Origin of the sequence: Methylobacterium sp. BTF04 (assembly GCF_010692745.1) — a bacterium.
Lineage (GTDB): Bacteria > Pseudomonadota > Alphaproteobacteria > Rhizobiales > Beijerinckiaceae > Methylobacterium.
This window is the reverse complement of the sequence record NZ_JAAHTB010000002.1, coordinates 112822-226014: the sequence shown is the minus strand read 5'-3', so window position 1 is coordinate 226014 and position 113193 is coordinate 112822. Positions and strand designations below refer to the sequence as shown.

The following is a 113193-nucleotide window of genomic DNA, read 5'->3' as shown; positions in this document are numbered from 1 at the left end:
TGCCTCAAGCAAGTCGCGGGCGCCTTGCGGTCCAATGTAATCCGTGAAGAAGACGTGGTCGTGCGTTACCGAGGCGAAGAGGTCTCGGTGTTGCTGGCCGTCTGTAAGGCCCGCGCCGCCGCTCAAATCGCCGAGCGTCTTCGTGGGCCGGGTTCATAGGACCGCGATTGTCCATGGGAACCGCGGCGACGGCGATGAAGCCGTCAGCATCGGCATCGCGTCGAGCGAAGTCGATTATTCCGACTGCCCGGAGGGTTGCGTCTCGATCGCCGATCGGACCCTTTACAATGCCAAGCGCGCGGGGCGGAACATTATCTCGCTGAGAGTACAAAGTACTCTATAAAGACGCTATTATGGATCATAATTCTACTTAAAATTCATAAAATAGAACAATGCCCTACTCCTGTCGCGGAAAGGATCAAAAATTTTCTCTCAAGTCAGCCAGCGTGTGCTATGGGCGTGACCGGCCCGATCCGGTCTGTCCAACCGCATGTTTTTCGCGATGCTCCTATCCAACCTCATCTTGTTCGCAGCGGTTTATGCCGTCGCAGTCGCGACCCCCGGACCGGGCGTCGCGGCGATTGTCGGGCGGGTTCTGGCCAGTGGCACGCAGGGCGTCGGGTGGGTTATCGCCGGTTTCGTCCTCGCCGACTTGATCTGGTTTTGCGTGACCGCGGCTGGGTTCGCGTTTGTCGCCCAGTCTTTCGCCCCGTTCTTCCTCGTCGTGAAGTACGGCGGTGCTCTCTACCTTGCCTACTTGGCATGGAAGGCCTGGACGACGCCGGTCGGGACCTACGAAGACGCCGCGAAAGCCGGCGGCAATGGGCTTCACCAGCTCGTTTGGGGCACGGTCGTTTCGTTGGGCAATCCAAAAGTGATCATGTTCTTCCTGGCGATCCTCCCGACGGCGGTCGCGCTCGATGACCTGACGCTCGTCGGCGTCGCCGAACTCTGTGCCATCATCACCGTCGTGCAAGGGGCCATCCTGGTGATCTATGTCGCCGCCACATCGCGCGCGCGGCGGTTCGTCACGTCGGCCCGAGCCCAGCGGCTCGTCCATCGCAGCGCCGGTGCGATGATGGCCGGTGCGGCTTTCGCGATTGCTGCCCGGTGATTGCCCTTCGGTGATTGCGGAGCGGACGTCATCCTGCATCGGGCGAAGCCGCGCAGTTGCGGTGATCGCTTCAACGCCATAGAGAGCGCATCGGTCTTGCCGGGCCTTCGCGCGGGTGCCAACTTTCGCCTGGAGCAGTGCCGGCAGGAATGCCAGCCACGCATTCCGAAAGTCCGGTATCGGATGTCGACACCAGTCGCTCCGTGCCCGAGCTTACGACGCTTCCAAGCAAAGGTATCGATGACCTCTCGTCTCGACGAAGCCCGGCGCGCGCTCAAGACCACCTTCGGCTACGACGATTTTCGTCCCGGCCAGGATGAGGTGATCGGCGCGGTCCTCGACGGGACGGACGTGTTCGCGGTGATGCCCACGGGTTCGGGCAAGTCGATGACCTATCAGTTGCCGGCGCTGGTGGAATCCTCCCTGACGGTGGTGGTCTCGCCCCTGATCGCCCTGATGCACGATCAGGTGCAGCAGATGCTGGGGTTCGGCGTGGCCGCGGCCACTCTCAACTCCTCGGTGGCGGAGGCGACAGCCCGCGAGACTTGGCGCCAAATCCGCTCCGGCGATCTGCGGCTGCTGTTCGTCTCGCCGGAGCGGTTGATGATGGAAGGCTTGATGGAGGCCCTGCGCGGGGCGGGCGTGCGGCGGTTGGCCGTGGACGAAGCCCACTGCGTCTCGCAATGGGGCCACGATTTCCGACCCGAATATCGCGATCTGTCGCGCGCGCGCGAGGCGTTGGGCAACGTCCAGACGCTGGCGCTCACCGCCACGGCCGACAAGGCGACGCGGGCCGACATCACCGAACGGCTATTTCCGGCCGGGCGGGAATTGAAGGCCTTCGTCCATTCCTTCGACAGGCCCAACATCCGCCTGACCTTCACGCCGAAGGACAATCCGACACGGCAGATCGAGCGGTTCCTCAAGCACCGCCGCTCGGAAAGCGGGATCATCTACTGCTCGTCGCGGAAACGCACGGAACAGCTCGCCGAGACCCTGGCCAAGGATGGCTTCAACGCCCTGCCCTATCATGCCGGCCTCGACCAGGGCACGCGCATGAAGAATCAGGACACGTTCCTACAGGAGGACGGGGTGGTGATGACCGCCACTGTGGCTTTCGGCATGGGCATCAACAAGCCCGACGTGCGCTTCGTCTGCCACGCCGACATGCCGTCCAATGTCGAGGGCTATTACCAGGAAATCGGCCGCGCCGGGCGCGATGGCCTGCCCGCCGACACGCTCACCATCTACGGCCTCGACGACATGTCCCTGCGTCGACGCCAGATCGACGAGAAGGACGTGCCGGACGAGCGCCGCCGGGTGGAGCGGCGCAAGCTCGAGGCGATGATCGCGCTGTGCGAGGGCGCCACCTGCCGGCGTCAGTCGCTGCTGGGCTATTTCGGCGAGGCGAGCGAGCCGTGCGGCCGCTGCGATCTGTGCCGGAGCGGCATTTCGCTCATCGACGCCACGGTGCCGGCTCAGAAGCTGCTTTCGGCGATCGTCCGCACCGGCCAGCGCTTCGGCGCGGCCTATGTCTGCGACGTGGTGCACGGCAAGGAATCCGACACGATCCGCCGCAACGGCCATGTCGCGCTGAAGACCTTCGGGGTCGGTGCCGACAAGCCGGTCACCGCGTGGCGCGCCATGCTGCGCCAGCTGTTCGCGGCCGGTGCCGTCTCGGAGAACGGCGATGGGTTCGGCGGGCTCTCCCTCACCGACAAGGGCGAAGCGATCCTGTTCGGGCGCGAGACCATCCAGATGCGGCCCGACCCGGAGCCGAAGGCCGCCGAACCACGCGACCGCAAGCGCTCGGCCACCCGTGACGACGCCAATCTCGACCTCGATCCGGCCACCGAAGCGCTGTTCCAGCACCTGCGCGGTCTGCGCGCCACCATCGCGCGTTCCGACAACATCGCCGCCTTCATGGTGTTTCCCGACCGGACTCTGATCGAGATGGCGCGGATGAAGCCGGTGGACCTCTATGCCCTGCGCACGGTCCACGGCGTCGGCGAGCGCAAGCGCGAGGCCTATGGCGATCGCTTCGTCGCGGCCATCGCCGAGCACCTCAACCACGCCGCCACCGGTTCGGGCTGATGCGGTTTCGCACTCGTCTCGCCTGACGTGGATCGTGTAGGGACGGGTTTGCTCTCGACGCCCCATCGCAACCGGACGGACGACCCATCTCCCAGGAATCACCTCATCTACCGCGTCAGGTCTTCTACATGCCCGGATTCGATCCGCGCGAGCCGGAGACCTATTGGGGGCTGTTCCGTCGCGAAAGCCGGCTGACCGCCGTCCGGCGCGGCATGGCGATCACGGTGAGCGATCCGCACCGGTCCGCCGACGGCCTCAGGCTGGATTGGGAGATCCGGGCCGACGACACCGAGACTCGGTATTGCCTGCTGCGCTGGGACGACATCGTCCGCGCGCGTTTTCCACGGTCGAATTGGCGCCGTCTCGTCGGGGCTCCGGTTCTGTGGTGGCGGCTCTACCGCACCGGCTACGTCAAGAGTTTCCGGAGCGAAGCCCGCCGCTTTGCCCGCGTCATCATCGGCGTTCACCGGATCTATGCCGCGCTCGTCCTGGCGAGTCTCCTTCTCGCCGCGAGCCTGCTGCGCCTCGTCCCGGATTTCGCCCTGCCATGGGCGGCACTGCTCGTGCCCGTGGTGGCCTACGCGATCCTGGCCTTGCTGATGGGGGCGACCCGGGGCAAGCCGTTCTATGTCGCCCATTTGGTGGACGACACCGCCTTCACCCACGACCATGCCGGCGGCGCCGAGCCCCGGATGCGTGATCGCCTCGATGCCTTTGCCACCACCATCGCGGCCGCCGAGGGTCATGCGAGCGAGATCGTGGTGATCGGTCATTCCTCGTCGAGCTTCCTCGGTCTCGAAGCCCTCGACCGCGTGCTGCTGCGTGACCCCGACTTCGGTTCACGCGGCACGCCGGTGTCGTTCGTGAGTATCGGCAGCGTCATTCCCTGGATCACCCTCGATCCGCGGGCAAAGGAAATGCGCGACGCCTTGGCGCGTGTCGCCGCTTCCGATGCGATTCGCTGGCTCGACGTGCGGGCGAAATGGGATTGGCTCTCGGTGCATCGGCGCAATCCGCTGAGCGCGTCCCGCATTCCGGCCCCGGCAGCGCACCGGCCAGCGGAAATCCACGTGCGGATCGAGGACCTCATCGAACAGCGCATCATCGCCCGGCGCAAATGGAACCTGTTCCGCATGCACTTCCAGCTTCTGATGTCGAGCCGCCTGCCCACGGCCTTCGATTACGTGGCGTTCGTTGCCGGGGCGGAGCCGGTCCACGCAGCCATCGACCGACTGCGCGCCGTGCCGATCGAAGGCGATGAGGACGCGTGATCCACGCCGATCCCGGTGAAGCGTGCGCGCCGTTCCGCGATCGCGTGTTGCCAGGGCGCGGCGTTACCCTCTAGAGCCGTCTCGACAAAGACGGACACGTCGGCGAGATGGCCGCGCAGAATCGTGTCGAGAGAGGCCGAATGTTCCGCAACGATGTTCCGATCACCGACGAACTGGTGCGTCAGCACGGCCTGACGCCGGACGAGTACGCGCGGTTCCGCGGCCTCATCGGGCGTGACCCGACCCTGACCGAACTCGGCATCGTCTCGGCGATGTGGAACGAGCATTGCTCCTACAAGTCGTCGCGAAAGCATCTGCGCGGGTTGCCGACCTCGGCACCGTGGGTGATCCAGGGGCCGGGCGAAAATGCCGGCGTCATCGACATCGGCGACGGGCTGGCCTGCGTCTTCAAGATGGAGAGCCACAACCACCCGAGCTTCATCGAGCCCTATCAGGGTGCGACCACCGGTGTCGGCGGTATCCTTCGCGACGTGTTCACCATGGGCGCGCGGCCGATCGCGGCGCTCAATGCCCTCCGCTTCGGGTCGCCAGATCACCCGCGCACCCGTCACCTCGTCTCGGGCGTGGTCGCGGGCATCGGCGGCTACGGCAATTCCTTCGGTGTGCCGACGGTGGGCGGCCTGATGGGCTTCCACTCGCGCTACGACGGCAACATCCTCGTCAACGCCATGGCGGTGGGTCTCGCCAAGACCGACGCGATCTTCTACGCGGCGGCGACGGGGGTCGGGAATTCCATCGTCTATCTCGGCTCGAAGACCGGCCGCGACGGCATCCACGGTGCCACCATGGCGTCGGCCGAATTCGACGAATCCTCGGAATCGAAGCGCCCCACCGTGCAGGTCGGCGACCCCTTCGCCGAGAAGCTGTTGCTGGAAGCCTGCCTCGAACTGATGGCGTCCGGCGCCGTCATCGCCATCCAGGACATGGGCGCTGCCGGCCTCACCTGCTCGGCCGTCGAGATGGGCGCCAAGGGCGATCTCGGCGTCGAGCTCCACATCGAGAAGGTGCCGGCCCGAGAGGCCGGCATGAGCGCCTACGAGATGATGCTGTCCGAGAGCCAGGAGCGGATGCTCATGGTGCTCAAGCCCGGCATGGAGGCCGAGGCCGAGGCGATCTTCGTGAAATGGGGCCTCGACTTCGCGATCATCGGCCACACCACCGACACGCTGCGCTTCGTGGTCAAGCATGACGGTGTCGTCATGGCCGACCTGCCGATCAAGGAACTCGGCGACGAGGCACCGCTCTATGACCGGCCGCACATCGCCAACACCCATCAGCCGGTGATCGCGTCCGCCGACGTGCCCGAGACGATGGGCAGCGCGGCGGCGCTGAAGGCGCTCATCGGCTCGCCGGACCTGTCGTCCAAGCGCTGGGTCTACGAGCAATACGACCACTACATTGGTGGCAACACGGTGCAGAAGCCGGGTGGCGACGCGGCTATCGTGCGTGTCGAGGACGGCCCCAAGGGCCTCGCCATGACGGCCGACGTCACCCCGCGCTATTGCGAGGCCGATCCGGTGGAGGGCGGCAAACAGGCGGTAGCGGAAGCCTGGCGCAACCTCACCGCCGTGGGAGCGCGGCCCCTCGCCATCACCGACAACCTCAACTTCGGCAATCCAGAGAAGCCTGAGGTGATGGGCCAGCTCATCGGCTGCCTCAAGGGGATCGGCGAGGCCTGTCTCGCCCTCGACTTCCCCGTCGTGTCCGGCAACGTGTCGCTCTACAATGAGACCAACGGCGTCGGTATCCTGCCGACCCCGACCATCGGCGGCGTCGGCGTCCTCGACGACGTGACGGTTCATGCCACCATCGACCTCAAGCGCGAGGGCGACATCCTGGTGCTGGTTGGTGCCACCGCCGGTTGGCTCGGCCAATCGGTCTATCTCGCTGTCATCGCCGGCCGTGAAGAGGGTGCGCCGCCGCCGGTGGATCTCGCCATCGAGCGCCGTAACGGCGATTTCGTCCGCGAACTCATCACTTCCGGCCGCGTCGATACGGTCCACGACCTGTCCGACGGCGGCCTCGCGGTGGCGCTCGCCGAAATGGCGATGGCCGGCGGCATCGGCGCCGCTCTCCCCGAGACCCCGGCCGGACTGGCAACTCATGCCTACCTCTTCGGCGAGGATCAGGCGCGCTACCTTCTCGCCGTCCACCCCGAGACCGTGCCGGACCTGCTCTACAGCGCCTCGGCACAGGGGATCGAAGCCGTCGCCGTCGGCGTCACAGGCTCCGACCGTTTGACGCTCCCCGGCGGCGAGACCATATCGGTGGCTGCGTTGCGCGACACCCACGAGGGATGGCTGCCGGCCTACATGGCGAGCCAGCCCGCCGGCGTTCAGGCCTGAGCGACCCAAAAGACCTCCAGGAGTTCAACATCATGCCGATGGATGCGCGCGAGATCGAAGACATGATCCGGCAGGCGTTGCCGGACGCGCAGGTCGAGATCAAGGATCTGGCCGGCGACGGCGACCATTATGCCGCCACCGTCCTATCGTCGGCCTTCAAGGGCAAGACGCGGGTGGCCCAGCACCAGATGGTCTACGGCGCGCTTCAGGGGCGCATGGGTGGCGTGCTGCACGCCCTTGCGCTCACCACCGGCCTACCCCAGGATTGAGGGACACGCCGAGGGAGACCTCGGAGGTCGAAGCCATCCTCCGACTGATCGTGGAAGCGGCGGCCTTGAAATCGACGAATCAATCCTGACCTGAACGGTGACGTAGGCCGTTCTTTAAATCACGAGGATCCTCATGAGCGACGCCAACACCCTGATCGAGACCGAGATCAAGTCCCAGGACGTGGTCGTGTTCATGAAGGGCACGCCGCAATTCCCCATGTGCGGCTTCTCCGGACAGGTCGTGCAGATTCTCAACTACCTCGAAGTGCCGTTCAAGGGCGTGAACGTCCTCGACGACATGGCGATCCGCGACGGTATCAAGGCGTTCTCGAACTGGCCGACGATCCCGCAGATCTACGTGAAGGGTGAGTTCGTCGGTGGTTGCGACATCACCCGCGAGATGTTTCAGTCGGGGGAATTGCAGCAATTCCTCGCCGAGAAGGGCGTTCCGGTGAAGGCCGCGACCGCCGCCTGACACGCCACAGACTGTCCGTAAGTCGATGAAGGGCGCGCGAGCGCCCTTTTTCGTGTCTGCAGCGCTTATCCGGTCTCGAGGCTTTGCAGGCCGGTTTCCACCCTTGCCGCCGACGAGCATCCCAAGGGCGGTCCGATAACCGGTGAAAACCATCGCTTTTGCAGCGCTTTGGAAACGCGCCTGCGCGGCCTTGCAGCGGCGTCGAAGGTATCAAAGACGCTGTCGTGTCGCCCCGTTTGGGGGTTCGCGAGCCAGAACCGCGATTACTGAAAACCGCAGCCGACCACTGTAATCACGTGCGCTGCCGCACTGCGAAACCTTTTGCGCAATGCGAACGTAAATTAATGGTAAATAATCGGGCGGTCACGGAACTTATTGCCGTTGTCCACATTGTATGCGAATAGCCGATTTCTGCGGACCCGATGAAGGGACGCAAGGCCTCAGGTCGAGTGACCGTCATGCCAGTTTTTGAATCCAAGAACTTAGACGCCGAATTCGAAGGCCACGCCTTTCTTGCCGCGATTCTGCACCCCTCGCAGGAGGCACAGAGCCGGGCCTTGACGCATGGCCGCAATCGCGCGGCACGCGGCGCGATGATGGCAGACCCGATGACGATGGAGCCGCGCCATCCAGTCGGTTTCGTCGAGATCGAGATTGAGACCCAAGCGTCTTAGCTTGGCGTTCCGGCTACACTTTCCTCGCCTACCATGTTTGTGGGGTGATGGTTCCCTGGCGTGTTACGACAACCCATGATTTACCCCGCCGTTCGATAGCCTCGATCCGACCGACACCCGGGACCACATCTCCCGGCCCGACCTCGACGAGCCGGCGCTTCCGATCTTCCAACATCGCGATCCCATCATAGACCTCACGCACCGCCCAATTTTCGGTCGGGGAAGGTTTGGGCTTGTCGGCGAGAGCCCCGGTTTGCGTGGGGTCCGACTGTGTAGTCGTCACAGGGCCCGCAGCGGGGGAAGCGGAGACCTGCACAGCCGGACGCTTTTCGCTCTGAGCGGTCCATGCAGTAATTTGCGCAGCCTGCTCTTTCTCTGCCTGTTCGAGCTTGTCGGCCAATGCGGCGATCTTGCCCGTCAAAGCCTGTTCTGCGCGTGTGATTCGCTCCGTCAATGCGGTGCCGCGGGTTCGGGCTTCGATGCGGGTCGCCTCGCCGCTGTCTTGCACCTGCGAAATGCTTTTACCGATCCGCTCCACCTGCGCCTGTGTGCGCTCGGTCTCGCCACGGGCGGCGTCGAGAGAGGTCTGGACCTGTACGAACGTGTCACCCGATCGGTCGCCATGGGCGCCGGCGAGGCTCGCCGCTCCGGCACCCAGCACCACACCGATGGCCAGTGCACCGCCGACCAAGCCGATCAGGCGCGGGTCGAACCTCAAACCGGCCTTGGGTTGCGGGATGCGGGCCGGCTCGACGGCCGCTTCCGTCACGAGCGTCGGCGCGGCGGGCTTGTGTGCCGCCTTGGCGCTCGTGATCACCTGCTTCAGCAGCGCTTCCGGCGAGGTGTCCTGATCCGTCATGACCAATGCTTCCCGATGGTGCAAGAAGCATTGGTTAAGGATACTTCTTTACGAAATCGTTACCACTGGCGCCCGATCAGGTGGCGAGACCGCGTTGGCGCAGCAGCGGATCGATGCTCGGCAGTCGCCCGCGGAAGGCGATGTAGGCCTCACCGGGATCACGCAGGTTGCCGGCTCCGTAGACGAATTTGCGCAGGCGCGCCGCAATCTCCGGATCGAAGATATTGCCGGCCTCGCGGAACGCGTCGAAGGCATCCGCGTCAAGCACCTCCGACCATAGGTAGCTGTAATATCCGGCCGCATAGCCGTCGCCCGAGAAGATATGCGCGAAATGCGGCGAGCGGTGCCGCATGGAGATCTCCGGCGGCATCGCGATCCGCTTGAGCGCATCGGCCTCGAAGTCCAGCACATCGAGCCCGTCTTCGCCGGCATTCGACAGGTGCAGGGTCATGTCGACGATCGCCGACGACGTGTATTCGATGGTGGCAAAACCCTGGTTGAAGGTGCGCGCGGCGAGCAGGCGCTTCAGCAGGTCTTCCGGCATCGGCTCGCCGGTGCGGTAATGGCGGGCGTGCTCGCGCAGAACTTCCGGCTGTTCGAGCCAATGCTCGTAGAGCTGCGAGGGCAGCTCGACGAAGTCGCCGGCAACCGCCGTGCCCGCCAACAGCGGGTAGGTCACGTCGGAGAGGAGCCCATGCAGGGCGTGGCCGAATTCGTGAAACAGCGTGCGGGCGTCGTCGAACGACAGCAGCGTTGCCTCACCCTCGGGAGCCTTGGCGAAATTCATCACGTTGACGATGATCGGCGTGATCGTGCCGTTGAGCCGCTCCTGCGAGCGGAAGGCGCTCATCCAGGCGCCGCTGCGCTTCGAGGCGCGGGCGAAATAATCGCCCAGGAACACCCCGACCTCGGACCCGTCGGCATTCCGCACCGCCCAGGCCCGCACGTCGGGATGGTAGCGCGGCACGTCCGCCAGTTCCTCGAACTGCAGCCCGAACAGGCGCGTGGCCGTATCGAACGAGGCGGCGATCACACCGTCGAGGGGCAGGTACGGCTTGATCTCGCCCTCGTCGAGGTTGTGCTCGGCCCGGCGCAGTTTCTCGGCGTAGTGGCGCCAATCGTGCCGTGCGAGGGCGAAGTTGTGCCCCTCCGCCTGCACCAATGCCTGAAGCCGATCGCGCTCGGTCGCCGCCTGATGGTGCGCCGGGGTCCAGACGTTGCGCAACAGGTCCATGGCGTTGTCGGGCGTGCGCGCCATGGTGTCGGAGAGCTTGAAGTGCGCGAAGCTGTCGAACCCGAGCAGCCGGGCACGTTCGGCGCGCAGGGATACGATCTCGGCAATAATGGCGCGGTTGTCGGTCTCGCCGCCACTCTCGCCGCGCTTCGACCACGCCGCGTAGGCCTTCTCCCGCAGATCGCGGCGCGTGGAGAACACCAGGAACGGCTCGATCAGCGAGCGCGACAGGGTGATGACGTGGGCATGCGTCCCACCGCGCTCCTTGGCTGCGGACGCTGCGGCCGAGCGCAGGAACGGCGGCAGGCCGGCGAGATCGTCCTCGCCGTCGAGCGGCAGCGCGAAGGCACCTTCGTCGGCAAGCAGGTTCTGGCTGAAGCTGGTGCCGAGTTCGGCCATGCGGCCGGCGATCTCGGCCATGCGGGTCTTGGCCTCGGGCGCGAGATCGGCGCCTGAGCGGCGAAAGCGTGTGCGGTAGCGGTCGAGAACCCGACGCTCCTCCGACCCGAGGTTCTCCGCATCGGCATCGATCACCGAGATGCGGGCCCACAGATCGGGGTTCAGGTAGATGGCGCTGCCGTGGCGGGCCAGACGCGGCGTGATCGCGCGCTCGACGGCCTGCAGCTCCGAATCGGTGTTGCTGCCGCTCAGGTTGAAGAACACGCTGGCGACCCGATCGAGATCGAGCCCGGCGCGCTCCAGGGCGGCGACGCTGTTGTCGAAGGTCGGCGCATCCGGATTGTTCGCGATGGCGGCGATCTCGGACGCGTGGGCGGCGAGTGTCGTCTCGAAGGCCGGGAGATAATGCTCGGCGCGGATACTCTCGAAGGGCGGTAGCCCGTGCGGGGTGGTCCAGACGCGATCCGCGAACGGACCGATCGTTGCGCTGCTGGTCGGGGGGCTCGCCGCAGCGTCGGAGGCGTTGGGTGTCTCGGCAGTCATCGTCATTCCTGGTCGTCGGTCGTCCGCACGGCGCTAAGGTAAGCACGCGACGGCCGAGCGCAAAGGCGAACGGCCGCCGTTTGATGACGAGCGTGGATTCCGTGTCATTGCCCGGATCGGACAACACCCCGATCGTGCGCGCCTGACTGGCCCTCCGAGACACCTCGCGAGGCCGGATCGGGATTGGATCGGGATGCACCCGCCTCGCTCGTCTGCTGCCACTTCGTCGGCCCTACTCCGCTGCGCGCTGCTGGCGCTCCTCCTCGACGCATCCGGGGCCTTGGCGCAGCAGGCGGGAATCGTGCCGTCCGACGCCACCGCGATCCCGATGCCGCCGCCGGTTCCGCCTGTGCGTCCTGCCGAACTGACCAAGGTGCCGGATGGACCGCCGGCCAATCCCGTGGCGGATGCCCCGCTCCCGCCCGAGCGGCCACCGGAACTCTCGGGTACCCCCAAGGCCCCGGAGACCGCGAAAACTCCCGAGCCCAAAACTCCCGAGCCCAAATCCTCCGAAGTGCTGCCGGCTCCGGAGCCGGGCGCCCTCCCCCTCCCCCCGCCGCGCCCGGCCGAGCTTTCGGTCGAGACGCCGCTCGCCCTGACGGTGGCGGCCCCGGACGACACTGCCTGCCGCCAACGCCTGGAGCGCCTCGGTGCCGCGTTCGCGCCGCTGCCGGCCATCGCCAACGGCCAATGCGGCGCGGCCAAGCCGCTCAAGCTGTCGAGCCTGGCCGGCGGCCTCGCCCTCGATCCACCGGCGACCCTCGTCTGCGGTGCGGCCGAAGCGTTGGCTCGCTGGGCTACGGAGGCCCAGGTGGCAGCCGAGCGCGATCTCGGGCGGCCGCTGAAAAGCCTGTCGGTGGGCACCTCCTACGAGTGCCGCGGCCAGAACCACGATCCCGATGCCAAGCTGAGCGAGCACAGCTTCGCCAACGGCATCGACGTGATGGGCTTCGGCTTCGCCAACCGCGCCGCCATCGCCGTGGTGGCTCTCCCCGAGGGTGCCCCGGAGGCGACGTTCCTCGCCGCGGTGCGGGCCAAGGCCTGCGGCTACTTTCGAACCGTGCTCGGGCCGGGTTCAGACCCGGCGCACGCCAACCATCTCCATCTCGATGAGCGCGAGCGCCCCGCGGGACACCGTCTCTGCCAATAGGGTGATGGAACGGCGGGGTCGCGCTGCAGCTTATCAGCAGGGCCGTGCGGCCTATGGAGACAACACTCGTGACTCTGCGTCGGATCGTGACACGCGGCGGCCTCGCGGCCGTTGCATTGGCTTGCCTCTCGGGCACGGCATTGGCGGAGCAGGCCAGGCCTGCGGACAAGGCTGACTCGGCGGGAAAGGCCGAGCCGAAGGACCAGCCGCCGCTGACCCGCGAGACCATCGACGGGGCGACGTTCAGCGCGCCGAAAGAGGACGAGAAGACCGAGAAGACCGCCGGACGGGACAAGGCGCCGCAGCCGCTCCTGATCAAGGTCCAGGTGCTCCTCGACCGGGGCCATGCCTCGCCCGGCGCCATCGACGGACGTGACGGCGACAATATGCGGGCCGCACTGACCGCGTTCGCGGCGATCCAGAACCTTCCGAAGCCCACCGGCCTCAGCGCGGACCTGCTCGACAAGCTCCAGGCTGCGAGCACCGGTCCGGTTCTGGCCGAGTACACGATCTCCGAGGCGGATGCGGCCGGTCCCTACGTCGACAAGATCCCGGCAAAGATGGAGGATCAGTCCGACCTCGACGCCATGGGCTATACCAGCCCCCGTGAAATGCTGGCCGAACGCTTCCACATGGCGCCCGACCTCCTCACCGCCTTGAATCCCAATGCGGATTTCGGCCGGACCGGGACTAGCATCCTGGTGGCGGCGGTGAAGCCGATGGAGACCGGCAAGCCGGGAGATTCGGACAAGAAGGAATCCGGCAAGAAGGAGCCTGGCAAGAAAGACTCCGAAAAACCCGAGAAGGACATCGTCCGCATCGCCGTCGATAAGGACAGCCATCAGGTCCGTGCCTTTAGCAAGGACGGGACGCTGCGGGCCACCTATCCCGCCTCCATCGGCAGCGAGGAGAAGCCGGCCCCCTCGGGCGAGGCCACCGTCGAGGGCGTCGCCTTCCGGCCAACCTATACCTACAACCCGAAGTACAAATTCGACGGGGTCAAATCGAAGTCGAAATTCACCATCGCGCCCGGCCCCAACAATCCGGTCGGACTGGTGTGGATTGACCTGTCGATCCCCTCCTACGGCATCCACGGCACGCCGGAGCCCGAGAAGGTCGGCAAGACCGAGTCGCATGGCTGTATCCGACTGACCAACTGGGATGCGCGCGATCTCGCTTCCCGCACCGAACGCGGCGCGAAGGTGGAGTTCGCGGACAAGTAGCCCGCGTTATCGCCGCAACATTCCGGCGACGAGGATCAGCGCCGCGTCGCCCAGGAAGGCGAGCGCGGCGGTGGCGGCGGCGCCCTGCAGCATCGGCACGGTGTTCTGGTTCTGGAGTCCGGCGATGATGGGGGTGCCGAGGGTCGATGCGCCCGCCAACGCTCCGACCGCGGCGGTGGCCACGGCGAGCACCAGGGCGGTGCGCAGGGCCTCGAGGATGACCGGCCATGCCAGTGGGAGCTCGACCCGGGTCAGGATTTGGGCCTTGGTCAGCCCCACGGCACGCGCTGCGTCGAGGGCGTCTGGCGACACCGCCTGGATCCCGCCGACGGTGCCGCGTAACACCGGCATCACCCCGTAAGCCACCAGCGCCAGAAGCGTCGGTGGTCCGCCGAAGCCCAGCACAGGAAGCGCCAGCGCCACCACCACCACCGGAGGCACCGCCTGCGCGCCCGCGGCGATGCTGTCGATGGCCGGCCGCGCTGCGGCGGCGAAGTCTCGTGTCGCCAGGATACCGAAGGCGATCCCCGCCAGTGCCACGAGGATGAAACCGGTGCCGGCCAGTTGCAGATGCTGCCAGGCCAGCTCCGACAGGCGGTGAAGATCGAGTGCCCGTCGCGGTGGCTCGCCGAGGGCTTCGGCCAGACGGATCGCCACCGGTGGCAGACTCACCGCGCCGAGTGCAAGGCCGGTGAGGCCGAGGCCGAGGGCCGGCCGCACGCGTTTAATTAGCGTCATGCCCGCAACCGGAGACGCGCGGCGTCTTCGGCGAGGCTCAGGCCCCGCTCGGCTCCGAGCGACAGGGCGACGATGGGAATCGCGCCGAGCAGGATGAGGTCCGGCGCGAATTGTGCCATCCCATCGAAGACGATCCGGCCGAGGCCCCCCGCGCCGATCAACGCGCCGAGGGTAGCGAGCCCGAGGCTCTGTACCGCGGCGACCCGCAGGGCTCCCACCAATATCGGTGCGCCGAGCGGCAGGCGCAGGCGCCAGAGAATCTGGCTGCGGGTGAGCCCAAGCCCCGTGGCGGCGTCGAGGCTCGCCGGATCGGGCGCCCGCAGGGCGGTGGCGAGCCCGCGCCACAGCGGCAGCAGCAGATAGGCGGCGATGCCGATCAGTGCCGGCCCGGCGCCGAGCGCCGAGAGGCCGATATCGCGCAGGCTCGGCACTAGGCGCAGGAGGCCCGACACCAGGGCGACCAGGGCTCCGAGTAGCGCAACCGCAGGAATCACCTGAACCCCTCCGACCAGGATTGCGACGAGGCCCTGGCCCCGTCGCCACAGGGACAGCAGCACGGCGCCCGCGATGCCGAGGAGCACCGCGCCCCCCGCGAGCCCGAGATGCTGGAGAACGGCTTCGTTCACCGCCTCGCGCCGGGCGGCGTATTCGACGGCAAGCGACAGGCTGTCGAAGGCTCCGAGATGGCCGGCCGTCCCAAGGATCGCGAGGAGCAGGACCGGAACGAAGAGCCCCAGGCCGGCGATGCGGCTTGCCTGAACGGCGAAGCCCATCGTGAAGGAGAGGAGAGCGGCAGCGCTCCAGATGCCGGCGCCTAAGCTGGCGCGTGCCGCCGGCGGCTGACCAACCATCCGATGCGCCGCGCCGGCCCCGAGCCCGAGAGCGAGAAGGATGGCACACAGAGCCAGAAACCCGAGAGCGACGAGGGCACGCCGCCGCGTCGTCGCCGCCACGAGAAGGCCTACGCAGAGCGCCCCGGAGGCCAGGATTGCGGCAACCCACCAGCCAAACACCTCCAGTCCATACACCGGTGTACCGACGACGAGGCGATTGGGCGCGATGCGCAGCGCCGGCAGCGTCAGGAGGGCGACAGCCATTGCAATGACCCAGCCGAGCGCCAGGATGCCGGGTAGCGGCCGGATGCGTGCGCTCACGCCAACAACCCCCGCTCGGTCAGGTACCGACGTGCCACCGTTTCGGGTACCTCACCCTGGACCGTGATCGCGGCGTTCAGCGCGCGCAGGATTGGGGCGTCGAGGCCGTCGAACACCCGCGCCAGAGCCGGGCGAATGCCGGGGTGGCGGGCCAAGGTCCCGGCTCGGATCACCGGGGCCACTTCGTAGACGATCTGCGCTCCGAGCGGATCACTCATCACCGCGAGGTCGAGGGCCGACAAAGCGCCGTCGGTCCCATAGACCATGCCGGCATTGACGCCGCTGATCCCTTGGGCCGCCGCTCGCGCGGTCACGGCGGTGTCGCCTCCGGGCAGGCTGATGATGCGATCGGCCTCCAGGTGGAACCCGTAAGCCGACTCGAAGGACGGTAGCGCAGCAGGGCTCTCGACGAACTCGGTGGAGGCCGCAAGCAGGATCAGGCCCTGGCGTACCGCGCCGGCGAAATCCGCCATGCTACTGAGATGTTCGCGCCGGGCGAGCGCGCCGTTGATCGCGATCAGCCAGGTGTTGTTCGCGCGCGCCCGGTCGAGCCAGACGAGGCCGCGGGCGGCGTCGCTCCGTCGGATTGTGTCGAAGGCGCCCTCCGAGGTCTTCCAGGCCGGGTCCGCCACGGTGTCGGTGAAAAACGCGCCGTTGCCGGTATATTCCGGATAGACGTCGATCTCTCCCGACAAGAGGCTGTTGCGCACGATCAAAGTCGGCCCGAGGCCGAGCTTGCGTGTGACCGACAGGCCGAGATGCTCCAGCATCAGGGCGATCATCGCCCCCATGAGCGCACCTTCGGTGTCGCTCTTGGAGGCAACGACGATCGGAGCGTCTGCGGCACGAACCGTGCCGGACACCACCAAGGCCGCGAGCCCGGCCAAAGCCACGCGGCGGGTTTTCAGGCATGCCCAGCGTGGGGATGCTAACATGCGTTAGGACGATGTGATGGCGGTCGACCCCGATGATCCGGGGCGTGACGCGCAAATGTATCACCTTGTAACATCCAGGCCCCGACCCTTGTATTCATACGCCGCGAAGCGCTTGACACGCTCCGCGGAACGGGCGACGCCTCGCTCTCGCTTCGGAGCGCTGTCCATCGATCGAGAGGGCTGGCGGTCCCGCATCGCCTAAAATCCGGAGCGGTGATCGCCCTCGACGAGATCGATCCCGAACCGAGCCTGCAAAGACGACGTTCCAAGACGTGGAACGGAGCGAAGGGAAGAATCCTCGGCGTGAGTGTTCAAGTGAACGAAGACCTTTTGGATGGGGCTCGCGTGCTTGTCGTCGAGGACGAGGCTGCGATTTCTATGCTGCTCGAAGACATGCTGCTCGATTTCGGCTGTACGGTGGTGGGTCCTGCGGCCCGCCTCGCAACCGCCCTCGAGATGGCCGATTCCGAGACCTTCGACGTCGCGATCCTCGACGTCAACGTGGCGGGTGAGCCGATCTATCCCGTGGCCGAGGCCATCGTGAAGCGCAACTTGCCGCTCGTCTTCTCGACGGGTTACGGCGGCGCCGGTATCCGTGAGCCGTTCCGCGATCGCCCGGTGGTCCAGAAGCCATTCAGCCAGGCCGATCTCAAGCGCACGCTGATCGCCGCCCTGGCTGCCGCCAAAGCCTGAGTTTTCTAGGGCGCCGCTTCTAGAAACGGGCGCCGCTTTTCGACCGGCCCGTCACCCGCCGTCGAGGGGAAATGCGTCTGGCACGTGCGCCGGCCATGAGCCAGGCGCCACGAAGACCGCGTCCGCCCGGAACGTCAGGCCGTCGAGCCTTGGATGCCGGGAGATCCACATCCGCGCCGCGCGTGAGAAACGCATCCGCTTGCGGCCATCGATGGCGCCGCGCGCAGTGTCGAGACTCGCCCGCGCCTTGACCTCGACGAAGGCGATGGTCGCGCCTCGTCGCATGATCAGGTCAATCTCGCCGCCCGCCGCCGAAAAGCGCCGATCGAGCGGGCGATAGCCCTTCACCATCAAGGCGATCAGCGCCAGTGCCTCTCCGGACAGGCCGCGCCCATAAGTCGCCCGGCGGCGGGCGGCGGCCTTTTCCTCGTCAGCCATCGTCGCGCCGGGCGAGCGCCAGCGCGCGGGCATAGACCACCCGGCGTGGCTGGCCGGTCTCTTCGGCCACGAGCGTCGCCGCGTCCTTGATCGAGTGCCGGGCGAGCGCCAAAGCCAGCGCGGCGTCGAGACCCGCATCGGTCTCCGCCGCGTTGGGCTCCTCCGGGCTCGTGCCGATCACCACCACGACCTCGCCCTTGGGCGCGCCCTCCTCCGCGAAGGTCGCGGCCAGCGTGCCGAGGGTGCCGCGCCGGATGGTCTCGTAGAGCTTGGTGAGTTCGCGTGCGACCGCCGCCGGCCGCGCCGGGCCGAGGATCGCCACGGCATCGACCAGCATCTCGGGCAGGCGATGGGGCGATTCGAACAGGACGAGGGTGCCGGGGATCTGGCCCAGAGCCTCCAGGCGATTGCGCCGGGCACCGGATTTATGCGGCAGGAAGCCCTCGAAGAAGAACCGATCGGTGGGCAGGCCCGCCGCGACGATGGCGGTCATCACGGCGGAGGGCCCCGGTATCGGTGTCACTTCGATGCCAGCCTCAATCGCCGCCTGGACCAGCTTGAAGCCGGGGTCGGAGACAAGCGGCGTTCCCGCATCCGAGACGAGCGCCAGCGCCTCGCCGTTCTGCATGCGGGCGATCATCCGCTCGCGAACGGCGGCGTTGGAATGCTCGTGATAGGCCACCAGCGGCGTGGTGATCCCGTAATGCATCAGCAGGGTACGGGTGACGCGGGTATCCTCCGCCAGCACCGTGTCGGCGGCGGCCAATGTCGCCAGCGCCCGGAACGAGACGTCCTTGAGATTCCCGATCGGGGTCGCCACCACGTGCAGGCCGGGATCGAGCGCCTGTGCCTCCGCCGCGAGGCCGAAGGCGGTGAAGGTCGCGGGCGGTTTGGCGCCGGCCTCCGGGCCGTCCCTGCGCCGCCGGATGCGGTTGTCGATTTTCTGAGTCATGGCGCCGACCTTGCCACGCCGGACGCCTTTTGCGGAATGCGTGGAGCGGGCGGCGCGCACATTTACTTTTCACTCTTAGACTTTAAGCGTGATCTCTGGAGCATCGGCTCGGGACGTGGATGCCGGTCATCGGTAAATGCCGATGCCGTCGGACTGCGACGAAGGACTGCTTTGCGATGGCGCGCGCGAACGGGCTCGGAACGGGCATCACACGGGGGCTCGCCCTCCTTCTGGCCGCGAGCCTGCCCGTCGGTCTATCGGCGTGTGTCGGCGGTCCTGACGGCGGCGCCCGCGTCCAGAGCCGTACGCCGGCGGCGCCGGCAGAGACTGCTCCCACGGAGACGGCCGGCGCGACCCGGATCGGGACCGGTTCGGTCAAGATCGCCCTCATCGTACCGCTCACCGGCCCGGGCTCGGCGGTCGGCGCGGCTCTGCGCAACGCCGCCGAACTCGCCATCGAGGATTTCCAGAAGCCGGATCTCCAGATCCTGGTGAAGGACGATCGCGGTTCGCCCGAAGGCGCGCGCGATGCGGCGCAGGCCGCCATTGCGGACGGCGCCGAACTGGTGCTCGGGCCACTGTTTGCCGCCAACGTCCAGAACGCGGCCGGGGCGGTGCGGGCGGCGGGCAAGCCGGTCATCGCCTTTTCCACCGATGCGAGCGTGGCGGCCCGTGGGATCTACCTCCTGAGCTTCCTGCCGCAGGCGGAAGTCGACCGCGTGGTCGACGAGTCGGTGGCCTCGGGCCGCCGCTCCTTTGCCGCGCTAATCCCCGAGAACAGCTACGGCAATGCGGTGGAGGCGCAGTTCCGCGAGGCGGTGGCCCGCAAGGGCGCCCGGATGGTGGCCATCGAGCGATACGCTCCGGGAAATCCTGCGCCGGCGGTGGCGCGCCTGTCGGGCCTCGTCACCGGACCGAGCGCGCAGGCCGATGCGCTGTTCCTGCCCGATACGAAGGACGGTCTCGCTGCGGTGGCGCAGGCGCTCACCAAGGCCGGGTTCTCGCCCACGCGGGTACGGCCCATCGGCACCGCGGTGTGGAACGATCCTCAGGTGTTTGCCCTGCCGGCGCTGCAGGGCGGCTGGTTCGCGGCCCCCGATGCCGCGGGCTTCGCCGGCTTCTCGCAGCGCTATCAGGCGCGCTTCGGTGCCGTGCCGCCGCGGGTGGCGACGCTGGCCTACGACGCGGTGTCGCTCGCTGCCGCGCTGTCGCGGCAATACGGCTCGCAGCGTTTTGCCGACACGACGCTCACCAACCCCTCGGGTTTTTCCGGCATCGACGGGACATTCCGGTTTCGTCCGGAAGGGGTCAGCGACCGGGCGCTCGCGATCTATGAGATCCGCAGCGGCGCGCCGACCATCGTCAGCCCGGCGCCGCGGGTGCTTGGGCCGTCCGGCACCTGATCAGGCCGCCAAGGCCGCGACCACCGCGTTGAGCACCGGCGCCCCGCGCGGTGTCGCGGCGATGCGCCCGTCCGGCCGCGCCACGATCAGGCCGTCCTCGATGAGGGTCGCGATGCGCGCTTGGTCGAGCGGGCGCCCTTTCAGGATCGCATAGCGGGCCGGATCGATGCCCTCGGACAGGCGCAGGCCCATCATCAGGAATTCGTCGGCCTGCGTCTCGGGCGGCAGCGTCTCGGTCTCGACGATGCCGTGCCCGTCGCGTTCCACCCGGGCGAGCCAGGCCTCGGGGGTCCGCTCCGTGATGGTGCCGATGCGGCCGTCAGGAGCGACGAGGCGGCCATGGGCGCCGGGGCCGATGCCGGCATATTCGCCGTAGCGCCAATACAGCAGGTTGTGACGGGACTGCGCGCCGGGGCGCGCGTGGTTGGAGATCTCGTAGGAGGCGAGCCCCGCCTTGTCGCAGACCTCCTGGGTCACGTCGTAGAGCGCGCGGGCCGCGTCGTCGTCGGGCGGCACCAGCTTGCCGGCGGCGGCAAGCCCGAAGAACGGCGTGCCCGGCTCGATGGTGAGCTGGTAGAGCGAGAGATGCTCGGCGGCCCGCGCGATGGCGTCGTTCAGTTCGGCGCGCCATGCCGCGATGGTCTGGTCGGGGCGGGCATAGATCAGGTCGAAGGAATAGCGCTCGAAATGCGCAGCCGCGACCGCGACGGCGTCCATCGCCTCGCGTGCGGTATGCAGCCGACCGAGGGCCTTGAGCGAGGCATCGTCCATCGCCTGGACCCCGAGCGAGACCCGGTTGACGCCGGCCGCGCGGTAACCACGAAAGCGCCCAGCCTCGACGCTGGTCGGATTGGCCTCCAGGGTGATCTCGACGTCGGGTTCCGTTCCCCAGGCCTGACCGATCGCGTCGAGCAGGCCCGCCACGGTGGCGGGCTGCATCAGTGAGGGCGTACCGCCGCCGAGAAAGATGCTGGAAACGGTGCGGCCGGGCGTGCGTGCCGCCACATGGGCGATCTCGGCGCGGAACGCCTGGAGGAAACGCGCCTCGTCCACCGGCGCATGGCGCACGTGGCTGTTGAAGTCGCAATACGGGCACTTCGAGGCGCAGAAGGGCCAATGGACGTAGACCCCGAAGCCCGCGTCGCGGGTCGGATGGTCCGGGCCTGTCGGTTGGGTCATCGGGCGGATGTGCGCGCGGATGGGCGTTTTGGCAATCCCGCGCGCTGGCCCGCGCGCTGGATCACACCGGTCGCCGCAGGCAGCACCGCGCCAGCAGTACGAAGGCGCGCGCACGATGCGAGAGCGCTTCGCCGGTCTGCCAATCGACCCCGTGCTTCTCCTCCGACGAGATTTCGCCGAAGGTTCGGGTGTGCCCGTCCGGCTGGAACATCGGGTCGTAGCCGAAGCCCTGCGACCCGCGCGGGGCGACGAGATCGCCGAAGACCCGGCCTTCGAAGGTCTCGGTATGCCCATCGGGCCAGGCGATGACCAGGGCGGAGACGAAATGCGCCCGCCACGTGGTGGCACCGCGCTTGTCGAGTTCGTCGGCGATCCGCGCCATGGCGCCGGAGAAGTCCTTCGACGCACCGGCCCAGCGGGCAGAGAACAGGCCGGGCGCGCCGTCGAGCGCATTGACGCACAGGCCGGAATCGTCGGCGAAGGCCGGCAGGCCCGAGGCCGTGGTGGCGGCGTGCGCCTTGATCGCGGCGTTCTCCGAAAACATCGTGCCGGTCTCGTCCGGCTCCGGCAGGCCGAGTTCGCCGGCCGAGACCGCTTCGACGCCGAAGGGCGCCAACAGCTCGCGCATCTCCACGAGCTTGCCGGCATTGTGGGTGGCGATAACGACCTTGCCGGTGAGGATCCGGTGCGCGCTCATGCGGCGATGACCTGCTTCTGGAGCGCGACGAGTTCGGCGCAGCCGCCCTTCGCGAGACGGAGCAATTCGAGCAACTCGGCTTCCGAAAACGGTTTGCCCTCGGCAGTGCCTTGAACCTCCACGAGGCCGCCCGTGCCGGTGATGACGAAATTGGCGTCGGTCTCGGCGCCCGAATCCTCGGCGTAATCGAGATCGAGGACGGCCACACCCTTGGAGATGCCACAGGAAACTGCGGCGACATGCTCGCGCAGCGGGTCCACCGAGATGATCGAGCGGCCGCGCATCCAGGCGAAGCAATCGTGCAGCGCGACCCAGGCGCCGGTGATCGCCGCGGTGCGGGTGCCGCCATCGGCCTGGATCACGTCGCAATCGACGGTGATCTGGCGTTCGCCGATGGCCGGCAGGTTGGTGACGGCGCGTAGGGAACGCCCGATGAGGCGCTGGATCTCCTGGGTGCGCCCGGAGGGCTTGCCCGAATTGACCTCGCGGCGGGTGCGCTCGTGGGTGGCGCGCGGCAGCATGGAATACTCTGCGGTGACCCAGCCCTTGCCGGAACCCCGCAGCCAGGGCGGGCCGCGCTCTTCGAGGGAGGCGGTGCACAGCACCTTGGTCTCGCCGAACGTGACGAGGCAGGAGCCTTCCGCGTAGCGGGCGACGGCGCGCTCCAGGGTGACCTTGCGCAGTTCGTCGTTGGCGCGCTTCGAGGGCCGCATCGCCGCTCTCCCATGTGATGTGTCAGGACGCGGCTCTTAGGCTCCGGGGCTTCCACCGGCAAGCGAGCGCCGAGAAGCGGAGCGCTCCGATGGAGCGCTCCGGACCTGTCCTAGTAGAAGTGGCGACGGCCGTGATGATGACCCCGGTGATGGCCGAAGTGCCGGCCGTAGCCGTGGCCGCGGTGATGGCCATAATGATGGCCGAAGTGGCGGCGATGCCCGTAATGGCGGTGGTGGTGATGGCCGCGATGGTGCGCGTAGCCGCCGTACTGGACGTGCGTCAGGCCGGCGGCCGGGCCGGCGACTTCGGTGGAGACGATGGCCGGGGCGGCCTGCGCGCTCTTCGGGGTCGCAAACATCATCGCGCCGAAGAGGGCGCAGACGACGGCGAGAGACCTCAGGATCGTTGATCGCGGTGTGCTGGTCATGGACGACGGCTCCTCAAGCGACGCTGCGGTTCCCGATCCCCCTGAAGGAAATCGGACCGAGCGGCATGAAACGCAGGTTTCGGGCGGATCGTCTCAACCGGGCGTTCGATTTATTTTACTTGCCGACCCGGATTAAGAACGCATCGGCTTGACCATCGAGGTGCGAGAAGTCGGTTGGCAGTCCTGGGCAGCGGCGATGCGGAGCATTGTGCAAAGGCCGGGAGGCGGACACACTCGCGCGTCAGGAACCCATTGTGACCGAGCCCGCCCGCCCCTCCTCCTCTCCGCAACAGATGCAGGTTCTCGCTGCGCTCAACGAGCGTGCCCGCGAGATCTTCCGGCAGATCGTGGAAAGCTATCTCACCACCGGCGAACCGATGGGATCGCGCAATCTCGCCCGCATCCTGCCGATGGCCCTGTCCCCGGCGTCGATCCGCAACGTGATGGCGGATCTGGAGCATTCCGGTCTGATCTACGCGCCGCACGCCTCGGCAGGCCGGCTGCCGACCGAGCAGGGCCTGCGCTTCTTCGTCGATGCGATGCTCGAACTCGGCGATGTCGGCCGCGAGGAACAGGAGCGGATCGAAGCGCAGATGCGGGCTGCCGCCTCTGGGCACACCTTCGACAGTGCTCTCGCCGAAGCCTCGACGCTGTTGTCGGGGATTTCGCGTGGGGCCGGCGTCGTGTTGACCACCAAGACCAACGTCCATCTCAAGCACATCGAGTTCGTGCGGCTCGATCCTACCCGCGCCCTCGTGGTGCTGGTCTCCGATGACGGCTCGGTGGAGAACCGGCTGCTCGACCTGCCGCCCGGTTTGCCTGCCAGCGCCCTTCAAGAGGCTTCGAACTACCTCAATGCCCGCCTGCAGGGCCGCACCCTCGGCACCCTTCGCTCCGAGATCGAATCCGGCCGGCAGGCGATGAAGCGCGAACTCGACGCGATTACCGAGCGCCTCGTCGATGCCGGCCTCGCGGTCACCGTCGGTCCGTCGGATGCGCGCCAGCTCATCGTACGCGGGCAGGCCAATCTCCTCGACGATCTGCGCGCGGTAGAGGACCTGGAGCGCATCCGCCTGCTGTTCAACGATCTCGAAACGCAGAAGGACGTCATCGAACTCCTGTCGCGGGCCGAGGGCGGCGAGGGGGTGCGCATCTTCATCGGCTCGGAGAACAAGCTGTTCTCGCTGTCGGGCTCTTCGATGATCGCCGCACCGTTTCGCGATGGCGCCCAGAAGATAGTCGGGGTCGTCGGCGTGATCGGGCCGACCCGGCTCAACTACGCGCGGATCGTGCCGATGGTGGATTACACCGCGCGGGTGGTCTCGCGGATGCTGGATCGCGGCACGCATCGCTGATCGAAAGGGCGCCTCAGCGCCCTTCCACTTTTTCTCCAAGGATCGGTAGCTCTACCCCCGGATCACGTCGACGATCTCGTAGGTGTCGGGATCGACGATGACGATGTCGTCTCCCACCAGCACGTAGCGGTAATCCTCGTAGTCCGGCGCGAACCGGAGGATGTCCGGCGGCAGGTCGTAAAGGGTGTAGCTGCGGGCGACGGCCGCGCCGACCGTGAGCGCGAAGGCGCCTGCCGCGAGGCGGGGTACGCCGCGACGAAAGACGCTCTGGCGAAACTCGGTCCGCTGCGGTGCCCCAAGGCGGCCATAGGCGCCCCGGACCGCGCCGCGTTCGCCACGCCCGCCCCGGTCTCCACGGTCCATCCGTCCGCCACGCTCGCCCCTGCCCTCGCGGTCGGCCTTGCCGTCGCGGTCCGCCGGACCGCCACGATCCATCTTGCCGTCGCGATCACCCTTGCCATCGCGGTCCATCTTGCCGTCGCCGCGCTCTCCGGGCTGACCGGCTTTCGCGTCGCCGGATCGACCTGCACCGGGACGGTTGTCATCGCCGCCGCGTCCCATCTCACCTTGCGGGTTGCCGCGCTGCGCACCCGCACCGCCGCGCTCGGCGCCACCCGCACCCCGCTCGGCTCCGTTCGGGCCTGCACCGCCACCCGCGCCGCGCTCAGCTCCGGCCGGGCCAGCACCACCACCCGCACCCATGCCTCCGGCTCCGCCACCGCCGCGCGCACCGCCGGGGCCGCCCGCACCGCCGCCCGCGCCACCGCCGATGCCGGCACCGCCACCCGCCCCGCCGGGACCGCCACCTCCGGCCCCGCCCGCCGGACCGCCCTGGCCGAAGGCCGTCGTCGCGCCAAAGACGAGGGCGGCGGCCGCCACCGTGCTGCGAAAGAGTTTGCTCATGGGGACGTTTCCAATTCCATCTTTCGACGACGCCGTTCGACATCGATGCGCAGCCGCAACGAGGATCTGTTGAAAACCGTTCCAGAGATATTTGGCTAAGCTTGGCAATGTCTTTCTCATAGAGCCTTCGAATCGTATCGGAATTCTTTCGGTTCGACCCTCCACAACTCGGTTGCCCGCCCCGACCTCCGCGCGCGGTCCTAATCGGATGATGCCCTTGTGAAATTCCAGCCGACGCTTAACGTCCCGGCAAAGCGCGGCGAAAGCCGAGCGTGATAAAGAAATCCAGGGGAAGCGTATGTCGGACAGTGCAGGAACCCTATCGACGGGGCTCGATCAGGCGGCGGACAGCCGCCGACGCATCAAGGCCATCGTCGCATCGTCATCGGGCAATCTCGTCGAGTGGTTCGACTTCTACTGTTACGCCTTCTTCGCCCTGTACTTCGCGCCGGTATTCTTCCCCGAGGGTGACGATACCAGCCAGCTCTTGAAGTCGGCGGCCGTGTTCGCAGTGGGGTTCTTCATGCGGCCCATCGGCGGCTGGTTGTTCGGCCGCCTCGCTGATCGCCTCGGCCGCAAGAAATCGATGATGATCTCGGTGCTGATGATGTGCGCCGGCTCGCTGATGATCGCCGTGTTGCCGACCTATGCCAGCGTCGGCCATCTGGCCCCTGCCCTGCTGCTGCTGGCCCGGATGATCCAGGGCCTGTCGGTGGGCGGCGAGTACGGCACCAGCGCCACCTATATGAGTGAGATCGCTGTGAAGGGCCGGCGCGGGTTCTTCGCATCGTTCCAGTATGTCACACTGATCGGCGGCCAGTTGCTCGCCTCTCTGGTGCTGATCATCCTGCAGGCCGTTCTCACCGCGCCGCAGCTGACGGCGTGGGGCTGGCGCATTCCGTTCGTGATCGGCGCGCTCGCGGCCGTGGTCGCTCTCTACCTGCGCTCGTCGCTCACCGAGACCGCTACCAAGGAGGACATGGCCTCCAAGGAATCCGGAACCTTCACGGCGCTGGCGAAGCATTGGCGCGCGTTCTGCGTGGTTCTGGCCTATACGGCCGGTGGGAGCCTGAGCTTCTACACCTTTACCACCTATATGCCGAAGTATCTCTTCAACACCGCGCATATCGACAAGGTTACCGCTTCGCAGATCTCCACCGCCGCGCTGCTGGTCTACATGATCATACAGCCGTTTTTCGGCTGGCTCTCGGACAAGATCGGCCGGAAGGCCAACATGCTGCTTTACAGCGGTCTCGGAACCCTGATGGTGGTGCCATTGATGACCACCATCGGCAGTACCACCGACCCGATGCTGTCCTTCGGCCTGATCATGATCGGCCTGACGGTGATCAGCTTCTACACGGGCATCAGCGGCATCGTGAAGGCGGAGCTGTTCCCGACGCAGGTCCGCGCTCTCGGCGTCGGCCTGTCCTACGCGGTGGCGAACTCGCTGTTCGGCGGCACCGCCGAGGCGGTCGCCCTGTACCTGAAGCAGATCGGCTCCGAGAGCACGTTCTTCTGGTACGTCACCGTGATGCTCGGCATCGCCTTCGTCGCCTCGCTGATCATGCCGAACCCCAAGCGGCACGGTTATCTCGACGGCGACGGCACCGTCGAGGAAGCGCTCGGCGCCAAAACGCGCCTCGTCCCTGCCTGAACTGGTCCATGCCTGAGGGCACGGGCGATGCTCAGCGAAGGCCGAGCATCGCCCGCGCTTCTGCCGGACTCGCCGGGCGAGCCCCGTGCCGCTCGCACAAGGCGACCGCCACCCGAACCAGGTCGGCATTGCCGTCGGCGAGTTGGGTTTTCGACAGCCGGATGTTGTCTTCGAGCCCGGTGCGGACTCCGTCCGCGCCGCGCTCCAGGGCCCAGCCCATCACCGCGCTCTGATGGCGGCCGATGCCCGCCGCCGTCCAGGTGGCTTTCGGCAGGAGATGGCGCATCTCGGCCAGCAGCAGGTCGAGGAGCCTCGGCTCGGCCGGCATCGCGTTCTTGACGCCCATCACGAATTGCACGTGCGGGCGCTCGTCCATCATCCCCGCATCCACCAGACGCCTGGCGCCGTGCAGGTGCGACAGGTCGAAGATCTCGATCTCGGGCCGCACCGCGTTGGCCTTCATCGACGCGGCGAGTTCGGTGACGAGGGCGGCCGGATTCTCGTAGACGATGGTCGGAAAGTTCACCGAACCGGTGGAGAGCGAGGCCATATCGGGCCGCAGCGGCAATGACAGGCCGCGCGCTGTCGGATCGCGTCCGCGCCCACCGGTGGAGAACTGGACAATCATCCCCGGACACGCGGCCGCGACGCCGGCCTGGACCTGCGCGAACAGGGCGGGATCCGAGGACGGAGATTCGTCGGGGTTGCGCACGTGGATGTGCACCAGCGACGCGCCTGCCGCATAGGCGGCGCGGGTCGAGGTGATCTGCTCGGCCGGCGTCACCGGCACGGTCGGGTTGTCGGATTTGCGCGGCACGGAGCCGGTGATCGCGACGGCGATGACGACGGGGCGCATGGCGTGCTCCTGTTTCTTCCCGATGGCCGTTGTCGGTTGCGGTCGGCGCCGCAACGCGGCGATCCGGTCCGACTTCGTGGCCGTTGGCCGGCTCTCGACTCCAGATCGACCCGGCGGGGTCGGCCGTCAATGGCTCAGGCCGTCTCCCCCAGCATGGCGCGCCGTTGTCGGTCGAGTTCCTCGCTGTAGCGCTTGAGGGTGTGGCTCTCGGTGAGCAGCCCGATGACGCGACGGGTGCCGGCATCGACGACGGCGAGCGCCTCGCTCTCGGTCCGGTCGAAGGCGGCGGCGGCGATCTTGGCGTTCATGTCGGCGGTGAGCACGTCCTGGCGGTGGCGCAGCAGGTCGGCGAGGGTGGGCGCCGGTCCCGCGCCGTTGCGGACGGCGGCATGCGCATCCGGCACGAGGACGATGCCGGCATAGCGCTCTTTTCCATCGACGACGACCACGCGCGAGGGCGATCCGAGAGGGTGCGCGCGCAGAAAGGTGGCCAGCGGCTGATCGAGGGGGGCGGTCGCCACTTCGCGCCGCATCAGTTTGCCCACCGTGAGGCTGCGGATCCAGCCGACGTCGTGGGCGCTCCGGATGCTCTCGCCGCGCAAGTGGAAGCGCCACGTGGCGAAGGAGTAGCCGAAGGTTTTTCGCACCGTCAGCGAGGAGGCGATGACCGCCACGAGGACGAGGCCGGTGACCGGAAAGCTGCCGGTGAGTTCGAGTGCCAGGAACGTCATGGTGAGCGGGCCGCCGATCACCGCCACCGCCAGCGCGCTCATGCCGATCACCGCGTAGGCGAGCGGGGTGAGACCGAAGGCGGCGATTCCCGGCACCAGCGTCGGCATGGCGGCGGCGAACACCTCGCCGGCCAGCGCGCCGAGGAACAGCGAGGCGAAGAACAGACCGCCGCGAAACCCCGAGCCGATGGAGATCGCCGACGCGGTAGCCTTGGCGGCGAACAGCAGGGCCAGGGCACCGACGCCCATCGCCGGGCCGTCCGCATTGAGATGGAGGTGGAGCGCCCCGTGCCCGCCCGAGAGCACCTGAGGCGAGATGGCGAGCGCAAGCGCTCCGACGCAGAGGCCGCCGATGGCCGGCGCGACCGCCCCCGGCAGGCGGCTCGCGCGGATGCCGGCCTCCACCAGCGTGACCCCGCGCATGATCAGGATGCCGAGCCCGGCACAGAGCAGGCCCAGGGCCAGGCTCGGCAGCGTGTCGGCGCTGGTGATGGCGGTGGTGGTGATCGCGTCGATGCCATCCACCGTGACGATCGCCGGCTGCGCCACCAGGGCGCGGGCGACGACGCTGCCGCACAAAGCCGCGACCACGACGGGGGTCAGGGTCGCGATGGAATAGGTGCCGATGATCAACTCGAAGGCGTAGAACGCCCCCGTCAGCGGTGCGCCGAAGGCGGCCGCGATGGCGGCGGCTGCACCGCATCCCACTAGGGTCCGCTGATCGGTCCGCCGCAACTCGAACGATAGGCCGAGGCGCGAGGCCAGCCCGGCGCAGATCTGGGTATAGCCGGCCTCCAGCCCCACCGAGGCGCCGCACCCGTTCGAAATCATGTTCTGCACCGCGACAAGCGCGGAATCGCGCATGGACATGCGTCCGCCATGGAGCGCGTTGGCCTCAATCGGATCGATCACCGCATGACGGGCGCGCGTTCGCCGTCGCGCCACCGCGATCGCCAGGAGCCCGAGCATCATCCCGCCGAATGCCGGTGCGAGCAGGACGAAGACCGGCGACAGATCGAGGGCGGCGCTGACCCGTACGCCGGATGGCAGGCGATAGAGCACTTCGCGCAGCGCCTGGGTGGCGATGCCCATGGCCGCCACCGTCGCTCCCGAGCAGCACCCGACCAATCCGGCCAGCGCCACCAGGCCGATCTCGCCCCCGCGCACGAGAGCCCGAAGGCGCGCCGGCGCCTGGACGAGAACCTGATCGGTGAGAGAGCGCCGCGGGGGCATGCTGTGCGGCTGCATTGACGCGCTGGGATTCGCTTCGAGTGAGGCTGGGGTTTGCACCCTCTGGGGCCTTCAGCTTTATGGCCGTGCCGTACGGGCGTCGACCTGTTCCGGCCCGCATTCGCGCCGATTGCACGCTCCCGAACAGCAAAACGATTCACAGGAGGCGCTTGAAAACCGATCGGGCACGCGATACAGCCCCCTCAGTGCCGCCATAGCTCAGTTGGTTAGAGCGCTTGATTGTGGATCAAGAGGTCCCCCGTTCGAGCCGGGGTGGTGGTACCATTTCGAGATTTCCCATAGCGTTGACGTGAACAACCCTCGCGCTGCCGAGCAGCGTGGGGCCGGACATGTGCGAAAACGCTCTCGACACGCCAGCCGACATTGCCTTGGGATAGCCACAACCTAGGCCGTGTTGTTGCCACATCTGCCACGCTATCCTCCCCCGTCGCCGTTTACGGGGTTGGGTCGAACAGATGCAGGATCGCACGGTCGGATCGTCACGGAATGCTGCCGTCAGGGGCGCGCTGCATGCGCGCAACGGGATCGGCAAGGCCTCCGCAGGCTCCGATGCGCTGACCTTCGGTGCGACGGTCGCCCGTGATCATGGCAGCCGGCCGGCGCTGATGCGCTCGGTCTTGACGATGGTGCTCCTCGCCGGTGGCCTCGGCACTATCCTCTCGTACGCCGCCGGTCCCAACGGCGCCGTGCTCGGATCGGTGGTCCAGTCGGCCCAGGCCATGACCGAGATCGCGATGCCGCGGCCCCGTATCGCGATCGCCCCGATCCTCGACACGGCGCCCACGGTCCTGACCGCATCCTCCTCCTTCGCGCCGATCCACGACCTCGACACGGAACTCGGCTCGAATGCCGTCGATCGGGTGTCCTACGATTACCTGCTCGCCGAGAGTGCCGTCGGCGATCCGAACGACATCCTCGAATTCGGGCCGATGAAGATCCGGCGCCACCTCGTGCAGAAGATCGTCCGCGCCGCGCAGGCGGTGCAGACCGATCCGGTGCTCCTGATGGCAGTGGCGGACAAGGAATCGAGCTTCATCACCGAGGTCCAGGCCAAGACCTCCTCGGCCACTGGCCTGTTCCAGTTCATCGAGCGGACTTGGCTCGGTGTGCTGCGCGACTTCGGTCCGAAATACGGGATGGCGCAGGACGCAGCCCTTGTGGTGACGGGCGATAACGGCCGCCCAATGGTGGCCGACCCGGCCGAGCGCGCGCGTATTCTCGAACTGCGCCGCGACCCCTACCTGTCGGCGCTGCTCGCCGGCGAGATGCTGAAGCGGGATGCCGCCCGCATCGCCCTGCGCATCGGCCGCGACCTCTCGCTCGGCGAGGTCTACCTCGCCCACTTCCTCGGCCCGGACGACGCCGAGGAATTCCTCGCCACCGTCGCCGACAAGCCCAAGGCGGCTGCAGCGCAGATGCTGCCCGGTCCGGCACGCGCCAACAGGACGATCTTCTTTGCCGCCCAGCGCGGCCGTCGCAAGGCGTCGAGCCTCTCCGTGGCGCAGGTCCACGAGAAGTTCGAGGCGATGATGAGCGCTCGTGGTGCCCGCTACCGCGACGTCCGCTCGGTGGCCGGTGTCATGGCTTATGCCGATGCATCGGCGGAGTGAATCGCGTAACGTCCAGTACGTTCGTTGATTCTGCGCGGCAACCGACCACTCCGTCCCGGCTTTAATGTCCACGCGGCCGGTCCGGTGCGCGTCGCGAGACCCGAGACGGCGGAGGCAATCGCTTGCACGATCCGAAAGGCACGTTGCCAGATCCAACCCCGCCCCGGCCCCGCGCGGCGGCGACGGATACGCTGACGCCCGGCCTCTCCCTCGACCGGATCGGCCAGGCGCTCGCCTCGTTCTACGACGACCTCATCGCCGAAGGCGTACCGGAACATCTCGCCGGACTCGTGCGGCAGGTGCGCCAGCCCGATCCGGACCCCATCGTGGCCCCGCGGAAGCCAGCGACAACCGCGCCGAAATCCGGCCGCCTCGCCCTTGTCGTGGAGGACGATGCCGCCACCCGCGCGCTGGCGGAGATGCTCCTCGAAGAGACCGAACTCGGCGTGCTCGGATGCGACAGCGCGGAATCGGCGCTGACCCTCATGCGTGAGCATAGCGGCGAGGTCGCGCTGGTCTTTGCCGACGTGCGCCTCGCCGGTGCGATGGACGGCCTCCAACTCGCCGCCGCCATCGCCTTGCTGTGGCCGACGGTGCGGGTGGTCGTGACGTCGGGCCGGCGCGCCGAACGGCCCGCGACCCTGTCGCCCCAGGCGGTGTTCATTCCCAAGCCCTGGCGGCCTTTCGACCTCCTCGTGGAGGCGGAGCGTGCCACCACCGAGACGCAGCCCATCGTTCTCTAATGCTATAGGCGGGCGGTAGCTCCATGGTGGGCAACGTGATCGGGGTCCCTCGAGAGCGAGCGCCGATCCTTGGGGACGGACCTCTCTCTCTCGTGATCTCCGTCTGAATTCCCTGAGGGCGACCACACCGGGCGCACCTCTTGCATCATACCCGTCAAGGCTGCGCCGATCGGCGCGGCGGAGCGTACCTCGTGCCGATCCTGTCCGTTCGCCATGTCACCACCTATCGCTACCGCCAGCCCGTGGGGTTCGGCGAGCATCGAATCCTGTTCCGGCCGCGCGACAGCTACGACCAGCGTTTGATCGCGGCAAACCTGAAGATTACGCCGGAGCCGCACAGCCTGCGCTGGCTTCATGACGTGTTCGGGAATTGCGTGGCAGTGGCCTCGTTCAAGGGACGCGCGGCCACGCTGACCTTCGAGTGCACCATCACCCTCGACCATACGCCGGAACTCGCTCCAGAATTTCCCCTGGCGCCCCATGCCGCCTTCTACCCGTTCGGCTACAGCGCCGACGATATCCCCGATCTGAGCCGATCGATGGAGCGTCAATATCCGGATCCCCGCAACGAGGTCGATGCCTGGGCCCGCAGCTTCGTGCCACCCGAGGGCCGAATCGGAACCCAGGTTCTCCTCGCCGAGATGACCCGCAGCGTGCGGAGCAGCTTCGCCTACCTCGCCCGCCAGGAGAAGGGTGTGCAGGACCCGGTCACCACCCTGCGATTGAAGCGCGGCAGCTGTCGCGACTTTGCGGTGTTGATGATCGAGGCGGTGCGTGCGCTCGGCATGGCTGCCCGCTTCGTCTCGGGGTACCTCTACAACCCGCGTGGCGACCGGACTCGCCATGTCGGCGGTGGTTCGACCCATGCCTGGGTTCAGGTCTACCTGCCGGGAGCCGGCTGGATCGAGTTCGACCCCACCAACGGTATCGTCGGCAACCGCGACTTGATTCGGGTGGCTGTGGCACGAGACCCGCGCCAAGCGGTGCCTCTACATGGCTCGTTCTTCGGATTTCCGGCGGACGACTTGGGCATGACGGTGAGTGTCCAGGTCGATGAAGTCGAGCCGAGTTCTCAGGATCAACGGGTGCCGGACCCGATGATCACGCGATGAACGTCGCGCCGGGTTCCACCGATGATGGAACCCGGCCGGCCGGGATTGTAGTGCGAAATCAAGGATCGGGTGAGCGTCATGAAGATCAGGACTGGGTTCGACATTGCCTTCGAATCGGTTCAACCGACACCGATGATCCTCGCGCTGAGCGTGCATCCATCGCGGATGCCCGATCTGCTCACGCCGCATGTGATTAGCTTCGATCCGCCGATCCCGTCGCAGGAATATCGCGACGTGTTCGACAACATCCTCACGCGCATCGTCACTCCGCCCGGTCGGCTGACGATCTCGGCGGATTTCGTCGTGCAGGATTCCGGCCTGCCCGATGTCTACGCGCCCTACACCCATCAGATCGAAGTCCAGAACCTGCCGTCCGACGTGCTCGTCTACCTGCTCGGCAGCCGCTACTGTGATACCGACAAACTGTCGGAGACGGCATGGTCCCTGTTCGGCGGGACGCCGATGGGCTGGGCTCGCGTCCAGGCCATCGTCGACTACGTCCACGACCGCATCCACTTCGACTATATGTGTGCCGATGCCACCCGCACGGCGTGGGACGGCTTCATGCAGCGCCAAGGTGTCTGCCGTGATTTCGCGCATCTCGCAGTGACGTTCTGCAGGTGCATGAATATTCCGGCCCGCTATTGCACCGGCTATCTGGGCGATATCGGTATACCGCCGGTGCCTGATCCGATGGATTTCTCGGCGTGGTTCGAAGTCTATCTCGACGGCGGCTGGTATACCTTCGATGCACGTCACAACACCCCGCGCATCGGCCGGATCGTGATGGCCCGGGGCCGCGATGCGACCGATGTCGCGATCACCACCAACTTCGGTTACTCGCATCTCGCCCGTTTCGATGTCCACACCGACGAGGTGTTCTGAGATCTGCCATTCCGGCGTTGACGAAATCTTCATGGGTCAATGGAACCGACAGCCCACGCTTACGCTTGTATAGCAAAGGTTACGGCATAGGTAAGGGCATCTACGATGAAGACCTTGGCGACCGCCCTCGCGGGCATTCTCGGTGTCTGCGCAGTTTCCGCCGGCCCCGTAAAGGCGAGCCCCTACGATCCGTTCGGGACCGATCCGGGCGGCGATTACTACTCCGATCCGGCCTATGGCCAGACCGGAGCCAGCCCCTACGGGTATCAGGGCACCGTCGGCCAGGGTGTCCAGGCCGCCCCCCAGGCGCAGGTCGCTCCGATCCCGCGCGAAATCGTAGCGTTCCAGGCAGATTACAAGCCTGGCACCATCGTCGTCTCGACGGCCGAGCGCCGTCTCTATCTCGTTCTGCCGGACGGCGAGGCGCTCCGCTATGGCGTCGGTGTCGGCCGTCCGGGCTTCACTTGGTCCGGCACCAAGACGGTGACCGCCAAGCGCGAATGGCCGTCGTGGACCCCGCCGGCTGCGATGATCGCCCGTCGCCCTGACCTTCCGCGCTACATGGCCGGTGGTGTCGAGAACCCACTCGGCGCCCGTGCGATGTATATCGGCAGCACCGAGTACCGGATCCACGGCTCGAACGAGCCGGACACGATCGGGCAGGCCGTGTCTTCGGGCTGTATCCGGATGACGAACGACGACGTCACTGATCTCTATGAGCGCGTGAAGGTCGGCGCGAAGGTCGTCGTCCTGAACTAGGTCATCTCACAGTTCTCTCGCCTAAAAGAAAAAGCCACACCATCGTAGGATGGTGTGGCTTTTCGAGTTTGCGGGGCCGAATGACTGTCGAGACTACGGGACCACTCGCCCGACCGCCGTCTGGGGGCCGCTCATGGGCGAGATCGGCATGTCGCAGAAGCAGCGAGCGCCAAGCGGGCGCGGACCCGGCAGCGGGCAGGAATAGGGTTTGGGTCCGGTGAAGCCGGATTGAACCGCATCGCAATTGAGGCCTGTCGCCCGGCGCGGAGCCGTCGGGCGCTCGCGTCCCTCGTAATAGCCCCGGCGCGGCGGTGGCGGCACGTCACGGTCGTCATAATCGTAAGCCCGGCGCGGCATGGGGCGGCCATATCCGTCTTCGTAATATTGGGCGCTGGCGGTCTGAGACCCCAGCGCGCCGGCCAGGATCAGGGCCGCAAGGCCGATTCGGTGGGCAGGTCGCATGGCGCTTCGCCTTCTTCGACATATCCGGCAACCAGGCGGAGGGCCTGGCGCGGCATCGCCACGGTTAGGAGACGGTCGTGGCGGAGACAAGGCCAGCGCCGGCCGCCTTTCGATCACGAGACGAGAACGGCCCGCCCTGCTTTCGCAGAACGGGCCGCCGTTACTCGGTCACGCTGACCGCTAAGCGCGTTTCAGGAGTTGGTGGCGTTCCGCATGGCCTGCTCGGCATCGGCGCCGGCCTTGCGCGCTGCTTCGGTGCCCTGCTCCATCGCCTTGCGGGCGTGCTCGGCACCTTCCTGCATCACACCCTTGGCCTTCTCGGCGCTCTGCTGCATCGCCGTCTGAGCGAGACCGCCGAACTCCTTGGCCTGGGCCTGGATCGCGGCGAACTGGCTGCGCACGAACTCGGCCTGATGCTGCATCGCTTCCTGCAGGTCACGCGAACGAACGAGCTTCTGGGCGAGGTCGAAGGCGGCGTTCACGTTCTGCTCGGCGAACTCGAACCCGCGGGCCGAGACGTCCTGCGCGCTGGTGCGGGCGGTCTCGGTGGAGCCCTGGACGGTGTCCGCGGTCCGGCGGGCGGCGCCAATGAACGAATCGAAGGCCTTGCGGGCCTGATCGACGCTCTTTTCGGCGAAGTCGCGCATTTCGGCGGGAACCTCATAGTTCGGGGTGCTGGTCATCATCCTCTCCTCTATGCCTTGCTTGTTGATCGTTTGTTGTGCGGTGCACAATAGCACACCCTCGACCCTTTGCCACCCTGCCGGGACGCATTAGGGTTGATAACAGGTAAACGTGTAGCAGCGCCGTCCGGAGTCCACATCCGGCGCGCGGAGAGACTAAATAAACCTCGCGACGTCCCCGGTTTTGTCATGCGCAACAGGTAAGAATGTCCGATAGCGGGACCATTGGGCCTCACCAGGGCGACGACACGGCGATTGGTGCAGCGCTCCGGCGCTGGGCCGGCGATGCGCGATTCGGGGCGCGTCTCGCCTCCGATGCGGGCGTGTTCCTGGTGCTCGACGCATCGGGTAGGTGCATCCGCTTCGCCTCGGCCGGCGCGCGCGCTCTGGCGGCCGCTGTGTCCGGGCCGGACGCGCGCCTTGCACCGGCCCTGCGGATCGCCGATCAACTCGGCTTACCGAGACTGGTCATCGATCGTCCGATCCTGGCGCGCATCCGCTTCGATCAGCGCGGCATCGCGGTTCCCGAAACCTGTACGCTCGTTCGCACCACCCTTGCCGATGGCGAGGTGGTGCTGATTCTCGCCCTCGTCGGGCTGCCTCCGCGGCTGCGGGCGCTCACCCCCGAACGGGCAGCGCCCGCTGATGCCACCGCTGCCGAAGGTGCGCCGCGTGCGGTTGCTCCGGCGGAATCCTCGCCCTTCTCAGGTGGGACGGCGCCGCAGCGGTTCGTCTGGCGCAGCGATGCGGCGGGCATTCTCACCGAGATAGCCGGTCCTGCCAGCGCCGCCTTGCGCGACATCGTGATCGCCCGCGCGTGGAGCGCCCTATCGGAATCCGGCATTCTCATCGATGCCGAGGGCCTTCTGAGTGCGCTGAGCCAACGCCGGACGTTCCGGGCCATTCCGGTCACGCTGATGCGCCCTGGGGCGGACGGCCCGGTCGATCTCGAATTGTCCGGGGCGCCCCTCGATCGGATGGGCGGCGGCTTCGGCGGCTTCGGGTTGGTCCGGTCCTCCGCAAGTGTCCCGCCAAGCCCCGACGTTCCCGCGCGGCCGGAGCCCGAGATCACGACCATCGCGGAGGCGCTCGCCCCCGTCGCGCCGATCGTGCCGGTCTCGGACGCCGCACCCGACGAGACCGAGATGTGGGCGAACGATGCGGCGCTGGACGAGGCGCCGCGTCCGGCAGAGGCCGCCTTGCCCGATCCGCATCTCTCCAGCAACGAGCACGATGCCTTTCGCGAGATCGCGCGGGCCCTCGGCGCCCGCTTTGCCGGGGACGAGGCGCCGATGCCACGCGACTCCGATGCGGTGGATGGCGAAACCGAGCGCGCCTGTGCGGTGATGCCGTTTCCGGCCCAGCCGCCACGTCCCGTCGAGGCCGCGATCGTCGAGCCCGATGCCGCCGTGATCGCGACCCTCGCGCGCCTGCCCACGGGGGTACTGGTCTATCGCGGCGACACGATCCTGTTCGCCAACGGGCCGCTGCTCGATTTGCTCGGCTTCGAGGATCTGTCCGCGCTCGCGGTGTCCGGCGGGGTCGGGCGGTTGTTTCGTGGGCTCCTCCCCCATGAGCGAACCGACGCGGACACGCCGGCGGTCCTGTTCACCCGCGACGGGACCAGCCTGGCCGTCGATATCCAGCATTCCGCCATCGACTGGGCCGGCGCGCCGGCCGAGCTTCTGCTCGCCCGCGATGCCGCTCCGGGCGACGCCTTGCGCCAGCACGCCGCGACTGCGATTGCGCAGGACTTCGCTCATCGGAGCGGCACTGCGGCGCTGGCAGCCCTCGATGTCATCGACGACGGGGTCGCGATCCTCGATGCGAATGGCCGGATCATCAGTCTCAACCGCGGCGGCGCCGCCATCCTCCAACTCGACCCGCGCGAGGTCGTCGGCGCCAGCTTCCTCAGCCTCTTCGCCAGCGAGAGCGCGATCGACGTGCTGGCGATCCTGCATGGCGTTCCGGGGCCTGCCCCGGGTACGCCGCAGGAGGTCCACGAGGTTCCCGCACGCTCCCGCTCCGGCGGACGCCCGCTTCAGATCCGCGTGTTTCCGATCAACGACATGGACGAGCGGCGCGCCTGCGCCGTGATCCGCGACGTCGCCGCGGCCCGCAAAGCCGAATCCGAAGCGGTGAATGCGCGACGGATCGCCGACGCGGCCAATGGCCAGAAGTCGGACTTTCTGGCGAAGGTAAGCCATGAGATCCGAACCCCCATCGGCGGGATTCTCGGGCTCACCGATCTGATGCTGGCCGAGCAGCACGGCCCCGTCGGGGGTGAGCGCTATCGCGACTATCTCGGCGATATCCGAGCGGCCGGGGCCCATGTCCTGGATCTCGTCGACGACCTCCTCGACCTCGCCCGGATCGAGGCCGGACGCCTCGACCTCACCGTCACGGAAATTCCGCTCAACGAGATCGTCTCGCGGTGCGTCGCCCTGTTGCAGCCCCAGGCGGCGCGCGACCGGATCGTCGTGCGCACGAGCTTTTCGGAGGACCTCGCGACGCTGATGGCCGACGAGCGCTCCGTGCGCCAGGCGGCGCTCAACGTCATCGCCAATGCCATCGCCTTCACCGAGGCGGGCGGACAGGTGATCGTGTCGACGACGATGGCGGATCGCGGCGAGATCGCCCTGCGGGTGCGTGACACCGGCATCGGCATGACGCCGGACGAGGTGGAGATCGCGCTGGAGCCGTTCCGGCAGGTCGATGCTTCGGGGTCCCGCAAGGGAACGGGCCTGGGCCTTCCGCTGACCAAGGCCCTGGTGGAAGCCAATCACGGCCGCTTCCGGATTTCGAGCCGGAAGAACGAAGGCACCCTGGTGGAGATGCTGTTTCCCGTCATCGCCGCCGCGAAGAGCGCCTGACCGCGCTGCTAAGCCATCGGCGGGAAACTCGCCTCCCCTGTGTGCGTTGACCGCGTGAGAACAGGAGGTTCCCATGCGTAACACGATCATGATCGTCCTGGCGGGGCTGTGCCTGCCGGCCGCCGGACTTCCCGCCGCCGCGCAGGGAGCGGGTGCCACCACCGAGCAGAATCTCGGTTCTGCCGGCCAGTTTCGTAACATCACATCGACCGGCGTGACGAAGCCGCCGGGTGCCACACTGGATAGCAGCGCCAACCCGCGCTCGCTCGATACACCGAAGAAGAACCGTGCCCTCGACCGAAAGATCGAGACGGGAATCTGCGTCGGCTGCAACTGACCATTATCTACGCACAACTCTGTCGGCCTGCCCCTGAAGTATCATCCCGCAACGCTTGCGGCGGATATCTCCTTGCGCCTAAGAAGGTATTCGGAAGCCCCGGCTGCGCGGACAGTCGCGATACGATCGGGCACCGACAGGGAAAACGCCATGGACGAGAAGGTGGTCGAGGTCCGTTCGGCTTGGAGCGAAGGCGCTCACGTCAACGACGCCCAATATCAGGCCATGTACAAGTCATCCGTGGACAATCCGGATGCTTTCTGGGCCGAGCACGGCAAGCGGATCGACTGGTCTACGCCATTTACGCGCGTGAAGAACACGAGTTTTGCGCCGGGTGATATCTCGATCAAGTGGTTCGAGGACGGACGCACCAACGTCTCCGTCAATTGCATCGACCGTCATCTCGAGACCCGCGGCGATCAGGTCGCGATCATCTGGGAAGGCGACGACCCGACCGAATCCAAGCACATCACCTATCGGCAGTTGCACGCGGAAGTGTGCCGGATGGCCAATGTGCTGCGCAACCGCGGCGTCTCCAAGGGCGACCGCGTAACCCTCTATATGCCGATGATCCCCGAGGCTGCCTACGCGATGCTCGCCTGCGCACGCCTCGGTGCGGTCCATTCCATCGTCTTCGGCGGGTTCTCGCCGGATTCGTTGGCCGGCCGCATCGAGGGCTGCGCCTCAAAGCTCGTCATCACCGCCGACGAGGGCCTGCGCGGTGGCCGCAAGGTCGCGCTCAAGGCCAATGTCGACGCGGCGATCGCGCGCTTGCCGAAAGACAGCGTCGATCACGTGGTGGTGGTGCGCCGCACCGGGTCTCCGGTGGCGATGGAGCCCGGCCGCGACGTCTATTACGACGAGGCTGCCGCTCAGGTCACCGACACCTGCCCGGCCGAGGCCGTGGAGGCGGAGCACCCGCTCTTCATCCTGTACACCTCCGGTTCGACCGGCCAGCCCAAGGGCGTGGTCCACACCACCGGCGGCTATCTCGTCTACGCGTCGATGACCCACGAATACGTCTTCGATTACCGTGAGGGCGAGGTCTATTGGTGCACAGCCGATGTGGGCTGGGTCACCGGCCACAGCTACATCGTCTACGGGCCCCTCGCCAACGGCGCGACGACCCTGATGTTCGAGGGTATTCCGACCTATCCGTCCAGTTCCCGGTTCTGGGACGTGGTGGACAAGCACAAGGTCAACATCTTCTACACCGCCCCCACCGCGATCCGTTCGCTGATGGGCGGCGGCGAGGGGCCGGTGAAGAAGACCTCGCGCACCTCTCTGCGCGTACTCGGCTCGGTGGGCGAGCCGATCAACCCGGAAGCCTGGGAATGGTACTACAAGGTCGTGGGCGACTCGCGCTGCCCCATCGTCGACACGTGGTGGCAGACCGAGACCGGCGGCATCCTCATCACGCCGCTGCCCGGCGCCACCAAGCTGAAGCCGGGTTCGGCGACGCGGCCGTTCTTCGGGGTGCAGCCGATCATCGTCGATGCCGAGGGCAAGGTCCTCGACGGACCCTGCGAGGGTAACCTCTGCATCGCCGATTCGTGGCCCGGCCAGATGCGCACGGTCTACGGCGATCACGAGCGCTTCGAGCAGACCTACTTCGCCACCTATCCGGGCACTTACTTCACCGGTGACGGCTGCCGGCGCGATGCCGACGGCTATTACTGGATCACCGGCCGGGTCGACGACGTGATCAACGTCTCGGGTCATCGCATGGGCACTGCGGAAGTCGAATCCTCCCTCGTCGCGCATCCGAAGGTCTCCGAGGCGGCGGTGGTCGGCTATCCGCACCCCGTCAAGGGCCAGGGTATCTACGCCTACGTCACCCTGATGGAGGGCGAGGACGGCTCCGACGATTTGCGCAAGGAGCTCGTGGCCTGGGTCCGCAAGGATATCGGCCCGATCGCCTCGCCAGACCTGATCCAGTTCGCCCCCGGCCTGCCCAAGACCCGCTCGGGCAAGATCATGCGCCGTATCCTGCGCAAGATCGCCGAGGACGAGTTCTCGTCGCTGGGCGACACCTCGACCCTGGCCGAACCCGCCGTCGTCGACGACCTGATCGAGAATCGCCAGAACCGGACCAACTGAACGCGGCCGGATGGTGGACGAGGTGAGCGTCTTCGGGCGCTCGCCTCATCGGACTGAAGAACCCAACAAAAATGTGGATGAGAGGCCGGGCCCCGTTCAGGAACGGGGGCCGGCTCAAGGGGAGGATTGTGCCATGGCCAACATCGAGACTGCGCGTATTGCGCAGAACATACACTTCAAGGAATTGGTGCACGAACGCACCCGTTTCGGCACGATCCTGACCGGGATCATGCTGGTGATCTATTTCGGCTTCATCGGGCTCATCGCGTTCGACAAGGCGTTGCTCGCCACCAAGATCGGCAGCGGGACAGCTTCGCTCGGTCTCGTGCTCGGCGTCGCGGTGATCGTGCTCGCCTTCATTCTCACCGGCATCTATGTCCAGCGCGCCAACGGCCGCTTCGACGATTTGACCGCCAAGCTCAAGCGGGACCTCGGCCAATGACCCGCCTCAGCCATCCCCTCGTTCTCGGAACCGCGCTCGCCGTCGTTGCGGCCGGCGCTGCCTATGCCGCCGGACCCGATCTCGGCGCCGTCACCCAGTCGGCGACGAATTGGCCGGCGATCGGCATGTTCGCGTTCTTCGTGCTGTTCACCCTCGGCATCACCTACAAGGCGGCCAAGGGCACCAAGTCGGCGGCCGACTTCTACGCCGCCGGTGGCGGCATTTCGGCCGGCACCAACTCCCTGGCGATCGCCGGCGACTACATGTCGGCAGCCTCGTTCCTCGGCATTTCGGGCCTCGTCTACACCTCGGGCTTCGATGGTCTGATCTACTCCACCGGCTTCCTCGTCGGATGGCCGATCGTGCTGTTCCTCATCGCCGAGCGCCTGCGCAACCTCGGCAAGTTCACCTTCGCGGACGTGGCATCGTTCCGCCTCGACCAGACCTCGATCCGCATCATCTCGGCGGTGGGTACCCTGGTGGTGGTGGCATTCTACCTCATCGCCCAGATGGTCGGCGCCGGTAAGCTGATCCAGCTGCTGTTCGGCCTGCCCTATCTCTATGCCGTCATCATCGTCGGCGTGCTGATGATCGTCTACGTCGCCTTCGGCGGCATGAAGGCAACCACCTGGGTCCAGGTGATCAAGGCCTGCCTGCTCCTTGGCGGCGCGACCTTCATGGCCATCGCGGTGCTGTACAAGTACGGCTTCAACCCTGAGGCACTGTTCTCGGCGGCGGTGGCCACCCACCCGAAGGGCGACGCGATCATGGCGCCCGGCGGTCTCGTTTCCAACCCGGTGGAGGCGATCTCCCTCGGCATCGGCCTGATGTTCGGCACCGCCGGCCTGCCGCACATCCTGATGCGGTTCTTCACCGTCTCCGACGCCCAGGCCGCCCGCAAGTCGGTGTTCTACGCCACCGGTCTGATCGGCTACTTCTACATCCTCACCTTCATCATCGGCTTCGGCGGTATCGCCCTGTTGATGTCCGATCCGGTCTACTTCAAGCTCGGCCCGGCCGGCGCCTTCGACAAGCTGAAGGACATGATCGGTGGCACCAACATGGTGGCGGTGAACCTCGCCAACGCCGTCGGCGGTCCGTACTTCCTCGGCTTCATCTCGGCCGTGGCGTTCGCGACCATCTTGGCGGTGGTGGCGGGTCTGACCCTCGCGGGTGCGTCTGCCGTGAGCCACGACCTCTATGCCAGCGTCATCGCGCGCGGGCGCACCAATGAGGCCTCCGAGGTTCGGCTTTCGAAAATCGCCGCGGTGGTGATCGGCATCGTGGCGATCTACCTCGGCTACGTCTTCGAGAACCAGAACGTCGCCTTCATGGTCGGCCTCGCCTTCTCGGTGGCGGCAAGCTGCAACTTCCCCGTCCTGGCGATGTCGATCCTGTGGCGCGGCACCACCACCTGGGGTGCGCTCATCGGCGGCTTCGTCGGTCTGTTCGCGGCGGTCGGCATGGTGGTTCTGTCGAAGGCTGTGTGGGTCACCACCTTCGGCAACCCGGTGGCGATCTTCCCCTACGACAACCCGGCTCTGTTCTCGATGCCGCTGGCCTTCCTCACGATCTACGTGGTGTCGAAGCTCGACAACACCCGTCGGGCCCAGCGCGAGCGTGCCTTGTTCGACGAGCAGTTCATCCGCTCGGAGACCGGCATCGGTGCCTCGGGCGCCCACGCCCATTGATCACACCAGTCGGGCCGCCGTTCGCGCGGCGGCCCATCTTGCTCATAACGAGAAACGCGCGGGAGGATGCCTCCCGCGCGTTTCTCGTTTTTGACTGATGTTTCGGACCGCCGCTTCGCCCCGAACCGGATCGGTCGCAGGCGGCGCGCTCAGGCTTGCGCGGTGCTCGGCGCGTGCTCGGACAGCAGCGCATGGTCCGCCACGGTCTGCTTGGCGTAGCGTATGGCGAATTCGGCGACGGCCTTGTCGAAGGCCGATCCCTTGCCGAGGTACCCGGTGATCATCGCCGCGTCGCCCGAGCGGGCATGCGCGCGCGCGAGGGTGGTGCCACACAGACGGGCATAGGCCTTCGGACCACTCTCCGAGAGGATACCGGTCACGGCCGAGAGCTTCTTGTTCTTGAGTTGGCGCACGTAATAGGAGCGGCCACTCGTCTGGGACTGCGCCGTTCCGAGGAACGGGTCGCTCGCCGCCTGCATGATGCGCTGCCCGTCGATGACACGCTGGCCTTCGGAGCCGAGGAAGAACGGACTCAGCGCGAGCGGCGCCAGCACCGATGGCCGGGCTTCCTTGATCTGCAGGAAGAGGGGCGCCCCGTCTGCGTCCGCATAGACGCCGACGGCGCAGACCGTGCCCACCGAGCCGATCCCCACGACCTTGAAGGCGACATCGCGCAGCGCGTACCGCAAGGCCAGTAGATTGCGGTCGGCGGTGAGGCTCTGCGGATAGGTGAGGAGCGCCGCCCTGGCCTCCTCCACCGCCTCGGTCAATCCGTTCGGGCCTTCGTGGAAGATCGTCGGTGCTTTCTCCGCAATCGCCCATTGCGGCGGATCAGACTGGAGCTTGGCCTGATCGAGGCTCGGTGCGTCGCCGTGGCTGAGGCCGTCGGCGGTCTCGGTCGATGCCTCCGACAGGAGGCGTCGACACAGATCCCGATCGCCCAGGACCCCGACTTCATGGTCGAGGTCGATCCGGCTATGCCAGATCGCCAGCGGTGCGAGGTCCGACAACTCGCGCATGTGCTCGCGATAGGCGCAGACGCTCGCCCGGGCTGCGCTGCGCGCCTTGTCCTCACCCTGCGCGAAGGCGGCGATGGCGACGCTGGCCGCGAGGCGCTTCACGTCGACGGTGAAATCGACGTTCCAGAGCGTCTCGTCGAAGTCGTTGATGTCGAACAGGGTCAGCCCCTCAGGGCTGCGATACACGCCGAAATTGCCGATGTGGCAGTCGCCGCAGGCCTGAACCGGGATGCCCGGAGCGGGGACTCCCACGAGGTCGGCCACCATCACGGCGGCGGCCCCACGCAGGAAGGCAAAGGGGTTGGCACGCATCCGCTCATACCGAAGCGGGATCAGCGCAACCAGCCGGCCATCATCGCCCTGTGCGAGAATGGCAAGCGGATCCCGGCCCGGTGCAGGCTGCCAATCGGCGTGGGATTCCCGCGGCACCGCTTGGCGTAGGCGCTTGCCGGCCGCGCGGCGCGCGGCGCGGTCGGACGAAATCTGAATGTCGTTCATGATAGAAAACCTCGGCAAGGCGGAGCGTGCAGCCATTCACCGCGCGACCCGCGCATCATCAGTGCCGGAAGTGGCGATGGCCTGTAAACACCATCGCGAGACCAGCCTCGTCGGCGGCGCGGATGACCGCGTCGTCACGCATCGATCCGCCCGGCTGGATCACCGCCGTGGCGCCGGCCTCGGCCGCCGCGATCAGCCCGTCCGCGAAGGGGAAGAACGCATCGGAGGCCACCACCGACCCCTTGGCGAGGCTCTCCGCGGCACCAATGCGTTTAGCGCCCTCGGCGGCCTTCCAGGCGGCGATGCGCGAGGAATCCACCCGCGACATCTGCCCGGCGCCGATGCCCACCGTAGCGCCGTCGCGGGCGTAGACGATGGCGTTCGACTTCACGTGCTTGGCGATGCGGTAGGCAAAGCGCAGGTCGGCATATTCCTGCGCGGTGGGCGTGCGCCGTGTCACCACCGTGAGCGGCATGTCGTCGACCACCGCGTTGTCGCGCCCCTGAACCAGGAAGCCGCCCGAGAGCGTCTTGACCGTCTCGCCCGCCCCACGCGGATCGGGCAGGCGCCCGGCGAGCAGCAGCCGGAGGTTCTTCTTGCCGGCGACGATGGCGATGGCCTCGTCGGTCGCATCCGGCGCGATGATGACCTCGGTGAAGATCTCGACGATCTTGGCGGCGGCCTCGGCATCAAGGGTACGATTGAGCGCGACGACGCCGCCGAAGGCCGAGGTCGGGTCGCAGGCGAGGGCCCGCTCGTAGGCCTCGACCAGGCTCGCACCCTCGGCGACGCCGCACGGGTTGGCATGCTTGATGATCGCCACCGCCGCGATGCGGGCCGGGTCGAACTCCGCCACGCATTCGTAGGCGGCGTCGGTGTCGTTGAGGTTGTTGTAGGACAATTCCTTGCCCTGGAGCTGGCGCGCGCTGGCGACACCCGGCCGGACGAGGCCCGGTGCCCGGTAGAACGCCGCCCGCTGATGGGGGTTCTCGCCATAGCGCAGGGATTGGGCGAGGCTGCCGCCGAAGGCCCGGAACGCCGGAGCCGCCTCGGCGGCGGTCTGCCCGGCGAGCCAATTGGCGATGGCGGCATCGTAGGATGCGGTGCGGGCGAAGGCCTTGCCGGCCAGCGCGCGGCGGGTCGCTTCACCGAGCGTACCGGCATTCGCCTCCAACTCGCCGAGGATCGCCGAATAGTCGGCGACATCCACCACCACCGCCACGTCCGCGTGGTTCTTGGCGGCCCCGCGGATCATCGCCGGACCACCTACATCGATGTTCTCGACACAGTCGTCGTAGGACGCCTCCTTCGCGATGGTGGCCTCGAACGGGTACAGGTTGACCACGAGGAGATCGATGACGCCGATCCCGTGGGCGGCGAGCGCCGCCTGATGCTCGGGGTTGTCGCGCACGGCGAGCAATCCGCCATGGACCGCCGGATGGAGGGTTTTCACCCGCCCATCCATCATCTCGGGGAAGCCGGTGAGGTCCGCCACCTCGGTGACCGGCAGGCCGGCGTCGCGCAGGGCCTTGTGGGTGCCCCCGGTGGAGACGAGAGCGATGCCGAGGCGTGATAACGCCGCGGCAAAGTCGACGAGCCCGGTCTTGTCCGAGACCGAGAGAAGCGCACGGGTCACCCGCACCTGATCATGCGACATGGAAGATCCGCCCGGTCCGCAAACAATGGAATGGCCGGGCGCGTAACACGAAATCCGCCTTTTCGGCCAGGGTGCGGCGCGGTTGGCGCGGGACAATAGCGTCGGGAATGACAGCCGTTAGGTCGCCAGAGCCGAGATTGCATCCGGTCCGACGCCGACGGTTCTCGGTTTTGCCGCGGCGTCAGGCGATGGACTCGCGGGCCGGTGCCCGCACGAAGCCCCAGCGCACCCGCGCCCCGTCGGCCACCGTGACGTACAGAACGATCTGGTCGGTGCGGCGGGCGCCGGTCAGCCCGGCGAAATACACGCTCTCCTCGAGCGCCAGGTCGGCGCCCTCCGCACCGAAGTGCCAGACCTCGCCCACGGGCAACACCAGTTCGAGGCGGCCATCGTCGAGGCCACGCGCGACGATGGCCGGGTGGAGATGGAAGCGGATGGCGACTTCGTGCGGGCGGTGGCGGGTCTTGCCCTCCGTGCGAACGAATGCGTCCTCACCCTCGACGAGGGAGCCGCCGGAACCGAGGCGCCAGCGGCGCTCGTGGACGATGCCGAAATCGCGGGCGTAGCCGTCGTGACGGGCGGCGAGGATGGTTGATCCGCCTTCCGACGAGCGCTCGGCCTTCACCGCCTGCGGTCCGCGCAAAATGACCGGGCCGATCCGGTCGGCGAGCCAGCCCACAGCCCAGCGCTCGTACCAGGCGCCGCCGCCGGCCAGGAATCGGCACGACGAGGAATCGGCCACTGTCGCGGTGGAGTGGGCTGCGGTGCTGCGGGCGAGCCGGCGCAATTCGGGGCCGCTCGCGGGCAGGCCGCAATTGATGACGATGCGTTGCGGCCCGCTCGACATCTCGAACGAGAGGCAGCCGGCCCCCGCATTGATCGAATCGGGGAGCGGCGGCGGCGCCCCCACATCTGCGACCACCAGGATGCGGCCGGCTTCCAGGCGCTCGTAGCCGGAATTCGGGGCGTGCATCATCGGTTGCGCCAGGGCGCCGTCATAGACGAGCAGGGTGGCAAGGTGGTCGGCCGCCGTGGCGCCCATGCCGTTGAAATGGCTGAGCGACGCATCGGCATGCCGCAGGAGGCGCAACAGCGGCAGCATCCGGTCGATGGCGTGCAGCAGCGCTTCCGGCGGATCGACGCTGCGGCTGAGGAAGCTCTGGCGCAGGGGCAGCAGGTCGAGCAGCAACTCCATGGCGAAGCGCGGATCGCGGCTGCGATGGCCGCCGTCGCGCATGATCTGCCGATCGAGTTCGCGCACGAGGATGCGGGTCGACCTGCGCAGGATCGGTTGGATGCCCTCGCAGCACAGGCCGGCATAGCAGAGCGCCACCGCTGCGAGCAGGCGGGTCTGGGGCGAGATGCCCCGACGCAGGTCGCCTTCGAGGTCGCGCGCCGTCCGGCCGATGGTCTTGAGGAAGGTCTGGTAGAAGGCGTGGTCGGCCCCTTCCAGTACCAGAGGCGATTGGCACAGAAAGGCGATCAGCCGCCGCGCAGCCACGGGAGTCGGCTTGGCGAGGCTGGAATCGCCCCGCCCCGCCATGAAATCCGCCACGAAGGCGCGGGCATTGGCGCGGGCGAGCGCCGTGTCGGCCGCCCGCAAGTGACGCAGCCAGCCGAAGCCATAGAGCGCAGCGGCCCATTCCGGCGAAGGCGGCGCATAGTCGAACGGCGAGCGTCCGCTCACCGAGAGCGAGCGACCGGCGAAGACGAACAGGCCCGCATAGATATCGTCCGCGAAGGTCGCGTCGCTGGTGCGCAGGTCATGCGGCGCGATGACGAGACCGGTGACGCGGGCGCGTGCCAGGATGTCCGGGCGGCCACTCAGCCGCGCGTAGGTTCCACGAACCGAGCTGGCGATTTCGCGCCCGATCAGCCGATAGAAGCGCCAGCGATCAGCCCCCCAACGCACGCACTCTCCTTATGCCGGCCGAACGCGCGCGACGGGCGCCCGCGATCGGACGTCTTGATCGATGAACCTAGGCCATGCGTCTTAACTCGCGGTTAACCTCAAACGGCCCGCCGAGTCGATCCCGCCCAGAAGAGCAAACAAAAAGCCCACACGGCCGGTGCCGGTGGGCTTCGTCATCGTGCGGGCGAAAGGATCAGAGCAGGTAGAGAGTCTCGTGGGTCTTGAAGACAGCCGGGCAATGCGTCGTATCGATGAGGCGCCGTGCTTCATCCAGCGTGATGTGCCGGTCCAACGCTATCTCAGCCAACGTCATCCACTTCGTCCGCATCGTGTGTTTCCTGCTTCTTCTGCAGGACTAACAACCAAGCGTCGGTCCGGTTCATCCATCGGTCGCGCCGGGGAACCGTGCGTGTGCGATCCGGACCGGCTTCGCAGTTTTCCGCTGCGACGCCTCGGAGCGCTTGCGGCTCAGGCCTTGTGGCGCAGCCGGCTCGCGAAAAAGCCGTCGAGACCGCCCCGCATCTCGGGTGCGGTGCCGGAGAGATGCGCGGGCAACGCCCGCAGATCGCCGTTCCCATCGATAGGCTCTGCCAGACCGCCGAGGTCCGCCGCCTCCACCGGTACGCGCTCGAAGGCGGCGTTGCGTGCCAGGAAGGCGCTGATCTGCGCCTCGCCTTCCTCGCGTTCCAGCGAGCAGGTGCAATAGACGAGGCGTCCCCCGGGCCGGACCAACGTCGCCGCCTTGTCGAGGAGGCGGCGCTGCAGCCCGGACAGGCGCGCGATATCGGTGGAGCTCTTGGTCCAGGCGACGTCGGGATGGCGGCGGATGGTGCCGGTGGCCGAGCACGGCGCATCGAGGAGCACGGCGTCGAAGCTCCCCTCCTCCGTCATCGTCATGGCGTCGGCGACGCGGATCTCGGCCTCGAAGCCGAGGCGGGCGAGGTTTTCGCGCAAGCGCTCGAGGCGTGATTCCGAGCGGTCCACCGCCACCACGCTCGCGCCGGCCGCGGCGAGCTGCGCGGTCTTTCCGCCCGGTGCGGCGCATAGGTCGGCGACACGTTCGCCCGGCTGCACCGCCAGCAGGCGGGCGGGGATCGCGGCCGCCGCATCCTGCACCCACCACGCTCCCTCGGCATAGCCGGGAAGCTCGGAAACGCTGGAGCGCACTTCGTGCAGACGTACGCTGCCGGTGGGCAGGGCGACGCCGCCGAGCCGCTCGGCCCACTCAGTGGGAGAGCCCTTCACGGTGAGGTCGAGGGCGGCTCCGCCGAGATGGGCGGTGGCGATGGCCTGCGCCATCTCCGGGCCGTAGATAGTCCGCCAGCGATGGGCGAGCCAGTCCGGGGTGTTGTCACTCAACGGATCGGTCATCGCTGCGAGGATTTCGGCGCGCTCGCGCACGATCCGGCGCAGGACCGCGTTCACGAGGCCGGCGAGGTGCTGGAGCTGCGGGTCGCCCTTGGCGATGCGGACCCCGAGGTCGACCGCGGCGTGGTCCGGCACGTTGAGGTCGAGGATCTGGGCCGCGCCCGTGGCGAGTAATGCGACGAGGCGCGGATTGTCTTCCGGTAGCCCCTGCGAGAGGCGTGCGGCCAGAATGGTGCGCAGGAACCCGAAGCGGCGGAACGTCGCCGTCGCGATGGCGCGCGCCAGCGCCGTATCGGGTCCGTCGAGCCCGGCATGGCGTCCGGCCTGAACCAGAGCATCCTCCAGCGCGAAGGCGTGGGTGTTACCGAGGAGGTCGGCGACCGCGCCATGGGCGACCTGCCGGGCGGCCAAGCCCCCGACGGTGCGGTCGATTGCCGTTACCGGCCCGTCCGCGTTGCGGCGAATAGCCATGAATGCCACCTTCGTTGAATACACGCCCGCGCTGCGGCAGGCATCCTGAGCGATGCCCTTCCACCCGTCACTCCGAGATGCAAGCCATGACGATGCAGGACGACGCGAAAAAGCAAGACGACCCGAAAAAGCAAGACGACCCGAAAAATCCGGACGCGAGCGAAAACCAGACCGCACCCCCCCGCACGCTGGCCCCGGCGGCCGAGCGCGCGTTGGCCGAAGCCGCCCTTCGCCGGTCCGAGATCGATGCGCGCGCCGCGGGGATCGCCGCCACCCGCGAGCGTCAGGGGCGCGGCGGGCTCGAGCCGGTGCGCTATGCCGATTGGGAGATCAAGGGCATCGCCGTCGACTTTTGAGCCGCAGGCATCGGGCCGGGTATCCACCGATTGTGCCGGAACGTCCGCATCCGCGTCCTGTTGAGGTGGACGAAGACACACAAAGGACGCCCGCGATGCCCGTCACCAAGATTTCGAGCCACACGGCCAGCGAAGGCCCCCACGGCGAGATCGCCCTGGCCGCCGGCCATGCGGTCGCCATGCGGATGTGGCGGGAGGAGCCGCCCACTTCCGACAAGCCGAGCGTGAAGCGCCCCTACGAGACGGTGGGATACGTGATCTCCGGCAAGGCCGAACTCATGGTCGGCGGCGAGACGGTGACGCTGGTCCCCGGCGATTCCTGGCTGGTGCCGGCAGATGCCGAGCATACCTACACAATCCTCGAGGCGTTCACGGCGATCGAGGCGACGTCTCCCCCGGCCAAGTAACACCAGGATCAAGCAGCAGGCGGTCGCCGGGCATGTCCCGACGACCGGTGCCGGTCAGCGCACCACGTAGACCTGCGTGCCGACCGAAACGCGATCGTAGAGATCGACCACGTCCTGATTGAACATCCGGATGCAGCCATACGACGCGTAGGTCCCGATCGAGTTGGGCCGGTTGGTGCCGTGGATCGCATATTCGCCGCCCGAGAGCGTCATCGCCGCCGAGCCCATCGGGTTGTGCGGCGAGCCGCCGGCGATCACTGAGGGGAGCCGTGGGTTGTCGCGCTTGACCTCGCGCGGCGGCGACCAGGCCGGCTCCACGAACTTGCCGTCGATCTTGGTAGCTCCAGTCCACTGCTTGCCGGGCTTGCCCACCGCCACCGGATAGCGAATGGCGGTCCCGTCGCCATTGACGAGATAGAGCCGGCGCTCGGCGGTGCGAATGACCACGGAGCCGGGCATCACGCCCTCATGGAAGGCGACCACTTCGCGCGCCGCTGCCGGCGCGCCACTCAGACCCGCGCAGACCACAAGTGCGGCTGCGCCGATATACCCAACCCGATCCCCGAACATCTGTCATCGTCTCCGAAAGCATTGCCTTTACCCGCACGATAGTCAGCAGGCGCGGGTTGCCGTTCCGGTACCGTTTCGCGACAACGGCTTGAGATGGCGTGCAAATTCGGCGTCGCGGTAAAGCATCGCCGGGTTGTCCACTTGGGATTCGACGCGTTTCAGTGACGCTTTGCTAACCGTGTCGGTGCGCTCAGCGCTCGATCAGATGCGCGCCCTCTCCCAAGCGCGCCTGCCAGCCATGGCGGACGAGTTCGGGGTCGATGTGCTCCTCCACCGGGTAGCCAACGCAGAGATAGGCCACGAGATGCCAGTCGCACGGCACGTCGAGGCAGGCGCAGACCGCCTCCGGTTCGAGGATCGAAACCCAGCCGACCCCGAGGCCATGAGCGCGGGCGGCGAGCCAGAAGGTCTGCACGGCGGTGACGACCGAATAGCGCAGCATCTCCGGCATGGTCGCCCGGCCGAGCCCGTGCCCTACCGGCGTCGCCTCGTCGCTGAAGACCGCGAGATGGATCGGCGCCTCGCGCAGTCCGGCGAGCTTCAGGCGGATATAGGCGTCCCGGCGCTCGGCCTCGTAGCCCTCGGCAGCCTGGGCGTTGCAGCGCTCGAAGCTGGCGACGATGGCCGCGCGCCGGCCCGCATCGGCGACACGGACGAAGCGCCACGGCTGGCTGTTGCCCACCGATGGGCTGAGTTCGGCGAGCGCCAGGCATTCACGCAGCAGGGATTCAGGCACAGGGTCGGTTCGGAAGCGACGCACGTCGCGTCGCCACGCGAACAGGTCCGCGAGCGTCCGACGGAAGCCGGCGTCGAAGCCGACCGAGACTTCCCTGTCCACGAGACTTCCCTTTGCCGCACGACCACCCGCTCCGAGGGCGGAGCCAAGCCGTCTCATAACGCGTCGTGGAGCTGGTTGCGAAAAAAAGGCCGCACTCCGAAGAGGCGGCCTGAAGTCCTTGGGTCTCGAAACCTCTGGAGTGTCGGCCCGATGGGCCGGGGCGCCGCCCGAAGCTGGGGAGCATGATCTCGGGCGCCATCCCGGTGTCGGTACCAACGAGGATTCGGCCACAGGCATCGCGATTCATCGCGGCCGCCGCGGGGCTTCTTCATGACCGAACCATGGCGGCGCGTTCGGTGGTGCGCCGGCGCACGCGACCCTTGCGGGAGGGCCGGGGCGGGACCATCATTCGAGACAGGCACGATGACACCAGAGGAGTGACGATGATCGAGAGGAGCAGCGCCGAGCCGCGAACCGCCGAGGCCACGGGCCGGGTGGTTCCCTTCCCCTCCGCGTCGGTGACTCCTCAGATCACCTTCGACCGCACCGAGCTGCGGACCATCTTCAACCTCTACGGCCGCATGGTCTCGCAGGGCGAATGGCGCGACTACGCCCTCGATTTCCGCCGCGACAAGGCGGTGTTCTCGATCTACCGGCGCAGCTCCGAAATGCCGCTCTACCGGGTGGAGAAGGACCCCAAGCTCGCCCGCCGCCAGGGGGCCTATGCGGTGGTGGCCGCCACCGGGCTGGTGTTGAAGCGCGGCACCGACCTCGCCCGCGTACTCGCGGTGCTGGAGCCACCACTGCGCGCGGTGTGATCCAAAACGACAGGCGCCAACAAAAAAGGCCCCGGCGAATATCCGCCGGGGCCTTCCTATTTTTGGATGAGCGACCCGCTTAGCGGCGGTCGCCGAGGAGCGAGAGCAGCATCTGGAACATGTTGATGAAGTCCAGGTACAGCGTCAGCGCGCCGTTCACCGACAGCTTGGCGGCGCCTTCGGCATCCGCGTTGCTGTAGAGGAACATCTCCTTCAGCTTCTGGGTGTCGTAGGCGGTGAGGCCTGCGAAGATCAGCACGCCGATCACCGAGATGGCGAACTGCAGGGCCGAAGACGCCAGGAAGATGTTCACCAGCGACGCGATCACGATACCGATCAGGCCCATGATCAGAAACGAGCCCATGCCCGACAAGCTGCGCTTCGTGGTGTAGCCGTAGAGGCTCAAGCCGCCGAAGGTGGCCGCCGTGATGAAGAACACCCGCACCACGCTCGCACCCGTGAACACGAGCAGAAGCGAGGACATCGAGGCGCCCATCACTGCCGCGAAGGCGAAGAAGGTCATGCGGGCGCTGGACGCCGACATCCGCTCCATCCGCATCGAGAAGATGAAGATGAAGGCGAGCGGGGCGAGCATCACGACCCACTTGAGCGGGCTGGTATAAAGGAGCTGGCCGAAGGGGGTCAGCGCCACGCGGCCGGTCGCCGTCTGCGCGACGGCGGCCATGTTGAGGCCCAAAGCCACGAGACCGGAGATCCCGAGGCCGACGACCATGTTGTTGTAGACGCCGAGCATGAAGGTGCGCAGGCCCTGATCGACCTCGACCTGGCTGCCGGCGTAGCCGGTCGGCTGGGAGCCGACCCGGAAAGGACTGTTATCGAATGCCATGGGAGTTTCCCTTGGAAGCTCTCTCAGCGTGTGATTTCGAAACGAGGCTCACGCAACTGACCTCTGGCGCCATCGGGCGCCTCAAGCCGAAATATGTTCCGTCATCCCGCTCCGCACAAGAGGGCCGCCGAGCTTCGGGCCGAGGAATCGCGCCTTAAGCGCCGGTGTTTTATTTGGAAAAACAGGGATTAAATCTGGTGAACACGGTTCTTCACCGGTCGTGTGCGACGCCTTGTCAGAACTGCCGCAGGTACGGCGCCGGCTTCTGCCCGAGAATACGCCAGGTGCCGACGAGGCCCATCAGAATTGCGAACACCACGGCCAGCACCGACGCGACCAGGGCGCCGGACAGGTCGAGCACAAACTCGAGTTTCATCACCCGGGTCACGATTACCCAGCCGGCGAGCGTGCCCGCGGCGAGCCCGAACAGCGCCGTGGCAAACCCGAGCGCCCCGTATTCGAGGATGTAGGCGGTGAGCAGCCGCCCGCGCGTGGCGCCCAGGGTCTTGAGGATCACCGCATCGTAGAGCCGGGCACGATGGCCCGCGGCGAGCGCTCCGGCGAGCACGAACAGGCTCGCCACCACGGCGATGCCGCTCGCCCCGCGGATCGCCAGTACCAGCTTGCCGACGATGTCGTTGACCGCATCCAGAGCCTCCTTCACCCGCACGCTGGTGACGGAGGGATACGCGCGGGCGACGTCGCGCAGGATGCCGGCCTCGACCTTGGCGTCAGGCCCGTTCGGCAGCGTCAGGGTCGCCAGATCCGAATGCGGTGCGCCGCGGAACGTGCCGGGCGTGAACACCATGACGAAGTTGATGCCGAGCGAGCGCCATTCCACCTTGCGCAGGTTGGAGATGCGGGCGCTGAGGCTGCGTCCGAGCACATTCACCGTGATCGTGCTGCCCACCGAGAGGTTGAGACTGCGGGCGAGCTCGGCATCGAAGGAAACGAGCGTGGTCTTGGCTTCCTCCGCGTTCCACCACGTGCCGGCGACGATGGCGGAGCCTTCGGGGACGTCCTCCGCATAGGTGATGCCGCGGTCTCCATCGAGCACCCAGGCCGCGTCCTCCGGCGGCTTGATCGACCCGGCGGGCACCCCGTCGAGGGCGGTGATCCGGCCCCGCATCATCGGCACGCGCTCGATCTTGGCGCCCGGCGCCTGCTTGCCGAGAAAGGCGTGGAAGCCGTCGGCATCGGCGGCCGGCACGTCGAGGAAGAACAGGTTCGGGGCCCGCGCCGGCAGCGAGCTCGTCAGCGTCCGCCGGACATTGGCGTCAATCAGGCTCAGCGTGACGAGGAGCGTGACGCCGAGGCCGAGCGACAGGACGATGGCCGGAGTCAACGCACCCGGCCGGTGCAGGTTGGCGAGGGCCATGCGGGGGGCGGCGGAGCGCGGGCGCGGCAGGCGCCGGGCCAAAGCCATCAGGCCGAACGCCACGAGGCGCAGCAGCCCGAACGCACAGGCCGCCGCCACGATGAAGATCAGTGCGAGGCGCCGGTCGAAGGCGGTGGCGAGGGCCAGGGCGACGAGGCCGGCCAGCGCGCCCACCAGGATCAGGCGGTACCGCAGGCGCGTCTTGCGCCCGTCCGGGTCGACGACGTCGCGAAACAGGCCCGAGACCGGCACGTCGTGGGCGTGACCGAGCGGGATGATCGCGAAGGCGAGCGCGGTGAGCAGGCCGTAGCAGGCGGCGAGCGCGAGTTCGCCCGGTGCCAGCGTCGGGTTCAACGGCAGCGGAAGCGCATCGTGGAACACCGCATCGAGGGCGAACGGCAGGCCAGCCCCGACGACGAGTCCGATCGCCGTGCCGAGACCGGCGATCAGCATCACCTGCGTCAGGTAGAGCGCGACCACCTGCCCGCCGGGTGCGCCGACGCTCTTCAGGGTGGCGATGGAGCCACGCTTGCGCTCGACGAAGGCCGCAACCGCATTGGCGACGCCGACGCCGCCGACGATGAGAGCGGTGAGGCCGACCAGGGTGAGAAACTGGGTGAACCGCTCGATGCTCTTGGCGAAGCGCGGATCGGCATTGCCGCGGCTGCGCATCTCCCAACCGGCATCGGGAGCGGCCTTGGCGACGGCGGCGCTGCGGCGCTCCAACTCGGCATCGTCGGCGTCGGGCACCCGGAGCCGGTAGCTCCAGCGGTTGAGGCTGCCCGGCCGGATTAGGCTCGTGGCGGCGAGCGCCGCTTTCGAGACGAGCACGCGCGGGCCGAAGCCGATGCCGTTGGCGATCTTGTCGGGCTCGGACACCAGCGTCGCGCGGATCGCCACCGGAATTCCCGCGAGGGTGATGCGGTCGCCGACCTTGAGGTCGAGGCGGGTCAGCAGCACCGGATCGACCACGGCGCCATAGGCCCCGTCGCGTTCGGCCAGAAGATCGGTGAGCGGCTCAGCCGGATCGGTGACGAGGTCGCCGGTGGCCGGATAGTCGCCGTCGACGGCCTTCAGCTCGACGAGGGCGGCGCCGGAGGCTTCGGCGAGCGCCATCGCCCGCAGGGTCGTCACCACGGAGACGCGGCCCTGGGCATCGAGCACGGCGCGCTCGGCCGGCGTCGCCTCCCGGTTGATCAGGCTGTAGGTGAGATCGCCGCCGAGGATGCGCGCACCCTCGCGGCCGAGCCCGTCGGTGAGGGAGCGCGCGATCGAGGCGACGCCGGCGATGGCCGCGACTCCGAGGGCGATGCAGGCGAGGAAGACCGCAAAGCCCGCAAGGCCGCCGCGCAATTCCCGCAAGGCGAGGCGCAGCGTCAGCGGCAGGCGGGAGGGGCGTGCGCTCGGAGCGGCCTGCGCGAGAGTGCCATGCATGGTCGTTGGGCTTCCTCGCAAGGCGTCAGGCGGCCACCGGGTCTTCGACCCGGCCGGATCGCAGACGGACCGTGCGGTCGCACAGCCGGGCGAGGCCGGGATCGTGGGTCACCAGCACCAGGGTCGCGCCGCGATCGCGCTTGAGGGCGAACAGCAGATCGACGATCTGGCGGCCGGTGGCTTCATCGAGATTGCCGGTAGGCTCATCGGCGACGAGAATCGCCGGATCGGGGGCGATGGCGCGGGCGATGGCGACGCGTTGCTGCTCGCCACCCGACAGCTGTGCCGGATAATGATGCAGGCGGTGGCCGAGACCCACGGCTTCGAGCTCCGCCTTGGCGCGAAAATGGGCGTCCGGCTTGTCGGCGAGTTCGAGCGGCAGAGCGACGTTCTCGAGCGCCGTCATGGTCGGGACGAGGTGGAAGGCCTGGAACACGATACCGATGCGCCGGCCGCGGAACCGCGCCAGCGCATCCTCGTCGAGCCCACCGAGATCGGTGCCCTCCACGACGATGCGACCGCTATCGGGCCGTTCCAGCCCGGCCATCACCATCAGCAGCGTCGATTTGCCGGAGCCCGAAGGGCCGACGAGGCCCACCGCCTCGCCCTGCCCTACCTCCAGGGAAATTCCGCGCAACACATGCACCCGCGCCGCGCCGCGCCCGAGGCTGAGATCGATTCCGGACAGGGCGATGGCCCGGACATCGGCCGCAATCGCAGCCTGCCGCGGATCGTCGGTCTCCGCCGACTTCCCGAACATTCCCTTGCCGAACATCACCGGGAGACCGATCTGTGCGAAGCTGGGATCGGGACGAAGGTCATCGATACCAGTGTCTTCGAGGGAAGTGTCTTCGCGGGAAGTGTCATGGGGACCGAGGGTCGAGGTTGTGTGCGAATGGGTCTGTGCTCTGTGTCACGTCTCGCCGATATGGTCCGTCGACGCGAGCGGAACCATGACCGTCGCCGGTTCGCGATCGTAATGGTGCTCTTTGCCGCACTCGGCCTCGCGGGCTCTCCCGTTGGCGCGACACCGGTCGCACGTCCCCTCAACATCGTGGCGTTCGGCGACAGCCTCACGGCGGGCTATCGCCTGCCCGCATCCGCCGCTTTTCCCACCGTGCTGGAGCGCGAACTGAAGGCGCGCGGCCGGGTGGTGTCGGTCGCCAATGCGGGTGTGTCGGGGGACACCAGCACCGGCGGGCTCGACCGTCTCGATTGGTCGGTGCCGGACGGGACCGATGGCGTCATCGTCGAACTCGGCGCCAACGACATGCTGCGCGGCACCGATCCCGCCGTCACCCGCAAGGCGCTCGACGCCATCGTCAGTCGCCTGAAAGCCCGGGGCATTCCGGTGATGCTGGCCGGCATGCGGGCCTCGGCCAATCTCGGTCCCGATTATGTCGCGCGCTTCGATGCGATCTATCCGGACCTCGCCAAGAGCTACGGACTCGTCCTGTACCCGTTCTTCCTGGCCGGGATCGCCGGCGACCGGAGCTACAATCTCGAGGACGGCCTCCACCCCAACCCCAAGGGCGTCGAGACTATCGTCGCGGGTATCCTACCGTCGGTGGAGAGCTTCCTCGACCGGATTGGTCAGGCTCCGCGCTGATCCGATGCCACGCCTGTTCACCGGACTCGAAATCCCACAGGCTGTCGCCGACAGCCTGATCCGTCTCCAGAGCGGCTTGCGCGGCGCGCGCTGGATCCTGCCGACCGACCTGCACATCACCCTGCGATTCCTCGGGGACGTCGATGCGACCTGCGCCGAGGAATTTCACGCCCTGCTTGAAGCCACTCGTCCACGCAGCCCCATCGCTGTGACCCTCGACGCCCTGGCGAGCTTCGGTGGCGACAAGCCCCGCGCGATCATCGCCACCGTGACGGCTGATGCCGCCCTCACCGAACTTCAGTCCGAGCATGAGCGGATCGCCCGCGAGGCCGGGGCCGATCCGGAGCGGCGCAAATTCACCCCGCATGTCACCCTCGGCCGCCTGCGCCGCGACGTGACCGCGCCGGACGTCGCTCTCTATCTGGAAGAATGCGGGCTGTTCACCCCGCTGCGCTTCACCGCGGCCCGGGTCGCCCTGTTCTCGGCGCGGGACTCGACGGGGGGCGGTCCCTATGTGGTGGAGGCCGCCTACCCGCTCGGGTGAGCACGTTCTTCCGCCCGAAGGGCATCCATCACGTTTGCGGGATTGGAGCGGTTCTGAACTGATCGGCTGCAACGATCGTCATCGTCCGGCGTCTTCGAGGGACTTCGTAGCGATTTGGAGTGTTCCGTGCGCAGCTTTTTCCCGATCGGCCTGGCCCTCGCCTCTTCCTTAATGATGGTTGGGGCTGCCAATGCCGATCCCGCCCCGGATGCCGCATCGCTGAAGAGCGAGGGACCCGTGCAACCGACCAAGGTCGAGGACGGCAAGTACACCGATAAGGACGGCACCCCGACCTACCGGGTCACCGAGGGCGGCAAGCAGGTCGATTGGAGTTCGATGTCCGGCTACCTGCGCTACAATGCCAATTGCATCGTCTGTCACGGGCCGGATGGCGCCGGCTCCACCTACGCGCCGTCCCTGGTCGATGCCCTCAAGCACGACGATTACGCGACCTTCGTCGGCATCGTCGCTGGCGGCAAGAAGGACGTGAATGCGTCCGAGCAGCTGGTGATGCCGGCCTTCGGCGAGAACAAGAACGTCATGTGCTACATCGACGACGTCTACGTCTATCTGCGCGCCCGCTCCGACGGCGTCATCGGCCGTGGCCGTCCGGCCGAGCACGAGCCGAAATCCGCGACCTTCAAGAAGGCGGAAGACGCTTGCATGGGGTGAAGGGCGATGGGGGAACGGCGGTCACAGCCGCCGGAGCGCCACGCTCTCGATCCGGTGGCTCGCGCCCTTGGCGAGAATCAGGCTTGCCCGCTGGCGGGTCGGCAGGATGTTGTCGCGCAGGTTCGGCAGGTTGATCGTCGTCCACAAGCGGTCGGCGATGTCCATCGCCTCCGCCTCGGTCACCTCGGCATACTTGCGGAAGTAGGAGAGCGGATCGCGGAACGCGGTCTGGCGCAGGCGCAGGAAGCGGTTGACGTACCAGCGATGCAGGTCATCTTCGTGCCCATCGAGGTAGATCGAGAAGTCGAAGAAGTCGGAGACGAACGGGATCGCGGTACCGTCTCGGGGAAGTCGCGCCGGCTGAAGCACGTTCAGGCCCTCGACGATGAGGATGTCGGGGGATTCCACCACCCGCTCCTCGCCTGGCATCACGTCATAGACGAGGTGCGAGTAGAGCGGTGCAGCGACCCGCTTCTTGCCGGCCTTGATGTCGGTGAGAAAGCGCAGGAGAGCGGCTGTGTCGTAGCTCTCCGGGAACCCCTTGCGCTCCATCGCGCCCATCTGCTGCAACTCGGCATTGGGCAGCAGGAACCCATCCGTGGTGATGAGGTCGACCTTCGGGGTATTGGGCCAGCGGGCGAGCAACGCCTTGAGCACCCGGGCGCTGGTGGACTTGCCCACCGCCACGGACCCCGCCACGCCGATGATGTAGGGCACCTTGGCCTCCCGCTCGGCGAGCAGGAAGCGCTGTGTCGCCTTGAACAGGCCTTGCGTCGCCGCGACGTAGAGCGAGAGCAGGCGCGACAGAGGCAGATAGATCGCCTCGACCTCTTCCACCGAGATCGGATCGTTCAAGGATTGCAGGCGTGCCACGTCCTCGGCGGTGAGGGTCAACGGCGTGTCGGCACGCAACTGCGCCCACTCGTCGCGGGTGAACAAGCGGTAGGGGGAGAGCCGCTCCGGGCCGACACCGGTGACCGGGTCCTGGCCGAGAGCCGGATCGCGTTCGGAATGGCCGATTGCCGTCACGGGGCCGGTTGCGACGTTCACGCCGGCCTCCGGGCCGCCTTCTCGGCGATACCGCTCTGAGCGGTGCGGCGCTCGAGTTCCGCCATGACCTCGTCGAGGCCGATGCCGCCGCCGCGCAGCACCACCAGGAGATGGTAGAGCACGTCCGCCGCCTCGCTCACCAGGCCGGCCCGGTCGCATTGTACGGCGGCGATGGCCGCTTCGACGGCCTCCTCACCGAGCTTCTTTGCGGCTTTGGCCGGACCGCCGGACAGCAGCTTGGCGGTATAGGATTGGTCGGCCGGCGCCGCGGCGCGGGTGGCGACCAGGTCTTCCAGGTCGGCAAGGGTGAACTGGGTCATGCGGTCCTGGGTCCCGGCGTACCGGACTTATCGTGCCGAGCGTGGAAGCGTGCTGCACTGACGTTCATGCGGCAAGGGCTCTTTAAAGCAAAGGCCCGCTCGGGCAAGAACCGCCTGCGCGTCACGCGTCGAGCCGCATGGCCAGACCGGCCGCTGCCATATGCGCCTTGGCCTCGGCCACCGTGTGCTGGCCGAAATGGAAGATCGAGGCGGCGAGAACCGCGCTGGCCCTACCGTCGCGGACGCCGGCCACCAAGTCGTCGAGCCCGCCGACGCCGCCGGAAGCGATCACCGGAACGCTCACCGCATCCGAGATCGCCCGTGTCAGGGCGATGTCGTAGCCCGATCGCATCCCGTCCCGGTCCATCGAGGTCACCAGGAGTTCGCCCGCCCCGCGCGCGGTGACCATCCGGGCGAAGGCGATGGCGTCGAGGCCGGTGGGATTGCGCCCGCCATGGGTGAAGATCTGCCAGGCCGCCGGCTCACCGGGGCCGGATGTGCGCTTGGCATCGATGGCGACGACGATGCACTGACTGCCGAACTTTTCGGCGCCCCTGGCGACGAAGTCGGGATCGTTCACCGCGGCGGTGTTGATCGAGACCTTGTCGGCGCCGGCGAGCAGCAGCGTCCGGATGTCGGCCACCGTACGGATCCCGCCGCCCACGGTGAGCGGCATGAAACAGGCTTCCGCGGTGCGGCTCACCGCATCGAGGAGCGTGCCGCGATCCTCGTGGCTCGCGGTGATGTCGAGGAAGCAGAGCTCGTCGGCGCCGGCCGCGTCATAGGCTTTGGCGGCCTCGACGGGATCGCCGGCGTCGCGCAGCGCCATGAACTGCACGCCCTTCACGACGCGGCCGTCCTTGACGTCGAGGCAAGGAATGATGCGGGTCTTGAGCACGGCTCAGCTCCTCGAACGGGGTCAGGCCGCCGGAGCCGCGCCGGTCGCGTGCCGGATTGCGGCGAGCGCCTCGCGCGGGTCGATGCGTCCATCGTAGAGCGCGCGTCCGGTGATGGCGCCGGCGAGGAGCGCGCAATCCGGCTCGAGCAGGCGGTGCACGTCGTCGATGGAGGCGAGGCCTCCGGAGGCGATCACCGGGATCGTCACGGCGCGGGCAAGCCCGAGGGTCATCTCGATGTTGAGACCCTTGAGGATGCCGTCGCGGGCGATGTCGGTGTAGATGAGCGCCGCGACACCGGCATCCTCGAAGCGGCGCCCGAGCTCCTCGGCGGTCATGCTGGATGTGGTGGCCCAGCCCTCCACCGCGACGCGGCCATCCTTGGCGTCGATCCCCACGGCGATGCGACCGGGATAGAGCCGGGCCGCCTCACGGACGAAGGCCGGATCACGCACCGCGGCGGTACCGATGATCACGCGGCGGACGCCCTTGGCGAGCCACGCCTCCAGCGTCTTCATCTCGCGGATGCCGCCGCCGAGTTGCACCGGCAGCTTGGTCCGCGCCAGGATCGCGTCCACGGCGGAGGCGTTCATCGGCGCACCGGCGAAGGCACCGTCGAGATCGACCACGTGGAGCCAGGAGAAGCCCTGCTCCTCGAACACCGCCGCCTGCGCCGCGGGGTCGTCGCTGAACACGATGGCCTGCGCCATGTCGCCCTGGACGAGGCGGACACAGCGCCCTTCCTTCAGATCGATAGCCGGAAACAGGATCACGCGTCGGTTCGCCTTCGGGTCAGGTCGTCTGAGGGGATCGGCACGGCGTCAGGGGCGCCAGCGCAAGAAATTCGCGATAAAGGCCAAGCCGAGGCGCTGGCTCTTCTCCGGGTGGAACTGCGTGCCGGCGATGTTGTTGCGCGCCACCATCGCGGTCACCGGCCCGCCATAGTCGGAATGCGCGACACGATCCGCCGGATCCCGCGGTGTCAGCGCGAAGCTATGGACGAAATACGCATGCAGGCCGTCCGGCCCGAGGGGGATGTCGGCGAGCAGCGCATGGTCGCGATCGACGTCCAGCGTGTTCCAGCCCATATGCGGCACCTTCAGCGCCGGATTGGACGGGACGATCGGGCCGACATCGCCCGCGATCCAATCGAGCCCCGGCGTCGCCGCATATTCGAGGCCACGCGTCGCGAGCAGTTGCATGCCGACACAGATGCCGAGGAACGGGCGCGAACGGCTATGGGCGGTATGCGCCATGGCCTCGACCATGCCCGAGACGGCGTCCAAGCCCCGCCGGCAATCGGCATAGGCTCCGACACCCGGCAGAACGACCCGATCGGCATTCGCCACCACGTCGGCGTCGTCGGTGAGCAGGATGCGGGTGGAATCGAGACCAGCCTCTCGTGCCGCCCGCTCGAAGGCCTTGGCCGCCGAGTGAAGATTTCCGGATCCGTAATCGATGATCGCGACGGTCTGCCCGTTCACCGACGGTCCTCGCTGAACGGAAACATCCCGAACGCCTCTTCGGTCGGACGACCGGGCAGGCCCGTCGGGCTCGCCGGTGCCGAGACGGGGCGGGCCGAAATGCCATCGAGCCAGCGGCGTGCCGCCTTCATCTCGGCTTCCTCCGGGCTTGCCGCGATGACGGCGTCACGCACCGGACGACCACAACGGGCATAGGTCCAGCGGCGCAAGGACGAGGCTTCGAGCCCGATCAGGGTCAGAACCAGCAGCGTGACGACGAGCGCCGCGACGTCGGTCAGCCCGAGGACGTGACCAAGGAACGCCGTGCCGACGAGGAGCGCCACCACGCCGACAGTCGCGATCCAGAGTCGGTGATAGAGAAACCAGAGCGGCGAGAAGGCGAAGGCCGCCCATGAGAAACCGTCCGGCACGAGATGCGCGCGCTCGAGGCCGTGCGCCTCGCCGGCCATGGCGTCCCCGTCGAGGTGCAGCGTGTAGGTCCGCATCGGATTGTCTCCTGCCCCGGCCCGTCGCGGGGTCAGAGCGTCCCCTTGGTGGAGGGCACGCGTCCGTCCTCACGCGGGTCGACCGCGACCGCCCGCCGCAAGGCGCGGGCCAAGCCCTTGAAACAACTCTCGGCGATGTGGTGGGCATTGTCGCCGTAGAGTGTCTCTACGTGGAGCGTGATCCCGGCATTCATGGCGAAGGCCTGGAACCACTCGCGCACGAGTTCGGTGTCGAATTGGCCGATCTTCTCCACCCGGAAGCCGGTGCGAAACACCAGGAACGGCCTGCCGGAAATATCGACGGCGACGCGGGTCAGCGTCTCGTCCATGGGCATGTGGATGTCGGCGTAGCGCGCGATCCCGCGCTTGTCGGCGAGCGCCTGGGCGAAAGCCTGCCCCAGCGCGATGCCGGAATCTTCCGTGGTGTGGTGCTGGTCGACATGCAGATCGCCGGTGACCGTGACGTCGAGGTCGAACAGGGCGTGACGCGCGAACAATTCCAGCATGTGGTCCAGAAAGCCGACGCCGGTCGCGATGGCGGCGCGGCCGGTCCCATCGAGAGTCAGGGCGACGTGAACGTCGGTCTCAGCCGTACGGCGGTCGATGCTGGCGGCGCGCATGCCCGTGGATTTCGCTCAAGGTACGTCGGGTTACGGAAACGAATCAGCCTTCTAGAGCCAAGACCGGTCGGCTGTGAAGGGATCAGCCGACCGATTCCACCGGAATGCGCCGGGGTGTCAGTCGCGCAGCACCCGGCCGGCGACGGCGTCGAGCTTGGCGACGAGAGCCGGATCGCGCTGGGCCGGTGCGGTCATGACCGCGCCGTCGAGGGCGTGCTCGCTTCCGGCCGGACAGGCCTCCCGCTCCTTGGGGAAGTCGCGGGCGAGGCGCGCGACGAGACGGGCCGCCTTGCTCGCATTGGTACGAGCCACCGCCACGACGGAGGCCACGTCCACCGCGTGATGGGTGGGGTGCCAACAGTCGAAATCCGTGACCATGGCGATGGTGGCGTAGGTGATCTCGGCCTCACGGGCGAGCTTGGCCTCCGGCATGTTGGTCATGCCGATGACGTCGTAGCCCTGCGCCTTGTAGGTGGTGGACTCGGCATAGCTCGAGAATTGCGGGCCTTCCATGCAGACATAGGTCCCGCCACGATGGATCACGATGTTCTCGGCTTCCGCCGCCGCCGCGATGCGTCCCTGGAGGACGGGACCGACTGGGTGGGCCAGCGAGACATGGGCAACGCAGCCATTGCCAAAGAACGACGCGGCGCGCCCATGGGTGCGGTCGACGAATTGATCGACGAGAACGAACAGGCCGGGATGCAATTCGGCGCGAAACGAGCCGCAGGCCGACAGTGAAACCAGATCGGTCACACCGGCCCGCTTCAAGGCATCGATATTGGCGCGGTAGTTGATGCCCGAGGGCGAGAGGCGGTGGCCGCGTCCGTGGCGGGCGAGGAACACTACCTTGGTGTCGCCGATCCGGCCGATCCGGAGCGCGTCCGAGGGTTCGCCCCAGGGCGATTCGATCGCCTCTTCGCGGATGTCTTCGAGCCCCGGCAGGTCGTAGACCCCCGAGCCGCCCATCACGCCGAGCACCGCTGCCGTCATGCTTCGCTCCATAAAGTTTGCGCCGGACGCCCCCTCGCGGGGCGCCGGCGCATGCCGTCTTGACGAAGGACGGTCCCGGATTCGGGACCGTCCGATGTGTTGGCCGTTCAGTAGGTCTTGTGAAGCTCGGGCTGCAAGCCGTGGACCTCGCCGCCGGCCTTCGCCCAGACTTTCTTCTTCACGTAGTAGAGCAGGCCCGACAGGATGAGCAGGAACAGGATCACCCGGAAGCCGAGGGCCTTGCGGGCCATCATGTGCGGCTCGGCGGTCCAGGCCAGGAAGGCGGCGATGTCCTTGCCGTATTGATTGACGGTCTCGGGAACCACCGGCTCGCCGTTCGCGCCCTTGGCGTAGGTCACCTGACCGTCGCTCAGCGGCTTGGGCATCGCGATCAGATGACCGGGATAATAGATGTTGTAGTAGGTACCCGCAGGGGTTTCCTTGCCGTCCGGCGGGTCTTCGTAGCCGGTCAGGATCGCATGGATGTAGTCGACGCCGTGCTCGGTATAGCCGACGAACGGCAGCGCATCGATGAGGAACCAGGGGAAGCCGCGACTGTAGGTGCGGGCCTTGGACAGAACCGAGAAGTCGGGCGGCGCCTTGCCGCCATTGGCCGCTGCGGCAGCCTTCTCGTTGGGGAATGGCGGCGGCACGGCATCGCCGGGCCGGGCCGGACGATCGACGTCCTCACCGACATCGTTCTGTTCCTTGACCTTGTACTCGGCGGCGAGGGCCTTGACCTGGCCGGTGCTGAAGCTCGGGCCGCCTTCCTCCGCGAGATTGCGGAACCGCACGAAGTTCATGCTGTGGCAGCTCGAACAGACTTCCTTGTAGACCTGGAAGCCGCGCTGAAGCTGCGCCTCGTCGAAGCGTCCGAAGATTCCGGAGAAGCTCCACTTCTCCCGCGGCGGATGCGGGGTGTCGTGCCCGTCCTCCGCGGACGCGGCGGCGAGGCCGAGGGTGGCCGCGAACACGGACGCGGCGATCAGGCGGGTCATTTTCATGGTGCTCGACAAGTCCCTGCCCTCAGCCCTTGGACGATGGTGCGGCGGCCGCGCCCACCGGCATGCCGGAGCCGGAAAACTGTTTGCCCGGTCCGGTGACGCTGTCGAGGATCGAACCCGGCATCGGCTTCGGGGTCTCGAACAGGCCCACCAGCGGCATCACCAGGAGGAAATGCGCGAAGTAATAGGCGGTGCAGAGACGGGCGGCGATGACGTAGCCACCCTCGGGCGGCATGGCTCCGAGATAGCCGAGCGCCACGCAGACCGACACGAACAGCCACAGGAACTGCCGGTAGATCGGCCGGTAATTCGCCGAGCGGATGCGCGAGGTGTCGAGCCACGGGGCCAGCGCCAGGATCAGGACCGCGCTGAACATCAGCACCACGCCACCGAGCTTGTCCGGGACGGCGCGAAGGATCGCGTAGAACGGCAGGAAGTACCATTCCGGCACGATATGCGCGGGCGTCACGGCGGGGTTGGCCGGAATGTAGTTGTCGGCATGCCCGAGATAGTTCGGCTGATAGAAGATCCAGTAGGCGAAGAAGGCGAAGAACACCATCGACGCGAACACGTCCTTGATCGTCGCGTAGGGCGTGAACGGGACCGTGTCCTTGTCCGACTTGATCGGGATGCCGGTGGGATTGTTCTGACCGGTCACATGCAGTGCCCAGACGTGCAGGACGACCACGCCGAGGATCATGAACGGCAGCAGGTAATGCAGCGAGAAGAAGCGGTTCAGGGTCGGGCTGCCCACCGAGTAGCCGCCCCAGAGCAGGCTCTGGATGGTATCGCCGACCACCGGGATGGCGCCCAGGATGCTGGTGATGACGGTGGCGCCCCAGAAGCTCATCTGGCCCCACGGCAGGGTGTAGCCGAGGAAGGCGGTGGCCATCATCAGCAGGTAGATGATCACGCCGAGGATGTAGAGGATTTCGCGTGGTGCCTTGTAGGAGCCGTAATACAGCGCCCGGAACATGTGGATGTAGACCGCCACGAAGAACATCGAGGCGCCGTTGGCGTGCATGTAGCGCAACAGCCAGCCGTAATTCACGTCGCGCATGATGTGCTCGACGGAGTTGAAGGCACCGGCGGCCGTCGGCTCGTAATGCATCGCGAGCCAGATGCCCGTGACGATCTGCGAGATCAGCATCGCCATCAGGATGGCGCCGAAGGTCCAGAAGTAGTTGAGATTCCGCGGGACCGGATACGAGACGAACGACGAGTGGACCAGACCCACGATGGGCAGTCGCGACTCGAACCATTTCGCCAACCGGCTCTTGGGTACGTAGGTGCTGGCGTGTGCGCTCATGGGGCTCCCCGCTTCAATTCTGTTGGGGTTCGTCAGGCTGCTGCCTTGCCGGCCTCTTCGCCGATCCGGATCTTCGTATCCGTCTCGAAGGCGTAGGGCGGAACGGGCAGATTCGCCGGGGCGGGCCCGCGCCGGACCCGGCCGGACGTGTCGTAGAGCGAGCCATGGCAGGGGCACGACCAGCCTTCGTACTGGCCCTGGTGCCCCAGCGGCACGCAGCCGAGATGGGTGCAATTGCCGTAGACGATCAGCCACTTGGCGTGGCCGTCCTTCACACGGGCCGAATCGGCCTGGGGATCGATGAGCTCGGACAGCTTCACGTCCTGCGCTTCTTTGATCTCCTTCTCGGATCGGCTGCGCACGAAGATCAGCTTGCCGCGCCAGAACACGTTGACGATCTGGCCTTCCTGAATCGGCGTCAGATCGACTTCGAGGGGCGCACCGGCTGCGATGGTCTCGGCATCCGGCGCCATCGAGGCGACGAAGGGCCAAGCGACCGCAACACCGCCGACCGCCAGGCCGGCACCGGTAGCGAGGAACATGAAGTCACGCCGCGTGCCGTCCGGCTCGCCATGGGTGCTATCGGGATTGGCTGCCGTGTTCGCCAAGTGTCGGACTCCGAGCATGGATGCTGAACGTGGGCCAGCGGCGCGCGGGGCGCTGTTGGCCGGCCGAGACATTAGAGGCTTTCGAAGGAATGTCAGCCCGGCGGGACCGAAGCACTTTCCTGCAGAGTTTTGCAATGCGACCCCGCGTCACTCGAAGTCAAGGCGAAGGTCATCGTCGCTCGTACGCAGCCATGACAGGCCGGCCGTCCCGTCACCGCCACAAGGGCCGGCCGTGACGATGGCGAACGGTGATTCTCCGGCGTGCCCGGTGGCGGCCCGGCCGGCTTTGGTGCATGCCCACAACCCGAATGCCACCGAAAAGTCGGCGCGCCGATGATGTGGGCGGGCGACCGGACGACTGAGGTTGGGGGGACATGGCGCGACTGATCGATGATTGCTTGGCATCGGGCTCATCCGCGATGACGCTCGACGATGCGGTCGCGCTCATCGCGGTGCGGTTCCCCATCTGCGCCGGCATCGAGACGGTTGCGCTGCAGGACGCCGATGGCCGCATCCTGGCGCAGGATGTCATCGCCGGCATTAACTTGCCGCCTTTCGACAATTCCGCGGTGGACGGATACGCGGTGCGCCACGCCGATCTCGCCCCTGAGGGCGAAACCGTACTACCGGTCCGTGGCCGGATCGCCGCCGGGGCCACCGAGGCCGGTATCGCCGCGGCCTGTGCGGTGCGCATCTTCACCGGGGCGCCGATGCCGGCGGGTGCCGACACCGTCTTCATGCAGGAAGACGTGGTGGTCGATGGCGCGCAGGTGGTGTTGCCGTCCGGGTTGAAGCGCGGCGCCAACCGCCGCGTGGCCGGCGAGGATGTCGCCTGCGGCGCCCGCGTGCTGGCCGATGGGCACCGTCTCACGCCGCAGGATGTGGCGCTCGCCGCAGCGGTCGGCCACCATCGCCTCGACCTGCGCCGGCGTTTGCGGGTGGCGGTCTTCTCCACCGGTGACGAGGTCGCCGAGCCCGGAGCCGCCCTGCGTCCGGGAGCGATTCACGATTCGAATCGGGTGATGCTGGTGGCGCTGCTGCGCCGGTTCGGCACAGAAGTGCACGATCTCGGCATCCTACGCGACGATGCCGCGCAACTCGGCAGCCGCCTCGCGGAATGCGCCCCATCCTACGATCTCATCCTCACCTCGGGCGGCGTCTCGGTGGGAGAGGAAGACCACGTCCGGCCGGCGATCGAGGCGGTGGGCCGCCTCGTGTTCTGGCGCCTGCGGATCAAGCCCGGTCGGCCCGTCGCGATGGGGGTGATCGGCGACACCGCCTTCGTCGGCCTTCCGGGCAACCCGGTGGCGGCCTACGTGACGCTGATGTTCCTGGTCCGTCCGCTCATCGCCCGCCTCGCGGGGGCGACAGTCCGGCCGCCGCTCGCGATACCCGTCCGTGCCGGATTCACGCATGCCAAGCGCGCCGGGCGCCGCGAATTCCTTCGGGTCGTCCTGCACCGGACGCCGGACGGCGCCCTCGAAGCCCATAAGTGCTCGACCCATGGCGCTGCCGGGCTCGCCTCGCTCGCGGCCAGTGACGCTCTGGCGATCCTGGCCGAAGACGTGACAGCGTTGCAGGCTGGAGACATCGTCGATGTCATTTTCCACGACCGTCTCGGGTAGGTCTTCGACAGGTCCCACCGCGCGCCTGCCAGCCCCGTGATCTGTGCGTCCGGCACGTGCCGTTGCTCGAGAGCCCTATGGACCTCCTCAATCCACACTTCCTGGTCTCGGTGCTGGAGATCGTCTGGATCGACCTGCTGCTGTCGGGCGACAATGCAGTGGTCATCGCCATGGCCTGTCGTGCGCTGCCCGAGGATCGGCGGCGGATCGGGATCATGCTCGGTGCGGCCACCGCGGTCGCTCTGCGGATCGTCTTCGCATTGGTGGTGTCGTCGCTCCTGGCCGTTCCGTTCCTGCGGGTCGTCGGCGGCCTCCTCCTGGTCTGGATCGCCGTGAAACTAGCCGTGGGAGAGGACGAGGAGGCGCCCGTCGTCGACGGGAGCCGGTCGTTGTGGAAGGCGGTGCGGACCATCGCCATCGCCGATGCCGTGATGAGCCTCGACAACGTCGTGGCCATCGCCGCCGCCGCCAAGGGGCACGCGTCCCTGTTCGTCTTCGGGCTGCTGCTGTCGATCCCGCTCATCGTCATGGGCGCCGCCCTGGTGACGGCCCTGCTCAAGCGCTTCCCGCTCATCGTCTGGGCGGGTGCGGCATTGCTCGGCTGGATCGCCGGAGAGATGATCGTCACTGATCCGTTCGTCGCCGAGCGCGTCGCCGGCGTCGATCATATCCGCGAGTTAGCCGCCATCGCGGTGACGCTCCTGGTGGTCGGCTGCGCCTACGGAATGAAGCGCCGGGCCGGCCTTGTGGATGTTTCGGGAGTCGATCGGCGTGGTTGAGGTGATGCTTCGTGGACGCCGGCGCGGATTTCAACTCTCGGCAGCAGCGATCGGCACGCTGGCAGCAGTCGCGATGATCCTCGGCATCGGTGCGTGGCAGATTCACCGCTCGCGCAAGCTGGAACTCGCCGATGCTAGTGGTCAGGCGCTCAGCCTCACCCGGACACTGGCTCAGCACGCAGCGCGCACGCTCGAAGGAGTCGATCTCATCTTGTCGGGCCTCATCTCCCGGCTCGACGAAGACGCCAACCAAGTTGGTGTCAGCGCCCTGACTGGCCCCGGCGCAGCGACCCTCGCGCAGATCCGACACCTGACTGTGCTCGGTGCCGACGGCCGAATGCGTTTCGATTCGCTTGGGCGGACCGAAGCGAACGAAGCCGCGAAAGACGCCGTCCACTGGCATCGCGAGCGGCCCGACCTCGACCTCCATGTCGGGCCTGCGTTCGAAAGTCGTGGCGATGGAATGTGGGTGATCCCGGTCTCGCGCCGCATCGATCGCCGCGACGGGAGCTTCGACGGTGTCGTGGTCGCGACGTTGCGCGCCGACTACTTCCGCGGTTTCTACCGTGATCTCCGAGTGGGGGGAGACGGCGCCATCACGCTCTGGCTCGATACCGGACGGATTCTCGTGCGCGAGCCTGCGCTGCCGCAGCTGGTCGGTGCCGATCTCTCGCGCAGCCGGATGTTCACCACCGATCTCCCGGCCCGAAACTCCGGTGTCTTTCGCGTGTCGGCCGCTCTCGTCGACGGGCGCGCACGGATCGTCGCCTTCGAACGCCTCGACCGCTATCCCCTGATCGTCACCGCCTCGCTCACCCTGGATGATGCACTTGCGGCCTGGCGGCGGGAAACGTTGATCCAGAGCCTGCTCATGGGCCTGTCCGTTTGTGCTCTGATCGGGCTCGGCATCACGCTGGAGCGTCGCCAGCGGCGCATCGCTGTGTCGGAACGCGCCTCGCGCGAGGCGCAGCTGCTGTTCCGCGGTCTGTTCGAGAATGCCACAGACCTGCAATTCGTATTTCGCGTCGACAGGCCCGCTGCCTTTCGCCTCGAGACGTGGAATCCGTCCGCGGCTGCGGCGATGCAGCTGTCGCCTGAGTCGCCCGCCGGCCTCAGTCTCGAGGAACTCCGCGAATCGGGCCAGTTGTCCGACGCGCAGGTCGATCGCGTCCGCGCCGACATGGAACGGGCGGTCGCCACCGGCGAGCCGGTTCGGACCGAGGATCGAACGCCCCTCGCCGCGGGGATCCGGCACTGGGAAGCGATCTACGTACCCCTGCGCGATTCCGGCTCCGACGCGGTGACGCGGGTGTTTCTCGGTGTGCGCGACATCACCCACCTCAAGACGGCCGAAGCGGAGGCCCGCGAGGCGAACCGCTTCCTGATCATGGCTGAGCAGGTCGCTCATATCGGGCATTGGCACGTCGACCTGCCCTCACGCCGCCTGACGTGGTCGGACGAGGTCTACCGCATTCACGGCCTCGATCCCGAAACCTTCACCCCGACCGTCGAGAGCGGGGTTGCGGCTTATCACCCCGACGACCGCGCCCGGGTCGCGACCTGCGTCGCCCGCGCGATCGAGCGCCAGGAGGGTTTCGACTTCGCGTTGCGTCTGGTGCGCCCGAGCGGGGAGATTCGCGACGTCCTCGTCCGTGGCATCTGCCAGTTCAATCGGGATGCGCAGGGGCATACCGAGGATGTCCGCTCGATCTTCGGCGTGTTTGCCGACGTCACAGACTTGAAGCAGGCGGAGCGGGCGCTCGCCGAAAACTCGGCCTTGTTGAAGGCCACCCTCGACAGCATGGACCAGGGCCTGCTGCTCATCGACGGCAACGGCAAGGTGCCGATCGCCAACCAGCGGGCGATGGAGATCCTGTCGCTCTCGCCCGAATTCATGGCCAACACACCGGATTACCGTTCGGTCCGCAGGTATCTGCGCGAGACCGGAGCCTGGGGACTGTCGATCCAAAATCCGGAGCATTGGCATCTCGACAAAGAGCGGCGGACCACGGATGTGCGCTCCGAGCGCCGCCGCGCCGATGGCAGCGTCATCGAGTTTCGCTCGCTGCCGATGCACCGGCACGACGGCTACATCCAGACGCTGACCGATATCACCGAGCGGCGGCGGGCCGAAGAACGCCTGCGCGACAGCGAGGCCCGCTACCGGCTTCTGGCCGATTATACCTCGGATCTGATCGTCCTCGACGACGCCAATGGGCGCCACCTCTACATCTCGCCGGCGGTGACGAGCATGCTCGGCTACACCCTCGCCGAGGCCAATGCCGTCGGCCTGCGGACCCTCGTCCACGCGGAGGACATCGCCAATCTGTCGGCGATTCTGCATGCGCTCGAACCCGACCGGCCCACCGGTTCGGTGATCTATCGCCTGCGGCACCGGGCGGGCCACGACATCTGGGTCGAGGCGGCCTTCCGGCGCATCGAGGAACAGGGCGGCGTCCAGATCATCCAGGCGATTCGCGACGTGACCGAACGCCAGAGCCAGGAGGCCGACCTGCAGCGCGCACGCGGTGCCGCGGAAGCCGGCGCCCAGGTGAAGGCCGAATTCCTCGCCAACATGAGCCACGAACTGCGCACCCCGCTCGCCGGCATCCTCGGGGTCCACGACCTGCTGCGCAGCGACCCGACGCTCAGCGTCTCGCAGGATCACCTCGTCGCCCTCGCCCAGGAATCCGGGCGTTCGCTCCTCACCATCGTCAATGACATCCTCGATTTCTCGAAGATCGAGGCCGGCCAGCTCGTGATCGAGGCGATGCCGTTCGGCCTGCGGGCCTTGATGGAGGGATGCCGGGTCCTCAGCGCCGAGACGATCGGCGCGGGTGGGGTCGCGCTCAGCGTCGCAGTGGAGCCGGACGTGCCGGACTGGCTCATCGGCGACCCGACGCGCCTGCGTCAGGTCATTCTCAACCTCGCCACCAATGCCATCAAGTTCACCCCCGAGGGCAGCGTGATGCTGCGGGCCCTGTGGCACGCCGAGGCCGGACGGTGTGGCAGTCTGCGGATCGAGGTGGTCGATACCGGTATCGGCATCGCTGCCGAGACGCTGCCCCACCTGTTCGAGCGCTTCGCGCAGGCCGATGGCTCGACCTCTCGCAAGTATGGCGGCACCGGACTGGGCCTCACCATCTGCAAGCGCCTCGTCCGGCTCATGGGCGGGGAGATCGGCGTCGAGAGCCGCCTGCGCGAGGGCTCGACCTTTTGGTTCACGCTGTCATTGCCCCTGGCTCGGCCGCAGAGCGTCGACGGGGCGCGGATGCGGGGCCTCCTGGCGGCGCCGGCTGGCCGAAAGCAGCGCCTGCTCCTGGCCGAGGACAACCCGATCAATCAGGAGATCATCGGCACGGTTCTGCGCCAAAAGGGCCACAGCGTCATCGTCGTCGGCGATGGCGAGCGCGCGGTCGCAGCGGTGACCACCGAGGCGGCGTTCGACCTCGTGCTGATGGACGTCCAGATGCCGGGTCAGGACGGGCTCGAAGCGACCCGGGCGATCCGCGAATGGGAACGCGCCGAGGGCAGGCCGCGCGTCCCGATCGTCGCGCTCACCGCCAACGCCATGACCGAAGAGGTGGAGCGCTGCCGCGCCGCCGGGATGGATGCGCACGTGGCCAAGCCCGTGGATTGGTCGGTTCTGTTCGCGACGATGGAGCGACTGGTCAACGCCAATGCCTCCGACGACGATGCGGCGGTCGAGGCAGCGCACGTCTGAGCATTCGTCCGCGCGTTGACACCCCGCCCCCGCGACTGGTGCTTCGGCAGACTATGGGGCTGGTGCGCGCGGGCGGTTCAGTGAGGCCCGATATCAGTGGGCGAGGATCTTCGACAGGAATTGCTGCGCGCGCGGGCTGCGCGGCTGGCCGAAGAACTCTTCCTTCTGCGCATCCTCGACGATCTCGCCGCGATCCATGAAAATCACCCGATTCGCGACCTTGCGGGCAAAGCCCATCTCGTGGGTCACGCACATCATCGTCATGCCTTCGCGGGCGAGCTGGACCATGACGTCCAGCACCTCGCCGACCATCTCGGGGTCGAGGGCCGAAGTCGGCTCGTCGAACAGCATGACGATCGGGTCCATCGACAGGGCACGGGCGATGGCGACGCGCTGCTGTTGACCACCGGAGAGCTGACCCGGAAATTTCTGGGCGTGGGCCGAGAGACCGACGCGCTCGAGCAGCTTCAGACCGCGGGTCCTGGCCTCCTCACGCGGGCGCTTGAGCACCTTGCACTGCGCCAGGGTGAGGTTGTCGGTGATGGAGAGATGCGGGAACAGCTCGAAATGCTGGAACACCATTCCGACCCGCGCGCGCAGCTTGGGCAGATCGGTACGCTTGTCCTTGAGGGCGATGCCATCCACCGAGATCGCGCCCTCCTGGAACGGCTCCAGGGCGTTCACGGTCTTAATCAGCGTCGACTTACCGGACCCGGACGGGCCGCAGACGACGACGACCTCGCCCTTGGAGACCTGGGTGGTGCAACCCTTGAGAACCTGAACCGGTCCATACCACTTGCCGACGCCGTCGATGGCGATCATCGGACTTCCACTCGCCTGCTGACCGGATGGAGACATGACGGATCCTACTCGGTCAGCGGATGATGGCGACGCGGCGCTGAAGCCTGCGTACGAGGAACGAAGCGGAGAAGCAGATCGCGAGGTAGACCAGCGCGGCGAAGATATACATCTCGACCAGTCGGCCGTCACGCTGGGCCACCTTCGAGGCGGCGCCCATGAAGTCGGTGAGCGAGATCACGTAGACCAGCGAGGTATCCTGGAACAGCACGATGGTCTGCGTCAGCAGGAGCGGCAACATGTTGCGGAACGCCTGGGGCAGGATGACCGACTTCATCGTCTGCACGTAGTTCAGGCCGAGCGCCTGGGCGGCCGAAGTCTGTCCGCGGGGGATGGACTGGATGCCGGCGCGCATGATCTCGGAGAAGAACGCCGCCTCGAACAGCGTGAAAGTGATCAGCGCCGATGTGAAAGCGCCCACCGAGATCGGCCGCGACGCTCCGGTGATCCACTGGCCGATATAAGGCACCAGGAAGTAGAACCAGAAGATCACCAGCACCAGCGGCAGTGACCGCATGAAGTCGACGTAGATACGGGCGATCGGCACCAGGAATGCCACGCCCGACAGGCGCATCATCGCGATGATCGTGCCGAGGACGATTCCGCCTGACGCGGCGAGCGCGGTGAGCGTGACGGTGAACACCATGCCCGTACCGAACAGGTAGGGCAGCGAGGCCAGAATGACCTTGTAGTCGAAATCCCCGAACATCCGATCCGATCCGAACAGCGTCAGCGCGAGCCCGGCACTGCTACGCGACGCTCGAGAGCACCGGCGAGCATCACCACGGTGAGGCTGATGAGAAGGTAGATGATCGTCGCCGCCGTGAACGACTCGAAGACCTGCGAGGAGAATTCCTGCATCGACCGCGCCCGTGCGGTGAGTTCGAGCAGGCCGATGGTGAGGGCGACCGAGGTGTTCTTGAGGTTGTTCAGGAACTCGGAGGTCATCGGCGGCAGGATCACCCGATAGGCGATCGGCAGGAGCACGTACCGGTAGGTCTGCCAGGTGTTGAGACCGAGCGCGATCGCTGCCGCGCGTTGGCCGCGCGGAAGCGACTGGATACCGGCACGGACCTGTTCGGCGACACGGGAAGCCGTGAAGAAGCCGAGGCAGATCACCGCCGTATAGAACGATGCGTTCGGCAGCTGCTTGAGCCAGGTGCCGATGACCTCGGGCACCATTTCCGGCAGCACGTAGAACCACAGGAACATCTGGACCAGCAGCGGGATGTTCCGGAACAACTCGACGTAGCTGGTCCCGACGGCCTGGGCCACCGGACTCGGCATGGTTCGCATCACCCCGATGAGGGAGCCGAGCGAGAAGGCGATGATCCACGAGCACAAGGCCGTGGCCAGCGTCCATCCGAGCCCCGACAGAAGCATGTCGGCATAAGTGCCGACACCTTCTGGGGAAGGCTCGAAGAAAATGCCCCAATTCCAGTTATAGTTCATGGTCGATGGTCTGTCCTGGCGAGGCGTCGTTCCCGGAATCGCGGCTCAGTAGGCTGCCGGATCGGCGCTGTCGCTCGGATTGGCGAAGGTCTTCACCATCGCTTCGCTCATCGGCAGCATGAGGTTGATGCCGCGCGGCGGGATCGGCTTGGTGAACCACTTGTCGTAGAGCACCTTGCCGTCCGCGCTCTTGTAGAGCTTGGCCGTCGCCTCATCCACCACCGCCTTGAACGGGGCGTCGTCCTTGCGCAGCATGATGCCGTACGGCTCGGGCTTCGACAGGGCTTCGGTGGAGATTGCGTAGGCGGTGGGCTCCTTGGAGCCGGCGGCGAGGGAGGCGAGCAGCACGTCATCCATCACGAAGGCGACGGCGCGGCCGGTCTCGACCATCAGGAATGCTTCTGCATGGTCCTTGGCCGGCAGGATCGTCAAGCCGAGACTGCGGGCGGTATTGGCCTCATTGATCTGCCGGATGTTGGTGGTGCCCGAGGTCGAGACCACGGTCTTGCCCTTTAGATCCTCGATCGTGTTCAGCTTGGCCGACTTCTTCGCCACATAGCGGGTGGCAGTGAGGAAGTGGGTGTTGGTGAAGGCGACCTGCTTCTGGCGGTCGGCGTTGTTGGTGGTGGACCCACATTCGAGGTCGATCGTGCCGTTGGCGATGAGCGGAATGCGGGTGGCCGAGGTCACCGGGTTCAGCTTCACCTCGATGTTGGGAAGCTTGAGGCTGGTCTTCACCGCCTCGGCGATCTTCTGGCAGATGTCGAAGGCATAGCCGACCGGCTTCTGGTCGTTGTCGAGATAGGAGAACGGCACGGACGCATCGCGGTATCCGATGGTGATCTGTCCGGTTTCCTTAATCTTCTTCAAGGTCCCGGTCAGCTCCTCGGCCTGAACGGAACCGACGGTGAGTGCGGACAGTGCAAAGGCAAGTACCGCCGACGAAGCAGCGGATCTCATCTGACTCAAACGCATCTGCAGGGTGGCTCCTGGAAGCGACCACCGGCGCGGCGGTCGTTGATCATGAGGCAATCTAGCAGCGGGCGACCCGGCTGCAATCGCTGATTTGGCCGTCATCCCTGACGGTCACAGCTACTTTGTAAGGCACAATCCATGCCGCGTTGAGATGGAGTGCCCCGCCAAGACGTATTCTCGAACAAAAGCCTGCTTTCGAGCAGTCGGGCCAAAACAAAAAGGCCCGGCTTTGCAGCCGGGCCAGATTGACGGGTTTCGAAGGAAGGTGAGAGCGACTTAGAAGTCGCGCTGGACGCGCATGCGGACCTGGTAGGTGTCGGCCGAGGTCACGGTACGGACAGCGGCGCCGGCATTGACGGCAGCGACGTTCACGACGCCGTTGCTGTACTGATCGACCACACGACCGTTCTGCACGCCGACCTTGGTGTAGAAGCCCTCGACACCGATATCGAGATCCTTGACCGGCGACCAGATCAGGCTGCTGCCGACGACGAACTGGTAGTTGTCGCGCAGAACCGGGCTCAGAGCGAACGAGCGGGTGCCCGGGGCGCCGATGAACTGGTTGGAGTTGACGGCCAGGGTGCTCTGAGCACCGTAAGCCTGGGCGTTAGCAACGCGGGCACCGTTGGCGAAGGACACTTCACCGTAGCTGCCGAACACGGCCGAACGCCACTCGGGCGACCAGTAATGGAGGAAGGATGCCACGGCCGTGAAGCTGGTGGAGAGCTGGATCTTGCCGGTCAGCGGGTTCAGCGTCGCGTCAGCCATATAGGGGTCGAACGCAGCACCGTTGATGGTGCTGGCGCGCGAGGCATAGGTGCCATTGTACGAGGAATAGCCGGTGTAGACGGTTGCGCCCTCGCCATAGGCGCCCTGGAGGTAGAGGGTGTCGCCGGGGGCGATGAACGGCATGTTGATCTTCACGCCGCCCTGTACGGCCCAGCCGTAATCGCTGGAAGCACCGACGGTGCCGCCGGCGAGGTTGGCACCATACTGGCCAACGGCGCCGAGAACGACCGGGCTGCCGATGACGTTGCTGGTGTTCAGCTCCTTGACGGCGCCGGACAACTGAGCGGAACCCCAAGCGGCGTCGTAGCGCAGAACGCCGACGAAGTCGGGCATGCGGTTACGCTCGACCACGTCCACGGTGCCAAACGACGGCAGACCGAGCGCGTTGGTGCTGATCAGCACGCGCGAAGGCGTGAAGGCGGCCGACGTCTCTTGCGAGTAGATGCTGTTGCGACGGAAGGTCGGATCTTCCAGCGACAGCGTCGCCGAGAAACCGTCGCCGCCGAGCTTTGTGGTGTAGGCGAGCAGGTTGGTGGACTGGACGTCCGAGTTGGCGGTGGCACCGGCGAACTCGAAGTCGTGAGCGTAGAAGTCGAAGAACGAGGAGGCGCGACCGGCGGTGAGGCCTGCGAACTGGATGAACGCCTTGTCGGTGTTCATGAATTGCTGGTCGCGACCGAGCTGATCCTGGCCGGTGGCGCCGAAGGCGTTGCCGATGCGCTCCTGGGTGCCGGAGCGGAGGCCGCCGGTGGCGCTGGTGCGGTTGGCGAACTGGAGACGGACGAAGGCGCGCAGGGTGCCGTAGGCAGTCTGGGTGCGGGCATCGACGTTGATGCGGGCGAGGCCGATATAGCCGGTGGTGTCGCCCTGGCTGCCCTGGCTGCTGCGGGCCGAGGTCGGCTGGTAGCCGATGTCGAGGCGGGCGCGGCCCGACAGACGGATGCAGGTATCGGTGCCCGGGATGTAGAAGAAGCCTGCGCCGTAGGCCGAGCAGACGCGCACGTACTCGATCGGAACAGCCTTCTTCATCGGAAGATCGGCTGCGTGTGCTCCGGCGACTGCGGCAAAGCCAGCAGCGGTGCCGAGAAGCGAGCTCTTCAAGAGCTTCATTGATATCTCCAAAAGCTTCGAGACCCGAGGGACGAACGACTGCTTACAAAGGCGTCCGAAGACCCACTGCGCGACGTTCTTATTTTTGAAAGACCGAGCGTTTTTCGCTGGAAATCAGTGTGGCGCACCGATGGTGGACCAGCGCCAAATCACTCTGTGCGAGTGAGTTCCGTGGAGCAACTCGGAATCGTGATGGTCTTGGACGTTCCCAAATGCTGTTGCGGCATTGCAACGTTCCGCAGGCGGCTAAGTGGTTGTCGCAAGCCCATGTTTTCGGCCGTAAGCCGAGGTATCCGACCCGCGCCCAAGGCGCGCAAAGCCCGAATTTTGTCCAAATGAATACAGTTTCCGCTTGGAAAACAGCATTTGCGCGCCATTCGGCGAATTTCTTGGCCGCGGCAGGGATTATTCCCGGAGCACCGCCCGGCCGTGACCCGGCCGGATCGGCGACGGCCGGCGCTCACCTTCGATATTAGCCGATCGGCCTGAGTTTGGGTGCAGCCGGCACGGGTTTCAACGTCCGCTTGCGAATCGGACGTGACGGCGCGGTCAGATCGCCGAGCCGGCGGGGCGCACCCGCGACGGCCGCGTCATCGCCTCGAGTTCGAGCAAAGAATCGAGTTGGCTCGCGGTCAGCAGGCCTTCTTCCAGCACCACGTCGGCGACCGGGCGATTCTCGGCCAGCGCCCGTTGGGCGACGCGGGAACAGGCCTCGTAGCCGAGCGCCGGCACCAGTGCGGTGACGAGGCCGATCGAGCCGTGGACCAAGCTGCGGCACCGCTCGCGATCCGCCTCGATACCCTCGATGCAGCGCTTGGTCAGCGTGTCGACGCCGGCCGTCAGCATGCGCAGGGAACTCAAGGTACAATAGCCTATGGTCGGTTCGAACGCGTTGAGCTGCAACTGCCCGCCCTCGGCGCAAAGGGTGATCGTCAGATCATGGCCGATGACCATGTAGGCGACTTGGTTGACGACCTCCGGAATCACCGGATTGACCTTCCCGGGCATGATCGACGAACCCGCCTGCACCGCGGGCAGCCGGATTTCGCCAAAGCCGGTGCGCGGACCGGAGGACAGGAGGCGCAGGTCGTTGCAGATCTTCGAGAGCTTCACGGCCACGCGCTTGAGCACGCCGGAAAACAGCACGAAGGCGCCGAGATCCGACGTCGCCTCGATCAGGTTCGAGGCCAGCACCATGTGCTGTCCGGCGCTGCGCGAGAGTTCCTCCACAGCAAGCGCGGCGTAGCGCGGATCGGCGTTGATGCCGGTTCCGATGGCGGTGGCTCCGAGATTGACCTCGCGAAACAGGCCGACGATCTCCGAGAGGCGAGCGACGTCTTCCTTGATGGTGGCGTGGAAGCCGTCGAACTCCTGGCCGAGCGTCATCGGCACCGCATCCATCAGCTGGGTGCGGCCCATCTTCAGAACGTCGGCGAATTCCACGGCCTTGCCCTTGAAGGCGTAGGCGAGGTCGTCGAGGGCGCGGATCAGCGGCTGGGTCGCGAAGATCACCGCGAGGCGCAACGCCGTCGGATAGGCGTCGTTGGTCGACTGAGCCATGTTGACGTCGTCGTTGGGATGCAGCGCGGCGTAGTGGCCGTGCGCCTCGCCCATCGCTTCCAGCGCGACGTTGGCGATGACCTCGTTGGCATTCATGTTGGTGGAGGTGCCGGCCCCGCCCTGGATCGCGTCGACGACGAAAGATTCGGCAAAGTGCGGTTCGGTGGCGATGCGGGTGCAGGCCCGGTCGATGGCGTCGGCTTTCACCGCACTGAGATAGCCGAGCCGCTTGTTGGCGCGCGCGGCCGCCTGCTTCACCAGCGCGAGAGCGCGGACGAATTCCGGGAAATGGCCCACCGGCACACCGGTGATGGGGAAATTCTCAACAGCCCGCTTGGTGTGGATGCCCCAATAGGCGTCCGCGGGCACTTCGCCATAGCCGAGGAGGTCGTGTTCGGTGCGAGTGCGCGCGCCCTCGATTTCGACGGTGCGGACCGTCGCGACCGCGAGGGGCTCGGCCGGCTCCGAGGAAGCCTCGGCATGCGTGTCCATCGCCATGAATGATGGTCCTTCGGTCTTGGCGAGGGTCGGCCTGAGAGTCAGTCCTGAAGACCGATCACCTGGAAATTCGTCCGCAGCTCGTCCGACATCGGCACGTTCAGGCGCTCGCCGTTGGGAAGACGCTTGAGGAACCAGCGCTCGTAGATCCATCGTAGCTCGCGCGACTCGGCCAGCCGCTCGAAGGTGGTCGACACCAGCGTGGCGAATTGCGGATCGTCCTTGCGGAACATCAAGCCGTAGGGTTCGAACGAGAGCTTGTCCGGCAGCACGGTGAAGGCTGCGCCGTCCGACCCGGCATTGGCGATCATACCGTAGAGCAGCACATCGTCCGAGCCGAGGGCATCGGCACGCCCGTCTCGGATCATGGCGAAGGATTCCGCATGATCCTTGCCGGTGACGATGGTGGTCGCGATGGCGAGTCGCGCGACGAGGGCGCGCAGCACCGTCTCGTTGGTGGTCCCGGCGGTGACCGCTACGGTGTGGCCGCCGAGGTCGCGGTAAGACGCGATCGGAGAACCACGCCGGACGAGAAGCTTTGTCGCGCTGAAATAGGTCACCGGAGAGAAGGCCACGAGCTTGCGCCGTTCCGCATTGGCCGTGGTCGAGCCGCATTCGAGGTCGATCCGACCGGAGGTCACGGCGGGAATACGATCCTCGGACTGGATCGGCTCATAGCGCACCGCAAGGTTCGTTCGCCCGAGCTCCTTACCGATGTCGTCGACCACGTCGAGGCAGAGGTCCATCGCGTAGCCGATCGGCTGCCCGGTGCCGTCCTTGAACGAGAACGGCACCGCGCTTTCGCGATATCCCAGCGTCACCGTGCCGGTGTCGCTGATCTTCTTGAGCGTGCCGGTGAGCACGTCCAGGGCGGAGGCCGGTGCAGCCAGAAGCAAGGCTCCGAGACAGCCTGCGATGATACCGTTTACGCGCATGCCCGACCTCGACCCTGTGAACCCGTCGCCACGTTCTGTCCTGGGACTGGCCGCTACTCGGCCGGCACCGGGCTCACATCGCGGTCGATGCGCTGGTCGCTGAGGGAGAGCTGGCCCTCCCATTTCGCCACCGCCACCGTGGCGACGCTGTTGCCGAGGACGTTGGTGGCCGAGCGACCCATGTCGAGAAACTGGTCGATGCCGATGATGAGCAGCAGGCCGGCTTCCGGGATATGGAAGGTCGAGAGCGTGGCCGAGATCACCACCAGCGAGGCGCGCGGCACGCCGGCCATGCCCTTCGAGGTCACCATCAGTAGGAGCAGCATGGTCAGCTGCTGACCCAGCGTCAGCGGGATGTTGTAGGCCTGGGCGATGAACATCACCGCGAAGGTGCAGTACATCATCGAGCCGTCGAGATTGAACGAATACCCCATCGGCAGGACGAACGAGGTGATCTTGTTGGGCACGCCGAACTCTTCGAGGTTCGACAGGGTCTTGGGGTAGGCCGCCTCGCTCGAGGCGGTGGAGAAGGCGAGCAGGAACGGCTCCTTGATGAGGTTGAGGAGGCGCTTCATGTGGTTGCCGACCAGGAGGAACCCCGCGAAGGCGAGTAGGCACCACAGCATGCCCAGGCTGAAGTAGAATTCCAGCATGAACTTCCCGTAGGTGACGAGCACGCCGATGCCTTGCGTGGTGATCGTCGCCGCGATGGCCGCGAACACCGCCACCGGCGCGAAGCCCATGACGTAGCCGGTGATCTTGAGCATCACGTCGGCCAAGCCTTCGATGCCCTGGGCGAGGAGTTTGCCCTTTTCGCCGAGTGCGGCGATGCCCACACCGAAGAACACCGAGAACACGACGATCTGCAGGATCTCGTTGTTGGCCATCGCCTCCACCGGGCTCTTGGGTACGAGGTGGGTGACGAACTCCTTGAGCGAGAGCGAGGCGGCCTTCAGGTTGGTGGTGGCACCGGCATCGGGCAGCGGCAGGTTGAGGTTGTCGCCGGGGCGCAGGATGTTGACCATCACCAAGCCGAGCAGCAGCGAGCACAGCGAGGCGCCGACGAACCACAGCATCGCCTTGCCGCCGACGCGACCGACCGAGGCGGTGTCGCCCATATGGGCGATGCCGACGACGAGGGTGGAGAAGACCAACGGTGCGATGATCATCTTGATCAGGCGCAGGAACACGTCGCTGATCAGGGCGATGTACCCGGAGATCTCTTTCGAGGTCTGCGGATCGGGCCAGGTGATATTACAGAGGTAGCCGACGGCGATCCCGAGCAGCATGCCGATAAAGATATAGGTGGTGAGCTTGGACTGCATCGGAATCTCCTCACCGGTGCGCCCAGAGGCATGTCACGCGGCTGATCGGAACAAGTCTGTGCACGACATGTGCCATCCGCCGAGCCGCGCATGCGTGATCTTCGATCGACCACACATTTTCAGGAGACCCTGCCAATATCAGCAGAGTCTTTTACGGCGATGCAGCGTATTGGGATGAAAGCTACCGCTTTTCCGTGCTCACGCAAGCGCCGTATTGGAGATTGGGTAGAACTCCCACTCTCTCTTCGAACTGTCGGAATTCGGCGCCCACTCGGGTGCCGGGCAGGACGCTGTGCGTGCCTCCGTTTCCGATCGATCGGGAATGCCTTGAGGGTATGAACGTCACGCCGTGTCAGGCGGGCCGCAGTCGTATCGCGGCTTCGGCCGATCGCCGGATGGCATCGGCTTGCGGGACACCGGCCGGCACGACCCAGCTTCCACCGACACAGAGAACCGGCTTGAGGGCGAGCCAGTCGGGCGCGGTCGCCTCGGTGATGCCGCCGGTGGGGCAGAACCGGACCTGCCCGAACGGACCCGCCAATGCCTTGAGGGCCTTGATGCCCCCGGCGGCTTCGGCCGGAAAGAACTTGAACCGGTCGAGGCCATGATCGAGGCCACGCATGATGTCGGCGGAATTCGCGATGCCCGGCAGATAAGGGATGCCGCGATCGATGGCGGCCCGGGTCAACGGATCGGTGAGGCCAGGGCTGACGATGAACTTGGCGCCGGCCTCCATGGCCGCATCGAGGTCGCGGACGTTCAGAACCGTGCCGGCGCCTACGACGGCGCCTTCGACCCGCGACATCGCCCGGATCACGTCGAGAGCGGCAGGCGTGCGCAGGGTGACTTCGAGCGCCGTGAGCCCGCCGCTCACCAGAGCCTCAGCGATGATTTCGGCGTGGCTCGCATCCTCGACCACGAGGACGGGGATGACGGGAACGGAGCGCATCAACGCGTCGATACTGGTCATGGGTCTGGTCCTCGGCTGACTGCTGTGCTTGCGATTCTCGAATGTCTTCCGCTCCGCGAGCGGAGGGATGCGCAGTGCCGTCCTACAGTCCGGCAGCGGCCAGCATAGCGGAGGCGCCCTGCTCCGCGCCGTCGGCGCCGTTGCGCATGAAGGCGAAGAGTTCGCGGCCGGTCCCCATGGCGGGGAGCGGTGCGACCGCCTCCTCGCGCGCATCCCACTCCGCGGCGTCGACAAGGGCCTCCAGGGTGCCGTCCTCCGCGCTGAGCCGGACGATGTCGCCGTCGCGGATCCGCGCCAGCGGGCCACCGCCGAGCGCCTCGGGGCTGAGATGGATCGCGGCCGGCACCTTGCCGGAAGCACCGGACATGCGGCCATCGGTGACGAGGGCGACCTTGTGCCCGCGATCCTGAAGCACGCCGAGTTGCGGCGTGAGCTTGTGCAGTTCCGGCATGCCGTTGGCCTTCGGTCCCTGGAAGCGGACCACCACCACCACGTCACGCTCCAACTCGCCCGCCTTGAACGCGGCCAGCACGTCGTCTTGGTCGTCGAAGACACGGGCCGGGGCCTCGATGGTCCAGCGTGCCGGCTCGACGGCGCTGGTCTTGAAGGTCGCGCGGCCGAGATTGCCCTTCACCAGGCGCATGCCGCCGTCCGGCTGGAAGGCATTGGCGGGTGCCCGCAGGATGCTTTCGTCGTGCGACTTCTCCGGCGCGTCTTCGAACACCAGGGTGTCGTCGATCAGCTTCGGGTCGCGGGCGTGGTCGCGCAGGCGGGTGCCGGCCACGGTCATGATGTCGTCGTGCAAGAGCCCGGCATCGATCAGGCTGGCGATGACGTAGCTCATGCCCCCGGCGGCATGGAAATGGTTCACGTCGCCCGACCCGTTGGGATACACCTTCGCCACCTGTGGCACTGCCGCCGAGAGCCGGTCGAAATCGGCCCAGTCGAGAACGATGCCCGCCGCCCGCGCGATCGCCGGCAGGTGGATCGCGTGGTTGGTGGAACCGCCGGTGGCCAGCAGCCCAACCACCGCGTTGACGATGGCCTTCTCGTCGACGCAAAGGCCGAGCGGCCGATAGTCGTTGCCGGAAGCGCCGATTTCCGACAGCCGGTGGACCGCGGCGCGGGTCACCGCCTGGCGCAACTTCGTGCCAGGATTGATGAAGGACGCGCCGGGCATGTGCAGCCCCATCACGTCCATCATCATCTGGTTGGAATTGGCGGTCCCGTAGAAGGTGCAGGTGCCGGCTCCGTGATAGGAGGCCGATTCGGATTCGAGCAGTTCCTCGCGACCGACCTTACCCTCGGCGTAGAGCTGGCGGACGCGCTGCTTTTCCTTGTTGGCGATGCCCGACGGCATCGGGCCTGCCGGGATCAGGATCATCGGCAGGTGGCCGAAGCGCAATGCTCCGATGAGCAGACCGGGCACGATCTTGTCGCAGATGCCGAGCAGAGCGGCGCCGTCGAACATGCCGTGGCTGAGCGCCACCGCCGTGGAGAGCGCGATGGTGTCGCGTGAGAACAGCGACAGCTCCATTCCGCGCTGCCCCTGGGTGACGCCGTCACACATGGCGGGCACACCGCCCGCCACCTGCGCGGTGGCGCCGACTTCGCGGGCGAACAGCTTCATCTGCTCGGGGTAGCGGCCATAGGGCTGATGCGCCGAGAGCATGTCGTTATAGGCGGTGACGATGGCCATGTTCATGGATCGGCCGGAGCGGATCGCCGCCTTGTCCTCACCCGAAGCGGCAAAGCCGTGGGCAAGATTGCCGCAATTCAGCATCGGGCGGTGGACGCCGCCATCGCGTTCGCGGGCGATCAGGTCGAGATAGGCCTTTCGCGAGGGCCGAGAGCGTTCGATCACCCGGGCGGTGACGGCTGCAATCTCGGGATGAAGCTCGGTCATTGTTCTTCCTCGCGTTGCGCGAAGCTCACCGCGCCTTGAAATCACGATGCCGGCGCGGACACGACCCAGCCGCACTCCATTCCGGAGACGGACGGGTCAGCCTATCGGTATCTCGGTCGGAACGGTCCTCGATCAATGCCGCGGCACCGCAGGTTCCGGGCCACATGCGCCGACCGGGTCACCGCCTCAATGACCTGTCGCCAATCCGGCATCCGCCTTGTGATGGGTGCCGAGCCGCAAGACCATCGCGGCCGTGGCCTCGTTCATGCCGACGATCTCCACCGGAACGCCGTGATGGCGAAACTTCAGCACCACGCGGTCGAGGGCATTGACCGCGGTGATGTCCCAGAAATGTGCGGCGGAGAGGTCGACGACGAGGCGTTCCAGATCGTCTTCGCGAAAGTCGAACGCCGCGTGGAAGGCTTCCGCGGTGGCAAAGAAGATCTGCCCCGTCACTCGGTAGATTCGCACCCCTGCCTCGCGCTCGGACGACACGGCGAAGAACCGCGTCACCTTGTGGGCGAAGAACAGGCCGCTCAGCACCACGCCGAACACGACGCCCTTTGCGAGATCGTGGGTGGCGACCACCACGGCGACGGTGCCGAGCATGACCACGCTCGAACTCTTCGGATGCGTCAGCAGCGTACCGACGGATTTCCACTGGAAGGTGTTGATCGACACCATGATCATCACCGCCACCAGGGCGGCCATCGGAATCCGGGCCACGTAGGGACCGAGCACGACGATCAGGAACAGCAGGAAGCTACCGGCCCACAAGGTCGAGAGCCGGCCGCGGCCGCCGGAGGAGACGTTGATAACCGATTGCCCGATCATCGCGCAGCCGGCCATGCCGCCGAAGAACCCGGCGGTGACGTTGGCGAGCCCCTGTCCGGCGCATTCGCGGTTCTTGTTCGAGCCGGTATCGGTCATCTCGTCGAGGATCGCCGCCGTCATCAGGCTCTCCAGCAATCCGACCATGGTCAGCGTCAGGGCGTAGGGCAGGATGATGCGCAGGGTCTCGACGGTGAGGGGCACTTGCGGCAGGGCGAACCAGGGCAATTCAGTGGGCAGCGCTCCCATGTCGCCGACCGTGTGGATCGGCAGGCCCAGCGCCATCGAGACGGCGGTGAGGAGCACGATGGTCACCAGGGGCGACGGCACGGCCTTGGTCAGGTACGGCAAGCCATAGATCAGCCCGAGCCCGAAAGCCGCCATGACATAGACGGTGGTGCCGTGCCCGATCAGTTCGGGCATTTGCGCCAGGAAGATCAGGATCGCCAGCGCATTGACGAATCCGGTGACCACCGAGCGCGACACGAAGCGCATCAGGTTGCCGAGCTTCAGGGCGCCCGCACAGATTTGAAGCAGACCGGTGAGAATGGTGGCGGCAAACAGGTAGCCGAGGCCGTGCTCCTTCACGAGGCTGACCATCACCAGCGCCATCGCACCGGTGGCGGCCGAGATCATCGCCGGGCGGCCGCCCGCGAAGGCGGTGACCACCGCGATGCAGAACGAGGCGTAGAGGCCGACCTTGGGGTCGACCCCGGCAATGAGCGAGAAGGCGATGGCCTCCGGGATCAACGCCAGGGCGACCACCGTGCCGGCCAGGATTTCACGCGTGACGTCGGGAGCCCACTCGCTCCGCAGGGTCTTGAAGGTCATGAGAGTGTGTGTCCGTCGTCCCCGCGCGCAAGATCGCATGGCGCAGCCAGGGAGGAACCGAAAGAATCGCAGCGCTAAGGCGAAGCGATGGCAGAGGGAGCGCACGCAAAGGCGCGCGGCGCACCGATCGCTACGGCGGCGTGAGCTGGGAATACAGTCGGGCGCGATCCTTCAACATGGCGGGCGGTCTACCACAGCAGCCTCACGATGCAACGTCGCCCGGCACCGGATCGAAAACCGCTGGTGCCTGCAATTCTCGTCCGGTGAGCTTGCATATTTACCGGAACTCAAGTTGAGGGTGGCATCAAGTAGTCTCTCGACGTCGGGAGCGAATCAGAGTCTGTGCCGATGCTAAATAAAACCGAGTACGCTCGGCCGCGCCCGTGGTACTCTCTGCGACTGCCCGGCGACCTCGAGGCGCAGTACTCTGCGCAAGTGCATCTCGGAAGCGGCGCCTATATCCAGTCGTGGTTGATGGTGTTCATTGTCGTCAATGTCCTGTCGTTGAAGGTCGATCTCGACTTGTTCGGCGTGGAGGCCTTTACTGTCCCGCTGGTGATGACCCTCGGTGTTTTCGTGCCGATCACACTTGCGGCGATCGTGGCCCTGCGCGGTGAACCCTCGTCACAGCGCCAGGCTGCCGCCGTCATCGTCACGGGACTTGTCGATATGGCGATCGTGCTCAACAGCGCCCGCATCGTGCCGGAGCCCCATATCAACACCTATCTCGTGCTGGCCGTCATCGTGCCGCTGGTGGTGGGCATGATTGCGCCGCTGTCCTTCCGTCAGACCGTACTGTTCTGCGGCGCCTCGTTCGCACTCTATGTCGGCTTCGCGATCAGGTTCGTGCTGAACGGACACGGCAATACCGGTGTTCCGCTCTTGGTCGCGAGCCTCATTCTGGTGCCGCTCAAGCTCGCCTACACACGCGAGCGGGCGTTGAAACAAAGCTTTCTCCTGAATTTGGCGAAGAACCAGCAATCCGCAGAACTGGCCGCTGCCAATGCCCGGCTGACGGTTCTGGCGCAGACCGATGCGCTCACCGGAATCGCCAACCGCCGGTACTTCGATGCGCACCTGCGGCAGCATTGGGCGTCGGCGATGGCCGATCGGACCGGCTTCGCGGTTGCCTCGATCGACATCGACTTCTTCAAGCGTCTCAACGACAGCGCCGGGCATCTGGCGGGTGACCGGTGCATCATCGCCGTCGCGGACGCGCTCCGCGCCTGCGTCGCGGTCCGTGGCGGTCTCGTGGCGCGCTATGGTGGGGAGGAATTCATCGCCCTGGTGCCGCAGGACGCGCTCGAGGATGCGTTCGTCGCCGCCCGTGATCTCGGTGAATCGCTGCGCGAGGCTGTGGCTGCCTTGGCGATTCTGCACCCGGATCTCCCGGATGACGGTCGCATCACCGTCAGCATCGGCATCACGGTGGCGCATGGCGCCATGAGCGCTTCCGAAGCGGGTCGGGAACTCGACCCTGACGACATTCTGAAAGCCGCCGACGACGCCCTCTATCTCGCCAAGCGCAGCGGCCGGAACCGTGTCGAGGTGCTGGCCGCCGGCGCGTCCGACGCCAGTGCGTCGCTGATGGTGGCGTAGGCCGCCGATCCGTCGGGCGTCAGAAGAAGATCGGGCGGGCGCTGGCGCTGTGCTCGGCGAGCACGTCGTCGGTGGCGGGATCGATCTCCTTCAGCACCGCGTCATAGCCCCAGAGATCGGCGAGGTGCTGGAGGACCCGGCGGGCGTCGTCCTTCTGCAGCGTGATGCGATTGAGTGCCTTGTGGTGGACGATGAGGCGGCGGTCGCCTTCGAGATCGACATCGACCACTTCGATGTCGGGATCGAGCCAGGCGACATCGTACTGGCGCGCGAAGGAGCGACGCATCTTGCGATAGCCGCGCTCGTCGTGGATCGCCTCGACGCGCAGTTCCGCTTCGTCGGGGTCGTCGACCACATGGAACAGGCGCATTTCGCGCATCAGCTTGGGCGAGAGGAACTGAGAGATAAAGCTCTCGTCGCGATAATTCGCCCAGATGTCGCGCAGGGTCGCCATGGCGTCGCCGGTGCCGGCAATCTCGGGGAACCACTGACGGTCTTCCGCCGTCGGCTGCTCGACGATGCGGGCGATGTCCTGCATCATCGCAAAGCCGATGGCGTATGGATTGTGACCGTTATAGCCGCGCTCGTTGTAGTTCGGTTGGCGGATGACATTGGTGTGCGATTGCAGGAATTCGAGATAGGCGGCCTCGTTGATCAGGCCCTTCTCGGACAGCGAGTTCATGATCCGATAGTGGCAATAGGTGGCGCAGCCTTCGTTCATCACCTTGGTCTGGCGCTGGGGATAGAAGTACTGCGCCACGAGGCGGATGATGCGCAGGATCTCGCGCTGCCACGGCCGCAGCCGCGGGGCAGCCTTCTCCAGGAAATAGAGCAGGTTCTCTTGCGGGAGTTCCAACAGCGCCTTGCGGCGCTCGACGGCGAGATCGGGGCGAACGCCGGCGATCTTCTGCGGCAAGGTTCGCCAGAGATCATTGTAGACCTGCTCGCCATGCTCGGCCCGCTCGCGCTCGCGGCGCTGCTCGGAGGCGAGGTCCGGCCGCTTCTTGCGCGGATAGCGATGCACCCCCTGGCTCATCAGCGCATGGGCGGCGTCGAGCACCGATTCCACCGCAGAATGGCCGTAACGCTCCTCGCAGCGGGTGATGAAGCCCTTGGCGAAATCGAGATAGTCGAGGATACCCTCGGCATCGGTCCATTGCTTGAACAGATAGTTGTTCTTGAAGAAGTGGTTGTGACCGAACGCGGCGTGGGCGATCACCAGCGTCTGCATCGTCGCCGTGTTCTCCTCCATGACGTAGGAGATGCATGGGTCTGAGTTGATGACGATTTCGTAGGCGAGGCCCATCAGGCCGCGGCGGTAGCCGGCTTCGTGCTGGGCGAAGTGTTTGCCGAACGACCAGTGCTTGTAGAACAGCGGCATGCCGATCGACGCATAGGCGTCGAGCATCTGCTCGGCGGTGATGATCTCGATCTGGTTCGGGTACCACGACAGGCCGAGTTCCGGCCCGGCGATGGCCTCGCAGGCATCATGGATGCGCCGGATCGTGTCGAAATCCCAGTCGTTACCGGTGAACAGGGGTTTCTGGTTGCCGGAGATGGGGTTGAGCTTGAGTCCTGTCATGCTGCGTCCCGATCGATTGTTCGGTTTGGGCCGTCCGCGGCGCGCGTTTCCCTTTCCCCTCTGCTGAGGAGAGACGATGCGCGTTCGCTCTCAAGCCTCCGCTTCCGCCCGCGCGTCCTTGCGGCCGAAGAGCTCGCGGAACACCGGGTAGATGTCGCGGCGGTGGTTGACCTTGCGCATGGCGATGGCGCCGCCGGACTTCGCCAGCCCCTCATAGGTACGCCACAGGGTGGTGCGGTGCTCGACGAAGCCGGCGCGCGGGCCGTTCTCGTCGCCGACTTCCAGATAGGCGAAGTGCTGGCAGGCCGGCAGGATGTGGGCGCGCAGCAATTCGGTAGAGGTCGGGCCGTCGCTCGACACGTTGTCACCGTCAGAGGCCTGCGCCGCGTAGATGTTCCAGTCGTTGGGGTCGTAGCGCTCGGAAATGACGCGCTTCATCTCGACCAGTGCCGAGGAGACCAGTGTACCGCCGGTCTCGCGCGAACCGAAGAACGTCTCCTCGTCCACCTCCGTCGCCTTGTCGGTGTGACGGATGAAGACGATCTCCACGTGCCGGTAGCGCCGCGTCAGGAAGATGTGCAGCAGGATGTAGAAGCGCTTGGCCAAATCCTTCATGTGCTCGGTCATCGAGCCCGAGACGTCCATCAGGCAGAACATCACCGCCTGCGCTACGGGGCGCGGATAGGCCTCGAAGCGGCGGTAGCGCAGGTCGATGGGATCGACATAGGGGATGCGCTTGGTGCGCTCACGCAAGGCGGCGAGAGCCAGGAGCAGGTCCGGCAGGCCGGGATCGGAGGACGGCGTCGCGGCGATCTGCGCTTCGAGGGCGGCGACTTCGTCGGGCTTCGGCCGCTTCAGGGCGATACGCCGCGACATCGAGTTGCGCAGGGTGCGGGTCAGGGCGAGGTTGGCCGGAGAACCCGAAACCGTGTAGCCGGCCCGGCGCAGGCCTTCCGTCTCCACCACCGAAAGGCGCCGCTTGGCGAGATCGGGCAATTCGAGGTCTTCGAGGAAGAGCTCGAGAAATTCCTCGCGGGTCAGGACGAAGCGGAACGCGTCCTCGCTGTTCTCGGAGCCTTCGCCCCCCTCCCCCGAACCCTTGCCGCCGCCACCCGAGGGGGGGCGCTCGATCCGGTCGCCTTCGACATAGGTCTTATTGCCCGGCAGGATGTGGTCGTGAAGCCCGGTGCCGGGCTGGCGGGAAAAACGCGGCTCGCGCACGCCGTCGAGGGGAACGGCGACGCGGCCATCCTTGCCGAGATCCTTGATGTCCTTTTCGCGGGCCGATTCCCGCACGGCGCGTTGGGCCATGTCCTTCACGCGGCGCAGGAAGCGCTGTCGATTGGCGAGGCTCTTGCCTCCGGGATTCAAACGACGGTCGACGATGTGCATCCGGTGTGTTTGCCTTCGCCCTCAAGACCAATGTGGGTTCGACCGGCCGGAGCGACCGCCGCTTTGAGGCAGCGGTCGCCTGTACGGTGCGGATTCGGGTGCCCACACCACCCGAGCCGCATGCTTACCCCGCCTGTTTCACCCGCATGTACCATTCCACGAGACGGCGGACCTGACGCTCGGTGTAGCCGCGCGTCACCATCCGATCGACGAACTCGCCGTGCTTCTTTTCGGTTTCGCCATCCTTCTTCGAGCCAAAGGAGATGACTGGCAGCAGCTCCTCCACCTGGGAGAACATCCGCCGTTCGATCACCTCACGCAGCTTTTCGTAGGACGTCCAGGACGGGTTGCGACCGCCGTGCTGGGCGCGCGAGCGCAGGGCGAACTTCACCACCTCGTTGCGAAAATCCTTCGGATTGGCGATGCCGGCCGGCTTTTCGATCTTGGTCAGCTCTTGGTTGAGAAGCTCACGGTTCAGTAGCTGGCCGGTCTCGGAATCCTTGAAGTCCTGATCTTCGATCCAGGCATCGGCGTAGTCGATGTACCGGTCGAACAGGTTCTGTCCGTAATCGTGATACGATTCGAGATAGGCCTTCTGGATCTCGTGGCCGATGAATTCGGCATAGCGCGGCGCCAGCTCGGTCTTGATGAATTCGAGGTAGCGCTTCTCGGTCTCGGGCGGCAGCTGCTCGCGGCGCAACGCCTGCTCCAGCACGTACATCAGGTGGACGGGGTCGGCCGAGACTTCCGTCGTGTCGTGGTTGAAGGTCGCCGCCATCACCTTGAAGGCGAAGCGGGTGGAAATCCCGTCCATGCCTTCGTCGACGCCTGCGGAATCCTTGTATTCCTGCATCGAGCGGGCACGAGGGTCGACCTCGCGCAGGGATTCTCCGTCATAGACGCGCATCTTCGAGAAGGCGTTGGAATTCGGATGCTCGCGCAGGCGCGAGAGCACCGAGAACCGGGCCAGCATCTCCAGGGTGCCCGGCGCGCAGGACGCTGCGGAAAGTTCGGAGCCGGAGACCAGCTTCTCGTAGATGTGCTGCTCTTCCGTCACCCGAAGGCAGTACGGCACCTTGATCACGTAGATACGGTCGATGAAGGCTTCGTTGTTCTTGTTGGTCTTGAAGGTCTGCCACTCGGATTCGTTGGAGTGGGCGAGGATCACGCCGGTGAATGGGATCGCGCCGATATTCTCGGTGCCGACATAGTTGCCTTCCTGCGTCGCGGTGAGCAGGGGATGCAGCATCTTGATCGGCGCCTTGAACATCTCGACGAATTCGAGGATGCCCTGGTTCGCGCGGTTGAGACCACCCGAATAGGAATAGGCGTCGGGGTCGGCCTGACTCAATGTCTCCAACCGGCGGATGTCGACCTTGCCGACGAGGCTGGAGATGTCCTGGTTGTTCTCGTCGCCGGGCTCGGTCTTGGCGATGCCGATCTGGCGCAGGCGCGACGGCCGGACCTTGATCACCGTGAACCGCGAGATGTCGCCGTCGAACTCGTCGAGGCGCTTCAGGGCCCACGGACTCATCAAGCCGGTGAGGCGACGGCGCGGGATGCCATAGCGTTCCTGGATCTGCTGGCCCATCGCCTCGGGGTCGAACAATCCGAGCGGGCTCTCGAAAACCGGCGAAACCTCGTTGCCGGCCTTCAGCACGTAGATGGGATGGACCTCCATCAGGGCCTTCAGGCGCTCGGCGAGGGACGACTTGCCCCCGCCGACCGGGCCGAGCAGGTAGAGGATCTGCTTGCGCTCTTCCAGGCCTTGGGCGGCATGCCGGAAGAACGAAACGATCCGCTCGATCGTCTCTTCCATCCCGTAGAATTCGGCGAAGGCGGGATAGACCCGGATCGTGCGGTTCATGAACACCCGGCCGAGGCGCGCGTCCCGGGCGGTGTCCACGAATTCCGGCTTGCCGATCGCATCGAGGATGCGCTCGGCGGCTGTTGCGTACATCAGTGGTTCGTCGCGGCACGCTTCGAGAAATTCGGAGAGGCTCATCTCCGTATCTCGGCGTGCCTCGTAACCACGGGCGAAGCTCTGGAACAGGTCGTTCGTCGACGGCATAGGCTTTCCGATCCCCTCACGACAGCGACAGCTTCATCCTGTCTCGGCTGGGATGCAACTGACAGGCCCAGTTTTGTCGCAGTGCGATCGACGCATCGATTGGGCGTGTGATGCGTGCCACAGTGCAACGGGGATGCGGCGCTGCCCCCCGTTGCGCGGTCGCCGGCTCGGCCCATCCTGGCCGGTTACAGCTCGGTCGCGCTCTTGGCCGGAGCGTCCTTCTTGGCCGCATCGACCGTGATCTTGATGTTCTGGGTCTGGATGGTGCCGTCCGAATCCTTGACGTCCACCGTGACTTCGTCGGAGCCGGTGAAGCCGGCCTTGCTCTGGTAGAACACCGCCTGCACCGCCGCATCCTTGCCGGGGCAGCGATAGCTCGCCGGCGTCTTGATCTTGCCGACCTTGGTGATCAGCGAGCCGTTCTTGGGCGCGCCGCTGACGCGGATTTCGGGCATCGGGCCCGCCGAGCAATCCTTCTTGAGGTTGGGCACGATGGCCAGCCGCACGGTCTTGCCCGTGGCCACGGTCTCGCTGCGTGTCACGGTCGTCTGGGCCAGGGCGGGAGCGGTGAGCAGAAGGCCGGCGGCGAGGGCGGCGATCGAACGGACGGGCGACATCGAAGACTCTCCGGCACGGCCCGTCACCCCGAGCGATGGCACCGGGCGGGTCTCGCGTCCGGCGGATGTGGGGATGCGGCTGCCGGGCGTCGAGTGGGGACGGACCAATCCTGCGACGCGCGAGATTCCCGCGTGCGCGTCAGAACTCGTCGCCGGTCTCCGGAGGAGCCCGCAAGCCTTCGAGCACCGATCGGCAGGCGTAGAGGTCGATCAACGCAGCCTCCAGCGCATCGAGGGCCGATGCCGGCAGGCCAGCGGCTTCGTCCATCACGTCACTGGTCACATCGTCCGGTCCCTCGACCTCCTGGATCGACGGCGCCGGAATCTCGGCCTCGCCGCGGCCGATCCTCTGGACGAAACGCAGGCCCTTTTCCCTCAGGACGCGCTGCGCGCCCTTGATGGTGTAGCCCTGCCCGTGGAGAAGGCGCTGGATGCCCTTGATCAGGTCGACGTCGTCGGGCCGATAATAGCGCCGGCCACCGGCCCGCTTCACCGGGCGAATCTGCGTAAATCGCGTTTCCCAGAAACGCAGGACGTGCTGCGGCACGTCGAGATCGTCAGCGACTTCCTTGATGGTTCGAAACGCGGTCGCGCTCTTTTCGATCATGTCGCGCGAATCTGCGGAAGCGGCGAGCGACATCGTAGCCCTCATTCGTCGTCGTCGTGGTCACCGGCTCCGTTCATGCCATTGATCCGGGCCTTGAGCACGTTGGAAGGCTTGAACACCATGACCTGGCGCGGCTCGATGGCGACTTCGACACCGGTCTTCGGGTTGCGCCCGACCCGGCGGCCCTTGCTGCGCACCACGAAGGAGCCGAACGAGGACAGCTTCACCGTTTCACCGCTCGCGAGACAGCCGCAGATTTCCGCCAGCACCGTTTCCACCAATGCGGAGGATTCCGTGCGCGACAGGCCGACCTGCTGGTAGACGGCCTCGCTCAAATCGGCGCGTGTGACCGTCTTCCCACTCATGCGTCTGCCCCCAAGGCGATTCGATGTTTCTTGTTTATCTCTATGATCGCGCACGCTAATCGGCGTTCACCCCAGGGTCAACACCGGCGAGCGCTCACCAGCGGATCAGCGCGGCGCCCCAGGTGAATCCGCCACCGATCGCCTCGATCATCACGAGATCGCCGGTCCGGATGCGTCCGTCCTTGCGCGCCACGTCGAGGGCGAGGGGAATCGAGGCCGCCGAGGTGTTGCCGTGGCGGTCGACCGTGAGCACGACCTTGTCGCGGGCGATGCCGAGTTTGTCGGCCGAGGCCTCGATGATCCGACGATTGGCCTGGTGCGGCACGAACCAGGTCAGATCGTCCGCCGTGATGCCCGACGCCCGGAACGCATCGTCGATGACATCCGTCACCGACCCAACGGCAAACCGGAACACGTCCTTGCCGGTCATGCGCAGATGGCCGGTGGTGCCGGTGGAGCCGGGGCCGCCATCCACGTAAAGCTTTTCGCGGTGGCGTCCGTCCGAGCGCAGGCTTGCGGTAAGCACGCCGCGGTCTGCACTGGTGCCGACCCCCTCCTGTGCTTCGAGGACGATGGCGCCGGCGCCGTCGCCGAACAGCACGCAGGTGGTGCGATCGTCCCAGTCGAGCAGGCGCGAAAACGTCTCGGCGCCGATGACGAGGGCGCGGCGGGCCGAGCCCGTGGCCAGGAACTTGTCGGCGGTGGTCACGGCGTAGACGAAGCCGGCGCAGACCGCCTGGAGATCGAAGGCCGCGCCGCCCTTCATCCCGAGCCCGGCCTGGATCTGAGTCGCCGTCGACGGGAAGGTATGGTCCGGCGTCGAGGTCGCGCAGATCACCAGATCGATGTCGGCGGCGCTGAGCCCGGCATCGTCCAAGGCGGCCTGTGCCGCGCGAGTGCCGAGCACCGACGTCGTCTCGGACGCGTCCGCCAAGTAGCGCTGGCGGATGCCGGTACGCTGGACGATCCAGTCGTCCGAGGTATCGACGGTCTGGCTGAGTTCATCGTTGGTGACGCATCGAGCTGGCAGGGCGGAGCCGCAGCCGACCACGACGGAGCGCAGGACCGTCATCTCACTGTCCTCCCAAGCGCGAATGCATTCATGACGACGCCGCTGTGGGCGTCAGTTCGAGCATATCGCGGATCGTCCGCATCAGGTCGTGCCGGGCCATGTCGTGGGCGAGATCCACGGCGGCCGCGAATCCATGCGCGTCTTCCGAGCCATGGCTCTTGATGACGATGCCCTCCAAGCCGAGGAATACACCGCCATTGGCCCGGCTCGGGTTCATCTTGTCGCGCAACGCCTTGAAGGCCTGACGGGCGAAAAGGTAGCCGATCTTGGCCGAGAGGGTCCGGCTCATGGCGCTGCGCAGGTAGCTGCCAATCTGCTTGGCGGTGCCTTCGGCGGTCTTCAAGGCGATGTTGCCGGTGAAGCCCTCGGTGACCACCACGTCCACGGTGCCCTTGCCGAGATCGTTGCCCTCGACGAAGCCATGATAGATCATGTTCGGCAAATCGGATTCGCGCAGGCGGCGCGCGGCTTCCTTCACCGCCTCGTTGCCCTTCATCTCCTCGGTGCCGACGTTGAGGAGACCAACGGTGGGCTTGTCGAGGTCGAACACGATCCGGGCCATGGCGGCGCCCATCAGCGCCATCTCCACGAGGTGCTCGGCATCGGTGCCGATAGTGGCGCCGACATCGAGCACCACGCTCTCGCCGCGCACGGTGGGCCACAGGCAGGCGATGGCCGGGCGCTCGATTCCGGCCAGCGTCTTCAGGCAGATCTTCGACATCGCCATGAGGGCGCCGGTGTTGCCGGCGGAGACGGCGGCATCCGCCTCACCGTCCTTCACCGCCTGGATCGCCCGCCACATGGAGGACTTTCCGCGCCCGGTTCGGACGGCCTGGCTCGGCTTCTCGTCCATGGCGATAGCGATGGTGGTGTGGCGAATTTCCACCGCACCCTTCAGGCGCGGCTCCGCGGCAACCAGCGGCGCGAGGATCGCCTCGTCGCCGAACATCAAGAACGTCATCTCGGGATGGCGCTCGCGGGCAAGCCCCGCACCGGGCACGACGGTCGTGGGACCGTGATCGCCGCCCATGGCGTCGAGGGAAATGCACACTCTCTTGGACATGATGGCTCGGCCGATGGCCTCGTTGCGAGGTGATGCCCCGCGGTCGCGAAGGGCTGAGGATCGACAAGGCGCGTGTCGAGGCGGGCCTTGTGCCCGGCGCGCCGGAAAATAGCGACTCGCGCCCGCCGGGCAAACGAAATCTGCGTCCGTCGATCCGTCAGTGGCGTCGAACGCCTCAGGTCTAGCCCTGACTTTCTTCGGACCGGAGGCGCTTCAAGGCGGCGAACGGCAGATCGTCGCCCGCATCCGCCGGCGGTTCGAATGCGATGCCGGGCTTGCGCGGATACGGATCGAGGCCGAGCGCCAGGAATTCGGCGGTGAGCTTGCCGAAGTCGATCCGTCCGTTGACGATCGGGTCCGGCACGTCTGCATCCTCCGCGTCCGTGCCGACGAGGACGTCGGTATCGGTGAAGGTGACCTCGACGGGCTCGGACAGTTTGCTCTCGAACGGATCCAGGCTCACCGTACAGATCTGCGTCGCCCAAGCCTCGACGGTACCGGTGACCTTTAGGTCCGACAGGCTGCCGGTGAAGCTGAACCGACCGACGAGGTCGCGAATGGCGGGAATCTTGAAGTCGGCGGCGAGAGCGGCGCATTGCTCGGGCGTGGCCGTGACGGTGATGATGCCGTCACCACGCGGCGCCCTGTCCACGCGCACGATCTGAGAGAGCGGGCCGACGGTCACATCCTGAGTCATTTGGTGGCTCCCGGACCGGTGACGGTCACGTTTTGGGTCGCGGTCTCGGGTTGGGCCGAGGTCTTGAGTTGGGGAAAGCTCTCGGGTTGCGGGAAACGCGGTCCTGTGGTGACCAGCGTATCGAGATCCGCATCCGACAGCGCTGCGGCGCTGGCAGCGACGTAGCGCGCGAGAGCGCCGGCCGCGTCAACGTCATCGCTACCGAGGACGTTGCGGGCGAGGGCTCGGGCGAGGGCTTCCGCGTCGCCGGAAGCGAGGGCGGAATCGTAGCCCTCGGCGCGCGCATAGAAGGCGGCACCGAGCTTCTTCATGCGCTTGGGTACGCCGAAATCGCCGACGCCGAGTTCGCGCAGGGACGAATCGAGCTGGAGGAAGACCGCGTTCACCAGGTCCTGGGCCACGTCGTCGGCCGGTGGCGGGAGCCGGTCGAGTTGGCGCAACACCAGGATGACGTGCAGGCTCAAGCACTCGAAGCGCCCCTCCACCGTGTCGGGGACGCTGAGGACGGTGTAAAAGCCGGGCATCCGCGCCGCCGCATTGATGCGCAGATGCAACGCCTCGATCAGACGCTCGCGCGGCGAGGTACGCCCGAAGGTCAAGCGTTCGAAGAGACGGCGGATCATGCGCTCCACCGGGGCAGGTGGTGCGGAACCAGGGCTTGCCTTGTCAAAACCATAACCCCGCGGTACGGCAACCAACGGCCAAGGTGCAACCTCAATCACGAGCTTTCCGGATGCTCGGCGACGGAGGGTTCGTTCTGGCCGCAGACGTGTTCAGTTTCTCAATATGGTTCAAGGGTGGTCGATGTCGCGCCGTTTCGTTCTGTCGCTCGCTCGCCTCGCACTCCTCGGTCTGATCGGAGTCGGTGTTTCCGGCTGTATCGGCGAGGACCTTCGCCACGGGTATCAGATCGATCAGGCCGCGCTGGCGACTGTGAAGCCCGGCATGAGCGCCGAGCAGGTCCTGCAGATTCTCGGCACCCCGTCCACGGTGTCCACGGTCGGTAACAAGTCCTGGTACTACATCAGCCAGAATACGCGCCGCACGGTGCTGTTCCTCGGCGAGCGGGTCGAAGACCAGAAGGTCACGGCCGTCTATTTCAACCAGGGCTTCAAGGTCGAGCGCGTGTCGCTCTACGGCCTCCAGGACGGCAAGGTGTTCGATTTCATCGAGCGCACCACACCGACCAGCGGTGCCGATCGTGCCTTCATCAGCCAGCTCTTCCGCGGTCTGACCCGCTACGAGCCGTTCGGCAGCGGCAATGCCGCGAGCCCGGTCCCCGGCGCGACCCGCGGTCAGTGAGGCTGTGTCGATCGGGTCGGGACAGGAATGTCCGGGCCCGATCGGCATGTTCCGATCGGCATGTCATGCGATAGAATTCTCAGAGCCCGTCGTACGTCCAAGCGGGTAGGACATGCTCCGGCATCGGCTTTCCCCGACAAACGCGGGCGAAAACACACGGATCTCTGTTCGAATGAACAGGTTCGCTCGCCACGGATGTCTTTTGCCGGTGGCGACGTGGTCAGTGACGTCCAGCGTGGGATTTAAGCCGAATCAAGGTGTGGCGGCCTCGGAAGCGGCCAGGCGGGCGATGATCGCCTCAAAGGCGTCGAGCCCTTCAGTCTCCGGCTCGGCCGCATAGGTCGCGCGTAACCCTCCGGAGAGATGTGCGACGAGGTGGTGGACCGCAGAGCCGCCTTTGGCGTGGCAGCGGCGGGCGGCATCCAGCTCGAGATGCGAGGGCGCTGCCGGCTGGTATTCACCGAACATGTCCTGCATGGGCCACCGCCTCCGCTCGCAACCGTGTTTTGCGAGGCTGGACACTTGCGCAGTGCATACGGTCCAGGCAATCCATCGCACCCTTATGCACAGGCGTTTCAACCGGGGTGTTGCGGGTTGGTAACGCTTGGCGAGGCCACCGGGATTTTGGCGAGGCTCGCGGAGATGTCTCGCGGCGTCTGGAAGATCAGCGCAGGATCGCATTTCGCCAGGGCGTCGAGGCGGGTATAGCCCCAGGCGACGGCCCCGAAGGCGCATCCCGCATCCCGCGCCGCCACGGCATCGCGGATCTCGTCGCCGATGTAGAGAATGTCGGCCGGCCGCTCCCCGGTTGTTCGGATGAGGCTCCGCAGCCGCCGGGCTTTGCCGAAGAGCGATGCGCCGCAGGCGTAATGTCCGATAAGGCCCGCTTCACGAGGGCCCAGCACCGTGCGGATATTGGGCTCGACATTCGAACTGACGATCGCGAGCCGGATGCCGCTGTGTGTCAACGCGTCCAGCATCGCCGTGATGCCGGGAAACAGGTGAATTGCGGCGATGTCGCGGGTTGCGAGCGCGTGCATGTTCCGTGTGATGAACGGCAGTTTCCAGGCCGGGATTCCGAGATGACGGATGATGGCGCGTGCGTCGAGGCCGCGCAGCATCTCGGTGTCGTCTTCAGCGATCCGTTGGAAACGATAGCGCGTCGCGACCTCGTTCAGGATGCTGGCGAACCAGGGAAAGCTGTCGGCCAGGGTCCCGTCGAAGTCGAAGACGACGAGCCGGAACGGAAGCGGGCTCAATGGCGGAGATTGGCGACGGGCACGGTGACCCGCATGACCAATCCGCCCGGCGCCCAGTCGTGCTTGAGCGTTCCATCGAGCTGGCCCGAGACCGTGCGGTCCGCCAGCACCGTGCCGAAACCGCGCCGGGTCGGCGGCGCCGATACCGGCGGTCCGCCCGACTCAGCCCAGGTGAGCGCGTAACTCTCGCCGTCGAGGCGTCCCGTCAGGGTCACGGTTCCGTCCTCGGTGGACAATCCGCCATACTTCACCGCATTCGTCGCCTGCTCATGCATGATCAGCGCGAGTGCGGTCGCCGAGCGGTCGCCGACGGCGACATCGTCACCCCGGATCACGAACCGTTCGCGGCCGTCCTGCGTATAGGCCGCCATGATGAGCCGCATCAGGCCGAGCAGGGTCTGTCCCTGTACCGCAGGCGTGCTCGCCGGAGAGTGCGGCCGGACGTATTCATGCGCCTGCGCCAACGCGCCGAGGCGCTCGCGAAAGGCGTCGACGAAGGGCTTGGCCGCCGGATCGGTGCGGGCCGACAGGCCGGCGATCCCGCCCACCACCGCGAAGATGTTCTTGATGCGATGGGACAGCTCCTTGATCAGCAGATCGCGGGCTTCCTCGGCGCGTTTGCGCTCGCGCAGATCACGCGTCACCGTCGCGTAGCCGATCATGGACCCATGCTCATCGCGAACCGGAAAGACGTTGTAGAGAACCGCGATGCCCTCTCCGGTGACGAAATGGCGAAACGTCAGCTCGCCCTCCCACCAGCCGTCGCGGCGCACGGTCGGCAGCACGGTTGCGATGACGGTAGCCTGGCTCTCAGGCGTGAAATAATCGGCGATCCCCGTTCCCGCTACGGTGGCTTCGGACAACCCGACCAGGCGGCGGCCGGCCGCGTTGACGTGGAGGACCATGCCCGCCTCGTCGGCGATACCGATGAAGTCCTTCGATTCCGCGACGACGGCGGCGAGCTTGCGCGCCTCGGCCTCGGCACGCTTGAAGTCCTCGATATCGGTGCAGGTCCCGAACCAGCGCTCGATCCGCCCCTCGGCATCGCGCAGGGGCATCGCGCGTCCCAGCGCCCAGCGATACGCACCGGTATGGTGGCGCAGGCGATACTCGATCTCGTAGGGGTCGCCGGTAGCGAGGCTGTGCCGCCATCGCGTCCAGGCGCGTTCCTGATCGTCGGGGTGGAACATTCCATTCCACTCCTCCCCGTCGGTCGAGCCAGGGGGAACACCGGTGAACTCATACCAGCGGTCGTTGTAGAAATCGTGGAAGCCGTCCGGCAGCGTGGTCCAGACCATCTGCGGCATGGCGCCGGTCATCACGCGGAAGCGGCGCTCGCTCGCGGCGATGTCGGCCTCGCGCTCGGTCAAGATCGCACGCATGCGTGTCGACTCGATGAGGGTCGAGGCCTGGCGTACCAATGCGAGGAGCGTCTGCGATTGCGCGGGAGTCAGGCCATCGGGCCTCGCCCGATCATCGAGCACGCACAGGCTGCCGAGCGGCACGCCGGACTTCGCCCGGATGACCGCACCGGCATAGAAACGCGCGTGTGGTTGGCCGGTAACGATCGGATTGTCCGCGGTACGGGGATCTGCAGCGAGGTCGTGAATGACCAGAAGCCCGTCGCTGACGATGGCGTGTTCGCAAATCGCCAGATCGCGCGGTGTCTCGTCCTTTCCAAAGCCCAGCTCTGCCATGAACCATTGGCGGGTCGCATCGACGAGGCTGACAAGGGCAATCGGCGCCGCACAAACGAGCGATGCGATCTGAATCAGGTCGTCATAGGCCGGATCGCGAGCACTATCGAGGATGCCGAGGTCATGGAGCTGCGCAAGCCGTTCGGCTTCTGTCCACGATGAACTCGTGGAGGCGCAGGAATCGGTGAAACTCAAAAGCCGTCGCCCTCGTCGCGGTCCATACATAGGACCGAACCTGGCTCGGCGATAGCATTGCCGCGCTTCATTGTGGCTGGATCGTAAAGAACTCCAGACCAACCCCTTCGCCGGACTGAGGATCGAGCCCTGCTAGTGTATGAAAATACACAATAGAAAGGCTCGATCCTGCACTGCTTCGCGTGTCGTTTACGCTGACGCCCTTAGGCTGCTGCGGCCGAGGCCAGGGCCGGATAGTCGACATAGCCCTCGGGTCCCTGGCTGTACCAGGTCTTCGGCTCGTCCTTGGCGAGCTCGGCGCCTCCCGCAATGCGGGCCGGGAGGTCCGGGTTGGCGATGAAGGTACGTCCGAACGCGATGGCGTCGGCGTGGCCCGCATCGAGGGCGGATTGTCCGCTGCTGCCGTCGTAATCCGAGTTCAGGATCAGGGGACCGTCGAAAGCCTGCTTGACCTTCGGCGCCACCGGGGGGTGGTTCGCCGTGCCGAACGTGCCTTCGGGGCCGGGCTCGCGCATCTCGACGAAGGCGATGCCGATCTTGGACAGGGCTGCCGCCGCAGCGCTGAACAGCGCGTCGGGGTTCGAATCGTCGACGCCCTGGATCGCGCCGTTGGGCGACAGGCGCACGCCGGTGCGCTCCTTGCCGATGGCGTCGGCCACGGTCTGGGTCACCTCGGTGAGCAGCCGGATGCGGTTCTCGACGGACCCGCCGTAGCGATCATCGCGGAAATTCGAGCCGTCGCGCAGGAACTGGTCGATGAGGTATCCGTTCGCCGCGTGGATCTGGACGCCGTCAAAGCCCGCGGCGATGGCGTTGCGCGCGGCCCGGTCGTAGTCGGCCAGAAGGCGCGGAATCTCGGCGATCGGCAGCGGACGCGCCTCCACGTAGGGCTTCTTGCCGTCGTAGGTATGGGCGGCATCCGGCGCAGTCGTCGCCGAGGCCGAGATGGGCTTTGCGCCATCGAGGAAGTCGGGGTGGACGATCCGGCCCATATGCCAGAGCTGGCAGAAGATGACGCCGCCGGCATCGTGGACGGCCTTCACGATCGGCTTCCAGGCTTCGACCTGCTCGTCCGACCAGATGCCCGGCGCGTAGGGCCAGCCGAGGCCTTCCTGGCTGACGCCGGTGGCCTCCGTGAGGATGAGGCCGGCGCTCGCCCGCTGGGTGTAGTATTCAACCATGATCGGCGTCGGGACATGCGCGCGGGTCGCGCGGCCGCGGGTGAGCGGCGCCATGAAGATACGGTTCTTGGCTTCGATCGCGCCGATGCGAATCGGGTCGGACAAGGATGGCATCGAAAAACTCGCGTTTGTTTCAAGGACGAACGGAAGCGGCGCGCGCGGGTACGCCTCCGCTTCAAGCTCCGTAATTGGATTGCACCCGAGCCAATGCCAGCGGGCTTTGCCGCAGGCGCCCTCCCCTCGGTGCGGAGACGCACGCCATCGGTTGCTTCATGCTGAAAGGCCCGGAACCTTGAGGCTCCGGACCCTCGTTCCTACCAACTCCGTGACGAGCGCTACGCAAGGGGGGCAGAGATTGAACACCCAGGGCACCCTCGCGGATTGCACTCCGCAAGCCCCTGTAACCATCAGCGCTTGCGGAGCATGGCTCTCCAGCCGTTGCGAGGGATCAGCGCGACGGGCGTAGTAGCCAGCCGAGCCCGAACGCGACCGCCGCGATGGCAACCAGCGTGGTCGCACGATTGTCGTCGGCATAGCCGATGGCTCGACGTCCGTAGGCTTCGCCACGCTTACGGGCATCCTTGGCGAAATCGCGCCCGTCCTCGAGCAGATCCTCGGCGCGGTCACGGACATCGTCCGCAAAATGGCGGCCGTCCTCGACGAGGTTGCCGGCTCGGTCACGCACGTCATGCGCGAGATCACGACCCTCATCCGCGAACCGCTCGGCGCGGTCGCGTGCACGTCCGTACGCATACTGCGCGCCGCCGGCGACTTGGTCGACCGCACCGCGCACTTGGCGGCCAGGGTCGCCGGTCATGCCACCGATCGTGGACTGGGCCCGGCCCTTCAGGTGGCGCTTGGCGCCGCGGAACTCGTCCCGATTCATAGCTGCTCCTGTCGATTAAAAGGGAGGGAACGCGCGGGGCGGCCGTATGGCCACCCCGGTCTCGGCCCATCAGAGCTTGCTCTTGACCTTGTCGGCGAGGGTTTGGGCGCCGTCCTTCACGTCGCCGACGGTCTTCTGGGCTTCACCCTTCAGTTCCTGGGCCTTGCCCTCGGCGACGAGCTTGTCGTTGCCGGTGACGTTGCCCACGCTCTGCTTGACGTTGCCGACGGCTTCGTTGGCGAGACCCTTGATCTTGTCGGTGGTGCTGCTCATCGGACTGCTCCTGTCTTTGAGGGGGAAGGGAGCCGGCTTTTTCGAGCCGGCGGAAAGATCGTCCCCGGCGAACCGGGGGCGATGGGATCAGACCCGACGGGCGTCGTAGCCGGCGATCAGGGTGGCGGGCTTCGGGGCGCCGAGGCGACCGCCAAAGAAGCCGGCGAGCGCGCCGAGGATCAGGGCAAGCGCTCCGTAGAGTGCTCCCTGGGTCGCGGCGCTGCGGGCGGCTTCGGCGGCTGCGATGGCCTTCTTCTTGGCGTCGGCGACCGCCGCATCGTACTGCTTCTCGTAATCCTGGATCTGAGCCTTGGCTTGATCCACCGGGATGCCCTGAGCCTTGGCGAGCGCATCGGCGGCGCGGCTCTCGGCTTCCTGCTTCTTGGCAGGATCACCCGAAAGGAGCGCACGGACCGCGGCGGCGGCAGCGTCACGCATGGCCTGGGGGTCCTGGCCGGCAGCCTGCTGGCGGACCGACTTTTCGATGCCGTCGAGCGGGTTCGAGATCTGCGCGAGCGACGGAGCGGCTGCCTGGGCAGCAGTCTTCACCGTACCGCCGACGAGCGAACCTGCACCGCCGAGCGTGCTGGTCACGCCGCTGAACGCGCCACCGATGATACTACCCACCGCCGAGGTCAGGAGGTAGAGCACCACGAGGGTGGTGACCGCCCACGAGACGAGGCCGTGAAAACCCGCGGTGTTGCCGATGGACTTGCCGGACAGGCGACCGGCGAGGAAACCGCCGGCGAGCGCCGCGACGATACCGGACATCACGAACCACAGGCCGGCGCCCATCGAGAGGGTCGCGGCGGTCGGATTGTCCGCCGCCGGGCCGCCGACGCTGGAGAGGCCGATACCGACGCCGACCATGTTGAGGACGACCTGGGTCACCAGTGCGGTCACTGCGCCGGCGAAGATGGCGCCCCAGGATACTTGGTGCTGAAGAACGGTGCGGACGTCGGTCGCAGGCGCGAGCGGCGCGGCGGGGATGCTGGACAAGGATGCCACGTCTGTACTCCGGTTAATCTGTGCGCGGTGCTGAGAAAAATCAGCGACGGGATTGGATGAGGAAGGCGAGGCCGAAGCCGATGGCACCGGCGATGAGGAGCGCAGCGATCGGGCTCTCCTCGACCTGATGCGCGACGGCACGACGTCCCTGGCTGAGGTAGCGGCCGGAATTTTCGTAGGCGTCCTCGGCGTAGTGATAGGCCTCGTCTCCGGCGCTGCGGACGGATTCCTCGGCCCGCGCATGGTAGCTCTCGGCATCCTCCCGGACCTGACCGGCCCGTCGTGCGACGGCGTCCTTGTCCGGGCCGGCCAGGTCGTCGACGGCGCCCCGTACCGTGTCGCCGATGTCCTTGGCAGTATCCGAGACCCGGTCGGACACGTCGCGAACGGCATCCTTGGCCTGACCGTATGTGTTCTCTGCCGTTCCCTGCGCCTGTCGGGCACGCCCTTCGACAGAATCCTTGTTCGATCCCACGAGGTCACCAACGGCACCCTGTACCTTGCCCGCGAGCTCCTTGGCGGCGCCCGTAACCCGATCCGTATCCACCATTTTCGTCTCCGATTCTGTTCGTTGAGGTCTGGTTGGTTGTTCGTGCGCCAATCGATCCGGGCTCCGATGTCGTGTCCCCGGATTTCGTGTCCGACTTCGGCGATTGCTTTGCGGCCTACCCTCGGCGACGACTCCGACTTCGGCCGGTCGAGAAACCAATGGCTTCCTTCGTCGCCCCTGACTTGGTGTCTGAGACATGCACTGCAATGATACAAATTTACCAGTTATCTAGTAAAATTGCGCTAGTCTGAGAGATGCGAGGCAGTTGTCCTAGTTCTACGCGACGACGTCCCAGAGCTGTACGGTGACGTCCGATAGTCTCGGTGCCACACGATACGGTCGGCGCTGAAGGTCGTTGACGATGAGGCTGCGCAGCGAAGTCATCTCGTCGCTTGCCGGTTCGTCGGTTCGCGCCGTAGCGACGACGGCATCGTGAAAGCGCACACCACGGACGATGTGCTCGACTTGGTGATGATCGGACGCGAGGCGGCTGCAGTGGCGCTGCGCGTCGATGGCCTGATCGAGTTCGACCAGAATGACGCCCTCGCTCAATTGGGCTGGCACCGGCCTCACTTCGCTGTTGTCGACATCGGACGTCATCACTCGGCTCGCTCCCCGCCGCCCGACAGGCAACGGGGCGCAAACGGATTGCGCGCAATCGGGTTCCGCATGCGCTGCCAAAAACCGGTGCCTACGTATTACCCACGTGATCTCGAGCCGCCGAAACATAGGCGCGCGAACCGTTTTGCGAAGGCCGGAAAGCGCGGATGGCGACCCCAGGCGTACCAGTCACCGAACTGTCGATTTGGTTCAGCTGCATCATTGTGAGCGCGGGAGGGAGGGTTATCTCGACCTGACCACAGGCGCTCCGCCCCGATCGACGATGCAGAAAGTACCCGGCATGCCCAACAATCCGCGTCTGGTCCGCTCGCTCGCGACAGCCGCGTTGCTCGGCATCGGTGTCGTGGAATCGGCCGCCGCCGATCCGATGCCGACGCCAGCCGGCGCGATGGATCGGATCACCGGCTTGGCCAACGAGGCGACCGGGAGCGTCAAGCAGGGTCTCGGCGATCTCACCGACGACCGCGGCCTGCAGGCCGAGGGCAAGGTCCAGGAACTGAAAGGCCGGGTTCAGCAGGGCATCGGCGAGACGAAGGATGCGGCCGAGACTGCGCGGTCGCGGTTCTGACCGCCACCGTCCGAATTCCGTTTCCCAGGTTGTGCCGGACCTTTTTTGCCCCATCAGGTCTGGCACGGCGCAGGGCCGGGCACCGTCTCGTTCGAGACGGATGTCCGGCCCGTAGCCTTCGCGAAGGAAAGAGGCACGACATCGAACGGCCTATTGCGCCGTCGCGGCCTCCCCTAGGGAAGATTGTCCGCCCCACCGCCAGGGATCGTCCATTTCAGGCGATCTCTGGCTGATTACGTTGGATGACAAGGCTCGGTTCGCTATCCGAACGTATGTCGCCGATTCAGCTATGCGCCAGCACCGCGAGCAGGAGCAGCGCGATGATGTTGGTGATCTTGATCGCTGGATTGACCGCAGGGCCCGCCGTATCCTTGTAGGGGTCGCCGACGGTATCGCCGGTGATGGCGGCCTTGTGGGCCTCCGAGCCTTTGCCGCCGTGGTGTCCGTCCTCGATGTACTTCTTGGCATTGTCCCAGGCGCCGCCACCGGAGGTCATCGAGATGGCGACGTAGAGGCCGGTGATGATCACGCCGAGGAGCATCGCCCCCACGGTCGCGAAGGCCTGCGACTTGCCGGCGATGAGCTGGATCACGAAGAACAGCACGATCGGCGACAGAACCGGTAGGAGCGACGGCAGGATCATCTCCTTGATCGCCGCGCGCGTCAGCATGTCGACGGCGCGGCCGTAATCCGGCCGGTCGGTCCCCGCCATGATGCCCGGCTTCTCTCGGAACTGGCGCCGGACCTCTTCCACCACCGCGCCGGCCGCCCGGCCGACCGCCGTCATCGCCATTCCGCTAAAGAGGAATGGGATCAGGCCGCCGAGCAGCAAGCCGACGACGATGAACGGATTCATCAACGAGAAATCGACGCTGACACCCTGGAAGAAGCGATACTGGGTCGGGCTCGCATTGGTGATGAAGTAGTTCAGGTCTGAGGTGTAGGCGGCAAACAGCACCAGCGCCCCAAGGCCGGCCGAGCCGATGGCGTAGCCCTTGGTGACCGCCTTCGTGGTGTTGCCCACCGCATCGAGCGCATCGGTGGATTTGCGGACTTCCGGCGGAAGGCCCGCCATCTCGGCGATGCCGCCCGCATTGTCGGTGACCGGCCCGAACGCGTCGAGCGCCACGATGAACCCGGCGAGCGCCAGCATGGCGGTGACCGCGATGGCGATCCCGAACAGGCCCGCAAGCGAGTAGGTCGAGATGATGCCCGCGACGATGACGAGGGCGGGTAAAGCCGTCGATTCGAGCGAGATCGCCAGTCCCTGGATGACATTGGTGCCGTGGCCGGTGACTGAGGCGTCGGCGATGGACTTCACCGGGCGGAAATGCGTGCCGGTGTAGTATTCGGTGATGACGACGATGAGCGCGGTGATGACCAGGCCGATCACGGCGCAGCCGAACAACGCACCCGAGGTGAAGCTCACGCCGGCGCTGGTGGTGAACCGCGTCCCGAACCCACCGAACAGCGCCAGGTTGACGAGCCCGATCGCCACGATGGACAGGGCGCCGGCGGTGATCAGCCCCTTGTAGAGGGCGCCCATGATCGACTGATTGGCACCGAGCCGCACCGCGTAGGTGCCGGCGATGGAGGTGAGGATGCAGGACGAGCCGATGGCCAGCGGATAGAGCAGCATCGCCTCCAGCACGTTGAGGCCGCCGACATCGATCTGGCCGGCGAAGAAGATCGCGGCCAGCACCATGGTGGCGACCACCGTCACCGCGTAGGTCTCGAACAGGTCGGCGGCCATGCCGGCGCAATCACCGACATTGTCGCCGACATTGTCGGCGATGGTTGCCGGGTTACGCGGGTCGTCTTCGGGAATCCCGGCCTCGACCTTGCCGACGAGATCGCCGCCGACATCCGCACCCTTGGTGAAGATGCCGCCGCCGAGGCGCGCGAAGATCGAGATCAGCGAAGCGCCGAAGCCGAGCGCCACCAGCGCGTCGATGACCTCGCGGCTGGCCGGCGGCAACCCGGCAATGCGGGTGAGATAGCCGTAATAAAGCGCCACCCCGAGGAGCGCGAGGCCGGCCACGAACATGCCGGTGACGGCCCCCGACTTGAAGGCCACGTCGAGCCCGGCGCCGAGGGATGTCGAGGCCGCCTGCGCGGTGCGGACGTTGGCCCGCACCGACACGTTCATGCCGATGAACCCGGCTCCTCCCGACAGAACGGCGCCGATCAGGAAGCCGACAGCGACCTTGATCCCCAGGAACCAAGCGAGCGCCACGAACAGCACCGCGCCGACGACGGCGATGGTGGCGTATTGGCGCCGCAGATACGCCTGCGCGCCCTCCGCGATGGCGCCGGCGATCTCCTGCATCCGCTGAGAGCCGGCATCGCGCTTCATCACGTCGTTGATGGTGAAGATCCCGTAGGCGACGGCGCAAAGCCCGCCCAAGATGATCAGGAACAAGGCGCTCATGCTGACGTCCTTAGCGTTCTTCGTGATCGGCGAGCTTGGCCTGGCGTGGCCATGGGACGGGTCGCTCGGATTATTTTCGCAATTCCTCCCAGGAACGCCTGCTCTGAGTGCCAAACTTCCGCTGCCGTGGCAAACACTGCTTAGCTTTTTCGTCAGCGAATATTTGTGCATCGCAGCATAATAAAAGTCTTGGCAAAAAATACATTGCGGCGCGGCGGGGTTTCGCAGGTGGGAATATCACCGATTCGCAAGTGGACGCCTGTGCCGCAGCCGCTCGGGTCACGACGAAAAATTGGAAACCGACGCGCCGATCAGAGCGCGCGCGGGCGGCGGCGGCGGTTCAGCGAAGGCGGTCCTCGAGATGCGCGGCGACCCGCAGGGCATTGGCGATGATGGTCAGGGTCGGATTCACCGCGCCGATCGACGGGAAGAAGCTCGCATCGGTCACATAAAGATTGTCGATCTGGTGGGCCTTGCAGTTCAGGTCGAGCACCGAGGATTTCGGGTCGGTGCCGAAGCGTAGGGTTCCGGCCTGATGCGCGGTTCCGCTCAGGGGAATGTTCTTACCGAGATAAAGTGAACGCTCGAACAGGTAGGTATAGGCCCCGCCGGGACGCAGCAACGCTTCGAGCTTGTCGCGCAGGCGGTCATGCGCCTCGCGGTTGTTCTCCTTGATATCGAGGATGACGCGCCCGTCCTGCCCGAGACTGACGCGGTTGTCGGGATGGGGCAGGTCCTCGCTCTGCAGCCAGAAATCCATCGAATGACGCGCCACCATGTCGAACGGTGCGTCGGGCAGGATGGAGGTCCATTTCGGAAATTCCTCGCCGCGGATCTGGTCCGGGAGCGTTTTCGCGCACATCTGGATTAGTCCCATCGGGTACTCCCAATCCTTGGATTCGAAGTAGAAATCCGAGACCGCGAGCGTCTTCTGGAACACCGTGTCGTTGACCTCCTTCGACAGGGCCATCAGCACCGACATGTTGTGGCGCATGTAATTGCGGCCGACCTGATCCGAGCCGTTGGCGAGACCGGTGGGATGGGCCGCGTTGGCCGAGCGCAGCAGCAGCAGCGCCGACGAGAGCGCACCGCAGGCGACGACGACGATATCGGCGCTGTAGCGCTCCTCCCGGCCCTCGCGGGTCACATGCACGCTGGTGACGGTCGTTCCCGCCGCATCGGTCTCGAGCTTCGAGACATAGGCGTTCACCAGCAGGGTGACGTTGTCATGCGCCTCCAGAGTCGGGTCCACGGTCATCACCTGCGCGTCGGCCTTGCCGTTGAGGAGACAGGGAAACCCGTCGAAGGCGTCGCAGCGGATGCAGGTGCTGGTGGGCGTCGGCTTGCCGTTCTTCTCGGTGAGCTTGATGCCGAGCGGCAGGTGGAAGGGGCGCAGGCCCTCGCCGGCCCAGGCGTCGGACAGCTTCTGGA

At 66.5% G+C, this 113193-nt stretch carries 105 protein-coding genes and 1 tRNA gene (2 of these 106 cut by a window edge); 37 read left to right on the top strand and 69 right to left on the bottom strand.

The features are described from left to right. The 8 genes from G3T14_RS02530 to G3T14_RS02495 all read left to right on the top strand — a co-directional run. Window positions 1-159, top strand: partial view of a diguanylate cyclase gene (locus tag G3T14_RS02530; protein WP_163639682.1) — the 3' end only. The gene continues 330 nt to the left of window position 1, outside the view; only the last 159 of its 489 coding nucleotides appear in the window; its start codon lies beyond the left edge, outside the window; its stop codon occupies window positions 157-159. A gap of 331 nt (window positions 160-490) precedes the next feature. After that, window positions 491-1114, top strand: a complete 624-nt coding sequence (locus G3T14_RS02525) for a LysE family translocator (protein ID WP_246732864.1) — start codon at window positions 491-493, stop codon at window positions 1112-1114. Window positions 1115-1354: 240 nt separating this feature from the next. Beyond that, window positions 1355-3208 (top strand): DNA helicase RecQ, encoded by a 1854-nt coding sequence (gene recQ / locus G3T14_RS02520; protein ID WP_163639680.1) that lies wholly within the window; start codon window positions 1355-1357, stop codon window positions 3206-3208. Window positions 3209-3336: 128 nt separating this feature from the next. Next, window positions 3337-4479, top strand: coding sequence for a hydrolase (locus G3T14_RS02515; RefSeq protein ID WP_163639678.1), 1143 nt, complete (start codon window positions 3337-3339; stop codon window positions 4477-4479). Between the two features lie 140 nt (window positions 4480-4619). After that, entirely contained in the window at window positions 4620-6845 is a 2226-nt protein-coding gene (gene purL / locus G3T14_RS02510) for a phosphoribosylformylglycinamidine synthase subunit PurL (protein ID WP_163639676.1), read from the top strand. Between the two features lie 32 nt (window positions 6846-6877). Continuing rightward, window positions 6878-7114 carry a BolA family transcriptional regulator gene (locus tag G3T14_RS02505; protein WP_163639674.1) on the top strand — a complete coding sequence of 79 codons (237 nt, stop codon included), beginning with the start codon at window positions 6878-6880 and terminating at the stop codon, window positions 7112-7114. A 133-nt stretch (window positions 7115-7247) separates the two neighbouring features. Beyond that, entirely contained in the window at window positions 7248-7589 is a 342-nt protein-coding gene (gene grxD, locus G3T14_RS02500) for a Grx4 family monothiol glutaredoxin (protein WP_163639672.1), read from the top strand. A 422-nt stretch (window positions 7590-8011) separates the two neighbouring features. Beyond that, the gene (locus G3T14_RS02495) at window positions 8012-8263 is read left to right on the top strand and encodes a hypothetical protein (RefSeq protein ID WP_246732863.1); all 252 of its coding nucleotides are present in this window, start codon (window positions 8012-8014) and stop codon (window positions 8261-8263) included. Window positions 8264-8291: 28 nt separating this feature from the next. Here G3T14_RS02495 and G3T14_RS02490 read toward each other — a convergent pair whose 3' ends face one another. Together G3T14_RS02490 and G3T14_RS02485 are read right to left on the bottom strand one after the other, a co-directional pair. Continuing rightward, window positions 8292-9122, bottom strand: coding sequence for a hypothetical protein (locus G3T14_RS02490; RefSeq protein WP_163639670.1), 831 nt, complete (start codon window positions 9120-9122; stop codon window positions 8292-8294). A 76-nt stretch (window positions 9123-9198) separates the two neighbouring features. After that, the gene (locus G3T14_RS02485) at window positions 9199-11298 is read right to left on the bottom strand and encodes a M3 family metallopeptidase (protein ID WP_163639668.1); all 2100 of its coding nucleotides are present in this window, start codon (window positions 11296-11298) and stop codon (window positions 9199-9201) included. 193 nt (window positions 11299-11491) lie between these two features. Here G3T14_RS02485 and G3T14_RS02480 point away from each other — a divergent pair, with 193 nt between their 5' ends. Together G3T14_RS02480 and G3T14_RS02475 are read left to right on the top strand one after the other, a co-directional pair. Continuing rightward, window positions 11492-12448 (top strand): extensin family protein, encoded by a 957-nt coding sequence (locus G3T14_RS02480; protein WP_163639666.1) that lies wholly within the window; start codon window positions 11492-11494, stop codon window positions 12446-12448. A 68-nt stretch (window positions 12449-12516) separates the two neighbouring features. After that, window positions 12517-13671, top strand: a complete 1155-nt coding sequence (locus G3T14_RS02475) for a L,D-transpeptidase (protein ID WP_348645196.1) — start codon at window positions 12517-12519, stop codon at window positions 13669-13671. A gap of 6 nt (window positions 13672-13677) precedes the next feature. Here G3T14_RS02475 and G3T14_RS02470 read toward each other — a convergent pair whose 3' ends face one another. Genes G3T14_RS02470 through G3T14_RS02460 form a run of 3 tightly spaced genes read right to left on the bottom strand, consistent with a single transcriptional unit; the run spans window position 13678 to window position 16498 of the window. Then, window positions 13678-14409 carry an ABC transporter permease subunit gene (locus tag G3T14_RS02470; protein WP_163639662.1) on the bottom strand — a complete coding sequence of 244 codons (732 nt, stop codon included), beginning with the start codon at window positions 14407-14409 and terminating at the stop codon, window positions 13678-13680. Further along, window positions 14406-15563, bottom strand: a complete 1158-nt coding sequence (locus tag G3T14_RS02465) for an ABC transporter permease subunit (protein WP_163639660.1) — start codon at window positions 15561-15563, stop codon at window positions 14406-14408. Before G3T14_RS02465 ends, G3T14_RS02470 begins: the two co-directional genes overlap by 4 nt. Continuing rightward, entirely contained in the window at window positions 15560-16498 is a 939-nt protein-coding gene (locus G3T14_RS02460; protein ID WP_163639659.1) for a glycine betaine ABC transporter substrate-binding protein, read from the bottom strand. The genes G3T14_RS02465 and G3T14_RS02460 overlap by 4 nt, the downstream gene beginning before the upstream one ends. Before the next feature lie 303 nt (window positions 16499-16801). Between G3T14_RS02460 and G3T14_RS02455 the strand changes: the two genes are divergently transcribed. After that, entirely contained in the window at window positions 16802-17191 is a 390-nt protein-coding gene (locus G3T14_RS02455) for a response regulator (protein WP_163639657.1), read from the top strand. 51 nt (window positions 17192-17242) lie between these two features. Here G3T14_RS02455 and G3T14_RS02450 read toward each other — a convergent pair whose 3' ends face one another. Beyond that, window positions 17243-17629, bottom strand: a complete 387-nt coding sequence (locus G3T14_RS02450) for a YraN family protein (protein WP_246732861.1) — start codon at window positions 17627-17629, stop codon at window positions 17243-17245. Continuing rightward, window positions 17622-18581 carry a 16S rRNA (cytidine(1402)-2'-O)-methyltransferase gene (gene rsmI, locus G3T14_RS02445; protein WP_163639653.1) on the bottom strand — a complete coding sequence of 320 codons (960 nt, stop codon included), beginning with the start codon at window positions 18579-18581 and terminating at the stop codon, window positions 17622-17624. Before rsmI ends, G3T14_RS02450 begins: the two co-directional genes overlap by 8 nt. A gap of 176 nt (window positions 18582-18757) precedes the next feature. Here rsmI and G3T14_RS02440 point away from each other — a divergent pair, with 176 nt between their 5' ends. Continuing rightward, a complete protein-coding gene (locus tag G3T14_RS02440; RefSeq protein ID WP_163639651.1) occupies window positions 18758-19984 on the top strand; it encodes a penicillin-binding protein activator in 1227 nt (408 codons plus the stop codon). On the opposite strand, the gene hemW is transcribed toward G3T14_RS02440, so the two are convergent. The 4 genes from hemW to G3T14_RS02420 all read right to left on the bottom strand — a co-directional run bounded on the left by hemW (window position 19985) and on the right by G3T14_RS02420 (window position 23001). After that, complete coding sequence (hemW, locus tag G3T14_RS02435; RefSeq protein WP_163639649.1) at window positions 19985-21163, bottom strand: radical SAM family heme chaperone HemW; 1179 nt, start codon at window positions 21161-21163, stop codon at window positions 19985-19987. Window positions 21164-21224: 61 nt separating this feature from the next. Further along, the gene (rdgB, locus tag G3T14_RS02430; protein ID WP_163639646.1) at window positions 21225-21860 is read right to left on the bottom strand and encodes an RdgB/HAM1 family non-canonical purine NTP pyrophosphatase; all 636 of its coding nucleotides are present in this window, start codon (window positions 21858-21860) and stop codon (window positions 21225-21227) included. Continuing rightward, window positions 21857-22573: a ribonuclease PH gene (gene rph / locus G3T14_RS02425; protein ID WP_163639644.1), complete on the bottom strand. Its 717-nt coding sequence runs from the start codon at window positions 22571-22573 to the stop codon at window positions 21857-21859. Before rph ends, rdgB begins: the two co-directional genes overlap by 4 nt. Window positions 22574-22683: 110 nt before the next feature. Continuing rightward, window positions 22684-23001, bottom strand: a complete 318-nt coding sequence (locus tag G3T14_RS02420; RefSeq protein ID WP_163639642.1) for a hypothetical protein — start codon at window positions 22999-23001, stop codon at window positions 22684-22686. Window positions 23002-23294: 293 nt separating this feature from the next. Between G3T14_RS02420 and hrcA the strand changes: the two genes are divergently transcribed. Then, window positions 23295-24356: a heat-inducible transcriptional repressor HrcA gene (gene hrcA, locus G3T14_RS02415; RefSeq protein WP_204262586.1), complete on the top strand. Its 1062-nt coding sequence runs from the start codon at window positions 23295-23297 to the stop codon at window positions 24354-24356. Window positions 24357-24407: 51 nt separating this feature from the next. Here the strand turns inward: hrcA and G3T14_RS02410 are convergent, their stop codons facing one another. Continuing rightward, complete coding sequence (locus G3T14_RS02410) at window positions 24408-25259, bottom strand: DUF1236 domain-containing protein (RefSeq protein ID WP_163639638.1); 852 nt, start codon at window positions 25257-25259, stop codon at window positions 24408-24410. 298 nt (window positions 25260-25557) lie between these two features. On the opposite strand from G3T14_RS02410, the gene G3T14_RS02405 reads away from it, so the two are divergent. Beyond that, window positions 25558-26916, top strand: a complete 1359-nt coding sequence (locus G3T14_RS02405; RefSeq protein ID WP_163639636.1) for an MFS family transporter — start codon at window positions 25558-25560, stop codon at window positions 26914-26916. A gap of 31 nt (window positions 26917-26947) precedes the next feature. Here G3T14_RS02405 and G3T14_RS02400 read toward each other — a convergent pair whose 3' ends face one another. After that, window positions 26948-27772 (bottom strand): 3-keto-5-aminohexanoate cleavage protein, encoded by an 825-nt coding sequence (locus tag G3T14_RS02400; protein WP_163639634.1) that lies wholly within the window; start codon window positions 27770-27772, stop codon window positions 26948-26950. 134 nt (window positions 27773-27906) lie between these two features. Further along, entirely contained in the window at window positions 27907-29736 is a 1830-nt protein-coding gene (locus tag G3T14_RS02395; protein WP_163639632.1) for a chloride channel protein, read from the bottom strand. A gap of 205 nt (window positions 29737-29941) precedes the next feature. Here G3T14_RS02395 and G3T14_RS02390 point away from each other — a divergent pair. The 6 genes from G3T14_RS02390 to G3T14_RS02365 all read left to right on the top strand — a co-directional run bounded on the left by G3T14_RS02390 (window position 29942) and on the right by G3T14_RS02365 (window position 34863). After that, window positions 29942-30018 (top strand) — tRNA-His (locus tag G3T14_RS02390). A gap of 191 nt (window positions 30019-30209) precedes the next feature. Beyond that, complete coding sequence (locus tag G3T14_RS02385) at window positions 30210-31364, top strand: transglycosylase SLT domain-containing protein (protein ID WP_163639630.1); 1155 nt, start codon at window positions 30210-30212, stop codon at window positions 31362-31364. A 143-nt stretch (window positions 31365-31507) separates the two neighbouring features. Next, entirely contained in the window at window positions 31508-32107 is a 600-nt protein-coding gene (locus G3T14_RS02380; protein ID WP_204262575.1) for a response regulator, read from the top strand. 191 nt (window positions 32108-32298) lie between these two features. After that, window positions 32299-33219, top strand: a complete 921-nt coding sequence (locus G3T14_RS02375; RefSeq protein WP_163639628.1) for a transglutaminase family protein — start codon at window positions 32299-32301, stop codon at window positions 33217-33219. 78 nt (window positions 33220-33297) lie between these two features. Further along, a complete protein-coding gene (locus tag G3T14_RS02370) occupies window positions 33298-34104 on the top strand; it encodes a transglutaminase family protein (RefSeq protein ID WP_163639626.1) in 807 nt (268 codons plus the stop codon). A 105-nt stretch (window positions 34105-34209) separates the two neighbouring features. Beyond that, entirely contained in the window at window positions 34210-34863 is a 654-nt protein-coding gene (locus G3T14_RS02365; RefSeq protein ID WP_163639624.1) for a L,D-transpeptidase, read from the top strand. Between the two features lie 93 nt (window positions 34864-34956). Here G3T14_RS02365 and G3T14_RS02360 read toward each other — a convergent pair whose 3' ends face one another. Together G3T14_RS02360 and G3T14_RS02355 are read right to left on the bottom strand one after the other, a co-directional pair. Beyond that, the gene (locus G3T14_RS02360) at window positions 34957-35325 is read right to left on the bottom strand and encodes a hypothetical protein (RefSeq protein ID WP_163639622.1); all 369 of its coding nucleotides are present in this window, start codon (window positions 35323-35325) and stop codon (window positions 34957-34959) included. A 191-nt stretch (window positions 35326-35516) separates the two neighbouring features. Next, window positions 35517-36008 carry a phasin gene (locus tag G3T14_RS02355; RefSeq protein WP_163639760.1) on the bottom strand — a complete coding sequence of 164 codons (492 nt, stop codon included), beginning with the start codon at window positions 36006-36008 and terminating at the stop codon, window positions 35517-35519. Between the two features lie 206 nt (window positions 36009-36214). On the opposite strand from G3T14_RS02355, the gene G3T14_RS02350 reads away from it, so the two are divergent. From G3T14_RS02350 to G3T14_RS02330, 5 genes are all read left to right on the top strand, one after another. Then, a complete protein-coding gene (locus tag G3T14_RS02350; RefSeq protein ID WP_163639620.1) occupies window positions 36215-38881 on the top strand; it encodes an ATP-binding protein in 2667 nt (888 codons plus the stop codon). A gap of 73 nt (window positions 38882-38954) precedes the next feature. Next, window positions 38955-39218, top strand: a complete 264-nt coding sequence (locus tag G3T14_RS02345) for a hypothetical protein (RefSeq protein ID WP_163639618.1) — start codon at window positions 38955-38957, stop codon at window positions 39216-39218. 150 nt (window positions 39219-39368) lie between these two features. Next, window positions 39369-41318, top strand: coding sequence for an acetate--CoA ligase (acs, locus tag G3T14_RS02340; RefSeq protein WP_163639616.1), 1950 nt, complete (start codon window positions 39369-39371; stop codon window positions 41316-41318). 133 nt (window positions 41319-41451) lie between these two features. Then, window positions 41452-41760: a DUF485 domain-containing protein gene (locus G3T14_RS02335; protein ID WP_163639614.1), complete on the top strand. Its 309-nt coding sequence runs from the start codon at window positions 41452-41454 to the stop codon at window positions 41758-41760. Further along, window positions 41757-43451, top strand: coding sequence for a cation acetate symporter (locus G3T14_RS02330; RefSeq protein WP_163639611.1), 1695 nt, complete (start codon window positions 41757-41759; stop codon window positions 43449-43451). The genes G3T14_RS02335 and G3T14_RS02330 overlap by 4 nt, the downstream gene beginning before the upstream one ends. A 149-nt stretch (window positions 43452-43600) precedes the next feature. On the opposite strand, the gene G3T14_RS02325 is transcribed toward G3T14_RS02330, so the two are convergent. From G3T14_RS02325 to G3T14_RS02310, 5 genes are all read right to left on the bottom strand, one after another. After that, a complete protein-coding gene (locus tag G3T14_RS02325; RefSeq protein WP_163639609.1) occupies window positions 43601-44968 on the bottom strand; it encodes a DUF2252 domain-containing protein in 1368 nt (455 codons plus the stop codon). 58 nt (window positions 44969-45026) lie between these two features. Continuing rightward, complete coding sequence (gene purH / locus G3T14_RS02320) at window positions 45027-46625, bottom strand: bifunctional phosphoribosylaminoimidazolecarboxamide formyltransferase/IMP cyclohydrolase (protein WP_163639607.1); 1599 nt, start codon at window positions 46623-46625, stop codon at window positions 45027-45029. A 181-nt stretch (window positions 46626-46806) separates the two neighbouring features. Further along, the gene (locus G3T14_RS02315) at window positions 46807-48537 is read right to left on the bottom strand and encodes a heparinase II/III family protein (protein WP_163639605.1); all 1731 of its coding nucleotides are present in this window, start codon (window positions 48535-48537) and stop codon (window positions 46807-46809) included. A gap of 193 nt (window positions 48538-48730) precedes the next feature. Beyond that, on the bottom strand, window positions 48731-48865 hold the full coding sequence (locus tag G3T14_RS25360; protein ID WP_281409784.1) for a hypothetical protein: 135 nt from the start codon (window positions 48863-48865) through the stop codon (window positions 48731-48733). 140 nt (window positions 48866-49005) lie between these two features. Continuing rightward, window positions 49006-50376 (bottom strand): RsmB/NOP family class I SAM-dependent RNA methyltransferase, encoded by a 1371-nt coding sequence (locus tag G3T14_RS02310; protein WP_163639603.1) that lies wholly within the window; start codon window positions 50374-50376, stop codon window positions 49006-49008. Window positions 50377-50468: 92 nt separating this feature from the next. Between G3T14_RS02310 and G3T14_RS02305 the strand changes: the two genes are divergently transcribed. Together G3T14_RS02305 and G3T14_RS02300 are read left to right on the top strand one after the other, a co-directional pair. After that, on the top strand, window positions 50469-50732 hold the full coding sequence (locus G3T14_RS02305; RefSeq protein ID WP_163639759.1) for a DUF1674 domain-containing protein: 264 nt from the start codon (window positions 50469-50471) through the stop codon (window positions 50730-50732). A 95-nt stretch (window positions 50733-50827) separates the two neighbouring features. After that, window positions 50828-51139 (top strand): cupin domain-containing protein, encoded by a 312-nt coding sequence (locus G3T14_RS02300; protein ID WP_163639601.1) that lies wholly within the window; start codon window positions 50828-50830, stop codon window positions 51137-51139. 54 nt (window positions 51140-51193) lie between these two features. Here G3T14_RS02300 and G3T14_RS02295 read toward each other — a convergent pair whose 3' ends face one another. Both G3T14_RS02295 and bluB read right to left on the bottom strand, forming a co-directional pair. Next, window positions 51194-51709, bottom strand: coding sequence for a L,D-transpeptidase (locus G3T14_RS02295; protein ID WP_163639599.1), 516 nt, complete (start codon window positions 51707-51709; stop codon window positions 51194-51196). 190 nt (window positions 51710-51899) lie between these two features. Next, on the bottom strand, window positions 51900-52547 hold the full coding sequence (gene bluB, locus G3T14_RS02290; protein ID WP_348645195.1) for a 5,6-dimethylbenzimidazole synthase: 648 nt from the start codon (window positions 52545-52547) through the stop codon (window positions 51900-51902). 383 nt (window positions 52548-52930) lie between these two features. Here bluB and G3T14_RS02285 point away from each other — a divergent pair, with 383 nt between their 5' ends. After that, on the top strand, window positions 52931-53305 hold the full coding sequence (locus G3T14_RS02285; protein WP_163639595.1) for a DUF2794 domain-containing protein: 375 nt from the start codon (window positions 52931-52933) through the stop codon (window positions 53303-53305). Between the two features lie 79 nt (window positions 53306-53384). Here the strand turns inward: G3T14_RS02285 and G3T14_RS02280 are convergent, their stop codons facing one another. The 3 genes from G3T14_RS02280 to G3T14_RS02270 all read right to left on the bottom strand — a co-directional run bounded on the left by G3T14_RS02280 (window position 53385) and on the right by G3T14_RS02270 (window position 57724). After that, a complete protein-coding gene (locus tag G3T14_RS02280) occupies window positions 53385-54152 on the bottom strand; it encodes a Bax inhibitor-1/YccA family protein (protein WP_163639593.1) in 768 nt (255 codons plus the stop codon). Window positions 54153-54387: 235 nt separating this feature from the next. Further along, window positions 54388-56964, bottom strand: a complete 2577-nt coding sequence (locus tag G3T14_RS02275; protein WP_163639591.1) for an ABC transporter permease — start codon at window positions 56962-56964, stop codon at window positions 54388-54390. A gap of 25 nt (window positions 56965-56989) precedes the next feature. Continuing rightward, window positions 56990-57724: an ABC transporter ATP-binding protein gene (locus G3T14_RS02270; RefSeq protein WP_246732875.1), complete on the bottom strand. Its 735-nt coding sequence runs from the start codon at window positions 57722-57724 to the stop codon at window positions 56990-56992. A 219-nt stretch (window positions 57725-57943) separates the two neighbouring features. On the opposite strand from G3T14_RS02270, the gene G3T14_RS02265 reads away from it, so the two are divergent. From G3T14_RS02265 to G3T14_RS02255, 3 genes are all read left to right on the top strand, one after another. Then, a complete protein-coding gene (locus G3T14_RS02265) occupies window positions 57944-58573 on the top strand; it encodes an arylesterase (RefSeq protein ID WP_163639588.1) in 630 nt (209 codons plus the stop codon). A gap of 4 nt (window positions 58574-58577) precedes the next feature. After that, the gene (thpR, locus tag G3T14_RS02260) at window positions 58578-59117 is read left to right on the top strand and encodes an RNA 2',3'-cyclic phosphodiesterase (protein WP_163639587.1); all 540 of its coding nucleotides are present in this window, start codon (window positions 58578-58580) and stop codon (window positions 59115-59117) included. A 171-nt stretch (window positions 59118-59288) separates the two neighbouring features. After that, window positions 59289-59789: a c-type cytochrome, methanol metabolism-related gene (locus tag G3T14_RS02255; RefSeq protein WP_163639757.1), complete on the top strand. Its 501-nt coding sequence runs from the start codon at window positions 59289-59291 to the stop codon at window positions 59787-59789. A gap of 21 nt (window positions 59790-59810) precedes the next feature. On the opposite strand, the gene coaA is transcribed toward G3T14_RS02255, so the two are convergent. From coaA to petA, 11 genes are all read right to left on the bottom strand, one after another. Next, window positions 59811-60809 carry a type I pantothenate kinase gene (coaA, locus tag G3T14_RS02250; RefSeq protein WP_163639756.1) on the bottom strand — a complete coding sequence of 333 codons (999 nt, stop codon included), beginning with the start codon at window positions 60807-60809 and terminating at the stop codon, window positions 59811-59813. Between the two features lie 26 nt (window positions 60810-60835). Then, window positions 60836-61159: a phosphoribosyl-ATP diphosphatase gene (locus tag G3T14_RS02245; RefSeq protein ID WP_163639585.1), complete on the bottom strand. Its 324-nt coding sequence runs from the start codon at window positions 61157-61159 to the stop codon at window positions 60836-60838. Between the two features lie 121 nt (window positions 61160-61280). Next, window positions 61281-62057: an imidazole glycerol phosphate synthase subunit HisF gene (gene hisF / locus G3T14_RS02240; protein WP_163639583.1), complete on the bottom strand. Its 777-nt coding sequence runs from the start codon at window positions 62055-62057 to the stop codon at window positions 61281-61283. Between the two features lie 21 nt (window positions 62058-62078). Further along, window positions 62079-62828 carry a 1-(5-phosphoribosyl)-5-[(5-phosphoribosylamino)methylideneamino]imidazole-4-carboxamide isomerase gene (gene hisA / locus G3T14_RS02235; protein ID WP_163639581.1) on the bottom strand — a complete coding sequence of 250 codons (750 nt, stop codon included), beginning with the start codon at window positions 62826-62828 and terminating at the stop codon, window positions 62079-62081. A 48-nt stretch (window positions 62829-62876) separates the two neighbouring features. Beyond that, on the bottom strand, window positions 62877-63539 hold the full coding sequence (hisH, locus tag G3T14_RS02230) for an imidazole glycerol phosphate synthase subunit HisH (protein ID WP_163639579.1): 663 nt from the start codon (window positions 63537-63539) through the stop codon (window positions 62877-62879). Then, window positions 63536-64024: a DUF2628 domain-containing protein gene (locus G3T14_RS02225; protein ID WP_163639577.1), complete on the bottom strand. Its 489-nt coding sequence runs from the start codon at window positions 64022-64024 to the stop codon at window positions 63536-63538. Before G3T14_RS02225 ends, hisH begins: the two co-directional genes overlap by 4 nt. 32 nt (window positions 64025-64056) lie before the next feature. Further along, a complete protein-coding gene (hisB, locus tag G3T14_RS02220) occupies window positions 64057-64644 on the bottom strand; it encodes an imidazoleglycerol-phosphate dehydratase HisB (protein ID WP_163639575.1) in 588 nt (195 codons plus the stop codon). Between the two features lie 117 nt (window positions 64645-64761). Next, window positions 64762-65637, bottom strand: a complete 876-nt coding sequence (locus G3T14_RS02215) for an S-methyl-5'-thioadenosine phosphorylase (protein ID WP_163639572.1) — start codon at window positions 65635-65637, stop codon at window positions 64762-64764. A 107-nt stretch (window positions 65638-65744) separates the two neighbouring features. After that, complete coding sequence (locus G3T14_RS02210) at window positions 65745-66641, bottom strand: cytochrome c1 (RefSeq protein ID WP_163639570.1); 897 nt, start codon at window positions 66639-66641, stop codon at window positions 65745-65747. A 22-nt stretch (window positions 66642-66663) separates the two neighbouring features. Beyond that, window positions 66664-67950 carry a cytochrome b N-terminal domain-containing protein gene (locus tag G3T14_RS02205; protein WP_163639568.1) on the bottom strand — a complete coding sequence of 429 codons (1287 nt, stop codon included), beginning with the start codon at window positions 67948-67950 and terminating at the stop codon, window positions 66664-66666. A gap of 32 nt (window positions 67951-67982) precedes the next feature. Further along, window positions 67983-68558 carry a ubiquinol-cytochrome c reductase iron-sulfur subunit gene (gene petA / locus G3T14_RS02200; protein WP_281409783.1) on the bottom strand — a complete coding sequence of 192 codons (576 nt, stop codon included), beginning with the start codon at window positions 68556-68558 and terminating at the stop codon, window positions 67983-67985. A gap of 374 nt (window positions 68559-68932) precedes the next feature. Here petA and glp point away from each other — a divergent pair, with 374 nt between their 5' ends. The 3 genes from glp (at window position 68933) to G3T14_RS02185 (ending at window position 74686) form a co-directional block, all read left to right on the top strand. Beyond that, the gene (gene glp / locus G3T14_RS02195; protein ID WP_163639564.1) at window positions 68933-70183 is read left to right on the top strand and encodes a gephyrin-like molybdotransferase Glp; all 1251 of its coding nucleotides are present in this window, start codon (window positions 68933-68935) and stop codon (window positions 70181-70183) included. Window positions 70184-70260: 77 nt separating this feature from the next. After that, window positions 70261-70962, top strand: coding sequence for a TerC family protein (locus G3T14_RS02190; protein WP_163639562.1), 702 nt, complete (start codon window positions 70261-70263; stop codon window positions 70960-70962). A 4-nt stretch (window positions 70963-70966) separates the two neighbouring features. Then, window positions 70967-74686: a PAS domain S-box protein gene (locus tag G3T14_RS02185; RefSeq protein WP_163639560.1), complete on the top strand. Its 3720-nt coding sequence runs from the start codon at window positions 70967-70969 to the stop codon at window positions 74684-74686. Window positions 74687-74779: 93 nt separating this feature from the next. Here the strand turns inward: G3T14_RS02185 and G3T14_RS02180 are convergent, their stop codons facing one another. From G3T14_RS02180 to G3T14_RS02130, 11 genes are all read right to left on the bottom strand, one after another. Next, on the bottom strand, window positions 74780-75508 hold the full coding sequence (locus G3T14_RS02180) for an amino acid ABC transporter ATP-binding protein (protein WP_163639755.1): 729 nt from the start codon (window positions 75506-75508) through the stop codon (window positions 74780-74782). Between the two features lie 52 nt (window positions 75509-75560). Next, window positions 75561-76253, bottom strand: coding sequence for an ABC transporter permease subunit (locus G3T14_RS02175; RefSeq protein WP_163639558.1), 693 nt, complete (start codon window positions 76251-76253; stop codon window positions 75561-75563). A 20-nt stretch (window positions 76254-76273) separates the two neighbouring features. After that, on the bottom strand, window positions 76274-76996 hold the full coding sequence (locus G3T14_RS02170; protein ID WP_163639556.1) for an amino acid ABC transporter permease: 723 nt from the start codon (window positions 76994-76996) through the stop codon (window positions 76274-76276). A gap of 45 nt (window positions 76997-77041) precedes the next feature. Further along, window positions 77042-77971 (bottom strand): amino acid ABC transporter substrate-binding protein, encoded by a 930-nt coding sequence (locus tag G3T14_RS02165; protein ID WP_204262573.1) that lies wholly within the window; start codon window positions 77969-77971, stop codon window positions 77042-77044. 276 nt (window positions 77972-78247) lie between these two features. Further along, a complete protein-coding gene (locus tag G3T14_RS02160) occupies window positions 78248-79870 on the bottom strand; it encodes a porin (RefSeq protein ID WP_163639554.1) in 1623 nt (540 codons plus the stop codon). Window positions 79871-80419: 549 nt separating this feature from the next. After that, the gene (locus tag G3T14_RS02155; RefSeq protein ID WP_246732860.1) at window positions 80420-81928 is read right to left on the bottom strand and encodes an aspartate ammonia-lyase; all 1509 of its coding nucleotides are present in this window, start codon (window positions 81926-81928) and stop codon (window positions 80420-80422) included. A gap of 41 nt (window positions 81929-81969) precedes the next feature. Then, a complete protein-coding gene (locus G3T14_RS02150; RefSeq protein WP_163639552.1) occupies window positions 81970-82863 on the bottom strand; it encodes an amino acid ABC transporter substrate-binding protein in 894 nt (297 codons plus the stop codon). Between the two features lie 53 nt (window positions 82864-82916). Next, complete coding sequence (locus tag G3T14_RS02145) at window positions 82917-84188, bottom strand: dicarboxylate/amino acid:cation symporter (protein ID WP_163639550.1); 1272 nt, start codon at window positions 84186-84188, stop codon at window positions 82917-82919. Window positions 84189-84540: 352 nt separating this feature from the next. Next, complete coding sequence (eda, locus tag G3T14_RS02140; protein ID WP_163639548.1) at window positions 84541-85158, bottom strand: bifunctional 4-hydroxy-2-oxoglutarate aldolase/2-dehydro-3-deoxy-phosphogluconate aldolase; 618 nt, start codon at window positions 85156-85158, stop codon at window positions 84541-84543. Between the two features lie 82 nt (window positions 85159-85240). Then, window positions 85241-87064: a phosphogluconate dehydratase gene (gene edd, locus G3T14_RS02135; protein ID WP_163639546.1), complete on the bottom strand. Its 1824-nt coding sequence runs from the start codon at window positions 87062-87064 to the stop codon at window positions 85241-85243. A 186-nt stretch (window positions 87065-87250) separates the two neighbouring features. Beyond that, the gene (locus G3T14_RS02130; RefSeq protein WP_163639544.1) at window positions 87251-88726 is read right to left on the bottom strand and encodes a SulP family inorganic anion transporter; all 1476 of its coding nucleotides are present in this window, start codon (window positions 88724-88726) and stop codon (window positions 87251-87253) included. A 348-nt stretch (window positions 88727-89074) separates the two neighbouring features. Here G3T14_RS02130 and G3T14_RS02125 point away from each other — a divergent pair, with 348 nt between their 5' ends. Then, window positions 89075-90325 (top strand): GGDEF domain-containing protein, encoded by a 1251-nt coding sequence (locus G3T14_RS02125; RefSeq protein WP_163639542.1) that lies wholly within the window; start codon window positions 89075-89077, stop codon window positions 90323-90325. 19 nt (window positions 90326-90344) lie between these two features. Here the strand turns inward: G3T14_RS02125 and G3T14_RS02120 are convergent, their stop codons facing one another. From G3T14_RS02120 to G3T14_RS02075, 10 genes are all read right to left on the bottom strand, one after another. After that, window positions 90345-91907, bottom strand: a complete 1563-nt coding sequence (locus tag G3T14_RS02120; RefSeq protein ID WP_163639540.1) for a SpoVR family protein — start codon at window positions 91905-91907, stop codon at window positions 90345-90347. A gap of 90 nt (window positions 91908-91997) precedes the next feature. After that, window positions 91998-93299: a YeaH/YhbH family protein gene (locus G3T14_RS02115; RefSeq protein ID WP_163639538.1), complete on the bottom strand. Its 1302-nt coding sequence runs from the start codon at window positions 93297-93299 to the stop codon at window positions 91998-92000. A gap of 124 nt (window positions 93300-93423) precedes the next feature. Next, a complete protein-coding gene (locus tag G3T14_RS02110; RefSeq protein ID WP_163639537.1) occupies window positions 93424-95370 on the bottom strand; it encodes a PrkA family serine protein kinase in 1947 nt (648 codons plus the stop codon). Window positions 95371-95555: 185 nt separating this feature from the next. Further along, entirely contained in the window at window positions 95556-95987 is a 432-nt protein-coding gene (locus G3T14_RS02105) for a 4-aminobutyrate aminotransferase (RefSeq protein WP_163639536.1), read from the bottom strand. A 139-nt stretch (window positions 95988-96126) separates the two neighbouring features. Next, window positions 96127-96627 (bottom strand): MerR family transcriptional regulator, encoded by a 501-nt coding sequence (locus G3T14_RS02100; RefSeq protein WP_163639535.1) that lies wholly within the window; start codon window positions 96625-96627, stop codon window positions 96127-96129. An 8-nt stretch (window positions 96628-96635) separates the two neighbouring features. Continuing rightward, the gene (locus G3T14_RS02095; protein WP_348645194.1) at window positions 96636-97013 is read right to left on the bottom strand and encodes an integration host factor subunit alpha; all 378 of its coding nucleotides are present in this window, start codon (window positions 97011-97013) and stop codon (window positions 96636-96638) included. 40 nt (window positions 97014-97053) lie between these two features. Next, entirely contained in the window at window positions 97054-98031 is a 978-nt protein-coding gene (locus tag G3T14_RS02090; protein WP_163639533.1) for a beta-ketoacyl-ACP synthase III, read from the bottom strand. Window positions 98032-98059: 28 nt separating this feature from the next. Continuing rightward, on the bottom strand, window positions 98060-99094 hold the full coding sequence (gene plsX / locus G3T14_RS02085; RefSeq protein WP_163639532.1) for a phosphate acyltransferase PlsX: 1035 nt from the start codon (window positions 99092-99094) through the stop codon (window positions 98060-98062). 181 nt (window positions 99095-99275) lie between these two features. Then, window positions 99276-99791 (bottom strand): DUF177 domain-containing protein, encoded by a 516-nt coding sequence (locus tag G3T14_RS02080; protein ID WP_163639530.1) that lies wholly within the window; start codon window positions 99789-99791, stop codon window positions 99276-99278. Beyond that, window positions 99788-100414, bottom strand: coding sequence for a ubiquinol-cytochrome C chaperone family protein (locus tag G3T14_RS02075; RefSeq protein ID WP_163639528.1), 627 nt, complete (start codon window positions 100412-100414; stop codon window positions 99788-99790). The genes G3T14_RS02080 and G3T14_RS02075 overlap by 4 nt, the downstream gene beginning before the upstream one ends. A 181-nt stretch (window positions 100415-100595) precedes the next feature. Between G3T14_RS02075 and G3T14_RS02070 the strand changes: the two genes are divergently transcribed. Next, window positions 100596-101093: an outer membrane protein assembly factor BamE gene (locus G3T14_RS02070; RefSeq protein WP_163639526.1), complete on the top strand. Its 498-nt coding sequence runs from the start codon at window positions 100596-100598 to the stop codon at window positions 101091-101093. A gap of 252 nt (window positions 101094-101345) precedes the next feature. Here G3T14_RS02070 and G3T14_RS02065 read toward each other — a convergent pair whose 3' ends face one another. The 9 genes from G3T14_RS02065 to G3T14_RS02025 all read right to left on the bottom strand — a co-directional run bounded on the left by G3T14_RS02065 (window position 101346) and on the right by G3T14_RS02025 (window position 108742). Further along, window positions 101346-101570 carry a hypothetical protein gene (locus G3T14_RS02065; RefSeq protein WP_163639524.1) on the bottom strand — a complete coding sequence of 75 codons (225 nt, stop codon included), beginning with the start codon at window positions 101568-101570 and terminating at the stop codon, window positions 101346-101348. A gap of 98 nt (window positions 101571-101668) precedes the next feature. Beyond that, a complete protein-coding gene (locus G3T14_RS02060; protein ID WP_246732859.1) occupies window positions 101669-102352 on the bottom strand; it encodes an HAD hydrolase-like protein in 684 nt (227 codons plus the stop codon). Beyond that, window positions 102349-104244, bottom strand: a complete 1896-nt coding sequence (locus tag G3T14_RS02055; RefSeq protein ID WP_246732858.1) for a PAS domain S-box protein — start codon at window positions 104242-104244, stop codon at window positions 102349-102351. The genes G3T14_RS02060 and G3T14_RS02055 overlap by 4 nt, the downstream gene beginning before the upstream one ends. A 203-nt stretch (window positions 104245-104447) precedes the next feature. Then, entirely contained in the window at window positions 104448-105539 is a 1092-nt protein-coding gene (locus tag G3T14_RS02050) for an alkene reductase (protein ID WP_163639520.1), read from the bottom strand. Window positions 105540-105873: 334 nt separating this feature from the next. Next, window positions 105874-106311: a CsbD family protein gene (locus G3T14_RS02045; RefSeq protein ID WP_163639518.1), complete on the bottom strand. Its 438-nt coding sequence runs from the start codon at window positions 106309-106311 to the stop codon at window positions 105874-105876. A 69-nt stretch (window positions 106312-106380) separates the two neighbouring features. Further along, window positions 106381-106584 (bottom strand): CsbD family protein, encoded by a 204-nt coding sequence (locus tag G3T14_RS02040; RefSeq protein ID WP_163639516.1) that lies wholly within the window; start codon window positions 106582-106584, stop codon window positions 106381-106383. 87 nt (window positions 106585-106671) lie between these two features. Continuing rightward, window positions 106672-107592: a PhnA-like protein gene (locus G3T14_RS02035; RefSeq protein ID WP_163639514.1), complete on the bottom strand. Its 921-nt coding sequence runs from the start codon at window positions 107590-107592 to the stop codon at window positions 106672-106674. A 40-nt stretch (window positions 107593-107632) separates the two neighbouring features. Further along, window positions 107633-108142 (bottom strand): CsbD family protein, encoded by a 510-nt coding sequence (locus tag G3T14_RS02030; protein WP_163639512.1) that lies wholly within the window; start codon window positions 108140-108142, stop codon window positions 107633-107635. 276 nt (window positions 108143-108418) lie between these two features. Continuing rightward, the gene (locus G3T14_RS02025) at window positions 108419-108742 is read right to left on the bottom strand and encodes a hypothetical protein (protein ID WP_163639510.1); all 324 of its coding nucleotides are present in this window, start codon (window positions 108740-108742) and stop codon (window positions 108419-108421) included. A gap of 388 nt (window positions 108743-109130) precedes the next feature. Here G3T14_RS02025 and G3T14_RS02020 point away from each other — a divergent pair, with 388 nt between their 5' ends. Beyond that, entirely contained in the window at window positions 109131-109331 is a 201-nt protein-coding gene (locus G3T14_RS02020) for a CsbD family protein (RefSeq protein ID WP_348645197.1), read from the top strand. A gap of 283 nt (window positions 109332-109614) precedes the next feature. Here G3T14_RS02020 and G3T14_RS02015 read toward each other — a convergent pair whose 3' ends face one another. Both G3T14_RS02015 and G3T14_RS02010 read right to left on the bottom strand, forming a co-directional pair. Further along, complete coding sequence (locus G3T14_RS02015; RefSeq protein ID WP_163639508.1) at window positions 109615-111762, bottom strand: sodium-translocating pyrophosphatase; 2148 nt, start codon at window positions 111760-111762, stop codon at window positions 109615-109617. 340 nt (window positions 111763-112102) lie between these two features. Next, on the bottom strand, window positions 112103-113193 hold the 3' portion of the coding sequence (locus G3T14_RS02010) for a GMC family oxidoreductase (protein WP_163639506.1). 478 nt of this gene lie beyond the right edge of the window; 1091 of the gene's 1569 nt are visible here — the last part of the coding sequence; its start codon lies off the right edge, out of view — the gene reads right to left on this strand; its stop codon occupies window positions 112103-112105.

Excerpts from the sequence above, each read along its gene's own strand:
- G3T14_RS02025 (WP_163639510.1), bottom strand. The coding sequence starts at position 108,742 with ATGACGTCCGATGTCGACAACAGCGAAGTGAGGCCGGTGCCAGCCCAA.
- G3T14_RS02355 (WP_163639760.1), bottom strand. The coding sequence starts at position 36,008 with ATGACCAGCACCCCGAACTATGAGGTTCCCGCCGAAATGCGCGACTTC.
- G3T14_RS02075 (WP_163639528.1), bottom strand. The coding sequence starts at position 100,414 with ATGATCCGCCGTCTCTTCGAACGCTTGACCTTCGGGCGTACCTCGCCG.
- G3T14_RS02365 (WP_163639624.1), top strand. The coding sequence starts at position 34,210 with ATGAAGACCTTGGCGACCGCCCTCGCGGGCATTCTCGGTGTCTGCGCA.
- G3T14_RS02130 (WP_163639544.1), bottom strand. The coding sequence starts at position 88,726 with ATGACCTTCAAGACCCTGCGGAGCGAGTGGGCTCCCGACGTCACGCGT.
- G3T14_RS02485 (WP_163639668.1), bottom strand. The coding sequence starts at position 11,298 with ATGACTGCCGAGACACCCAACGCCTCCGACGCTGCGGCGAGCCCCCCG.
- G3T14_RS02215 (WP_163639572.1), bottom strand. The coding sequence starts at position 65,637 with ATGACGGCAGCGGTGCTCGGCGTGATGGGCGGCTCGGGGGTCTACGAC.
- G3T14_RS02480 (WP_163639666.1), top strand. The coding sequence starts at position 11,492 with ATGCACCCGCCTCGCTCGTCTGCTGCCACTTCGTCGGCCCTACTCCGC.
- G3T14_RS02385 (WP_163639630.1), top strand. The coding sequence starts at position 30,210 with ATGCAGGATCGCACGGTCGGATCGTCACGGAATGCTGCCGTCAGGGGC.
- G3T14_RS02265 (WP_163639588.1), top strand. The coding sequence starts at position 57,944 with ATGGTGCTCTTTGCCGCACTCGGCCTCGCGGGCTCTCCCGTTGGCGCG.
- G3T14_RS02495 (WP_246732863.1), top strand. The coding sequence starts at position 8,012 with ATGAAGGGACGCAAGGCCTCAGGTCGAGTGACCGTCATGCCAGTTTTT.
- G3T14_RS02350 (WP_163639620.1), top strand. The coding sequence starts at position 36,215 with ATGTCCGATAGCGGGACCATTGGGCCTCACCAGGGCGACGACACGGCG.
- G3T14_RS02155 (WP_246732860.1), bottom strand. The coding sequence starts at position 81,928 with ATGGCGATGGACACGCATGCCGAGGCTTCCTCGGAGCCGGCCGAGCCC.
- rph (WP_163639644.1), bottom strand. The coding sequence starts at position 22,573 with ATGCGGCCCTCGAAGCGCGCCAACGACGAACTGCGCAAGGTCACCCTG.
- G3T14_RS02515 (WP_163639678.1), top strand. The coding sequence starts at position 3,337 with ATGCCCGGATTCGATCCGCGCGAGCCGGAGACCTATTGGGGGCTGTTC.
- G3T14_RS02020 (WP_348645197.1), top strand. The coding sequence starts at position 109,131 with ATGCCGACGCCAGCCGGCGCGATGGATCGGATCACCGGCTTGGCCAAC.
- G3T14_RS02400 (WP_163639634.1), bottom strand. The coding sequence starts at position 27,772 with ATGCGCCCCGTCGTCATCGCCGTCGCGATCACCGGCTCCGTGCCGCGC.
- G3T14_RS02505 (WP_163639674.1), top strand. The coding sequence starts at position 6,878 with ATGCCGATGGATGCGCGCGAGATCGAAGACATGATCCGGCAGGCGTTG.
- recQ (WP_163639680.1), top strand. The coding sequence starts at position 1,355 with ATGACCTCTCGTCTCGACGAAGCCCGGCGCGCGCTCAAGACCACCTTC.
- purL (WP_163639676.1), top strand. The coding sequence starts at position 4,620 with ATGTTCCGCAACGATGTTCCGATCACCGACGAACTGGTGCGTCAGCAC.
- G3T14_RS02225 (WP_163639577.1), bottom strand. The coding sequence starts at position 64,024 with ATGCGGACCTACACGCTGCACCTCGACGGGGACGCCATGGCCGGCGAG.
- G3T14_RS02065 (WP_163639524.1), bottom strand. The coding sequence starts at position 101,570 with ATGCAGGACATGTTCGGTGAATACCAGCCGGCAGCGCCCTCGCATCTC.
- G3T14_RS02275 (WP_163639591.1), bottom strand. The coding sequence starts at position 56,964 with ATGCATGGCACTCTCGCGCAGGCCGCTCCGAGCGCACGCCCCTCCCGC.
- edd (WP_163639546.1), bottom strand. The coding sequence starts at position 87,064 with ATGACCGAGCTTCATCCCGAGATTGCAGCCGTCACCGCCCGGGTGATC.
- G3T14_RS02175 (WP_163639558.1), bottom strand. The coding sequence starts at position 76,253 with ATGTTCGGGGATTTCGACTACAAGGTCATTCTGGCCTCGCTGCCCTAC.
- G3T14_RS02410 (WP_163639638.1), bottom strand. The coding sequence starts at position 25,259 with ATGAGCAAACTCTTTCGCAGCACGGTGGCGGCCGCCGCCCTCGTCTTT.
- G3T14_RS02050 (WP_163639520.1), bottom strand. The coding sequence starts at position 105,539 with ATGCCATCCTTGTCCGACCCGATTCGCATCGGCGCGATCGAAGCCAAG.
- G3T14_RS02045 (WP_163639518.1), bottom strand. The coding sequence starts at position 106,311 with ATGAATCGGGACGAGTTCCGCGGCGCCAAGCGCCACCTGAAGGGCCGG.
- G3T14_RS02330 (WP_163639611.1), top strand. The coding sequence starts at position 41,757 with ATGACCCGCCTCAGCCATCCCCTCGTTCTCGGAACCGCGCTCGCCGTC.
- G3T14_RS02345 (WP_163639618.1), top strand. The coding sequence starts at position 38,955 with ATGCGTAACACGATCATGATCGTCCTGGCGGGGCTGTGCCTGCCGGCC.
- G3T14_RS02210 (WP_163639570.1), bottom strand. The coding sequence starts at position 66,641 with ATGAAAATGACCCGCCTGATCGCCGCGTCCGTGTTCGCGGCCACCCTC.
- G3T14_RS02015 (WP_163639508.1), bottom strand. The coding sequence starts at position 111,762 with ATGAGCGCCTTGTTCCTGATCATCTTGGGCGGGCTTTGCGCCGTCGCC.
- G3T14_RS02295 (WP_163639599.1), bottom strand. The coding sequence starts at position 51,709 with ATGTTCGGGGATCGGGTTGGGTATATCGGCGCAGCCGCACTTGTGGTC.
- G3T14_RS02450 (WP_246732861.1), bottom strand. The coding sequence starts at position 17,629 with ATGGCTGACGAGGAAAAGGCCGCCGCCCGCCGCCGGGCGACTTATGGG.
- G3T14_RS02525 (WP_246732864.1), top strand. The coding sequence starts at position 491 with ATGTTTTTCGCGATGCTCCTATCCAACCTCATCTTGTTCGCAGCGGTT.
- G3T14_RS02300 (WP_163639601.1), top strand. The coding sequence starts at position 50,828 with ATGCCCGTCACCAAGATTTCGAGCCACACGGCCAGCGAAGGCCCCCAC.
- thpR (WP_163639587.1), top strand. The coding sequence starts at position 58,578 with ATGCCACGCCTGTTCACCGGACTCGAAATCCCACAGGCTGTCGCCGAC.
- grxD (WP_163639672.1), top strand. The coding sequence starts at position 7,248 with ATGAGCGACGCCAACACCCTGATCGAGACCGAGATCAAGTCCCAGGAC.
- G3T14_RS02370 (WP_163639626.1), top strand. The coding sequence starts at position 33,298 with ATGAAGATCAGGACTGGGTTCGACATTGCCTTCGAATCGGTTCAACCG.
- G3T14_RS02190 (WP_163639562.1), top strand. The coding sequence starts at position 70,261 with ATGGACCTCCTCAATCCACACTTCCTGGTCTCGGTGCTGGAGATCGTC.
- G3T14_RS02180 (WP_163639755.1), bottom strand. The coding sequence starts at position 75,508 with ATGATCGCCATCGACGGCGTCGGCAAGTGGTATGGACCGGTTCAGGTT.
- G3T14_RS02360 (WP_163639622.1), bottom strand. The coding sequence starts at position 35,325 with ATGCGACCTGCCCACCGAATCGGCCTTGCGGCCCTGATCCTGGCCGGC.
- G3T14_RS25360 (WP_281409784.1), bottom strand. The coding sequence starts at position 48,865 with ATGCGGACGAAGTGGATGACGTTGGCTGAGATAGCGTTGGACCGGCAC.
- G3T14_RS02205 (WP_163639568.1), bottom strand. The coding sequence starts at position 67,950 with ATGAGCGCACACGCCAGCACCTACGTACCCAAGAGCCGGTTGGCGAAA.
- glp (WP_163639564.1), top strand. The coding sequence starts at position 68,933 with ATGGCGCGACTGATCGATGATTGCTTGGCATCGGGCTCATCCGCGATG.
- G3T14_RS02270 (WP_246732875.1), bottom strand. The coding sequence starts at position 57,724 with ATGTTCGGGAAGTCGGCGGAGACCGACGATCCGCGGCAGGCTGCGATT.
- G3T14_RS02030 (WP_163639512.1), bottom strand. The coding sequence starts at position 108,142 with ATGGTGGATACGGATCGGGTTACGGGCGCCGCCAAGGAGCTCGCGGGC.
- G3T14_RS02335 (WP_163639614.1), top strand. The coding sequence starts at position 41,452 with ATGGCCAACATCGAGACTGCGCGTATTGCGCAGAACATACACTTCAAG.
- G3T14_RS02040 (WP_163639516.1), bottom strand. The coding sequence starts at position 106,584 with ATGAGCAGCACCACCGACAAGATCAAGGGTCTCGCCAACGAAGCCGTC.
- G3T14_RS02305 (WP_163639759.1), top strand. The coding sequence starts at position 50,469 with ATGCAGGACGACGCGAAAAAGCAAGACGACCCGAAAAAGCAAGACGAC.
- G3T14_RS02440 (WP_163639651.1), top strand. The coding sequence starts at position 18,758 with ATGGCGCGCGCGAACGGGCTCGGAACGGGCATCACACGGGGGCTCGCC.
- plsX (WP_163639532.1), bottom strand. The coding sequence starts at position 99,094 with ATGTCCAAGAGAGTGTGCATTTCCCTCGACGCCATGGGCGGCGATCAC.
- G3T14_RS02280 (WP_163639593.1), bottom strand. The coding sequence starts at position 54,152 with ATGGCATTCGATAACAGTCCTTTCCGGGTCGGCTCCCAGCCGACCGGC.
- G3T14_RS02245 (WP_163639585.1), bottom strand. The coding sequence starts at position 61,159 with ATGACCCAGTTCACCCTTGCCGACCTGGAAGACCTGGTCGCCACCCGC.
- G3T14_RS02170 (WP_163639556.1), bottom strand. The coding sequence starts at position 76,996 with ATGAACTATAACTGGAATTGGGGCATTTTCTTCGAGCCTTCCCCAGAA.
- G3T14_RS02405 (WP_163639636.1), top strand. The coding sequence starts at position 25,558 with ATGTCGGACAGTGCAGGAACCCTATCGACGGGGCTCGATCAGGCGGCG.
- G3T14_RS02470 (WP_163639662.1), bottom strand. The coding sequence starts at position 14,409 with ATGACGCTAATTAAACGCGTGCGGCCGGCCCTCGGCCTCGGCCTCACC.
- G3T14_RS02325 (WP_163639609.1), bottom strand. The coding sequence starts at position 44,968 with ATGAACGACATTCAGATTTCGTCCGACCGCGCCGCGCGCCGCGCGGCC.
- G3T14_RS02090 (WP_163639533.1), bottom strand. The coding sequence starts at position 98,031 with ATGACGGTCCTGCGCTCCGTCGTGGTCGGCTGCGGCTCCGCCCTGCCA.
- G3T14_RS02310 (WP_163639603.1), bottom strand. The coding sequence starts at position 50,376 with ATGGCTATTCGCCGCAACGCGGACGGGCCGGTAACGGCAATCGACCGC.
- rdgB (WP_163639646.1), bottom strand. The coding sequence starts at position 21,860 with ATGAGCGCGCACCGGATCCTCACCGGCAAGGTCGTTATCGCCACCCAC.
- hisB (WP_163639575.1), bottom strand. The coding sequence starts at position 64,644 with ATGCGCGCCGCCAGCATCGACCGCCGTACGGCTGAGACCGACGTTCAC.
- hemW (WP_163639649.1), bottom strand. The coding sequence starts at position 21,163 with ATGACCCAACCGACAGGCCCGGACCATCCGACCCGCGACGCGGGCTTC.
- G3T14_RS02125 (WP_163639542.1), top strand. The coding sequence starts at position 89,075 with ATGCTAAATAAAACCGAGTACGCTCGGCCGCGCCCGTGGTACTCTCTG.
- G3T14_RS02105 (WP_163639536.1), bottom strand. The coding sequence starts at position 95,987 with ATGTCGCCCGTCCGTTCGATCGCCGCCCTCGCCGCCGGCCTTCTGCTC.
- rsmI (WP_163639653.1), bottom strand. The coding sequence starts at position 18,581 with ATGACTCAGAAAATCGACAACCGCATCCGGCGGCGCAGGGACGGCCCG.
- eda (WP_163639548.1), bottom strand. The coding sequence starts at position 85,158 with ATGACCAGTATCGACGCGTTGATGCGCTCCGTTCCCGTCATCCCCGTC.
- G3T14_RS02490 (WP_163639670.1), bottom strand. The coding sequence starts at position 9,122 with ATGACGGATCAGGACACCTCGCCGGAAGCGCTGCTGAAGCAGGTGATC.
- G3T14_RS02285 (WP_163639595.1), top strand. The coding sequence starts at position 52,931 with ATGATCGAGAGGAGCAGCGCCGAGCCGCGAACCGCCGAGGCCACGGGC.
- purH (WP_163639607.1), bottom strand. The coding sequence starts at position 46,625 with ATGTCGCATGATCAGGTGCGGGTGACCCGTGCGCTTCTCTCGGTCTCG.
- G3T14_RS02160 (WP_163639554.1), bottom strand. The coding sequence starts at position 79,870 with ATGAAGCTCTTGAAGAGCTCGCTTCTCGGCACCGCTGCTGGCTTTGCC.
- hrcA (WP_204262586.1), top strand. The coding sequence starts at position 23,295 with ATGCAGGTTCTCGCTGCGCTCAACGAGCGTGCCCGCGAGATCTTCCGG.
- G3T14_RS02100 (WP_163639535.1), bottom strand. The coding sequence starts at position 96,627 with ATGTCGCTCGCCGCTTCCGCAGATTCGCGCGACATGATCGAAAAGAGC.
- G3T14_RS02165 (WP_204262573.1), bottom strand. The coding sequence starts at position 77,971 with ATGCGTTTGAGTCAGATGAGATCCGCTGCTTCGTCGGCGGTACTTGCC.
- G3T14_RS02110 (WP_163639537.1), bottom strand. The coding sequence starts at position 95,370 with ATGCCGTCGACGAACGACCTGTTCCAGAGCTTCGCCCGTGGTTACGAG.
- G3T14_RS02255 (WP_163639757.1), top strand. The coding sequence starts at position 59,289 with ATGATGGTTGGGGCTGCCAATGCCGATCCCGCCCCGGATGCCGCATCG.
- G3T14_RS02070 (WP_163639526.1), top strand. The coding sequence starts at position 100,596 with ATGTCGCGCCGTTTCGTTCTGTCGCTCGCTCGCCTCGCACTCCTCGGT.
- G3T14_RS02395 (WP_163639632.1), bottom strand. The coding sequence starts at position 29,736 with ATGCCCCCGCGGCGCTCTCTCACCGATCAGGTTCTCGTCCAGGCGCCG.
- G3T14_RS02460 (WP_163639659.1), bottom strand. The coding sequence starts at position 16,498 with ATGTTAGCATCCCCACGCTGGGCATGCCTGAAAACCCGCCGCGTGGCT.
- G3T14_RS02080 (WP_163639530.1), bottom strand. The coding sequence starts at position 99,791 with ATGACTCAGGATGTGACCGTCGGCCCGCTCTCTCAGATCGTGCGCGTG.
- acs (WP_163639616.1), top strand. The coding sequence starts at position 39,369 with ATGGACGAGAAGGTGGTCGAGGTCCGTTCGGCTTGGAGCGAAGGCGCT.
- G3T14_RS02115 (WP_163639538.1), bottom strand. The coding sequence starts at position 93,299 with ATGCACATCGTCGACCGTCGTTTGAATCCCGGAGGCAAGAGCCTCGCC.
- G3T14_RS02145 (WP_163639550.1), bottom strand. The coding sequence starts at position 84,188 with ATGCAGTCCAAGCTCACCACCTATATCTTTATCGGCATGCTGCTCGGG.
- G3T14_RS02150 (WP_163639552.1), bottom strand. The coding sequence starts at position 82,863 with ATGCGCGTAAACGGTATCATCGCAGGCTGTCTCGGAGCCTTGCTTCTG.
- G3T14_RS02120 (WP_163639540.1), bottom strand. The coding sequence starts at position 91,907 with ATGACAGGACTCAAGCTCAACCCCATCTCCGGCAACCAGAAACCCCTG.
- G3T14_RS02185 (WP_163639560.1), top strand. The coding sequence starts at position 70,967 with ATGCTTCGTGGACGCCGGCGCGGATTTCAACTCTCGGCAGCAGCGATC.
- G3T14_RS02420 (WP_163639642.1), bottom strand. The coding sequence starts at position 23,001 with ATGACCAGCACACCGCGATCAACGATCCTGAGGTCTCTCGCCGTCGTC.